The sequence below is a fragment of the Saprospiraceae bacterium genome (genome assembly GCA_016713025.1).
GTDB lineage: Bacteria > Bacteroidota > Bacteroidia > Chitinophagales > Saprospiraceae > OLB9.
On record JADJPZ010000004.1, the window covers coordinates 4,096,372 to 4,201,203 of the forward strand.

The 104,832-nt window shown below is 38.1% G+C and carries 85 protein-coding genes and 5 pseudogenes (1 of these 90 only partly in view); 48 read left to right on the forward strand and 42 right to left on the reverse strand.

Annotation, left to right across the window (positions count from 1 at the left end; genetic code table 11):
• The 9 genes from ltrA to IPK35_23880 form a co-directional block, all read right to left on the reverse strand.
• Positions 1–1,376 carry the 5' portion of a group II intron reverse transcriptase/maturase gene (gene ltrA, locus IPK35_23840; protein MBK8056216.1) on the reverse strand. 16 nt of this gene lie to the left of the window's left edge, so 1,376 of the gene's 1,392 nt are visible here — the first part of the coding sequence; it begins with the start codon at positions 1,374–1,376; its stop codon lies off the left edge, out of view.
• 631 nt (positions 1,377–2,007) lie between these two features.
• A complete protein-coding gene (locus IPK35_23845) occupies positions 2,008–3,168 on the reverse strand; it encodes a DUF1624 domain-containing protein (protein ID MBK8056217.1) in 1,161 nt (386 codons plus the stop codon).
• A 79-nt stretch (positions 3,169–3,247) separates the two neighbouring features.
• Complete coding sequence (locus tag IPK35_23850) at positions 3,248–4,489, reverse strand: alpha/beta hydrolase (GenBank protein MBK8056218.1); 1,242 nt, start codon at positions 4,487–4,489, stop codon at positions 3,248–3,250.
• A gap of 80 nt (positions 4,490–4,569) precedes the next feature.
• Complete coding sequence (locus IPK35_23855; protein ID MBK8056219.1) at positions 4,570–5,988, reverse strand: alpha/beta fold hydrolase; 1,419 nt, start codon at positions 5,986–5,988, stop codon at positions 4,570–4,572.
• 12 nt (positions 5,989–6,000) lie between these two features.
• On the reverse strand, positions 6,001–6,429 hold the full coding sequence (locus tag IPK35_23860) for a WG repeat-containing protein (GenBank protein MBK8056220.1): 429 nt from the start codon (positions 6,427–6,429) through the stop codon (positions 6,001–6,003).
• Between the two features lie 83 nt (positions 6,430–6,512).
• A complete protein-coding gene (locus IPK35_23865; protein ID MBK8056221.1) occupies positions 6,513–7,730 on the reverse strand; it encodes a hypothetical protein in 1,218 nt (405 codons plus the stop codon).
• Positions 7,731–7,777: 47 nt separating this feature from the next.
• Positions 7,778–9,670, reverse strand: coding sequence for a serine hydrolase (locus IPK35_23870; protein ID MBK8056222.1), 1,893 nt, complete (start codon positions 9,668–9,670; stop codon positions 7,778–7,780).
• Positions 9,671–9,824: 154 nt separating this feature from the next.
• Positions 9,825–10,853: a proline iminopeptidase-family hydrolase gene (locus IPK35_23875; GenBank protein MBK8056223.1), complete on the reverse strand. Its 1,029-nt coding sequence runs from the start codon at positions 10,851–10,853 to the stop codon at positions 9,825–9,827.
• A gap of 36 nt (positions 10,854–10,889) precedes the next feature.
• Positions 10,890–12,419, reverse strand: coding sequence for a peptidase S10 (locus IPK35_23880; GenBank protein ID MBK8056224.1), 1,530 nt, complete (start codon positions 12,417–12,419; stop codon positions 10,890–10,892).
• Positions 12,420–12,673: 254 nt separating this feature from the next.
• Between IPK35_23880 and IPK35_23885 the strand changes: the two genes are divergently transcribed.
• From IPK35_23885 to IPK35_23895, 3 genes are all read left to right on the forward strand, one after another.
• A complete protein-coding gene (locus tag IPK35_23885) occupies positions 12,674–15,127 on the forward strand; it encodes a S9 family peptidase (GenBank protein MBK8056225.1) in 2,454 nt (817 codons plus the stop codon).
• Between the two features lie 642 nt (positions 15,128–15,769).
• A complete protein-coding gene (gene lon / locus IPK35_23890) occupies positions 15,770–18,184 on the forward strand; it encodes an endopeptidase La (protein MBK8056226.1) in 2,415 nt (804 codons plus the stop codon).
• 17 nt (positions 18,185–18,201) lie between these two features.
• Positions 18,202–19,611, forward strand: coding sequence for an aldehyde dehydrogenase family protein (locus IPK35_23895; GenBank protein MBK8056227.1), 1,410 nt, complete (start codon positions 18,202–18,204; stop codon positions 19,609–19,611).
• Between the two features lie 115 nt (positions 19,612–19,726).
• Here IPK35_23895 and IPK35_23900 read toward each other — a convergent pair whose 3' ends face one another.
• The 6 genes from IPK35_23900 to IPK35_23925 form a co-directional block, all read right to left on the reverse strand.
• On the reverse strand, positions 19,727–20,290 hold the full coding sequence (locus tag IPK35_23900) for a hypothetical protein (protein ID MBK8056228.1): 564 nt from the start codon (positions 20,288–20,290) through the stop codon (positions 19,727–19,729).
• Between the two features lie 135 nt (positions 20,291–20,425).
• Positions 20,426–21,265: an SDR family oxidoreductase gene (locus IPK35_23905; GenBank protein MBK8056229.1), complete on the reverse strand. Its 840-nt coding sequence runs from the start codon at positions 21,263–21,265 to the stop codon at positions 20,426–20,428.
• Between the two features lie 13 nt (positions 21,266–21,278).
• Positions 21,279–22,151, reverse strand: a complete 873-nt coding sequence (locus IPK35_23910) for a polysaccharide deacetylase family protein (protein ID MBK8056230.1) — start codon at positions 22,149–22,151, stop codon at positions 21,279–21,281.
• A 50-nt stretch (positions 22,152–22,201) separates the two neighbouring features.
• Positions 22,202–23,077: a polysaccharide deacetylase family protein gene (locus IPK35_23915; protein ID MBK8056231.1), complete on the reverse strand. Its 876-nt coding sequence runs from the start codon at positions 23,075–23,077 to the stop codon at positions 22,202–22,204.
• A complete protein-coding gene (locus IPK35_23920) occupies positions 23,074–23,742 on the reverse strand; it encodes an isochorismatase family protein (GenBank protein MBK8056232.1) in 669 nt (222 codons plus the stop codon). Before IPK35_23920 ends, IPK35_23915 begins: the two co-directional genes overlap by 4 nt.
• Positions 23,743–24,102: 360 nt before the next feature.
• On the reverse strand, positions 24,103–25,638 hold the full coding sequence (locus tag IPK35_23925) for a 2,3-bisphosphoglycerate-independent phosphoglycerate mutase (GenBank protein ID MBK8056233.1): 1,536 nt from the start codon (positions 25,636–25,638) through the stop codon (positions 24,103–24,105).
• A gap of 199 nt (positions 25,639–25,837) precedes the next feature.
• Between IPK35_23925 and IPK35_23930 the strand changes: the two genes are divergently transcribed.
• The 13 genes and pseudogenes from IPK35_23930 to IPK35_23990 all read left to right on the forward strand — a co-directional run bounded on the left by IPK35_23930 (position 25,838) and on the right by IPK35_23990 (position 40,273).
• A complete protein-coding gene (locus IPK35_23930) occupies positions 25,838–26,218 on the forward strand; it encodes a DUF4783 domain-containing protein (GenBank protein MBK8056234.1) in 381 nt (126 codons plus the stop codon).
• 375 nt (positions 26,219–26,593) lie between these two features.
• Entirely contained in the window at positions 26,594–27,253 is a 660-nt protein-coding gene (locus IPK35_23935) for a CDP-alcohol phosphatidyltransferase (protein ID MBK8056235.1), read from the forward strand.
• 60 nt (positions 27,254–27,313) lie between these two features.
• Positions 27,314–28,014 (forward strand): annotated as a pseudogene (locus IPK35_23940) (CDP-alcohol phosphatidyltransferase family protein).
• Positions 28,015–28,022: 8 nt separating this feature from the next.
• The gene (locus tag IPK35_23945) at positions 28,023–28,967 is read left to right on the forward strand and encodes an inositol phosphorylceramide synthase (GenBank protein MBK8056236.1); all 945 of its coding nucleotides are present in this window, start codon (positions 28,023–28,025) and stop codon (positions 28,965–28,967) included.
• A gap of 54 nt (positions 28,968–29,021) precedes the next feature.
• Complete coding sequence (locus IPK35_23950; protein ID MBK8056237.1) at positions 29,022–30,338, forward strand: inositol-3-phosphate synthase; 1,317 nt, start codon at positions 29,022–29,024, stop codon at positions 30,336–30,338.
• A gap of 84 nt (positions 30,339–30,422) precedes the next feature.
• On the forward strand, positions 30,423–30,884 hold the full coding sequence (locus IPK35_23955; protein MBK8056238.1) for a phosphatidylglycerophosphatase A: 462 nt from the start codon (positions 30,423–30,425) through the stop codon (positions 30,882–30,884).
• A 17-nt stretch (positions 30,885–30,901) separates the two neighbouring features.
• Positions 30,902–31,312, forward strand: a complete 411-nt coding sequence (locus IPK35_23960) for a GtrA family protein (GenBank protein MBK8056239.1) — start codon at positions 30,902–30,904, stop codon at positions 31,310–31,312.
• A 396-nt stretch (positions 31,313–31,708) separates the two neighbouring features.
• Positions 31,709–34,426 (forward strand): transglycosylase domain-containing protein, encoded by a 2,718-nt coding sequence (locus IPK35_23965; GenBank protein ID MBK8056240.1) that lies wholly within the window; start codon positions 31,709–31,711, stop codon positions 34,424–34,426.
• 17 nt (positions 34,427–34,443) lie between these two features.
• Positions 34,444–35,778, forward strand: a complete 1,335-nt coding sequence (mtaB, locus tag IPK35_23970; GenBank protein ID MBK8056241.1) for a tRNA (N(6)-L-threonylcarbamoyladenosine(37)-C(2))-methylthiotransferase MtaB — start codon at positions 34,444–34,446, stop codon at positions 35,776–35,778.
• Positions 35,779–35,864: 86 nt separating this feature from the next.
• Complete coding sequence (gene vanZ, locus IPK35_23975) at positions 35,865–36,272, forward strand: VanZ family protein (GenBank protein MBK8056242.1); 408 nt, start codon at positions 35,865–35,867, stop codon at positions 36,270–36,272.
• Positions 36,273–36,278: 6 nt separating this feature from the next.
• Positions 36,279–37,196 (forward strand): energy transducer TonB, encoded by a 918-nt coding sequence (locus IPK35_23980; protein MBK8056243.1) that lies wholly within the window; start codon positions 36,279–36,281, stop codon positions 37,194–37,196.
• 761 nt (positions 37,197–37,957) lie between these two features.
• Positions 37,958–38,521, forward strand: coding sequence for a LemA family protein (locus tag IPK35_23985; protein ID MBK8056244.1), 564 nt, complete (start codon positions 37,958–37,960; stop codon positions 38,519–38,521).
• 66 nt (positions 38,522–38,587) lie between these two features.
• Positions 38,588–40,273: a DUF2207 domain-containing protein gene (locus tag IPK35_23990; GenBank protein MBK8056245.1), complete on the forward strand. Its 1,686-nt coding sequence runs from the start codon at positions 38,588–38,590 to the stop codon at positions 40,271–40,273.
• A 118-nt stretch (positions 40,274–40,391) separates the two neighbouring features.
• Here IPK35_23990 and IPK35_23995 read toward each other — a convergent pair whose 3' ends face one another.
• The gene (locus IPK35_23995; GenBank protein MBK8056246.1) at positions 40,392–41,834 is read right to left on the reverse strand and encodes a hypothetical protein; all 1,443 of its coding nucleotides are present in this window, start codon (positions 41,832–41,834) and stop codon (positions 40,392–40,394) included.
• Between the two features lie 182 nt (positions 41,835–42,016).
• On the opposite strand from IPK35_23995, the gene ftcD reads away from it, so the two are divergent.
• The 7 genes from ftcD to IPK35_24030 all read left to right on the forward strand — a co-directional run bounded on the left by ftcD (position 42,017) and on the right by IPK35_24030 (position 50,758).
• Positions 42,017–43,702: a glutamate formimidoyltransferase gene (gene ftcD, locus IPK35_24000; GenBank protein MBK8056247.1), complete on the forward strand. Its 1,686-nt coding sequence runs from the start codon at positions 42,017–42,019 to the stop codon at positions 43,700–43,702.
• 216 nt (positions 43,703–43,918) lie between these two features.
• On the forward strand, positions 43,919–45,448 hold the full coding sequence (locus tag IPK35_24005) for an aldehyde dehydrogenase family protein (protein ID MBK8056248.1): 1,530 nt from the start codon (positions 43,919–43,921) through the stop codon (positions 45,446–45,448).
• A 38-nt stretch (positions 45,449–45,486) separates the two neighbouring features.
• Entirely contained in the window at positions 45,487–46,755 is a 1,269-nt protein-coding gene (locus IPK35_24010; GenBank protein ID MBK8056249.1) for a 3-phosphoshikimate 1-carboxyvinyltransferase, read from the forward strand.
• A 63-nt stretch (positions 46,756–46,818) separates the two neighbouring features.
• Positions 46,819–47,874 (forward strand): undecaprenyl/decaprenyl-phosphate alpha-N-acetylglucosaminyl 1-phosphate transferase, encoded by a 1,056-nt coding sequence (locus IPK35_24015; protein ID MBK8056250.1) that lies wholly within the window; start codon positions 46,819–46,821, stop codon positions 47,872–47,874.
• On the forward strand, positions 47,871–48,251 hold the full coding sequence (crcB, locus tag IPK35_24020; GenBank protein ID MBK8056251.1) for a fluoride efflux transporter CrcB: 381 nt from the start codon (positions 47,871–47,873) through the stop codon (positions 48,249–48,251). The genes IPK35_24015 and crcB overlap by 4 nt, the downstream gene beginning before the upstream one ends.
• A 58-nt stretch (positions 48,252–48,309) precedes the next feature.
• Positions 48,310–49,341, forward strand: a complete 1,032-nt coding sequence (gene recA / locus IPK35_24025) for a recombinase RecA (protein ID MBK8056252.1) — start codon at positions 48,310–48,312, stop codon at positions 49,339–49,341.
• A 19-nt stretch (positions 49,342–49,360) separates the two neighbouring features.
• The gene (locus IPK35_24030) at positions 49,361–50,758 is read left to right on the forward strand and encodes a serine hydrolase (GenBank protein MBK8056253.1); all 1,398 of its coding nucleotides are present in this window, start codon (positions 49,361–49,363) and stop codon (positions 50,756–50,758) included.
• Between the two features lie 12 nt (positions 50,759–50,770).
• Here IPK35_24030 and IPK35_24035 read toward each other — a convergent pair whose 3' ends face one another.
• Entirely contained in the window at positions 50,771–53,242 is a 2,472-nt protein-coding gene (locus tag IPK35_24035) for a carbohydrate binding family 9 domain-containing protein (GenBank protein MBK8056254.1), read from the reverse strand.
• A gap of 650 nt (positions 53,243–53,892) precedes the next feature.
• Between IPK35_24035 and IPK35_24040 the strand changes: the two genes are divergently transcribed.
• The 4 genes and pseudogenes from IPK35_24040 (at position 53,893) to IPK35_24055 (ending at position 59,316) form a co-directional block, all read left to right on the forward strand.
• On the forward strand, positions 53,893–54,318 hold the full coding sequence (locus IPK35_24040) for a cupin domain-containing protein (GenBank protein MBK8056255.1): 426 nt from the start codon (positions 53,893–53,895) through the stop codon (positions 54,316–54,318).
• 21 nt (positions 54,319–54,339) lie between these two features.
• A pseudogene (locus tag IPK35_24045) lies at positions 54,340–56,810 on the forward strand (glycoside hydrolase family 2 protein).
• A gap of 294 nt (positions 56,811–57,104) precedes the next feature.
• A complete protein-coding gene (locus IPK35_24050) occupies positions 57,105–57,299 on the forward strand; it encodes a 30S ribosomal protein S21 (protein MBK8056256.1) in 195 nt (64 codons plus the stop codon).
• Between the two features lie 256 nt (positions 57,300–57,555).
• Entirely contained in the window at positions 57,556–59,316 is a 1,761-nt protein-coding gene (locus IPK35_24055) for an ABC transporter ATP-binding protein (GenBank protein MBK8056257.1), read from the forward strand.
• On the opposite strand, the gene IPK35_24060 is transcribed toward IPK35_24055, so the two are convergent.
• Positions 59,271–59,759 carry a hypothetical protein gene (locus tag IPK35_24060; GenBank protein MBK8056258.1) on the reverse strand — a complete coding sequence of 163 codons (489 nt, stop codon included), beginning with the start codon at positions 59,757–59,759 and terminating at the stop codon, positions 59,271–59,273. The two genes, IPK35_24055 and IPK35_24060, sit on opposite strands and share 46 nt — an antisense overlap.
• 677 nt (positions 59,760–60,436) lie before the next feature.
• Between IPK35_24060 and IPK35_24065 the strand changes: the two genes are divergently transcribed.
• The 6 genes from IPK35_24065 (at position 60,437) to IPK35_24090 (ending at position 64,413) form a co-directional block, all read left to right on the forward strand.
• The gene (locus IPK35_24065) at positions 60,437–62,248 is read left to right on the forward strand and encodes an acyl-CoA dehydrogenase (protein MBK8056259.1); all 1,812 of its coding nucleotides are present in this window, start codon (positions 60,437–60,439) and stop codon (positions 62,246–62,248) included.
• Positions 62,249–62,269: 21 nt separating this feature from the next.
• Positions 62,270–62,563 carry an SCP2 sterol-binding domain-containing protein gene (locus IPK35_24070; GenBank protein MBK8056260.1) on the forward strand — a complete coding sequence of 98 codons (294 nt, stop codon included), beginning with the start codon at positions 62,270–62,272 and terminating at the stop codon, positions 62,561–62,563.
• 468 nt (positions 62,564–63,031) lie between these two features.
• Positions 63,032–63,193 carry a hypothetical protein gene (locus IPK35_24075; GenBank protein MBK8056261.1) on the forward strand — a complete coding sequence of 54 codons (162 nt, stop codon included), beginning with the start codon at positions 63,032–63,034 and terminating at the stop codon, positions 63,191–63,193.
• Entirely contained in the window at positions 63,153–64,037 is an 885-nt protein-coding gene (locus IPK35_24080; GenBank protein ID MBK8056262.1) for a transposase, read from the forward strand. The genes IPK35_24075 and IPK35_24080 overlap by 41 nt, the downstream gene beginning before the upstream one ends.
• Positions 64,038–64,051: 14 nt before the next feature.
• A complete protein-coding gene (locus IPK35_24085) occupies positions 64,052–64,225 on the forward strand; it encodes a hypothetical protein (protein ID MBK8056263.1) in 174 nt (57 codons plus the stop codon).
• 23 nt (positions 64,226–64,248) lie between these two features.
• On the forward strand, positions 64,249–64,413 hold the full coding sequence (locus IPK35_24090; GenBank protein MBK8056264.1) for a hypothetical protein: 165 nt from the start codon (positions 64,249–64,251) through the stop codon (positions 64,411–64,413).
• A 200-nt stretch (positions 64,414–64,613) separates the two neighbouring features.
• Here the strand turns inward: IPK35_24090 and aroB are convergent, their stop codons facing one another.
• The 3 genes from aroB to IPK35_24105 all read right to left on the reverse strand — a co-directional run bounded on the left by aroB (position 64,614) and on the right by IPK35_24105 (position 67,251).
• Positions 64,614–65,669: a 3-dehydroquinate synthase gene (aroB, locus tag IPK35_24095; GenBank protein ID MBK8056265.1), complete on the reverse strand. Its 1,056-nt coding sequence runs from the start codon at positions 65,667–65,669 to the stop codon at positions 64,614–64,616.
• Positions 65,670–66,275: 606 nt separating this feature from the next.
• Positions 66,276–66,575 carry an antibiotic biosynthesis monooxygenase gene (locus IPK35_24100; protein MBK8056266.1) on the reverse strand — a complete coding sequence of 100 codons (300 nt, stop codon included), beginning with the start codon at positions 66,573–66,575 and terminating at the stop codon, positions 66,276–66,278.
• 4 nt (positions 66,576–66,579) lie between these two features.
• Positions 66,580–67,251, reverse strand: coding sequence for an SAM-dependent chlorinase/fluorinase (locus tag IPK35_24105; GenBank protein MBK8056267.1), 672 nt, complete (start codon positions 67,249–67,251; stop codon positions 66,580–66,582).
• A gap of 278 nt (positions 67,252–67,529) precedes the next feature.
• On the opposite strand from IPK35_24105, the gene IPK35_24110 reads away from it, so the two are divergent.
• The 15 genes from IPK35_24110 (at position 67,530) to IPK35_24180 (ending at position 88,872) form a co-directional block, all read left to right on the forward strand.
• The gene (locus tag IPK35_24110) at positions 67,530–68,570 is read left to right on the forward strand and encodes a PhoH family protein (GenBank protein MBK8056268.1); all 1,041 of its coding nucleotides are present in this window, start codon (positions 67,530–67,532) and stop codon (positions 68,568–68,570) included.
• A gap of 1 nt (position 68,571) precedes the next feature.
• Positions 68,572–69,009: an OsmC family protein gene (locus IPK35_24115; protein ID MBK8056269.1), complete on the forward strand. Its 438-nt coding sequence runs from the start codon at positions 68,572–68,574 to the stop codon at positions 69,007–69,009.
• 189 nt (positions 69,010–69,198) lie between these two features.
• Positions 69,199–70,629, forward strand: a complete 1,431-nt coding sequence (locus tag IPK35_24120) for an aldehyde dehydrogenase family protein (GenBank protein ID MBK8056270.1) — start codon at positions 69,199–69,201, stop codon at positions 70,627–70,629.
• An 18-nt stretch (positions 70,630–70,647) separates the two neighbouring features.
• On the forward strand, positions 70,648–72,231 hold the full coding sequence (locus IPK35_24125; GenBank protein ID MBK8056271.1) for a GMC family oxidoreductase: 1,584 nt from the start codon (positions 70,648–70,650) through the stop codon (positions 72,229–72,231).
• A 39-nt stretch (positions 72,232–72,270) separates the two neighbouring features.
• Complete coding sequence (locus IPK35_24130) at positions 72,271–73,785, forward strand: zinc-binding dehydrogenase (protein MBK8056272.1); 1,515 nt, start codon at positions 72,271–72,273, stop codon at positions 73,783–73,785.
• 94 nt (positions 73,786–73,879) lie between these two features.
• Entirely contained in the window at positions 73,880–74,440 is a 561-nt protein-coding gene (locus tag IPK35_24135) for a glucosaminidase domain-containing protein (GenBank protein MBK8056273.1), read from the forward strand.
• A gap of 435 nt (positions 74,441–74,875) precedes the next feature.
• Positions 74,876–75,490, forward strand: coding sequence for a TetR/AcrR family transcriptional regulator (locus IPK35_24140; GenBank protein MBK8056274.1), 615 nt, complete (start codon positions 74,876–74,878; stop codon positions 75,488–75,490).
• A 48-nt stretch (positions 75,491–75,538) separates the two neighbouring features.
• Positions 75,539–76,861 (forward strand): TolC family protein, encoded by a 1,323-nt coding sequence (locus IPK35_24145; protein ID MBK8056275.1) that lies wholly within the window; start codon positions 75,539–75,541, stop codon positions 76,859–76,861.
• A gap of 20 nt (positions 76,862–76,881) precedes the next feature.
• Positions 76,882–77,916, forward strand: coding sequence for an efflux RND transporter periplasmic adaptor subunit (locus tag IPK35_24150; GenBank protein ID MBK8056276.1), 1,035 nt, complete (start codon positions 76,882–76,884; stop codon positions 77,914–77,916).
• Between the two features lie 128 nt (positions 77,917–78,044).
• On the forward strand, positions 78,045–81,101 hold the full coding sequence (locus IPK35_24155) for an efflux RND transporter permease subunit (protein ID MBK8056277.1): 3,057 nt from the start codon (positions 78,045–78,047) through the stop codon (positions 81,099–81,101).
• A 114-nt stretch (positions 81,102–81,215) separates the two neighbouring features.
• Positions 81,216–82,112 carry a tetratricopeptide repeat protein gene (locus IPK35_24160; GenBank protein MBK8056278.1) on the forward strand — a complete coding sequence of 299 codons (897 nt, stop codon included), beginning with the start codon at positions 81,216–81,218 and terminating at the stop codon, positions 82,110–82,112.
• A gap of 140 nt (positions 82,113–82,252) precedes the next feature.
• On the forward strand, positions 82,253–83,647 hold the full coding sequence (locus IPK35_24165) for a DUF5009 domain-containing protein (GenBank protein ID MBK8056279.1): 1,395 nt from the start codon (positions 82,253–82,255) through the stop codon (positions 83,645–83,647).
• A 48-nt stretch (positions 83,648–83,695) separates the two neighbouring features.
• Complete coding sequence (locus IPK35_24170; GenBank protein MBK8056280.1) at positions 83,696–84,580, forward strand: DUF1684 domain-containing protein; 885 nt, start codon at positions 83,696–83,698, stop codon at positions 84,578–84,580.
• Positions 84,581–85,197: 617 nt separating this feature from the next.
• Positions 85,198–85,926, forward strand: coding sequence for a hypothetical protein (locus IPK35_24175; protein MBK8056281.1), 729 nt, complete (start codon positions 85,198–85,200; stop codon positions 85,924–85,926).
• A 402-nt stretch (positions 85,927–86,328) separates the two neighbouring features.
• Positions 86,329–88,872, forward strand: a complete 2,544-nt coding sequence (locus IPK35_24180) for a glycoside hydrolase family 3 C-terminal domain-containing protein (protein MBK8056282.1) — start codon at positions 86,329–86,331, stop codon at positions 88,870–88,872.
• A gap of 119 nt (positions 88,873–88,991) precedes the next feature.
• Here the strand turns inward: IPK35_24180 and IPK35_24185 are convergent, their stop codons facing one another.
• The 21 genes and pseudogenes from IPK35_24185 to IPK35_24285 all read right to left on the reverse strand — a co-directional run.
• Complete coding sequence (locus IPK35_24185; protein MBK8056283.1) at positions 88,992–89,291, reverse strand: type II toxin-antitoxin system RelE/ParE family toxin; 300 nt, start codon at positions 89,289–89,291, stop codon at positions 88,992–88,994.
• The gene (locus tag IPK35_24190) at positions 89,288–89,533 is read right to left on the reverse strand and encodes a type II toxin-antitoxin system ParD family antitoxin (protein MBK8056284.1); all 246 of its coding nucleotides are present in this window, start codon (positions 89,531–89,533) and stop codon (positions 89,288–89,290) included. The genes IPK35_24185 and IPK35_24190 overlap by 4 nt, the downstream gene beginning before the upstream one ends.
• Positions 89,534–89,676: 143 nt before the next feature.
• Positions 89,677–89,976: a helix-turn-helix transcriptional regulator gene (locus tag IPK35_24195; protein MBK8056285.1), complete on the reverse strand. Its 300-nt coding sequence runs from the start codon at positions 89,974–89,976 to the stop codon at positions 89,677–89,679.
• The gene (locus tag IPK35_24200; GenBank protein MBK8056286.1) at positions 89,966–90,301 is read right to left on the reverse strand and encodes a type II toxin-antitoxin system RelE/ParE family toxin; all 336 of its coding nucleotides are present in this window, start codon (positions 90,299–90,301) and stop codon (positions 89,966–89,968) included. The genes IPK35_24195 and IPK35_24200 overlap by 11 nt, the downstream gene beginning before the upstream one ends.
• Positions 90,302–90,422: 121 nt before the next feature.
• Entirely contained in the window at positions 90,423–90,575 is a 153-nt protein-coding gene (locus IPK35_24205; GenBank protein MBK8056287.1) for a hypothetical protein, read from the reverse strand.
• Positions 90,576–90,613: 38 nt separating this feature from the next.
• Positions 90,614–91,051 (reverse strand): hypothetical protein, encoded by a 438-nt coding sequence (locus IPK35_24210; GenBank protein MBK8056288.1) that lies wholly within the window; start codon positions 91,049–91,051, stop codon positions 90,614–90,616.
• Positions 91,052–91,128: 77 nt separating this feature from the next.
• Positions 91,129–91,386, reverse strand: coding sequence for a T9SS type A sorting domain-containing protein (locus tag IPK35_24215; GenBank protein ID MBK8056289.1), 258 nt, complete (start codon positions 91,384–91,386; stop codon positions 91,129–91,131).
• Positions 91,387–91,554: 168 nt separating this feature from the next.
• A pseudogene (locus IPK35_24220) lies at positions 91,555–92,233 on the reverse strand (alkylmercury lyase family protein).
• 447 nt (positions 92,234–92,680) lie between these two features.
• Positions 92,681–93,283 (reverse strand): hypothetical protein, encoded by a 603-nt coding sequence (locus IPK35_24225; GenBank protein MBK8056290.1) that lies wholly within the window; start codon positions 93,281–93,283, stop codon positions 92,681–92,683.
• Between the two features lie 120 nt (positions 93,284–93,403).
• Positions 93,404–93,595 (reverse strand): hypothetical protein, encoded by a 192-nt coding sequence (locus tag IPK35_24230; GenBank protein ID MBK8056291.1) that lies wholly within the window; start codon positions 93,593–93,595, stop codon positions 93,404–93,406.
• 4 nt (positions 93,596–93,599) lie between these two features.
• Entirely contained in the window at positions 93,600–94,070 is a 471-nt protein-coding gene (locus IPK35_24235; protein ID MBK8056292.1) for a sigma-70 family RNA polymerase sigma factor, read from the reverse strand.
• Positions 94,071–94,104: 34 nt separating this feature from the next.
• On the reverse strand, positions 94,105–94,950 hold the full coding sequence (locus tag IPK35_24240) for an alpha/beta fold hydrolase (protein MBK8056293.1): 846 nt from the start codon (positions 94,948–94,950) through the stop codon (positions 94,105–94,107).
• Between the two features lie 631 nt (positions 94,951–95,581).
• On the reverse strand, positions 95,582–96,286 hold the full coding sequence (locus IPK35_24245; protein MBK8056294.1) for an outer membrane beta-barrel protein: 705 nt from the start codon (positions 96,284–96,286) through the stop codon (positions 95,582–95,584).
• A gap of 285 nt (positions 96,287–96,571) precedes the next feature.
• Positions 96,572–96,757, reverse strand: a complete 186-nt coding sequence (locus IPK35_24250) for a hypothetical protein (protein ID MBK8056295.1) — start codon at positions 96,755–96,757, stop codon at positions 96,572–96,574.
• 4 nt (positions 96,758–96,761) lie between these two features.
• Positions 96,762–97,199 (reverse strand): hypothetical protein, encoded by a 438-nt coding sequence (locus IPK35_24255; protein MBK8056296.1) that lies wholly within the window; start codon positions 97,197–97,199, stop codon positions 96,762–96,764.
• Positions 97,196–98,056, reverse strand: a complete 861-nt coding sequence (locus IPK35_24260; GenBank protein ID MBK8056297.1) for a T9SS type A sorting domain-containing protein — start codon at positions 98,054–98,056, stop codon at positions 97,196–97,198. The genes IPK35_24255 and IPK35_24260 overlap by 4 nt, the downstream gene beginning before the upstream one ends.
• A 535-nt stretch (positions 98,057–98,591) precedes the next feature.
• Positions 98,592–100,840 (reverse strand): annotated as a pseudogene (locus tag IPK35_24265) (multicopper oxidase domain-containing protein).
• Between the two features lie 66 nt (positions 100,841–100,906).
• The gene (locus tag IPK35_24270) at positions 100,907–101,761 is read right to left on the reverse strand and encodes a DUF3347 domain-containing protein (GenBank protein ID MBK8056298.1); all 855 of its coding nucleotides are present in this window, start codon (positions 101,759–101,761) and stop codon (positions 100,907–100,909) included.
• A 12-nt stretch (positions 101,762–101,773) separates the two neighbouring features.
• A complete protein-coding gene (locus tag IPK35_24275; GenBank protein MBK8056299.1) occupies positions 101,774–102,001 on the reverse strand; it encodes a heavy-metal-associated domain-containing protein in 228 nt (75 codons plus the stop codon).
• A 97-nt stretch (positions 102,002–102,098) separates the two neighbouring features.
• Positions 102,099–104,512, reverse strand: a pseudogene (locus tag IPK35_24280) (copper-translocating P-type ATPase).
• An 82-nt stretch (positions 104,513–104,594) separates the two neighbouring features.
• A partial coding sequence (locus IPK35_24285) for a helix-turn-helix transcriptional regulator (GenBank protein MBK8056300.1) occupies positions 104,595–104,832 on the reverse strand: 238 nt, incomplete at its 5' end.

Here is a 104,832-nt window from a genome sequence, read left to right on the forward strand (position 1 = left end):
AGATGGTTGTAGTTGGAGACTAAATCGTAGTATCCAATCTTTGTAAACCACTCGTTATTCATCCCGATATTGGTGCCTGGAGTGTTTGATAGACGCCACCAGCCTTTGCCACTTAGGGCTGTCAGCCAGCTCAATTTCTCACTTACGCCTTGGCTCCTTAGGAATCTGACAATACCAATCTTGCGTTTGCATTGTTTTATCCTAAAGCATCTTATTCGTCTTTTCAGCCAGCTGTTGATTCTTTCTATCTTCGATTTCATTTCTGATCTCTTGAAGTATTGTAACCAACCACGCAATAAGCTATTTACTTCCTTTATCAACTGATCCAGACTGATCCCACGTCGACGTGATGTCAGATCTTTTAGCTTCGACTTAAGTCGTAATTCGCTCGGCTTACTTAGATAAAGGCGACCACCACCACCTAGACTATGACCTAAAAACGCTACTTCATGTACTTTCCGTACTCCGCTCTTTTCTACATTTACTTTCAGACGCATTTTCTTAGTTATGTATTCGCTGATGCTAACATATACCCGTTCGGCACTTTGTTTACTTCTTACAAAGATCAAAACGTCATCTGCGTATCTTACATAACTCAGTCCACGCCTAGCCAGTTCTTGGTCCAGTTCATCTAATACGATGTTGGATAACAACGGACTCAGTGGGCTTCCTTGTGGTGTCCCCTTTATCCGTTGATGCGATACGCCACCTAACAGTATGCCACTACGTAGTATCTTTCTGATTAGGTCTAGTAATCGTTTGTCACCCATCCGTAAACTCAGATGCCACATCAATCGGCTATGATTCACTTCATCAAAGAATTTCTCTAAGTCGATGTCGACTACTCGTGTCTTCCCTGTTTTAACGTGTGACTGGGCTAACTTTAGTGCGCTCTCTGTTCCACGGCTTGGCCTAAATCCATGGCTGCTTTCCGTAAATGTAACTTCATAATACCTTACCATCACTTGGCTGATTGCTTGCTGTACAACTCGGTCTTTTACCGTCGGTATGCCCAGTAGCCTTTTGCCCCCTTTGGGTTTCGGTATCTCTACTCCACGTACTAATGAAGGGCGATAGTCTCCGTTTAGGATTTCTGTCTTTAGTGCTCCATGGTGCGTTCTAAACCATTTTCCGAACTCCTTGACATCTATTCCATCTACTCCCGGACTACCTGCGTTCGTTTTCACGTGTCGGTAGGCTTTTACTAGATTCCTTAGCGACGCTATCTCTTCCAGTACGTTCATCGTCTGTTCTCTCTCTTGCCAGCATCTGGAAGTCCACTTCGGACATACCTTTCCACTTCCGTCGTACCATACGGGTAGTTCATCATTGAATAGGCTGCTATTATTTCCTTCTCCCTGTCCAGCAGGTTGCATCGGTTTAGCATTTTCCTTGTCCTTAATCATTGGCCTTTACCATTACTTTCAAAAAAAATTAACATCCTAAAGATTCGATCCTTCGCTCCACATCCATTACAGATGATTCTTCACTACTATGATCTCTGCTGACTTCCTTTAAATAGTCCTTTACTTCCCTTGCGCTTTGTTCCGTCTCAGGTCGCTATTTATAGGATCTCCCAAGGTAAGTTCAATCTCTTTCCGTGTAACTGACATATTTTACTACCATTGTTTACGTCCGACTATTGGGCTTCGCAATCTATTGCTCACTTACCCACAATGTAAGCCTTATAATATGTTTCTGTTCGTTCAATCACACTTTTGCCGCCTGCTTCCTTCAGATTCTCAATTACTCAAGACACCCTTGCTATTGGCTAACGATTCCTATCGGCTGGCTCGTCGAGGACTTTCACCCCTTAGATATTAAACATGCTTGGCGCACAAAAAAAACAGCATTGATTTACACTACCAATGCTGTCCAGTAAAAAATAATTTTATTATATTGAAAGTTTTATTCCTGTGTATTGTGGTTTTTATTTAACCCACGCACAAAAAATATATTACAAAAACATAGTGACTGTTTAATCTTAGATTCTTATAGAAGCTGTGCCTACAAATAGCTCAACCACCATTTTTCTTTATGTGCCTGTTTATAAGTATCAAACCATTTACAAGACGGATACAACGAAATAATAATCCCTATCCACACCATATATACCACCAAAAGACTGTAACCAAATCCCTTGGGCATAGACCATTCAGGCAAAATCATAGCCTGCCAACCCAATCCTGAAAACTGAGCAAAAACCATGGCAACAATATGTATCAGGAACAGATGAATGATGTAGTAAAAAAAGGGAACCCTACCGAAAGTACAGAAGAAATTTACGACTTTTCCGCGTACATTTTCTGTATTGGCCAAAAATAAAAATGCTGCCCCCAAAGTCACCAATAAATACAGTAGCGAAGGCGGATACTTTGTCAGTTGCAAAAATGACATTAAGGTTTGAGAAAACATACCATTATCATCAAACGGTATAGACTCTCCATAAATATTAAACGACCTTAAAATAATAAATATCGATATAGCAGCAATACCAATGATGTTAAATGATTTTTTACGCTTATTGGGGTCAAAAGATGGTTCATAATAAGTACCAAAAAAGTAGCCAAGGGACATCACTGCAATCCAGGGTATCAAGGGGTATTCAATATAAAAATTTACATCATCTGAGATCTTAAAAATGTTCCGTTCGTGGATTACAGACCAAAACATTCGGCCACCCATATGAAAATTGTCCAACAGATTATGTCCAAAAATCAGTATAACACTAAATGCTAAGATAAAATACTTAGAAAAGTGAACCAACGCTGCTAAAACAATCATGCTTATCCCCAAAGACCAGATCACCAGCAAACCTGGACTTCTGAAATAGATATCAAAAAACCATGCAAAATTGACAATAGTCATTTCGATAAATACCAGCCATAGACCACGCTTGAATAGAAATACGGATAATTCTTTCTTTGATTTTCTTTTTCCAACCATAAAAGCAGAAGTACCGGCTAAAAAAGCGAAAGCAGGTGCGCAAAAGTGAGTAATAAATCTTGTGAAAAATATAGGTAAAGTACTTTGTAAAGGGTCAGATGGATCAAACATAAATGAATCATAATGAAAATAATCCCTGACATGGTCGAGGGCCATAACAATCATTGCCAGTCCTTTTAAAAGGTCAATGGATTCTATCCTTGGTTTTGAAATTGCAGTCATTTTAAAAATTTATTTTTGATTAATACCCAAAAAAATATGGAATAGGACGACATGTTAATATATGGATGTTTCCAAACGCTTATTTTTTAGCTCCTTCAAGCTCTGTCAATTTTTTCCTCGACCCTTCATTTTCCTTTATAGCCAAAGCTTTTTTCAATTGTAAAATCGCATTTGCTGTATCGCCCATGGCTATAAAATAATCGCCATAAGAATCATATACGTTATAACTTTCTGGATAATTTTCTACGTTGAGTTTGAAAAGACGTTCTGCTGTTTTATACATTTTCCTTCCCAGAAAATCATAGCCCATATAATTGATTTCTCCTTCGTCGGGCTTGATTTGGTAACCCATTTTTTGAGATAGCATGGCAAAGTGGTTTTGATATTTAGTTGCCAAAATACCTGTAGAATCTGTGAAATCCTTCATGCCGAGTTTTAAAGGGAAAAAATCAAAGAAATGACGTAAAGCATCATATTCTGTAATCAGCGGAACAGAGCCGTGTGTATCTTCCGGATAGTATTTACCCTGATAATTCAAGCCATTATTTTTATTTTTCTCAAATGCGGCTTGCAATTTTAATATGGAGCGGATATGTTTCGTTTCTTGTGAGGTATCTTTTTGAACCTTTTTTATATCCATACCATCCTCCAGTGTATTGGCGATACCCAGATATAGAGATTTTCCTTCAAACTTCTTTTCCATTAAAACCTTTTGCGTTTGTTTCAAAAGCTTTTCTTTGTCCCACCACATACTCGGATCAATGCAGATGTAGGAATTGAACAAATCGTTGTGATGCACAAAAGTCTGCATTACAGCCAAACCACCGAATGAATGACCGATGAGCATTTTATAAGATGCTACAGGATATTTTTTTTCAATATGCGGCATCAATTCCTTTTCTATAAATGCTATGAAGTTTTCACCACCTCCCGATGTTTTTGAAAACGTACTATCCATAAAAGGTGGGTCAGCATCAATATGCGTCGGTGTTAGGTCTCTGGTTCGATCCGTGTTGGGTATGCCTACCACCATCATTTTAGGACACATCGTATTACCATTGATGGTGCTCAATTGCTGAATCATGCCTACTACTGATGAAAAATGTCCCTCACCATCCAATACATACACTACAGGAAAACGCTCTTTGCTGTCGGCATTTCCACCAGGTACATGTACCCAAATTTTCCTGTTTTCACCCAAAATATTGGATTGGACACTATCCGTTACGCCAATGACGATGTTTTCATTTACTACTTTTCCTTGAGAAAATGCAGAAGTTGCCAGAAGATAAAAAGGTAGAAATAAGATTAAATTTTTCATTTAAAAAACTTGATTTTTTTTGATTTAAAATAGAGAAATTACTGTGGGATAATCACTTTTACTTTTTCCAATTCAGGCAATTAGTTTTTTGGCAATGTTAAATAATCGGGCACTTCAATTGGAGATCTTGTTTCCATGCTTGTATTAAACATATCTGTTTGTAAACGCCAGTTGTTATTTTCTTTTTTGTAGATGGCTATAAATTTTCCAATATCAATGATTTCGTCTTGCTGATTGTTCATCACATATTTGCCTTTGGCAATTAATTTGTCCCCGCTTTGTTCGAGGTCAATAAATTGAAGTTCAATGTTGTGCATCCCTCTTTTAGAAACAGTATGCCAAAAACTTGAAATCGCTTTCTGACCTGAAACCGGTGGTGAGCCGGGGGCAAAAATCGTAGCATCGGTTGCATATATTGCCGCTACACTGTCCCAGGCTGAGTTGTTTATTAATCTTACAAGTTCATTTTCCACTTTAATTACGGCTGCTCTTGCTTTCAGATAAGGCGAACCTTTTTCGTCAGTCCGAAAAACTATTCCGACACCTTTAGCCTGAAGGACTGAATGGTCTGGCCATTTATTTTGCAGAAACTGTTCTGCTGCCAGGAAAAATACAGCTGGATTGTCTACATAAGGTAGGTGTCCCGTACCAGGGATAATTAATAATTGACTATTTGGCAAACTATTTTTCCATTCTTCCCATGCTGTTACAGGTGTTTCATCCTGATCGCCTCCTATAATCAGAGCCTTTGCTTTTACATTAGAAAGCTGTTGTGTAATATCCCATTTGCCCATAGATTGAAGGGAATAAAATCTGATTGGGTTTAATTGGTTTTTTTGGTTACAATCACAGACATCACCCCACATCCTCCTTACATGTAGTGGTGTTGGAAATTTACCCCGGGCCCATACTGCATAGTAGTCCCAGCAAGCTTTAATGCTATCTGCGGGAGTAGATCTGTAAGCCTTGCTGTTTTGGTTTAGTATCAATTGGGAAATGCTATCAAGCCTATTTACACCTTTCCATTTTTGAGAAGCTGCCGTTGGATTTACAAGGATCATTGATTCTATTCTATCAGGGTGAACAGTGGCGTAATAACCCAACAATATACCACCATTTGAATGTGCAAGTACTTTCATTTTTTGCATGCGAAAATGTTTCCTGACCATCTCTACATCCTGAACAAACTGGTGAATGTTTAATCTTGCAGTGTCTTTAACAAAGGAAGAAAAGCCTGTACCAGGTTGGTCAAAAAATAAAAGTACATGATGAGCCGCAAGTGGCATCAGGTCAGGAACAAGATAGCGAGAACCAAATCCACCACCATGAAATACAACGATGGTGTCTTTTCCTTCGCCTGTCAGTCGATAAAAAAGACGCACAGAATCATTTGTTGATATATACCCTTCAGATGATTTTAGTTTTACCGTTTGTGCATTCACAGTAAAAGAAATCAGAAAGATTAGCGATAGTCCAATGAAGAATGTTCCACTTTTCATGATAAAGTATGATTATTTTTGAAATTTTCCTTGCTTATCCACATACTGCCAAAAGTCGCTCTCCCATACGCTGTACTCACCATCCTTTTCAGTTTTGCATTGATTGCTGACCTTGGCTTTGCCATTTTCAAAAGGGTAGGCACAATCGAACTGTGGTTCGATGACGATGGCATAAGTCTTAGCATCTGCGTAGCCAATTTTACCATTTTTCACCACCCGAATCAGTCCATCTGCCTCGTAATCGGGACCATTGTCGTAAATGAATACATCATAAATGATTGCTTTTTGGCCGTCCAAAATGACCCATTTTCCATCAGCGGTTTGTTGCATGGTCAAGGCCGGGGTGGTTTTTGGTGCGACGGTATTGTCATCATTGGCTTTGTCGCTATGGTTTTGTTTGCAAGCAACGGCTGCAAGTAGAAAACCGAGGAGGACTACCAACGGAAAATGGTTTTTCAACATTTTTTTATTTTTTATAATTTTTAAATTAAGGCAACATACCATAAAACCCAACATGTTTTTACTCATCTATTCGAAAAATCGACCCTTTTATATTCCGACTCATCGGGCGGCCCTGAGGTAATCTGTAAAAATGGCTTTCCTGTAAGCGTCATGATTACCGAGCCGAAGGTCATGCCCCATTGGTTTGGGGTAACACAAACAGGGTACTTTTTGTCGTCTTTGGAGCGCAGTGCAGCTTTGATGGTGGCATCGCTGATGGCCCCACTCGGAGCCACCCAGCGTTGTACTGCGGCTAAACGGACAAAACTATTGGATTCAACAGGCTTTTCTTCTTCTTTCAGTGTCGGGTCAAACTTCTTGTGCCAAGGCTTCACGTCATCGTTCACTAGCGGATGGTTGGTGTGATAAACCGTTCCATTCTCATTTTTTGGGTCAAAACGCACCACTTTATTGGCGGATGCCTCAAAATCATAGACATCTCCTCTGATGCCGATGATATAGTTCTGGCCAGAGGCATGAGGCACTTTTTGTATAAAATCCAGCAAATTGTCCTTGTCGGCGATGCTCAGCATTCTCCTCACGATAAACGCCACAGGCAGACCCGTCGTGCTGGCCTTCAACTGCATTAGAGTGTTCATGCAAGCGCCAATGCCCACTTCATTCATGCCGTTGAGTACGATGCAGCCTGGATGCGTCAGTATGAGCTGTTCGGGGCGGTCGCCGCTACGGACGATGCGTAGCAGCACCTGATACCCGTCGGTATAGGCTTCGATGTCCATGTTTTGCGCAATATAACCGGGGTGGCCATCACGGGCAGGCACGCCCACACCACTGCAATGGTGGTTTTCGAGATTGTCCTGATAGACCCAAAATTCATCAAGGAGGCTGAACACCATCACGTCATTGAACGGCTGCCCGGCCCCATCGGCGATGCCCCTGACTTCTTCGTAAAGTTCTGGTGTCCATTGCTTAATGGCTGCATCGAAACTTGTTTTTTGATAAAAATCGGCCATTACCTCGTTGGCATCCTTGCCCAGTTCGCTGGTCGTTTTTTCCTTGAATTTGGAGATGAGTTCACCGATTTCCTTTTTTAAAATTTGACCATGCTGCAGGCCCAGTTCATAGCCAGTGCCGGTGAGGGTGACTTCCCTGATGGGCTGACGGAGGTTTTTGACAATAGGGTTAGCCTCCACTACCATACTACTTGTTTGAGCAAATGATTGATTTGTCAGGTGCAGACAGATGGTGAAGGCTGCTATGACATGAAATTTGGTATTCATTCGAATTGATTTTTTTTTGAAAGATAAAAATATTGAGGTTTTTTGGTTTACTTCAAAGCGTCCCATTCCTCCTTTGTAGCTTTGGCTTTCTGATATTCCATCAATATCTGCCAGATGCCGTTTTGCTTCACTAATAATGCTTCCAGATGAGTATATCCTTCAGAAAGGAGCTTGCCCTGACCATCATGAGAAGTAAAATAAAAAATGCCTGTCTCATGAGCAGTGGTTTCATCACCTATTCTTTGAGAAAAGCGAAACGACACATTATCCTTCTGCTTTCCGTCCTTTGTGTCGGTAAAACCCTGCTTCCATCGTGTCAGGGCGGCTGTCATGGGATAAGACTGTTTGTTTTTTCCTGAGGTTGTTACCAGGACAGCATTATCATGACAAGTGGCTTTGTAGCCTTCAAAATCGCCTTCTTTTACCGCGCGGGATACCTCTGCCCAAAAGGTTTTGTCTATTTCAGCTATACGTATTGAATCAGAACTTGATGTATATACCGATTTTTGGGACTCGGTGGTACCCATTTTTGCCAACATATTCGTCGCATTGGTATTGCCTGGATTTAATTCGAGTGATTTTTTGTAATTAGCAATGGCTGCTTCTTTTTGCCCGTCTTTCATCAATGCCTCGGCATAGCTGTCATAAGCGTTGAAAGATTTAGGAAATTCATCCACATTTATTTTCAACACAGCCAGCGCTTCTGCTATTTTGCCTTCGCCCATGTAGGTATATCCCAGTGTATTGAAGCCGTCCTCTGCAAAGTCATAAGTATCTTTGTCCTTTTTTAATGCGTCATAAGTTTTCAATGCTCCGGCAATACCTTGTGTTTCAAGAGCATTCTTAATCTCAGCTGATGCTGATTTTTTAACTACCATCAACTTAGCTGCCGAATTGAGTATGCGCATTCCAATATCATCTGCTCCCTTATCCGAGTTCGTCAGTACAACTACCCCTTTGCCTGTCTCCTTAACAAATCCTGCATAAGTGCGATAGCCCCCTGTGCCGCCATTGTGCCAAATCACGTCGCCTTCCGCACCTTTTGAAATAATCCAGCCCAGCCCGACTCGGGTGCCACCGCCTGCTTTATCATGTCGGGGTTGATGGGTAAGTTGCATCGCCGCCTGCAATTTTGATTTTTGAAGCCCCATATTGGCAGCAACATACCGCAACATATCATAAAGAGAACTTCGAATGGCTCCGGCACCGGCTAAGGTTGGAATATCCCAATTTGACACCTTGGCGCCATTGCTGTGACCCATTGCAAGGTTTTTGATCATTTGTTTATCAAAGGTAATTTTAGTAGATTTCATACCCAGTGGCGAAGCTATTTTTGTGATGATCAATTCTTCATAAGATTTTCCTTCCTTGAGAGACAAGATTTGCCCCAACAACCCTACAGCTAAATTAGAATATTCCATCGCTGAACCAATGTCCCGGGTCAAAGTATAATTGTTCAGAAAATCATACATCTGTTCGACGGTGTAATCAGCATAAGGGTTGGCGGGGTCTTTTGGTGCAAAATTAGTCGGCATACGCGCCAGACCGGAAGTATGGTCAGACAAGTGCCCCAAGGTGATTTGTTTGCCTTCTTTGAGTGGTAATTTTACCACCGCTGGGAGGTAGTTTTGGGCGGCATCATCGGTTTTCAACTTTCCTTCCTGTACCATTTGAGCCAGCAAGAGGGCCGTAAATGTTTTGGAGATGGAGCCGATTTCATAAATAGTATGCTCATTGACGGGCTGTCCGCCGATGATTTTGTTACCGAAAGCATAGTAATGAGGACCATCTTTGTCAATGATACCCACAACAATGCTGGGCGTATGGCCGTACTCGATGCGTTTCTGAATGCTTTGAACGATGTCTTCCGGCAGTTTTTTCTGTGCAAAAACGATGTTTGCCAAAAGGCCAAAACATAAGTATAGGATTAAATTTTTCATTTTATATTGTTGATTTTGATTTAGAACAGGAAATAGATATTTCTGATTTTTCTTTATAATATTAATGATTTGTCCATGGGCTTTTAATTAGAACAGTAAAAATTTTTAGGCAACGGTTGATTGTTTACATCAATTTGGATTTAGATTTAATGTTTTACATTTTTTTCAGCAAAAATTCTGTCAATCCCTTAAAATAGGTATCCTGATCATCATACATACACATATGACTTCCATTCTGGCAATACAAATACGTTCCTTTTTTTACTTCTGAGGCCATCCATTTCATATGCTCAGGGTCCATGGTGTCATGCTGGGCACCTATGACTAACGTTGGTACAATAATTTCCTTTAACCTGTTTTTTACTGACCATGTTTCAAGCTTACCTGCAATGCCAAACTCACTCGGTCCCTGCATCGTCACGTATAGCGATGGGTTAAGTCTTCCAAAAGAACGATTGACAGGCTCAGGCCATGAATCAGTGGGAAGTCTTAGGATATGCTTAGCATAATAATTGGGCATAAGCAGTTCCATATATTTTGGATTGGTGTAGTCATCTCTTTCTTCTATCATCCTGATGGTATCCAATACTTTTGGGTCCATCAATTTTGCCAGAACATCATCCGCATATTTTCCATACTCGGGAGCATCTGACATCATATTGGAAATGATGAGACCTTTCAGGTTTTCCTGGTATTTTAATGCATATTCCATACATAGGATGCCGCCCCACGAATGCCCAAGCAGATAAAAATTCTCTTTCCCAAGATTCAAGGCTTTTCTCACCTGCTCTACTTCATCTACATACCTTGCTAAATCCCACATGGAAGTATCTTTAGGATTGTCAGAAAACCCGCACCCAAGTTGATCGTAATAAATGATTTCGATACCTTCTGACGGCAGGAAACTTTCAAAACATTCAAAATATTCATGGGTCATCCCCGGCCCACCATTGAGCAATAGGAGTCTCGTCGATGGGTTGTTACCAATTGTCTTTGTCCACACATTAAAAGTACCTTTTGGAGTAGTGATCGGGACGACCTTTACACCACCTGTTTGCAAGCCCTTTTCTTTAGGAGTAAAATAACCGGAGGAATCGGATGTTGATTGTTGTTTACAGGAATTGCAGAAAACCGTCAAGGAAGCCAGGAGGATAACAAAACTGAAATTAAAATGAATATTCATGATATTTTTATTTTTTTGGAAAAAGAAATACAAACCCTATTCTGATAAAAATTTTCTCACATCTGCTGCTATTTTGATGAGGTCGGGCTCGTGAAGATACATCATATGCCCGGCTTCATAATAGGTTTTTGTGATGCGATCCTTTACTATGCCGTGTCTTGCAAATGTATATTCTGTATCAAAAAACGGGCAGATAAGATCGTAATATCCACTGGCGACCAGCACTTTCAAATCTGTGTTGCGTCTCATCGTCTCGCCTAACTGACGGGCCACATTTACAGGCCAGGGTTCCCAGTACTTGCCATCAGGTACTGTTCTCCACCGCCATTTTTCACCTATCTCGTTATTGGAAGTAAGGTAGGGTCGATCCATAGTCACCTTGAGCACCTCAGCATAATAATGGTTTAACGCTGCTGTAAAAGCACTTTCTATCTGATAGCTGGCAGGGTCGCCCAAGTGTGGTGTTTGGGTGATGTCGTCAGTTTCGTCTCCCATAAACCTACCATCCAGTCTGCCTATTGCCAAACCCTTGTCTGCTATGAGTTGTTTTTGGAACCTGGGCATCAGGATCATCAGATTGGACTGGAGGATATAATTTTTATCCAGGCCTGTAAAATAAGCGAGTCTTCCAGCAACATCATTTTTTTCGGCAGCAGTCAGCAAGTTACCCTTGTATAGTGCCGGAGCGTACACATTGTATGTAAATTGCCGGCATTCTTCCACAAAAGCCTCCAAAGTTAGACCAAGACCTGCTTTTTTGTGATACCATGCTGTGGCTGCCATTGATGGTAAATAAGTGAGAAATGAGGTTATGTTATCATTGATGGAAGTAGAACCGGCATAATCCAATGCCTGAGAGATGAGCACCAAACCATTCAATGCCATGTTTTGCCCGTCTCCTTCCAGGGTATTGGCTATGGCAACAGCGCGTGTAGTCCCGAAACTCTCTCCAATGATATACTTGGGCGAAAACCACCGTTTATTTTCAGTCACCCACATCCGCATAAATTTGGCAATGGATGCCGCGTCTTCGTTCAATCCCCAAAAGTCTTCTTTTTTGCCTTTGCCAATGACTTCACTGAATCCGGTGCCCACAGGGTCAATGAATACCAGATCTGTGATATCTAGTAAACCGTGTTTGTTTTCCACAAGCTGATACGGTGCAGCACCGTCGTCCTTGCGGGCATCAGAATCTGTTTTGACGATTTGAGGTCCTAACATTCCCATATGCAACCATAGTGACGCTGATCCGGGACCACCATTGAATACAAAGGATACCGGTCTCCTGGTTATATCTTTATTTCCTTCCTGTGTATAAGCCACTGACCAAATGGAAGCAACAGGCTCTCCTTTATCATTTTTAAGGTGTATTTCTTTTGCAGTAGCTTTATAAACAATAGTTTTGCCTCCAAAAACACCAGTATGGTTAGTGATAAAAGTTTTGGGAGCACTTACAGCTTTTGTACTGTCTTTATTCTCCTGTGATGACATGGGAATGGTCAGTAAGAGTAATACAACAATAAGCAAAATACAATTATTTACTTTGAGAGGAAAATGGGTTATCATTTTATATTTTTAGGTATAAAGGTAATTATATTTAACCAACCATTTTGCTTTCTTGTCAGGAAGTATAAATGTACAAATTTTAAAAATAACTCAGGCACCATTTTTTGGTTTTAAACTTTTAAAGAAAATCCATTTCGTCGAAAAGGTTTAAAAAATTTGATTTTAATAAAAATCTATACTTATCTTTGGAATTTGGCTTTTGTAAAAACAAAGTGGGAAAAAATAGTATTAAAAAATTTAAAATTCCTGTTAAAATGAAAAAACAGATTATACTTTTCGTTCTGCTGATTTTAGTTGCATTCATTAACAACGTGCAATCTCAGGTAAAAACTAAACCTATAAATGAAAATGATACCTGGCAGAAGCCTCCGAAGGAAATCATGGATGTTCTCAATGCACCATTGCTACCTGCAGTTTGGACATCACCTACAGGTAAGTATATGATCATGGCTGATCCCATTATTTATCCTCCGCTGGAAGAGTTAGCTTCTGATATGCTTAAACTGGCAGGTATCAGGGTCAATCCTCGTAATAATGGAAATCATGGTGAACATGGAGGTACTTCACCTCGTATATTCAATATTACAAATAAAGTAATAACTCCCTTAAGTATACCCCAAAATGCTGAAGTGATAGACGTTAAATGGACTGTAGACGGGCAACGATTTGCTCTTTCTATAGATCATAAAGATCATATAGGACTATGGATTGGAGACATAAAAGGTAACATCAAAGAAGTCAAAGGCTTAGGGTTGAATAAACTTCTTGGCACTGCCGTAACATGGCTTCCGGATCAGAAAAAACTTTTGCTGCTACGTATTCCTAAAAGAGGAAACCCTCCTGTTGCTCCTGCAATCCCTAAAGGACCTGAGATAAAAGAAGGTAAAGGTGCTGTAGCCAGATCAACCTATGAGTCAAGGAACCTTTTAGAAACAGCACATGATGGTGAATTATTTACCTATTATGCTACTTCGGAACCAGTGATATACGATCCTGAAAAAGGAACATATCAGGTATTGGGAGCTTCAGCACCTTATACCGGTGTAGAATTTTCACCAAGTGGAAATTATATTTTAGTTGAAAGACTGGTTGGTCCTTGGTCCAATGAAGTTGCATACTGGAGATTCGCCCAGGAAATAGAAATATGGGATAAAAATGGAAATAAAGTATCAACTGTTGCTTCTATACCATTAGCTGATGCTGTTCCTGTCCAAGGCGTGCCCATGGGTGCACGTTCAGTTGGATGGAGAGCTACTTCCCCCAATACACTTTTTTGGATAGAGGCTCTTGATGGCGGAAATCCGGTAGCAGAAGTGACTCACCGGGACAAACTGATGAGTCTTGAAGCTCCTTTTACAGGGAATGCAAAAGAAGTTTTTCGTGCTGAGCACAGAATAGTTGGTAGTGGAAGCTGGGGTGAAAAAGAAGGCATGCTGATGCTTACCCAATGGGAAAGAAAAAAAAGATGGGTATATGTATGGCTGCTCGATGTGGACAAAGGAACTTCCAGAATTTGGTTTGACCTTAATCAAAATGACAGTTATAATAATCCGGGCAATCCTCTCTTTAAACAATTGGCAAATGGTCAGTATGTGATGCGTGAAAAAAATGGATCTATATATTTCTCAGGCAGTGGCGCTTCCGATAAGGGCAACAGGCCATTTCTTGATCTCAAGGAATTGGGAACCGGCAAATCAGAGAGATTATTCCGTTGTGATACCATTAAATATGAATATTTTGTAGGCTTTGCAGAAGATGAAAATAATATTATATTGAGGTCAGAATCTACAGTTGATGTTCCGAATTATTATCTCGGCACATTTGGGAATAAAAAAGAAAAAGCCAAGGCCGGTGAAGCAGAACGGGAATTGATAAGAAAACCGATAACAAATTTTGCAGATTCTTCACCTGAGCTAAGGAAAATAACCAAAAAAATTGTGAAATATCAGCGTGATGATGGTGTGCAGCTCAGTTTTCAATTGAATCTGCCACCGAATTATGTGGAAGGACAACGAGTTCCAACTGTTTTGTATGCATATCCTCTTGAATATTCAGGAGCCAGTGAGGCCGGTCAGGTCAGTGGTTCAGATAAACGATTTATGCGTATATATGGCCCTTCACATATGTTTTTTCTGCTTCAGGGGTATGCCGTGCTGGATCAGACTGCAATGCCAATGATAGGAGATCCTGAGACTACTTACAATACATTTGTACCACAGTTGGTTGCTGATGCTGAAGCTGCAGTAAAAAAAGCTGTTGAAATGGGAGTTGCCGATCCTGAACGAATAGGAGTGATAGGTCACAGCCATGGAGCATTGATGGTTGCAAATCTTCTGGCACACTCTGACCTATTCAAAGCCGGTATAGCCCGCAGCGGTTCGTATAATAAAACCAATCAGCCTTTTGGATTCCAATCTGAAAGGAGATCACTGTTTGAAGCAAGAGATGTTTATATTCAGCTATCTCCCACTTTTTTCGCTGACAAGATAAATGAACCTATACTTATCATACACGGGAACGATGATTCAAATCCGGGAACGCTCACATATCAGTCCGAAGTGTTATATGAGGCTGTGCGTGGGTCAGGTGGCACAGCCAGACTCGTATTGCTACCCCATGAAGATCATGGTTATTCTGCAAAGGAAAATATTGAACATGTGTTGTGGGAGCAATTGCGATGGTTTGATAAGTATTTGAAGGGAAAATAAAAGGATAAATGTTGGATATATCCCAAATCGGAATATTGATCAGAAATTTCTTTTTGTTTGATCCAGTGCACGCTTTGAGGAATGAGCGAATCATTTGGCTGCAATGAAGGACAGGACAAAACCTTATACCCAAAAGAAAATGATTTGCAAAATTTAAAAATCACAATTATTTGAAAATTAATAACTTGTGATTTAAATTTTTCACACAATATTTTCTGTTCACTATCAATGAAGCAAAACCATTCTACCTGATCATCGTAAGCGCAATGATGGTTGGATTTCTGCTCAATTATATCGGTATATCGCCCATCCAAGGACTGATTTATGCAGACGTTTTTGTATGGTCTGACTGCCCCTGTACTGATAGCTATGATTATGCATATCGGTAACAACAAAAAAATAATGAAAAAATGTACAAATGGGTGGAAATCCAATTTTATTGCCAGTATAACCTTCATCTTGATGACAGTGGCTGCAGTAGCCTTATTGTATCTCTTGTGGAGTTAAATTTCAGCAAATACATGTCAATTTGTCAATTTTGATGACATTAATGGACAAAATGATACCCAAATTCCCTATTTTTACGTTTGGTATGTATATTGTACAATCTCTTTTCCATACTATCAAGATAAACCAAAATTCATGTTTGATAAAAATATATATGCGCTCGACGATATGAAGGAAGAAGGTGATGTCATACCTGTCTTTAGTATAGGTGATGACGAGCTTAAATTTGATGATGACTACAAAGATATTATGCCGGTCCTGGCATTAAAAAACACAGTACTCTTTCCGGGCGTCGTCATCCCGATAACAGTAGGAAGAGATAAGTCTATCAAAGCATTGCAAAAAGCCGATAAGGGAGATAAATTTTTAGGAGTCATCACACAAACAAGTATAGACAGTGAAGACCCCACGCCTGATGGACTGCATAGAGTAGGAACTATAGCCAGGATCATGAAAATTCTGAAAATGCCGGATGGAAGCACTACCGCTATTTTACAGGGAAGGAAAAGATTTGTAGCCAAGGCCTTTATCCACAATGAAAAAATGCTGGAAGCAGAAGTAGAAGTGCTGGAAGACCATATTCCGGCAAGAAACCTGGAGTTCAATGCCATGATATCTTCGATAAGAGATTATGCCAAAAAGATCATTGAGTTATCTCCAAATATCCCGACAGAAGCAACCATGATGCTCAACAACATCAAAAATAATGGATTTCTTCTTAATTTTATCTCATCCAATATCAACCTTGCAGTGGATAAAAAACAGGAAATTCTTGCTATGGATGATTATGTGGAAAAGGCTGGTCTGATCATGGCTGCCATGAACAATGAGCTGCAGTTACTTCAAATAAAAGACAAGATAGAATCAAGAGTCAGGGGCGATCTCGAAAAACAACAAAAAGAGTATTTTCTCAACCAGCAACTCAAAACCATACAGGAAGAACTTGGCGGTAATCCCCAGGAGGAAGAACTCAATAAACTTCAACTGAAAGCTGACAAAAAGAAATGGCCGGCTGAAGCCAAAGAAGCTTTTAATCGCGAGATTGTCAAAGCCCGCAGAATCAACCCTCAGATAGCAGAGTATAGCGTCATACTTAATTACCTTGAATTGATGCTCGATCTGCCTTGGGATGATGTCACAAAAGATGTCTTTAATCTCAAGAAGGTGAAATCTGTACTCGATAAAGACCATTTCGGACTGGAAGATGTAAAAAACAGAATCATAGAACACCTGGCTGTACTCAAACTAAAAGGTGATATGAAAGCACCAATAATTTGTCTGGTAGGCCCTCCGGGTGTGGGTAAGACAAGTCTGGGAAAATCAGTAGCCACAGCATTAGGCCGTCAGTTTATACGCATGTCTTTAGGTGGTCTGCATGATGAAAGTGAAATAAGAGGACATCGAAAGACATACATCGGTGCTATGCCGGGTAGGATCATCCAATCCATCAAAAAAGCAAAATCATCCAATCCTGTATTTATACTTGACGAAATAGACAAATTGGGTAAAGATTTCCGCGGAGACCCATCTTCAGCTTTGCTTGAAGTGCTGGATCCCGAACAAAATTCTACCTTCCATGACAATTACCTTGATCTGGATTATGATCTTTCAAGAGTACTTTTTATTGCTACAGCCAATTCTCTATCTACTGTCCAGCCTGCTTTGTTAGACAGAATGGAGATCATAGAGATCAGCGGATATTCACTGGAAGAAAAAGTGGAGATTTCAAAGAGACATCTCGTACCAAAGCAATTGAAAGAACACGGATTGAAGGATAATGCAGCTGTGTTAAGCCCTCAGATTCTGCAACATATCATCCAGAAATATACCAGAGAATCAGGAGTCAGATCTTTGGACAGGACCATAGCAGGGGTGATGCGAAGTGTGGCCAAAAAAGTGGCCATGAATGAAAAATACAACATCAAACTCTCTGAAAAAGAAGTAGGAGAAGCTTTAGGTCCGGTAAAATTTGACAACGAACAATACACAAAGATAGACCTGCCGGGAGTAGCAGTAGGACTCGCCTGGACCAGAACGGGAGGAGATATACTGTTTATTGAGGCCAGTACCAGTAAAGGCAAAGGTAAACTTGTACTCACCGGCAACCTTGGCGATGTCATGAAAGAGTCTGCTTCAACAGCATTGTCCTACATTAAGGCCCATTGTACATCGCTGGGTATAGAAGCTGAAATTTTTGAGAACACCGATATACACATCCATGTACCTGAAGGAGCCATACCCAAAGATGGTCCAAGTGCTGGGATCACCATGTTGACTGCACTCACATCAGCATTGAAAGCCAAACCTGTCAAATCGCATCTTGCCATGACTGGTGAGATCACACTCCGGGGTAAAGTACTGCCTGTCGGTGGTATTAAGGAAAAAGTCCTTGCAGCAAGAAGGGCCGGCATCACTACGATCATGCTGTGTGAAGAAAATCGTCGTCATGTGAAACAAATACCAGCTGATTATGTCAAAGGTGTAGAATTCATCTATGTGACCAAAATGGATCAGGTGATTGAAAATGCGCTTGGGTTTTTAGTGTTTTAAGATAAATCAAATAAAGAATGATTATTCCCGTAAGAAACCCACGCACTGGACTGGAAGATTATGTGTTAAGACCGCTATCTGAAGAAGAGCTGATCAAGCAAACTCATAGGCTGCGCATGGGACAAGTAGAATGGAATAATAAAGGAATCAACCATCGGATAGCAGCTTTGAAAGTATGGCAAGAACAGGTACTTGCGGCTAAGGAGGATATCATAGAGGCATTGACAGTAGATACGGGAAGATATCCTGAAAGTGTACTGGAGTTTAATCTGCTTCCGACCACCATAACCAGATGGATAGAATGGGCAGGTACTTTTTTTAATCAGGAAAATGAAAAACAGTCACAGGTTCCAATGATTCGCATCAGGCAAGACAATGTGCCATATAGTTTGGTATCGGTGATCAGCCCTTGGAATTTCCCTTTGCTCTTGTCAATAATCGATACCATTCCGGCACTACTGGCCGGCAGCGCTGTCATAGTAAAACCGTCAGAAATTACGCCGCGTTTTATCAAAGTGCTTCAAAAAACAATAGATCAGACCCCTCACCTTCGGGATGTACTTTTTTATACAGAAGGTGCAGGCCATACAGGCAGTCTTTTGGTGGCAGCTGGCGATATTACGTGTTTTACAGGAAGTGTAGCCACAGGAAAGAGAGTATATCAACAGGCAGCATCACTATTTAAACCATGTTTTCTGGAATTAGGTGGCAAGGATGCAGCCATTGTGGTGACGGGAGCGAATATTGATCATGCTGCCAGATCGATATTATGGGGTAGTACGGTCAATTGCGGACATTCTTGCCTTTCAGTCGAACGGGTGTATGTTCAACGCGATATTTACACGGAATTTCTCCAAAAAATCAAAAAAGAAACAGATCAGATCCAATTAGCCACAGAAGATCCCCACAAAGGGCAGATAGGTCCGGTCATCTCTCTCCAGCAAGTAAACATCATCAACGATCACCTGAAGGACGCATTGGAGAAAGGGGCTAAAATCATTTCAGGCAATGCAACTTGTCAGTTGATCCATGGCGGCTATTATTGCAGGCCAACCATTTTGACGGATGTCAATCATGATATGAAAGTGATGACCGAAGAAACATTCGGCCCAATCATTCCCGTCATGCCGTTTGACACAGTTGATGATGGGATACAACTGGCCAACAACAGTATTTTCGGACTTAGCGGTGCCGTGTTTGCGGCCACAAACGCTGAAGCTTTGAAGGTGGCTTCACAATTACATGCAGGTGCCATCAGCATCAATGAATGTGCCTTAACAGCCATCGTTCATGACGGAGAAAAAAATTCATTCAAATATTCGGGTATCGGCGGGAGTAGGATGGGACCATCTTCTATACAACGCTTTTTGCGCAAAAAAGCCTATCTCATCAATGAAAATAGTGGACCTTCGGCGTGGTGGTTTTGAAGCATTCTTCCCAAAATTAAAAAATCCAAACCAATAACCCACCATTTTTTGCAAAAATCCAAACCAATAAACGTCCTAAATTCGTAAAAATCCAAACCGAAGCAACAAAATCAGGCTATTTCACCCTGTCATAAACTATTGGTGTTTCATAGGGAGTAAGTTTTTTTCCGTCTTTCTCCAGCAATTCCATTACAATGAGTTGTGTAGATGATATGGTTTCTATCAAGGTAAACTTCATCCCATTGGGCAAATCATTAGGAGCATTGATGTAAAATTTATCATCTTTTCTCGTATAAAATGCCGGTTTGAATGATGGAGAAGGGCTGATGGTATTAAAATCAAATTTCAATGAAGCATTGTCGTTTTTTACAAGATTGACATCCATATCTTTTGGCAAAGCAAAAGGAGTAAGTTTGACTTTTCCATCTTCAGCAGCTTCAAATAAAAATAGATAAGGCTTCACTTCAACTTGTGATTGCCCGGGTTTTGTGTAGTAACTTTCTTCCAGGATCCAAAATCCATCAACTTTCGGAGCATTTAAGATACGGTGATCTGCTATACGGTTGACATGTACCGCTTTAGGGTGCAATTGTTTTCCTGATTTTATTTCTTCAGCTATCTGGCGATCATTATTAAAGTCTCCGGTGATATAAGTTTTGAACAAGTCAATGGATCTCATTTTACTAGTTGATTGTTTAAAAATGTTGCATCCTGATAGTATTATCATCATGCATAGCATCACTGTTTTAGGCTTCATACAATAACTTTAGGTTTGACCAATTATTTTTGATTTACTTTGATGGCTCATCATTTTTCAGTGATACTCTTCACCACCGCTGACATTCATGGCTTCTCCATTGATATAAGCGGCCTGGTCAGATGCTAAAAAAGCTACGGCTTTGGCAATATCTTCTACCATCCCTGTTCGTCCCAAAGGATTTTTGTCCACTATAGCCTGAAGATAGGTATCATAATCCATTCCGAGTTTATCGCTGAAAAATTTGTTTTGCCAGTGTCCCAGACCCGTCGTGATGTGATTGGGACAGACGGCATTGACCCTGATCCCATATTTGCCCAATTCCACGGCATTTGATCTTGTCAACCCTACCAATCCGTGTTTTGATGCGGTATAGGCAGCAGCAAAAGGAAATCCGGATTTTGCCGCCTGGCTGGCTATGTTTATGATGGAGCCTCCTTTTCCAGAATTTATCATGGCTATGGCTGCGTGCTTAGAGCACAAAAATGCTCCTTTGAGATTGACGTCAAGTACTGTATCCCAACTGCTTTCTTTAAATTCAGTAAATGGCTCCATGATATATCCTACACCGGCATTATTAACAAGGATGTCGATCTTTCCCAACTGAAAAACAGCCTGATGCATCATGCTTTCCACTTCACTTTCTGATCTGACATCACAGGCTACACACAATACTTTCACACCAAATTTTTCTCTGAGATCATTGGCTATAGCTTCCATTTCATCAGATGTACCTATATGGTCCTTGCCAAAATTTTCTCCTTTAGTAACACCAATGTCGGAAAGCACAATGTGGCATTGTTCGCCGGCAAGTTGATAAGCTATGGCCTCTCCGATACCACCTTTGCGACCTGAGCCTGTGATAACTGCGACTTTATTTTCTAAGCTATGATACATGGTTTTTATGGTATTAAATCTGTGAACTAAAAATTTCTGTTATTTCGGAGCCAGTCAAGTTGATGACCGACTTTTGTTTTGTGTACTGCAAAATATTTCTGATCGTTGAAATGCGGAAAGGCAATCCCGAAATATATGGTGTCAACGTAAGACTAAGCAACCTGCCTCCATATTGATGCGCTTCATCAGCCAAGGTGTCCAACTGATCACATACCTGCTGCTCAAAACTATCTTCTGTCTGATGATAATTGATGATAATCTGACGGTCAGATATCTCCTGAGATACCGGCATAGCTACAATGCTGCCATGAGCAGTATCCATGATATATGGCATATCATCATTAGACCAGTCGCATAAAAAGGTACACCCATATTTTTTGACCAGATCCGGTGTTTCAAATGATTCAGAATAAGCAGGAGACATCCATCCTTGAATCTTTTGACCAGAAATTTTTCGTAAAGTATCCATTGATTTTTCTACCAAATATGCTTCATGCGCGTTATCCATTCCGCCATAATGAAGTTCGTCCATATCAACACCATGCGCAATGATTTCATGACCATTTTTTAAGATTTCTTCTATGAGATTCGGATATCTTGCAGCAACTTCGCTATTGACGGCAAAATTTGCTTTTAGATTGAACTCGTCGAGCACTTTCAACAACCGGAAGATACCCACTCTGTTGCCATAGTCTCTGGTCGTATAGTGTCGAAAGTCAGGATAAGCCGTCACCATACTACCGGGAGCTTTAAATGGTTTTCCTGTTGGATTGAGCGGAAAAAACTCCACAGGAATTGTGATCATTAGTGCCACTTTGGCTTGATGAGGCCATACCAAAGGTTTGCGTTCAAACAGATTACTCCACGCGTATCTGTTGTGGTCCATCGCATGTTTTCTATGCGGATATTCTAAAAAGTGGCTATCAAGTGGCATGGTTATTCATAATAGTGTTCATAATAATAGTCGGCTATCTCTCTGGCGGTAGTTACCCAGACATCGTCAAAGCTGGTGATATATTTCAGTGCTTCTTCCAATGCTTTGATCCTGTGCGGATGACCTACAAGGTATGCATGGAGCGGAATACACATGACCGTGCCGCTATCCTGTCCTTCCAGATACAATTGATCAAACTGTCTTTTCAGTATATCTCCATAGTGACGCGGTGACATCAGATATGAGTTATAACAGATCACATCATTGACCTCAAGGGAATATGGCATGGAGATCAAGCGTCCTTTTTGAACATTGATTTTTTGTGGCTGATCGTCCTGAAACAGATCACAGGTATATTTGATGCCGTATTCAGCGATGAGATCAAATGTGCGCTCCGTATGGGTTAGCGCCGGCGCGAGCCAACCATCTACCTTCTGACCTGTGGCTTCTTTGACCGTATGTATAGCGTCTTTGATGATGGCTCTTTCCTGTGTTTCATCCATGCCATAGCAGTATCGGGTGTTATAGATACCATGAGAAAAAAACTCCCAATTTCGTTGATTGCATGCTTCTATGATTTCAGGATGATGCTGACACATGGCTACAGAGAGAGAAACACTGCCTCTGACATTATACTTATCCATCACCTCCATCAGTCTGTAATGACCAACCCTGTTGCCATAATCTCTCATGCTATAACCACTTATGTCCGGATTGGGCCTGGGCCATGGTGTTCGGAACGGATTTTTAGGCGGATCAAGCTCATAAAACTCAATATTGGGCGCTACCCAAAAAGCGATTTTGGCCCCATTTTTCCATGTGATTTTTGATCTGTTTATGTATGGCCAATAGCTATAAAGTTGTGGATCTCGCATCATGGCCTATAGTTTTGGAGGTATTCTATCACTTCCTTATAAGCAACAACATCTGCATACTTGAGCAACATATCGGTGAGATTGGCAAAATGATAACTTTCATGTTTGTCGGCTACACATTCTTCCGGTACTATCGTGCGATATCCACGTGATAAAGCATCTACAGCCGCTGCACGTACGCAGCCTGATGTTGATCCCCCGGTGATGATCACAGTATCTACTTTGTGCCAAACCAAAAGCGACTGCAGCGGTGTTTCAAAAAACGGAGAAGGCATCTTTTTGCAGTAAACCAAATCTCTATCAGAAAAGACTTCGAGTCTGTCATCAAATTCTGCCCTTCTGCTATTGAATTTAATGTTTTGCAGGGAGTCAGGAGTATTTGTACGTGTACCCCAAACACCGGCATCTTCCGCAGAATCCATATATGCCACATAGGTAAATATTACTGGCAAACCTTTACTTCGGGCAAGCCGATTGATCTCATTGATATATTGGATTTGATTGGGGTCAGTCTCATATGCCGTTTTGAACTCGTCAACCTTGGTATATGCTTTTTGCAAATCTATATTAATAATGGCGGCTTTGGCTCCAAAACCAAACTTAGCCCGCGAAGGATTGGCCTTTACTTCGTGATAGATTTGGCGTGCTGTTTTATTGGACAATTCCATAATGGTATAATTATGGCATAAAAATACAAAATTAGTTAAATTGATTAACCATTATTTGATATTTTAATTCTTATCAGAACATTTGCGAATGGCGATTTTATCTGGTCTTAATAAGCAAGGTGCAAAAACCCAAAAATATGGGTGTATTCCATTTTTGCACTAAAATTGTTTAAACTGCCCGCTACCCTCATTCCCTAAAGAGCCTGTCAAGCTACGCTTGAGACGTCCCACCCTTTAACTGTTAACTATTAGGATAATCCACTAAATTGGAAACTTAAAAATTATATAATATAGTGCAATTTTGGGATACACCCAATAATATTGATAACTTTTAATTCATGGTCCGACTGCAATCCGTTTTCATTTTTTATGCACAATCACATTTCCTGTCATTTCTGCAGATGCCGGCACTTCCATTATGGATAGTATACTTGGAGCAAGATCGCCCAACTTACCATCAGAGACCTCATAATTGTTTTTATCCACATTATTTCCGGTAAAAATCACAGGAACAGGATTGGTCGTATGCGCCGTATTTGGGCTTCCGTCAGCATTGACCATCAAATCAGAATTACCATGATCGGCAATGATAATAGCTTTATAATCATATTTATACAAAGTATCCAATAGCCTGCCCAAACAAGTATCAACAGTCTCCGCAGCCTTTATGGCAGCTTTAAAGTCACCGGTATGACCCACCATATCTGCATTTGCATAGTTGAGACAAATAAAATCAGGTTTCTTCTCGTCAATGTACGAGATGAGCTGATCTGTAATCTCAACGGCACTCATTTCTGGTTTTAGATCATATGTCGCTACCTTTGGAGATGGAACCATGATGCGATCTTCACCAGCAAATTTATCTTCTACTCCGCCATTAAAAAAGAAAGTGACATGCGGATATTTTTCAGTCTCTGCTATACGCACCTGAGTGCCTCCGGCTTCACTGATCACCTGACCTAAAGTATTTTTAAGATTGTCCTTTTCGAACAAGACTTTAATATTTTCAAATGTCTGATCGTAATTGGCAAAGGTGACATAATACAGTCTCAACTTATGCATATCATACTCATGGTAATCTTTTTGAGTCAATACTTCTGTCAGCTGTCTTGGTCTGTCTGTCCGGAAATTGTAAAATATCACCACATCGTCTTCGTGGATCAAAAAATCGCTTTTATTGAGATTGGCATCGTACATAGGCATCATAAACTCATCAGTTATGCCCTGATCATAACTTTTTTGTATATCAGCCATCAAATCCTGTGAAGCCTGTCCTTTACCGTTGACCAGAAGATCATAGGCAAGCTTTACTCTTTCCCATCGTTTGTCTCTGTCCATAGCATAATATCTCCCTACTATGGTGGCCAAATGGATATTTGTCTTGTCTATAACCGGAATTACTTGTTCTAAGTAAGCCTTACCGGATTTAGGATCAGTATCGCGGCCATCCATAAATGCATGGATATATACTTCCACTTCTCCAGCATAATTTTTTAAAATTTCACAAAGACCAATCAAATGATCAATATGGGAATGTACACCACCATCAGACACCAACCCCAAAAGATGAATTTTTTTTGTGTTATTGGCAGCAAACTGAACAGCATCGACAAATACCTGATTGGACAGCAGTTCTTTTTCTCTGATGGCCTTGTTTATTCGTGCCAGTTCCTGATACACTACTCTTCCTGCCCCGATATTGATATGCCCTACTTCAGAATTACCCATTTGTCCTTCAGGCAGACCTACGTTTTCGCCAAATGTGATAAGTGTTGCATTGGGCTGAGTTTCCAGAAGATGGTCCATCACAGGTGTAATAGCGGCTTCAATAGCTGAGACGTCAGGATTGTGATTGATTCCCCATCCATCAAGTATGATTAAGGCTAATTTATTCATTACTTTTACTCTCTGATTTTTGTGAATAATATTTATATAGTACGTTGATTTACAGCGTAATATTTATAAAAAATGGCTTTAAATAAAATTTAACTAAATAAATGAAACTAAAAAGATTAACTTTTTCGTTTAAGCAGTGTGCAAAAATACAAAATTTAAATTGATTGCTAAATTATTCATAACAAAAACAAACGTATTAGTGAAACATATCTTTTTTATGCTTTTTATAACTTCTCATTTTTACTTAGTAGGGCAAAATGAAAGTTCATTCATAAATGCACTAAAAAATGCAGAAACAACCTCCATGGAAGTGTATCTGGAAGACAAAATTGACTTTTGTATATTTGAAGACCAACAAATTCTGCCCAAAAGGTCTGCGATGTTAAAACTCAAAGACTTTCTGAATAGCAATAAAATAACCAATGCAGAAGTCATTCACAAGGGCACATCAAAAGATAAGTCATCTCAGTACAAAGTTGTTAAAATAACAACTGCAAAGGAAACATTCCGCATGTTTGTCTATGCATCGGGTGAAATAGGAGCTAAAACCATTAAGGAAATCAGAATTGACAAGTTTTGATAATGGTTTGATGACCTTCATGTTAAGAGAAAATCCATGGATGACGTATTTTATTAATTCTCGAATTGACACCTTCAAATCCACAAATTGCCTGGCTTAAGTATTGATTGAACCACCTTCTAAAGACACTCTTACCTCTTCAAATAACCTCAAAATAAATCAGGTTACCATTTCAACCCTCTTTAAGAAACAGTAATGCATAATAGGGATTAGACAATATAACTTTTTTTATTTCAATACTAAAATTATGGACACTCGGACCAAAAATTATATGTAAGCTTTTAAACTTATTTATAAATATTATGTCGTAATATGTTTAATCTTGTCTGGTTTGAATATTAATATAAATTCAAACTAAAATTTAATCAAAATCAGATGTCCGATAAACCTGAAAAAAAAAGAGTCAGAACTAATATATTAAAAAACTCCGAAGCTTCTGCAATTGCTTTTTTGTGTAAAATAATGCCTTCCTGGGTGACATCTGATATTTTAACCTTTATTGGTTTTACCGGTAGTTTAATGGTTGCCGCAGGTCTTTATCTTGGTACAGAAAATCGATTTTGGTTAGTATTTAGTATTTTCGGATACGCTGTTGGGTGGTTTGGTGATTCTCTGGATGGCAGGCTTGCTTATTACAGAAATATACCGAGGAAATGGTACGGTTGGGCATTAGACATTTCTGTGGACTGGATTACTGTTTTTATCATGGGTGCAGGGTATTATTATTATTTTACGGACTACAAAGTTTTTGCTTTTGTTTTCGTTTTTGCTTATGGGTGGGCGATGATCAATACCTTGTTGAAGTATAAAATTACAAACAGTTATAGTATAGATACTTTTTTGATGGGTCCTACAGAAGTCAGAATTATTATTTGCTTTTTCTTAATTGCTGAAATATTTTTGCCTGGAAGTTTATTGGTTTTTGGTATCGGAGGCAGTCTCCTCTTAGTTATTTTCAATATCAGTGATTTAGTCCAAATACTCAAATTTGGGGATATCAGAGATCTTGAAGAAAAAAGCCAAAAGTCGAAATGAACTAATATATCTAAATTTCATTTCTTAGTCCTTATATTTGTGCTTCCTAATTAAGTTTCGATGACATCAGATTGGAAAACAACAGGTCAGAGTCTGGTTTATAAGGCAATAGATCCGTTCATAAAGTTGCTGATAGCAATTGGAATTACACCCAATATGGTCACATTCACAGGTATGATCATCAATATGGTTGCAGCAGCAGTTTTGATACATGGTGCAGAAAAAGCTGACAGGAATGATCATCGGGTGGTAGGATTGGCAGGAGCAGTGATATTATTTGCAGGATTGTTTGATATGATTGATGGCAGGCTGGCTCGTGTTGGTAAGACTGAATCTGTATACGGAGCGCTTTACGATTCAGTTTTGGACAGATATAGTGAGATGTTTATGTTTTTAGGTATATGTTATTATCTGGTGGCGCATCATTATTTTTTGAGTTCACTTTTTGCTTTTATAGCTATGATTGGCTCAATAATGGTGAGTTACACCCGTGCAAGGGCAGAAGGCCTTGGCGTAAAAATGGCAGATGTCGGTTTTATGCAACGACCGGAGAGAATACTCCTCATAGGCATCAGTGCCATAGTTTGCGGTATCATGTCCGGAGTCATGGGATCAGAATTTAAAGTCTCAGTGAATTGGCTGCCGTTTCCATTGATAGAAACAATAAGCTTTTTTACTTTTCCAATATTTTTATTAGCTGTTTTTCAAATATCACGGCATTCTCCCGCCTAAACCATGCAAAAAAGGTATTAACAAACTAGTGTAGTTGATGAGGCGTTTGATAAAATTTAAAGAAGATCTCTTCCCTTTAGAAAAACAACACCTATTTGTGATGGGCGGATTTAGTCTGATGTATTTAAGTTGGACAGGTTTAGTAGTAGGATTCAGGAATGATCACAGAGATTTTATCATATTTTTAATATTTATGTTTTTGACTCACAGGGTCACACGTACTATAGTTTACTCATTTATTTTTTTTGTATTTTTCTGGATCATTTATGATTCTATGAGGGTTTTTCCAAACTATACTATTAATGAAGTCAATATTGCAGAACCCTATGAAATTGAAAAAATGCTTTTTGGAATAAACCATGTCGGTAACACATTAACTCCTAATGAGTTTTTAAAACTAAACGCACACCCTTTTTTAGACTTTTTAAGTGGTTTTTTTTATTTAACCTGGGTACCTGTTCCATTAGCATTAGGTATTTATTTATATTTCAAAGATAAAAAATTATTACTTCAGTTTAGCGCAGCCTACCTGTTTACCAATTTATTAGGATTTGTGATTTATTATGTATATCCAGCTGCACCTCCGTGGTATTATGAAACTTATGGAGACCAGAAGCTTTTTGACATACCGGGAAGTGCTGCTCAATTGGTAAGGTTTGACCAAATTGTAGGTTTTCCTGTCTTTGAAAATATTTATACAAAAAATGCTAATGTTTTTGCAGCAATACCATCATTACACGCCGCATATCCTGTTGTAACCTGGTATTATGCCCGAAAAAAACAACTGTTTATAGCCTCATGGCTGATTTTAATTGACGTTGCAGGTATATGGTTTGCAGCTGTGTATTCCAATCATCATTATGTCATCGATGTCTTGCTTGGGTTAGCCTGTGCGATCGCTGGAATATTTATTTTTGAAAAATTTCTTAGAAAAGAGACATTTGAAGATCTAATAAGTAAATATCTGCGTTTCATTAATTGACACAAGTAATATACTTTACATATCTATTTCGTAAAAATTAAATATTAATATACAATGGCAAAAAAGATTAAAATTGAAAAACCCAAAGGCAAGTTAGGGATTCTGATGCCGGGCTTAGGGGCTGTGGCGACAACCGCCATCGCAGGGGTGATCGCTGTAAACAAAGGGTTGGGACTACCTATTGGCTCATTATCCCAAATGGGAAGAATGAGGGTAGGTAAAAGAACTGAAAACAAACAGCCATTTATAAAGGATGTAATTGAATTACAATCGCTAAAAAATGTTGTATTTGGTGGTTGGGATATTTTTGAAGACAATGTATATGAATCAGCCAAACATGCCGGAGTTTTGGAAGAGTCGTTATTGAAAAAAATCAAACCCCAGCTTGAGAAAATAAAGCCCATGAAGGCGGTTTTTGATCATGAGTACGTCAAAAGACTTGATGGCAAGTACTTTAAAAAAGGTAAAACCAAAATGGAACTTGCTGAGGCCCTTATGAAAGATATTGAAAAATTCAAAAAAGAAAACGATTGTGACCGCTTGGTGATTGTGTGGTGTGGTTCTACTGAGATTTTTATCAAAGAATCTGAAGTGCATCAAAGTGTCGAGTCACTTGAAAAAGGACTGAAAGAAAACCACAAAGATATCCCTCCAAGCATGATTTATGCTTATGCCGCTGTCAAAATGGGTATCCCTTATGCAAATGGAGCACCAAATTTATCCTGTGATATACCTGCCATGGTAGAACTTGCCAAACAAACAGGTGCACCCATAGCAGGTAAGGACTTTAAAACAGGCCAAACTTTGATGAAAACCGTAATTGCTCCGGGTCTTAAGGCCAGGGCTATAGGTATCGAAGGATGGTTCTCTACCAATATTCTTGGTAACAGGGATGGTGAAGTACTCGATGATCCGGACAATTTTAAGACTAAAGAAGTTTCAAAATTAGGCGTTCTGGAAGAAATTCTTGAACCAGAACTGTATCCTGAACTATATGGAGATCTTTATCATAAAGTCAGAATCAATTATTACCCACCACGCGGGGACAATAAAGAAGGTTGGGATAATATCGACATCAGAGGCTGGCTCAACTATCCAATGCAGCTGAAGGTTGATTTCTTGTGCAGGGATTCTATCTTGGCTGCGCCATTAGTGCTGGATCTGGCTATATTCCTTGATCTTGCCAAAAGAGCTGGTTTGTCAGGTATTCAAGAGTGGTTGTCTTTTTATCTTAAATCTCCTCAATCACCCAAAGGTGTACATCCTATTCACGATATCTTTAAGCAACTCAACAAAATGGAAAATACCATCAGATATCTTGCAGGCGAAGAGCTTATTACCAATCTGGGATTGGATTATGAAGCATACTAGTAAAATTGGGATCTTTAGCGTGGGTTTAAACACAGATTGAACACACTCTAAAGATCCCTTCTTAAAAATGTTATGGTTCTAAAATTGAGTAAAATCATTGCTACTTTTTTTGGTCTGGGGTATGCTCCAATTGCCCCGGGGACTTTTGGTGCGTTGGGAGGTTTTATCATTAGCTTTATTTTACTTAAAATCGGACTGGACTTCAATACTTTCCACCTTTTACATATTTTTCTGATTGTTGTATCATTTTTTGCCGGTATTTTTGCTTGTAAAAGGTTAAGCAGCCATTGGGGTCACGATCCTTCAAAAGTGGTGATTGACGAAACTTTGGGATTCTGGGTAAGCATCCTTTTTCTTCCTCAAAATATTTTGAGCCTGGCAGCTGGATTTGTCTTATTCAGATTTTTTGATATTCTAAAACCTTGGGGAATCAGGAAGATTGATAACTTAAATAGCACTTACTCCATAATGCTGGATGATGTTGTGGCGGGAATATACACTAACATCATACTACAATTTGTATTTTGGATGTTTGTTGATATATAAAAAATCCTATTATTTGTATGAAAGATGCAAATGTACCTTCAGAAAAACCCACATTCCGAAAAGCCTTTATCCGGTCACAATTAGTAAGCTTAGGATCAACAGCTATTGACTTTTCATCGTCATTGATTTTACATCACTTATTGGATGTATATTATGTTACTGCTACCACTATTGGGTCAGTATTTGGGGCTGTAACCAGTTTTATTCTAAGCAGAAACTGGGTATTTTTAAATCGACATGGCCATATCAGAAAACAAATAGTACGATTTTTAATTATCAATACCTTCAGTATTTTTGCCAATACCACAGGAGTCTTCTTTTTTAAGGAAAATTTTGATTTTTCATTTTTAGTAAGCAGAATTTTAGTAGCTGTCCTGATTGGTATTTTTTTTAATTTTTTAATGAACCGTTATTTTGTATTCCGATAATGATAGGATGTATAACAAATTGCACTTGTTTTTCAGTGTTCTTTTTAATAATTGGTAAAAACGTGGTTGAATTGGGCGTGGGTCGTCACTTCAGAGCCTGCCAAGCTATGCTTGGGAATGAGGGTAGCGGGCAGTTTAAACAATTTTAGTGCAAAAATGAGATACACCCCACTTTTTCAGTGTTCTTTTTAATAATTGGTAAAAACGTGGTTGAATTGGGCGGGTGGTCTCAAGCGTAGCTTGACAAGCTCTTCAGTGCCTGCCAAGCTATGCTTGGGAATGAGGGTAGCGAGGAAGAAATATGAATGTGTGCAATGTGTTATGCACTCATGATGATATATTTGCTACTGATTTGTGAAAAAAAAGTTACTTTTGCATCCCAATCAATGTTTGTGAATGAACAACTTCATAAAAATAAAAAATAAAATTACATCTGCATTAAGCAATGTCGCTAAGCCAGTGACACAACCTATTGCAAATGCTATAGCACCCTATAAGGCTAAATGGGACAAGTGGGTTTATCCGGTTACACACGCCTGGGATGTATATAAGCAACGCAATCCCCGGGAATCAAAAGTAGTATCCTGGATATTTACCTTGATCAAATGGCTATTTATTTTTGTTTTCACGATAGTGCTGTTAACTTTGTTTGGAGTTTTCGGTAGTCTACCCACATCCGAAGATCTCAGAAATATAGAAACTTCCAATGCATCTGAAATATACTCATCAGACAATGTGTTAATCGGAAAGTTTTTTACTGAAAACAGAACAACAATAAAACTTGACAGCATTTCACCTTATTTAATTACAGCTCTGTTAGCTATAGAGGATAAGCGCTTTTTCGAACACAGTGGAATAGACCTCAGGTCATGGATGAGAGCATTTAAAGGAGTGGCAACCAATACGCAGAGTTTAGGGGGTGGATCAACATTGAGCCAACAGCTTGCTAAAAACTTGTATCCAAGAAAAAAATACAATATCCCCGGATTAAGTCTTTTTATCAATAAAGTACGGGAAAACATTATTTCTATCCGGCTTGAAAGAATATACAACAAAGAGGAACTTCTTACTATGTACCTCAATACAGTACCTTTTGGTGGTACCAGATTTGGCATACAGGAGGCTTCCAGATATTTTTATAAAAAACGTCCAAAAGCACTAAGTCCTGATAAGGCTGCGACTTTAATAGGGATGCTCAAAGCAACTACTGCATTGGATCCGACCAGAAATCCGAAGAATTCTGAAAAAAGAAGAAATCTTGTATTGAGCCAAATGCTCAAAAATAAAGATTTCAGGTTTGAGTCAGATGAAATGTCCACCATATCCCACATGATCAATACCGGCTCAATCAATGAAAAACAATACAACGAATTGATCAAAAAGCCAATTAATGCTGCCCAAAATGAAGATATTGGAAGTGATGACGGGCTTGGGACTTATTTCAGAGAGTACCTTCGTACAAAAGAACTTCCTAAAATATTGAAAAACGTCACCAAAGAAGATGGTTCTTCCTACAATATCTATACTGATGGCCTCAAAATACATACCACACTCGACAGCAAAATGCAAAGGCATGGTGAAGCGTCAGTCTACAAGCATATGTCTTACATTCAAAAAGAGTTCTATAAGCATTGGAAAGGGTATAAAGATGAAAAACCCTGGGGTGATGATAAATGGATAGAAGAACAAGTCAAAAGAAGTGAAAGGTACAAATTGCTGAAAGAATCGGGTAACTCTGACAAGGCCATAGATTCAATATTTAAGATTCCTGTCCCTATGAAGGTTTTTGCATGGACAGATAAGCCTGTAGAAAGGGATACAATGATGTCACCTTTGGATAGTGTACGTTACTATTTTACCATGTTGAACACAGGATTTATGGCAATGGACCACTCCAATGGCTATGTAAAAGCATGGGTAGGTGGTACTGATTTTAAGTATTATAAGTATGATCATAATATCAGCAAAAGACAGGTGGGATCTACATTTAAACCTATAGTGTACACTGCCGCGATAGCTGATGGTATGAGTCCGTGTAAATACTTCCACAACAGGGAAATCACCATTGAAGACTGGTCTCCGAAAAATTCTGACAACAGATACGGAGGATATTACTCACTCACCGGAGGATTAGCTTATTCAGAAAATGTGATTGCAGCACAAGTTATCGAAAAAGTGGGTATTCAAAAAACTATAGACATGGCGGCCAGATTAGGCATCACAGCTACGTTGCCACGTGAATTTGGAATCAGCCTCGGCGCTTGTGAAATATCACTTTATGACATGATGACAGCATACAGTACTATTGCTAATAACGGGTACTTTACCGAACCTATCGCTGTACTAAAGATAGAAGACAGATATGGTAAGGTGATATATGATTATGAAAAACTATCTGCAGCAAGGAAAAAAAATCAGGTACTTGACTCCACTACTGCGTATACCATGACCCGGATGATGCAACATGTCATCATTTATGGCACAGCAAACAATCTGAAGAGTCAATATTGCAAGCATTGTGATTTTGCCGGTAAAACAGGGACTACTCAGAACCATTCTGATGGTTGGTTTATAGGTTATAACCCAAAAATCATAACAGGAGTATGGGTAGGTGGCCCAAGTCCCGCAGTGAGATTTCGAAATATGGCATATGGTCGAGGTGCCGCACTGGCTATGCCGATTGTCGGCAATTTCTGGTATAAACTTTCTATAGATCCGAAATTTGCCAGTCTGACTCAGGAAGAATTTGTTAAAAATGAAAAAGTGATTTCTGAAATGGGCTGCCCCTTAAGACTTGGTTTTAATCCGGATAAATATTTTGCTGTCATGGGTGATTCTATCTTAAGAGATTCAATGATAAGGACAGGATTCAGAGGATTGAGAGACATTGTTGAAGAATTATATCCTGAAGAGGTGGTAGACGAATCAGCCCCTGTAGATGGTGAAAGCGGTGAAGTCTTGAGTGAAAATCCGGAAACAATGATAAAAAAACCAAATGAAACTCCTTCTGGCGATAACAAGCCGTCAGATAAGAAAAAACCGGATGACTCAAAGAAAAAGGTAGATGACTCAAAGGAAAAACCTAAAGATCCTCCTAAAAAAGGTAATGGCTAAATATAGTTATATCACTGATGGCAACACCTCGCACTGTAGCTTTCCATACACTTGGCTGTAAGCTCAATTTTTCAGAAACTTCAAGTATAAGGCGCTCCTTTGAAGATAGCGGTTACTCTACTGTAGATTTTGAAGACGGTGCAGATATTTATATAATTAATACCTGTTCTGTCACAGATTTTGCAGATAAAAAATGTAGGTACGAGGTCCGCAGAGCACTAAAACACGCCCCACAAGCTAAAATCGTAGTTGTGGGCTGCTATGCACAACTAAAACCGAAAGAAATTTCTGAAATTCCTGGTGTAGACCTTGTCTTGGGTGCAGCTGAAAAATTCAATATCCTGAAATATATTGATGGAATTTCGGCATCTTCAGACAAAGGCATGATTATCGCCGGTGAAGTTAAAGACGCCAATAGTTTTGTTGATGCATTTTCTTTTGGAGACAGGACCAGATCATTTTTGAAAGTTCAGGACGGATGTGACTATAAATGTTCATTTTGTACCATACCTCAAGCCAGAGGAGCCAGCAGAAGCGATACCATCGAAAATGTAGTTTCCAATGCGCAAAAAATAGCTCTGCTCGGTGTCAAAGAGATAGTGCTTACAGGAGTAAATTTAGGGGATTTTGGAAATGGCACTGATGTCATAGAAGGCAACAAACCCAAAAAAGAATCCCTTTTTATTGACCTGGTCAAAGCTTTGGACACCGTCGAAGGTATTTCAAGATACAGAATTTCATCTATTGAACCCAATCTGTTGACAAAGGAAATCATAGACTTTGTAGCACAATCAAAAAAATTTGTACCTCATTTTCATATACCATTACAGTCAGGTAGTGATAAGATACTACAGGCCATGCGAAGAAGATATCAACGAGAGCTGTACAAACAAAGAGTAGAATGGATAAAGAATACTATACCCCATTGTTGTATTGGAGTAGATGTTATCGTGGGATTTCCGGGAGAAACAGATGATGACTTTATGGATACATACAATTTTATCCATGATCTGGACATCAGTTATTTGCATGTATTTACTTATTCAGAACGAGCCAACACTCCTGCAGCGGAAATGAATGATAGTGTGCCCATGGAAGTAAGAAGACAAAGAAACGATATGCTGCGTATCCTATCCTTAAAAAAGAAGAAACATTTTACTGAGCCCTATATTGAAACAGTACAAAATGTACTTTTTGAGCACTCAAAAGACGAGCATCACTTGCATGGCTTCACTGACAATTATATCAAAATATCCTTGCCAAAATCTGACAACCTGATAAATACTATCGGAAAGGTAAAACTTATGCGTTGGGATGAAGACCATGAAACTATTATAGCAGAATTATGTTGACCCAAGAAGTTTTCTGACTTTATAAACTAATTTGTTATTGATATTTAAAGTTGAAAAACCGCAAACTTTAAAATAAAAAAATATTTTTGAACACACACCAAAATAACCCAATAGGACATCTAAGAATTATACTCATAAAGATGAGTGATAAGTTCTACTTTGGATTGGCGATATTTTGGACTATTCTTACATTATATCTGTCTCTTATTTCCGCAAGGTCAGCATCAAAATTCAATATCTGGGATTTTACCGGAACAGACAAATTGGCTCATTTGATTTTTTATGCTGTATTTTCCTTTTTGTGGTGTATGAGCTCAAGAAAAAGAAATGTTGAAAAAAAATATGTATTATTTTTTTCTATTTCTTTTGGTGTATTAATGGAAATTTTTCAACTTTACCTCTTCAACGGTAGATCTTTTGAACTTTATGATATTTTAGCTAATATTATTGGTTCAATAATCGGAGTCATATTATTTCAAAAATTTATTAATTAACAAATCATGTTCAAAGAATTAGAAGTCTCGGGTACAGGTGTGGGATTGATTTTTGTTGGATTGGTTCTGTTGACCATAGGGTTAGTTTTCTTCTTCAGGAGAAAATATAATTCCTATAAACTACAGGACCTGATCGATACAAATGCAGGCAAATCCCATGAAACACTAAGTCAGCGTACCAAGTTTCCTGAAATGGATGTATTTAAGATTTCAGGATCATTTTTTAACTACGGGATGACTGCTGCTGTAGCTTTGGCACTTGTAACCATGAGTTGGACTACTTATGAGAAAAAAATCAAAGTAGATCTCAGTGACTTGGTTCTTGAAGACGAAGTAGAAGTAGAAGTTCCTCGTACTGCAGAACCACCGCCACCACCGCCACCGCCACCACCGCCTGTCATTCAGGAAGTGCCGGATACTGAGGTGATTGAAGACGATCAGCCTGCTTTTGAAAATCAGGAAGTTACTGAAGAAACCAAAGTAGAAGCCCCTGTAGTGGAGAAAAAAGCACCACCACCACCACCGCCACCACCACCACCAGCTCCGGTTGAAGAGGAAATCTTTAAGGTTGTGCAGCAAATGCCTCGTTTCCCCGGATGTGAGGACAAAAAAACAGATAAAGAAAAAGAAGATTGCGCCAAAACAAAAATGTTGGAGTATATCTACAAGAACCTAAAGTATCCTGCTATTGCCAGAGAAAACGGTGTGGAAGGACAAGTAGTACTACAGTTTGTCGTGGATAAGGATGGAAGTATCGCTGATGCTAAAGTTGTGCGAGATATCGGAGCGGGCTGTGGGGCAGAAGCGGAAAAGGTAGTAAACGGAATGAACAATATGGGCCAGAAATGGATTCCCGGAAAGCAGAGAGGAAGACCCGTAAGAGTACTATACACCCTACCTGTAAAGTTTAAACTCGAAGGATAACCAGAGAGATAAAGAATCAGAATAAAGTGTTTTCAAAAGGGGCAGAAATTAAATTTTCTGCCCCTTTGTTTTTACCAGTGTTATGGTAAGTGTTGAATGACGGATCAATAATAAGTAGGGTCTGCTGAAAAAGTAGCATCACTCAGTTTTCATAAAGCTATTGGTTTGGTTAATTGTTCAAAAAACAAGCGATAGTGAACATGAACGTAGTGTAGTGCAAAGCACCAAAGGCGGGTAAGCCTTTGACGAAGTGAACCGCTAGCGGATGGGCAGAAAAAGTGCGTCTATTGCCAATGATAAATATTTGATGTAAAAGACGGAAAATCAAGGCACTAGACAAAGCATTTTGACATGAGAGAGAACGTTGCTTCGCAATCGCCTTTTTTGAACTAGCGTTTTTGGTTACTTTTTTTCTGGGTAAGCATTCCAAAGGAATATGTGAGAGCAAAAGATGCAAAAAAGTGACTGCCGTCCGCATAGGACAATTTTAAATCAAAGTGCAAAGGTTTTATTCACAATAAATTAAAAACCTTGCACTTGTGTAAAATTATAATTGAATAAAATATTGAAATTCAGCAACATATAAAATATTCAGCAAATTCTAAGTAGATTTTCCTTTTGATCAAGGCGAGGGTTCCCGACCCTAGCATAACACTAGATTAAACGTATAAACCTGATGTTTTATCCGATTTTAGATTAGTTTCGACGGAATTTGGAACTATCGCACGATACTATTTGTTGTAAGTTCGAATTAAAATAAAATATTAACCATGTTTGTAATCTTAGGAATTTTAGTTGTAGTAGGTCTTATCATCATGTCTATGTACAACAAACTTGTATCGTTAAAAAATCGTGTACTCGAAGCCTGGAGCGGTATAGATGTACAACTCAAAAGAAGGTATGACCTCATACCAAATCTGGTAAACACTGTCAAAGGATATGCTGCACATGAAAGCGGTACTTTAGAAAAAGTAATTCAGGCCAGAAATCAGGCAATGTCAGCAGGTAGTAGTGGAAATATAGGTGCTCAGGTCCAGGCTGAAAATGCACTTTCCGGTACTTTAAAATCACTTTTTGCACTTTCAGAAAACTATCCTGATCTGAAAGCAAACACAAGTTTTATACAGCTACAGAACACCTTAGGTGAGATAGAAGAAAATCTCAGCAATGCCAGAAGATATTACAATGCATTGGTACGAGATAATAATACAGCTATGGAAGCTTTTCCATCCAATCTGATAGCCAATAATTTTAATTTCGGAAAGTTTGACTTCTTTGAAATTGAAAATGACGCTGAGCGCCAGAATGTAGAAGTGAAGTTCTGACATTCATTTTAAATACTATTTTCTTATCGTATTTGTTGTTCACACATTTGGTCAAATCAAACCCCAATGCGCTTTTATAACTATATATTGATTTTTGCTATTTGGTGTTTTTCCGAAAATGCCAATGCAGAATATTTTTCTATCAGAGATTATAATATTGATATTACGGTACTTGGCAAGCAAGGATTGTTTGAAGTAAATGAAGAAATCACTGTTGAATTTAATGAGCCAAGAAGAGGTATTTTTAGAAATATCCCTTACAAATACAGGATCAATGGTGAAGAGGTCTCTATCAAAATTTTTGATGTACATGTAGAAGGGTACAAATTCAGTACTTCTACAGAAAACAACAATTATTTGATAAAAATTGGTGATAAAGACATCTTTCTTGACGGAATTCAAAAGTATAAAATATCTTACAAAGTAAAAAAGGCCTTCATACTTACTGATGAACACACTGAGTTTTATTGGAATCTGATTGGTACAGGTTGGCCTGTTTCCATCGATACGATAAACTATACCGTTAAGCTGGATGAAGCTACATCCATGTCGGAAAATGATTACTACATCTATACAGGAAAAGAAGGAGAAAAAGGACAGGATGCCACCATTTCTTATTTTGTGGATAAATTCGTTGGCCATTCGACAAGACTTTATGGTCCCAATGAAGGCTTATCCTTGGCCATCAAACTGCCCAAAGACTATATCAGAAGACCTTCCAAAGAAGAAATCCTTTGGGAGAAATACGGTATGGCTGGCATAGGTAGCATCCTGTTTCTGATCATTTCAGGATTGTTTTATCGTACCTGGCATTTATATGGTAAAGATTATCCCATAGTTCGAATGGTACAATATGTCCCACCTCCTGATTTGAATCCAGCAGAGGCAGGTGTGCTCATCGACGAAAAAGCAGACAATGTGGACATACTGGCACTTCTGCCTTATTGGGCGCATCATGGACACATCATCATAAAACGTATTCCTGTAAAATGGGGTAAGGATGACCATGAGATCTCAAGAATCAAAAACCTTCCTGAAAATGCGGGACCTTATGAAAAGATTATATTTGATGGTCTATTTGCAGATAATGATATTGTTCTGATAAGCAGTCTTGAAAACACCTTCTATGAGTATCTCCAATCAGCCAAACTGTCTTTAAAAACGCATCTCAATAATATGGGAATCTATTACCCTGTATCTATGAAGATGCAAATCACGACAGCGATAATTTCAGTCTTATTAGCTTTCTCTGGAATAGGTTTAGGTATCATTTTTCAGTCCTTTGCATTGGGGATTGGTTTGGGACTAACAAGTATCGTGGGTCTGTTTTTTGCCAATTATATGCTTAAGAAAAATGAGCGGGGCGTGCACTTATATCAACAGGTATTGGGATTTAAGATGTTTATCAAAGCTGCTGAAAAAGATAAAATCGAGCGCATGCTAAAAGAAGACCCTGAATATTTTGAAAAGACATTGCCTTACGCTATGGTATTTGGGTATGCCAAACAATGGAGCAAAAAATTTGATGGGTTACTTCTCGAGCCACCCAAGTGGTATGTAGCACCCCATGGTATGTACTATCATGGCAATACATTTTCTCCATCCGAATTTGGTACGTCCTTTGACAGTGGTATACGTGATATACAAAGTGTCTTTACTAGTATGCCAGCCAGCTCAGGTGGTGGTGGAAGCTTCAGTGGCGGTGGTAGCTCAGGTGGTGGTTTTGGCGGCGGCGGCGGCGGTAGCTGGTAAACGGATATTTAATATCAATGTCGTTTAGATAGGGATTTTTCTTTATTTTACCCCATCTAAATCTTTCCCTTACACAGAAAAAACTTCATAAAGATGTCTTAACTAAACGACACTGTATCTAATATTCAATTTTCACCATATTGATCTTCCAGCTTTTTTCACTGGGTACTATCAGGGTGGACGGACCTGTCTGAATAGCATCTCTGAACCTGAGTTTTAGGTTCTGATACTCTGTACTCAACACACTGCGACGCTCAGCATTGCCGGAAGGATCAAAGACATATTCACTTACAGTATTATTGTTTTTGATTTCATCATTGTAGATGAGCTTTACTCTGGAAGGCGTTTTGAAAAGGAAATATGATGAATAAATAGCATTATCATCCTGAGAAAATTGTTTTTTGAACAGAATTTTTTTCCAGTGTTCCTTTCCATCCGGAAATGTAGCTATCAGAATCAGGTCTTCGTGATAATAGTCCACAAACCCTCTCAGAGGGAAATATTCTCCTACCTGAGTAGGTGTATTGACCTGTGCGCGCCGGGTAAATTCTTTGATCACCTCACATACCATGATCACGCCCCCATCATTTCTTATGACAATATCTTTCAGCTGATAATCAGACAATTCTTTTACCTTTCCGGGTTTTTTCCCGGAGACTTCCGCTAAAAACTCAGATGAAAATCTGTTTATTAAAATTTCTGCTTCTATCGGGATCTCCTGGGGACGGATAGAAAAAGCAAAATATCCATTCACTTTTGTCGGGTCTCCCTGAGTGACAAAACCTGCCACTGCCAATCTTTGATTCTTTTCATCATAATCCAGCAGTAACTCTGAAATTTCATCTTTTTCGGGAAAGAACCTGTGTATTATGACATTGGATTGATCCAATATTCGTATGAGTAAAAACCCTTTGTCGTTGTCTCTACCCCAAAATGATGATTTACTTCCAAGTATAAATATCTCTCCTCTGTTATTGATTTCCAATTTTTCAAAATCTGTTCTGAGGTTGATATCCTTTATAGAAAGTTTAAATTCATATATCATCCTTCTGTTTACATTATCTATCAGGCGAAGGTGAAGGTCTCTGTCTTCCGGATAAAAAATCAGCACCTTGGACTTGTCTTCAGAAAACGTAAATTTTGGATTATTTTTCAGAATGCTTACTTTGGTTTGTTTGGAAAGGGTGGCTGTATCCACCAATACGAGATTTTTATTATACACCCTGACATTAAGGTATGTAGTATCTTCATCACGATACGAATAGTAAAAATTAAATGTCGAATCCATGGCTATCACACCTGCAGGTATGATATTCCTTTTTTCAAACTGAGGAATGATAGTTTGAATATGCCTTAAGTCAGTATCATAAATCTCAAATTGTTGTTCTGTACCCTTGTCATGATAAAAAATAATTCGGTCACCTATGTTTGGCAATATATCATAAGCATAATTATTTCTTACTCCTATCTCTCTTGAAACAGTAACTTTCTGTGCGTGTAATTGCACAATTGCCATCATCAATAATATACACGCCAGATAAAAAGAATGTTTAAGATTCATTATACTTTGAATGATATTACAAATATAACCCAAATGTCTCAGAGTATGTTCAAAATTGCATTTTCTGAATACATGAATCAATTTTATCCTTGGTGTTATGTTAATGTTAAATTGAGATTTTCATGCGATTAGTTTTACTTCTTCCCATATTGTGTACTTTTGCCTTAGCAAATGAAATTGTTATGAACCATCTTAATACTTTGATAGAATGTGTCCCAAATTTCAGTGAAGGGAGAGACATGACCATCATACGGCAGATCACAGATGAAATTGAAAAAATAGATGGTGTAAAACTTCTGGATGTTGATCCCGGCAAAGCCACAAACAGAACCGTTGTCACATTTGTTGGTCATCCAATAGCTGTGACAGAAGCGGCTTTTCAGGCCATTAAAAAAGCATCAGAACTTATAGACATGTCTTCCCATCATGGTGAGCATCCGCGGATGGGCGCTACAGATGTATGTCCGCTCATCCCAATATCCGGTATCAGCATGGAAGAAACAGCAAAATACGCTCACGAACTGGGAAAAAGAGTCGGAAATGAGCTCGGCATACCTGTGTATATGTACGAATCTGCAGCTACATCTACCGAAAGGCAAAATCTGGCAACTATACGGGCAGGCGAATACGAAGGACTTCCAGCAAAGCTCAAAGATCCAAAATGGTATCCTGATTACGGAACAAGTGCTTTCAACAAAAAATCCGGAGCAACCGTGATCGGCGCGCGGGACTTCCTTGTGGCATACAATGTCAATCTCAACACCACATCAGTACGAAGGGCAAATTCTGTAGCCTTTGATGTACGCGAAAACGGGCGTGTAAAAACCGATGAAAAAGGCAAAAACATACTCCTCGAAAATGGTGAACCTGTAAGAATACCCGGAAGCTGCAAGTCTGTAAAAGCGATAGGATGGTATATTGAAGAGTATGGAATAGCTCAAATTTCCATGAATCTCACTAATATCCATGAAACGCCACTCCACATTGCATTCGATGAATGCTGTAAGAGTGCTCAATCACGAGGACTGAGAGTGACTGGTTCAGAATTGGTAGGACTGGTACCTAAGTCAGTGCTGGTGGATGCCGGAAAATACTTCCTGAAAAAGCAAAAAAGATCCGAAGGAGTATCAGAAAAAGATTTGATCCATATAGCAGTAAGGACACTTGGTTTAGATGAGCTTTCACCTTTTGATCCATCAAAAAAAGTCATAGAATATTTGCTTGAGGACAAATCAGATCATCCATTGATACAGATGACCCTGAACAATTTTGCTGACGAAACAGCTTCTGAGAGCCCTGCACCGGGAGGAGGAAGTATTTCTGCCTATGTTGGCGCTTTAGGTATATCGCTCGGTACTATGGTAGCCAATCTCAGTTCTGCTAAAGCCGGCTGGGAAGATCAGATTGAATACTTTTCATCCAAAGCAGAAGAGGGCCAACAACTCAAAAATAAATTATTAGATCTGGTCGATGCTGATACTCATGCATTCAACAAAATAATGGATGCCCTGAAATTGCCAAAGAGTACCGAGCCTGAAAAAATCATCAGAAAGGCTGCCATGAATGCTGCGACCATAGGAGCTATTGAAATACCACTAAAAGTGATGAAAGTAAGCCTTCAATCTATGAATATGCTGAAGGAAATGGCTGAAAAGGGAAATCCCAACTCGGTGTCAGATGCGGGTGTAGGCGCATTGTGTGCACGTACGGCGGTAGAAGGAGCAGCGCTTAACGTCCGGATCAATTGCAGCGGATTTGATGATGTCGAATTTGTAAAACTTTCGCTATCGCAAGCAGATGAAATGGTTCAAAATGCAAGATCAATTGAAAAGGAAATTTTGGAGATAGTAGAAAAATTGATCAAATAATTAAAAAAATAAAATAGGCCCGAAGATGTCTTAATAGCTATTGTTTTGACATTTTATTTCTAAATTTTTAATTACAACTATTTAGGTCTTGTTTTTAATCAAAATTGGGTTTTTAGAACTTCCCCGTAGTTATTTTGATGTAATTGTATTAAGGTTCTTATTTTTGTGACAAAATATAAATTCTGTAATTGCTCTTCAAGATTCAAACTAAACCACATGAATACATCATTTCTAAAAAAACTTGACCTTCATAAAAAAAACGAAGGAACCTGGACCGGATTAAAGTCATATAAATCTGAGACTTATATTGAATCCTACTCTCCCGTAGATGGCAACTTGATTGGCAGTGTTTCTGTCACATCCAAAAAGGATTACGAAAAGGTCATTTCAAAAGCCGGAAAAGCATTTGTGGAATGGAGGAAAATTCCGGCACCGAAACGGGGTGAATTGGTCCGTCAGTATGGTGATGAGTTGAGAAAACACAAGGAGGCTTTAGGGCAACTTGTATCATACGAAATGGGAAAATCACTTCAGGAAGGGCTCGGTGAAGTACAGGAGATGATCGATATCTGTGATTTTGCAGTGGGGTTGTCCCGTCAATTGTACGGCCTGACCATGCACTCTGAGCGGCCCAATCATCGTATGTATGAACAATGGCATCCGCTTGGGGTAGTAGGCATCATCTCAGCTTTCAATTTTCCAGTTGCAGTGTGGTCATGGAATGCAATGATTGCAATCGTTTGTGGGAACGTTTGTGTGTGGAAAGCTAGCGAAAAAGCACCTCTTTGTGCAGTCGCATGCCAAAACATCTTACATAAAGTCTTAAAAGCAAATAAAGTGCCTGAAGGCGTAAGCTGTATCATCACTGGTGATTATAAAGTTGGAGAGTGGTTGACAAAAGATAAACGAGTCCCATTAATTTCAGCAACTGGAAGTACACAAATGGGTAAGATCGTCGGTGCCGCTGTAGCTGAAAGACTTGGTAGAAGCCTGCTTGAATTAGGTGGAAATAATGCAATCATAATCACACCATCAGCAGATATGAATCTTGTATTGACCGGTGCGCTCTTCGGAGCTGTTGGTACTTGTGGTCAGAGATGCACCAGCACGAGAAGGTTGATAGTTCATGAAAACATGTATGATGAGGTAAAAGCAAAACTTACAAAAGCGTACGGACAGCTAAAAATAGGCAATCCATTAGACAGTAAAAATCATGTAGGTCCTCTCATCGACAAAATGGCTGTCAACAATTATCTTAATGCACTTGCATCCGCAGAAGAACAAGGTGCTGTTTTCCTGGTAGAAGGTGGAGTTCTAAATGGAAAGAATTATAAGAGCGGGTGTTATGTAAAACCTTGTATCATCGAAGCAAAAAATGAAATGCCTATCGTTCAGCATGAAACTTTTGCTCCTATCCTCTACTTACTAAAATACAAAGGAAGTATAGAAAATGCTATCACAATTCAAAATGACGTGCCACAAGGCTTATCATCAGCTATCATGACCACCAATCTGCGCGAAGCAGAGCAGTTTCTCTCTTGTGCAGGTTCAGACTGCGGTATCGCTAATGTCAATATAGGAACAAGCGGTGCAGAAATAGGCGGTGCATTCGGTGGTGAAAAAGAAACCGGTGGCGGACGTGAATCCGGATCAGACAGCTGGAAAGCATATATGCGCCGACAAACCAATACGATCAATTACAGCACAACTTTGCCACTGGCGCAGGGGATTAAATTTGATTTGTAAAGACAACAGCCGTTTTTTAAATTTACATTTTTTGATATATGAATAATTCTTTTGTGGTACATTGCCCAAAGAAGATCATTTCCGGCGAAATCACCCTAAGTGGATCGAAGAGTATTTCCAACAGAGTACTCATGATCAGAGCACTTTGTGATGAAAAATTTGAGATATTCAACCTATCAGATAGCGATGACAGTGTATCAATGGATACTTTACTGAGATCTGATGATGAGTTACTTGATGCACATCATGCCGGGACAACTTTCAGGTTCCTGACAGCTTATCTGGCCATTCAACCCGGAACTCAGATTTTAACAGGTTCTCCAAGAATGAAACAAAGGCCAATTAAAGCTTTGGTAGATGCATTAAATTTACTCGGAGCAGATATCGAATACCTGGAAGAAGAAGGATATCCTCCATTAAAAATAAATAGCCCAAAAGGAATTTGGAAAAGTGAAATTTCTTTACCTGCCAATATTAGCTCTCAATATATTACTGCATTGCTGCTCATAGCCCCGTGTCTACCCCAGGGATTGACCATTCATCTGGAGGGAGATATTGTTTCAAGACCTTATATTGAAATGACTTTGGGTATCATGGCTTTTTTTGGAGTTGATGTTGTTTTTGAGGGCAATACACTTTTAGTTCCATACAAAAAATACCAACCGAAGACCTTTCACGTAGAAGCAGACTGGTCAGCAGCATCTTATTTTTATGAAATAGCCGCTTTTTCTGAAAGTGCCTGCATAAAATTGAATGGCTTGCATAAAAATAGTCTGCAGGGAGACGCTGACGTGGCCAATATTTGCAAAAAACTTGGGATAGAAACCTTTTATGATGAGTACAGCATTACTCTAAAAAAAGAAAAGGATACTGTTTTCCCACAAAATCTGGAATACAATTTTATAAATGTCCCTGATATTGCTCAAAGTATCTCGGTATTATGTGCAGGCATCGGATGCAATGTACTGTTTTCCGGATTGCAAACCCTTAAAATCAAGGAGACAGACAGGATTTCTGCATTAAAAAATGAACATGCAAAAATGAATGTTTCCTTTTCCAAGATGCCCGAAAGGTTTTCATCCAAGACGGGAATTGAATATTATATGCAGGAAGGCATGAGCACTACTGATAAATCTTTTGTCCCATCTATAGATACCTACAATGACCATAGAATGGCTATGTGCTTCGCACCGCTGGGATTATTGTTTCCGATTATGATAAATGACCCCTTGGTAGTTTCTAAATCTTATCCTGGTTTTTGGAAGGATATTTCTGGTCTGGGATTTATTATTTCTGAAGAAAATTGAAAATTGATATATCAGAGTTTCATAATTTTGGTTACTTTTGATCTGCCCAATTTCAGATAATATATGTATGATGTCATCTTAGCCTTTATTACTTCTTTTGCACTGACATATCTTGCCATACCATCCATAATAAATCTTGCTATAAAGAAAAATCTTATGGATGAGCCGGGTGAACGACGATCGCATAAGATCAGCACACCGTCTCTTGGGGGAATAGGCATTTTTGCCGGTACACTTTTTTCAATCATACTTTGGACACCTTTCAATTACTTCGGAGATCTCCAGTATATACTATGTGCTTTTATCATTATATTTCTTATCGGGGCTAAAGATGATATAGATCCTATATCACCATCAAAAAAATTTCTGGGGGAACTATTTGCTGCCGGTATATTGGTTTTCAGGGCAAATGTCCGACTCACAAGTTTTTATGGTTTTTTTGGCATATACGAAATACCTGAGTTTGTGAGTATCTTATTATCCATATTCACTATCATAGTCATAATTAACTCATTCAATCTTATTGATGGTATAAATGGTCTTTCGGCAAGTCTTGGATTGCTTATTACTTCTGTGCTAGGTACCTGGTTTTTCCTTATAGGTAGTATAGAGTTGGCAATTGTGGCATTTTCCTTAGGAGGTGCGTTGATAGCATTTTTAAAATATAACATCACTCCCGCAAAAATATTTATGGGCGATACAGGTGCTCTGCTCCTTGGTTTGGTATGTTCTATTCTTGCTATTAAGTTTATAGAACTGCACAATGACATATCAAACTCTCCATACACTTTTGCATCTGCTCCTTCTATTGCGATTGCCATTTTGATTTTACCTTTGTTTGATACACTTCGTGTTTTTATACTTCGGGTATATGAGGGAAGATCCCCTTTCAGCCCTGATAGGAAACACATTCATCATATCCTGATAGACCTTGGCTTGACGCATATGCAAGCCACAGGCGTACTATTTCTTACTAACATTCTTTTTATCATCATGGCGGTGATGCTGCAAAATATTGGGAATCTGATGTTGTTGATCATTACATTGAGTCTTGCTTTTGTAATGTCTCTACTGGCAAGCAGAATGGTTGAAAAGAAAAAACAAAAAGCCATAAAATGATAGCTTGGATATTTGTATTTTTTGGTGGTGGTTTAGGCAGCATCTGCAGATATTATTTGGCGCGCCACTTCAATTACACTGGTCAGGAGTATATCATTTTCCCATACGGTACTTTGATAGCCAATATTCTTAGTTGTTTTATTTTGGGATTTTTGATTCAAAAACAAATATCTAACCATTTGACAGAAAATTTCAGGCTACTTTTAGCCACAGGGTTTTGCGGAGGCTTCAGCACTTTTTCTACATTTTCATATGAAATCTACATATATCTGCAAAAAGATCAGTTATGGCAAGGGTTGGGATATGTCAGTTTGAGTCTGATTACAGGAGTTATTGCCCTTATTGCCGGAATAAGATTGTGTCAAATATTATTTTGATCTTAACGTATATAAAAATTTGTTATCTTTGCTTTTGTAAATAAAGTAATAATTAACCATGTCAAAAGAAAAGGAAGAAAAACTTAAAGCATTGGCTCTTACCATGGACAAATTGGACAAAACTTATGGTAAAGGCACAATAATGAAACTAGGCGACAAGCAGATAGTGCATGTGGAGACTATTTCCACAGGATCACTTGGTCTTGATATAGCATTAGGTATCAATGGTCTGCCCAAGGGTAGAATCGTAGAGATCTATGGTCCTGAGTCGTCCGGTAAAACCACCCTCGCCATTCATGCCATAGCTGAATGCCAAAAGCAAGGAGGAATAGCTGCATTCATTGATGCAGAGCATGCATTTGACAGATTTTATGCAGAAAGCCTTGGTGTCAATACCGAGGAATTGTTGATATCTCAACCGGATAACGGAGAGCAAGCCCTTGAAATAGCTGAAAACCTGATACGCTCCGGTGCCATAGACATCATTGTTATCGACTCTGTGGCAGCATTGGTTCCACGTAGCGAAATAGAAGGTGAGATGGGAGACTCAAAAATGGGACTCCAGGCAAGATTGATGTCTCAGGCTCTGAGAAAACTGACTGCTACTATCGGGCGCACTGGTTGTTGCTGCGTATTTATCAATCAGCTCCGCGAAAAAATAGGTGTGATGTTTGGCAATCCTGAAACCACTACAGGAGGTAATGCTTTGAAGTTTTATGCTTCTATCAGACTCGATATCAGAAAATCCGGTACGGCTATTAAAGATAAAGATGGCAACACTGTAGGTACTCCTGTAAAAGTTAAAGTGGTAAAGAATAAACTGGCACCGCCATTCAGGGTAGCAACATTTGATATCGTTTTTGGCGAAGGTATCTCCAAAACCGGGGAAATCGTGGATCTGGGTGTAGAGACAGATATCATAGGAAAGAGTGGTTCATGGTTTAGCTATGAAGGGACTAAAATTGCTCAGGGTAGAGAAGCCGCCAAACAGTTTTTTGCAGACAATCCTGAACTGGCATCAGAAATAGAGCTCAAAATTAAAGAGAAATATCACCCTGCTCAGGTCGAAGCCACCGATTCTGAAGACTAATAGGATAATAAATAATCAAATGAGAGATCTGAAAAATATTCCTGTTTATATTATAGTTTTCAGGTTTCTCATTTTTTTATTTATTTTTTGTGTAATATCTTGCTCCAAAGAACCCGAAACAGAAATTGTAAATACTTCTCCATCCATCACAATTAATGATGTTTATTCATTAAGAGTAGATGAACAGTCAAAGATAGACATCAAAGTTTCAGATGCCGAAAATGATAGACTTACCGTTTCGGTATCCGGATTACCTGCTTCATTGGCTTTTGATAACAATGGTTATGTTATCTCAGGAAAACCTGCTTTGAAGGATACAGGCACGTATAAAATAAACATTGTAGCTTCAGATAGTAAGTTGATGGTAGAAAAGGTAACTTATTTATATGTCTATAAAAATGACTTACATCTTAAAAACCTAAAGCTAAATCATAAACTGCTTTTGGCATCAAGAAGTATAACTCCTGGTCTTCTCGGTGTGACTATTGCAGTCGTAACAACTGATAAAAAGCTATTTGCAGGCGCAGTCGGCCGCCTGTCTTCTGTAAGCCCTGAAAATAGTCTTCTACCGACCCACAGTTTCAGGATAGCAAGTGTCACTAAGCCAATGATCGCTGCGATAATACTGAAACTTGCTGATGAAGGTCGGTTAGATATAAATGGTCCAATCACAAAATATGTAGAAAATTTAATTCCGAATATGGCAACGATGACCGTCAAACATCTTTTGAGTCATACCGGAGGGGTTTTTGACCATCTCAATGCCAATTCTTTTTGGAACCACCCAGAAAACAAACCAGGGAAGATATGGACACTAAATGAATTAATTAATTTCAGTGTAAGCGGCGGTCCTGTATTTCAACCTGGCAAGGGATATGCTTACTCCAATACAGGATATGTCATTTTGGGCAAAATAATCGAAAACATCACAAAAATGCCAATAGAAGATGCCTGCAAAAAGCTACTCTTCGACCCATTGAAACTGCAAAAAACCTTTTATGACAATTTTAGTGGTAATAGTAATCCACTATCCGATCTGGCTACTAACAACCGTAGTTACGAATATTCTCCAACTGCTGCAGGACCATCTGGTGCAGTAGTATCAAACAGCATCGACGTTGCATATTTTGGAAAGGAAATTTATGGATCAGGATACCTGAAACCAGCTTCACTTCAGGACATGATCACCAATCATGGTGTTTTACTGGCAGGTCAAAATTACGGATATGGTACCAGACTTTGGGACTTAAACGGTATCAAACATTATGGACACACGGGAGCATTAATGGATTACAGAGCAATTGTGATGTACGTGCCTTCCAAAGATATGTCCATTGCAATGTGCACACACAATGTTCATTCAGCATGGTTTGATCTGGTAAATGAAATGTTGTTATATTGTGTATCAGAACTTTAGTGCGGATAAAAATTAAGAACCCATTTTTACAAATTCACTGTATTTCTTTTTATTTTTTATTGTATTGTAGTCAATAAAATAAATGACCTTTACTGATAGATTATTATTCTGGTCTGCCGTGAAGGTCTGCCGAATATTTTCCATATAGGTGAACTGTTGGTTTTGGTCAAATGAAGAAATGGCATTTTTCCATACGATATTTACAAAACTTCCCTGGGCAAACTGCCAGGTATAAACCATATCTACATTAAAAAAATTGATGTTTCTGTTTCCTTTTTCCGGATTTAATTCGGTAGCCAAACTCAGATTTCCATCTTCCGATAGCCTGAACATGTCATGATTATTGACGGATGAATTGTAGTGTCTTGCCACAAGGGTCAGTCCCATTCTGTTTGTAAAGTTGTATTTTGCTGACAGTTCGTTTTCTATCGTTGTGACAAATCTGCGTGCAAATGCCGGACTACCACTTTCAAAATGTGAAAAGCCGATATTATTCCATCTCGGATTTGATGAAATTTGGTGTGATACGAGCAATTTTGAATTGAACCTGTAATTGTTTTCTAACGAATAAAAAAGAGAGTATCCATTATAAAAATCAACAAATCTGCGACCCAACAACTCTACTTCAACGAAATATTTTCTGGCATTATTTGTCTCCCACCATGTGCCACCGAAGAATGAGCTTCCTCGTCTGAATACATCACCAAATCTGCGAGGCTCATAATAATCATACGTATCAGGAGAATACTCTAAGATACCTCCACCAAACCACAGGTTTTTTGTTTGCATATTGGCATTGATATTGACTTCAGCATTTTGTAAAGTCGAAACCCCGGCTTTGATAGGAGCGTAAAGGTGGCTGGCATACATATTGAAATTGAGCCTGAAATTATTGTACACTTTGGTAGGTTTTGTCCATCGTGTCCCTACCCAAAGTCCATGATTCATATAGTTGTTATTGGTAAAATATCCCAAATCATTGCTGTTGAAATTTCTGTCAACCAATTCGTGTGAAAAATTCCAATTGATCTTTCCTGATGAGCGCCCGAAAGATATAGATTGACTGTAACCAGACTTTTTTCCGGGTTCCACACCAGTTCCGCTAAAATGACTCAAAGCTATTTTTCCCGAGAGATTGTAAGTATTCTTTTTGTTGCTGAGGTTGAAAAGAGCAGAACTTACATTGGCATCCGGTGTGGCGCCATCCCGAAGGACATTGGTATTTATAAACGAAACATTGGAATTGTTGCCAAATGTCTGATCAAAGACAGCAATACTATAGTTGATTAATGGTTGGACTTCGACCTCGATTTCCTTTTCAGTATTTTTATCGAGCACCTTGGCATGAACGGGTGCGGTGATGGCATTAAGCACACCTATACCGAGTCCGTTTTTTGTCCTGCCTGATACCTTGGTTGCATTGATCAGACTTGCTTCTGCAGGTGAGCTGATGATTTCCTGTCCGGGAGATAATCTTGAATGATCAATATTTAATCCACCAATCCTGCGTGAATAGAAAAAATTTCCCTTATTAAAAAGATCAGTTCCTTCAGTGAAGAACAGCCTGTAGTCGTTGAACTGCACTTCGAAAGGTGTCAGATTCAGCACCCTGCGATCGCTCTGGACTTGTCCAAAATCCGGAATCAAGGTAGCATCCAGTGTAAAAGCCTGATTGAGCCCGAGCTTTACATCCAGGCCTCCGTTAAACTGAGATGTAAGATCTTTTCCGTTTTCCAAAGGATAATGATTGGCATAATATGACACATAAGGAGATAATTGCAATCTCAGTGGAGGGTTGATATTTTTTAGCCCTTTCCAGACTCCGGCCTGCGTCAAAAAACCATTGATATTAGGATCTATAGGATTCCAGAAAAACTGCTCGGTTGACTTTCTTCTTCTTCTCACGATGTTGATACCCCAATCCTGGACCTCTTCCTTGCTGAACCTGATAGATGCAAAAGGGATAAACATCTCAAAATACCACCCTTCGTCTGTAATTTTGGCCTGAGAATAAAAAATGCTATTCCAGGTGAAATCCTCACCATTATTGTTACTTTGGGTAAATTTTGCATCCATTTGTTCATTGAGTGGTGTGACAAAGTACTCAAAGGCATTGAGTTTGTCTTTATAGGTATCAAAAATGATCCCGACAAAATCATTGTTTCCAAAACCATCACGACCTACCAATTCTGCGGAAATACTATCTCTGGTATCTCTGCACAACCCACCGACAAAAATACCCAGATCATTATAAGCAAGATAAAGAGTAGTTTTGGTCAATGGGTTTTCTGTATCGTTGAGTACCGGTCTAAGCTCTGTAAATCCTTCAATCACTGAAGCACCTTTCCACTCCTGCAGATCCACATTTCCGTCAATTTTTATATTGTGCTCTATCCTTGTAGCTGCTATTTCTTTGCCGGGAGGCTGGGCCCATAAGGAAAAATTAAGTAATAAGATGGCCAATAAGCCGGTCAGTCTTGTCATGAAGGATCCAATTGTGATACAAAGTAATGACGTACTTTTTTAAAAAGAGTTGCATATTAGACCAAAACTATTTTTTTGTCGATGGATTTGGCATTATTGGGTTTTTGGACAATTTTCAGGTCTTGGTGATGTTGGGTATTTTAAGTTATTCGACAAAATGTAGTTTAGGTAATAAATGGAGATAGCAGACAGTTGAATGATTTGTCAGATAATTCTTTACATTGACGATCTTGATTACTCCTTCCAATTTCAAATAAGTGATTATCTTTACGGTCCAGTCATCCTAAAGCATGAATATATCAGCCCACATCCTTACATTGCAAAATATTGTCACTACCATTAGATCCAATTATTTTGTCATCCCAAAAGATCTGAGAGAATACAAAAAACAACCCAAAACATGGTCAAAAAAGGAAATTTTGGGACACCTGATAGATTCTGCAAGAAATAATCTGCAACGATTTACTGAAATCATACATGCAGAAGGAATTTATATCGTAAAGCCTTATGATCAGGATACATTGGTCCTGCTGAATGATTATCAAAATACTTCGGATTACGATCTGATCACACTTTGGCAATTATTAAATCATAACATCATAAGGGTATTGAAAACTGTAGATGAACCCTTACTAAATAAGCAAATCATCATGGGCAATGAACCCTTTACTTTTGGCTGGTTAATAGAAGATTATATAGTTCATCTGCATCACCACTACGATCAGATTTTTGCTGAAGATTCCAGCGAAATTCCTCCTTTGAAAGTTGGTTTGGTTCAGGCTATCGATGCTTTAAACGCTGCAGGTGATAAAAAATTTGTTTCTCTACTCCACTTTGCAGATCTCGAAATCGAATATTATAAACCCATCAAAGTGGACCATCAAAAGCCTCACCAAAAAGATGAAGTGTATGTCATTGCATCAGGGCTTGGTTCATTTTTTACACAACATCAGACCGTAACCGTCAAAGCCGGAGATGTACTCTTTGTCAAAGCCGGTCATGACCACAGATTTTTTAATTTTTCTGATGACTTTGCAACCTGGGTTATTTTTTATGGTGTTAAAAACCAATTATAAAATTTTCAATAAGGAATCTATATGAATAAGTTTTTGATTTTACCTTTTATCATCTTTGGCTATTTATCATTATCAGGACAAATGCAGATAAAAAGCATGAATAATAATACTTGGACATTGAATCAGTCAGGAAAGAAAAAACCTATAATGCTACTGTTCCCGGCACAGTGCATACAGACCTCATGAAAAATGGGGTAATACCGGATCCGTTTTTTGGTGACAATGAAGAAAAAGTAAAATGGATAGAAAACGAAACCTGGGAGTATCAAACGACATTTGTCCTAACAGCTGGTGAACTGGCGTTCAAAATCATTGATCTGCGGTTTGAAGGATTGGATACTTATGCTGACGTATTGCTCAATGGGAAAAATATCCTTTCCGCCAACAATATGTTCAGGATTTGGGATATACCTGTAAAAAGTCATCTGAAACCCGGCAAGAACCATCTGAAAATAGTATTCAGGCCAGCTAAATCGGAAGGGTCAAAAATAGCTGCATCCTTGCCTTATAAAATGCCGGAAGGCGAGCGTATTTTCGCCAGGAAAGCACAGTATCATTATGGTTGGGATTGGGGACCAAAATTGCTGACGGCAGGTATCTGGCAGGATGTCACCCTGCGCTTCAGAAATGATGCAGTAATTACCCATGTCAGCTATGTACAGGAGGAATTGACGGATCAGTTGGCAAGGCTTGCATTCAAGTGTACTTTAGATGTCCCGAATGACGGCGATTATTCTATATCCATCAACGATAAGGATCATAATATCCAGCTCAAAACCGGAAAAAATACCATCTCGCTTCCGTATGATATACAAAATCCAAAAAAATGGTGGACCAACGGATTAGGAAATCCGCATTTGTATCCCTTCAAGATCAGTTTAAAAAAATCTCAAAAATCGATCGACACCCGATCTATGAATATCGGACTCAGGACGATAGAACTGGTGCAGGAAAAAGATAAGGCGGGCACTTCTTTTTATATTAAACTCAATGGTATTCCGGTTTTTATGAAGGGAGCGAACTACATACCACCTCACAGTTTTCTTCCTTCAGCAGGTGATAATATCTATAAAGAATTGATTAAAAACACTGTTGAAGGCAACATGAACATGCTCAGGGTTTGGGGTGGTGGTGTCTATGCCGATGATGTATTTTATGACGAATGTGATAAACACGGAATCCTGGTATGGCAGGACTTTATGTTTGCCTGTGCTATGTACCCCGGAGATACTGAGTTTCTGAACAATGTCAGACTAGAAGTCATAGACAACGTCAGAAGGCTGGAAAATCATGCTTGTATCGCGCTGTGGTGTGGCAATAACGAAGTAGATGAAGCATGGCACAACTGGGGATGGCAAAAACAGTTCAATTATTCAGAAAAGGACTCTGCAAAAATCTGGCATGATTATCAAAAACTATTTCACGAGTTGATTCCCAACACTTTAACAGAAATGTTACCATCACATAAAAACATTTATTGGCCTTCATCACCTTCCATCGGTTGGGGCCGGAAAGAAAGTATGACTCAGGGTGACTCGCACTATTGGGGTGTATGGTGGGGTATGCAGCCATTTGACGTGTATAAGGAAAAAACAGGACGATTTATGAGCGAATATGGTTTTCAGGGTATGCCGCCTGTGTCCTCATTCAGGAAATTTATTCCAATTAATCAGTTGAATTTAAACTCTCCATCTGTAAAAAGCCACCAAAAACATCCTACCGGTTATCAAACCATTCAAACGTACATGGAGAGAGATTATAAAATATCAACAAAATTTGAAGATTATATCTATGTATCTCAAATCCTGCAAGCAGAAGGTATGAAGGTTGCGATAGAAGCACACAGGCGATCTATGCCGAACTGTATGGGGTCGCTTTACTGGCAACTTAATGATTGCTGGCCGGTGACTTCTTGGAGTTCTGTGGACTATTATGGTATGTGGAAGGCATTTCACTATCAGGCAAAAAGAAGTTTTGAACCGCTTTTATTGTCATTCAACAAAGAAAACAAGCTTATCAATTTATATATGGTCAATGATCTGCTCAATGCATCAACCGGAACACTGAATATCCAACTAATTGATTTTAATGGAAATACTTTATGGTCAGATACCAGAAAAGTAAATGTTAAAACCAATACGTCAGAAGTCATTTATTCTACAGCAGAAGACGTATTTTTAAAGTTTGACAGTACTCAAACCGTACTAGTAGCCGATTTTATTGCATCTGGTCAGACAGTACAGTCCGCCTCTTATTTATTTGCAAAACCTAAAAATCTTAATTTGTATAAACCTGCCATTAAAGTTAAAAATGTGAGCCGTGATGCAATAGAAATCAGCTCAGATAAGTTTGTCAAAGACCTTTACCTTATATCTGATAGTGTCCATTTTAGTGACAATTTTTTTGATTTACTACCCGGCCGCATAAAAAAAGTGAAATTATCACAACAGGCTTCGGACATCACATTTAAGTCAGTTAATGTTGTGGATTGAATTGGAACAATCATGGTTAACTTATCTACACGAGGCCTTTGATTATTTTTGGAAAGGCTGAAATCACCGGTAACAGTAGCGTCAACCTTGCCATCAGAAACAATGGTGCAGGAATAGTTACGGTCACAAATAACAATGTCATTAAAAAATTTTGATTTAGTATCAGATTTTTTCCAGTCCAGCCCTTTATATTGAAAAATTGTGTAAATAATTAATCCAAATTGGTAGATATTATCTTAAAATGTCTTACTTTTGCATTCCATTAAGAAAAATTGTTAAATTTATTATTATAATATGCTGATAATCAATATCAAAGACGACGAATCAATCGACAGAGCACTGAAAAGATACAAAAGAAAATTTCAGTCTGTAGGACTAGTAAAAGAACTCAGAAGCAGAAAACACTTCGTAAAGCCATCTGTTCAGAGAAGAAACGAAATCCTTTCTGCTGCATACAGATTAGATAAGTTCGGTTCACAACTGGATTAATTTTTTTATTTATTACATACAATCTGAATTTCTAAAGAGGATTTTCTATAAATAGAGCCTGTTCAAAGCAGGAACTTATAATGAAAATCAGATTAGATCTTCAAGAAAATATAACAAAGGGTCTGTCTGTATGACATTGACCTTTTTTGTGTTTTAAGTGGTATGATGAACTATTATATTTACCTATGGAGACATATCCTCAACCTTTTCCATTTAAATACGTTGACAACATTTTATCTGTCTATCAAAATCTCTGATGAGCTCCGAAAATAAAAAAGGCACGGACTGGAAAATATTAAAAAGAGTATTGGCAACTGCAAAACCTTTCAGCTCCCTTTTTAATACTTCTATCATTCTTGCCATTCTCATCACCCCATTTTCAATAGCTCAGCCTTTCATAGTCCAGCAAATCGTAGATGAAAACATCATCAAAGGCAAAGAAGAAGGAATGATTCTGATGGGTGTTTTGTTTTTTGTAGTACTCATGGCCAATGTGATCATGAAATATTACTTCATCTACGTGACCGCCGAACTCGGCCAATCAGTCATCAAAGACATGAGGACTAAGGTATTCAGGCATATCACCAATCTGAGACTCAAATACTTTGATCAGACTCCAATAGGTACATCGACAACCCGTACTATCAATGACATTGAAGCTATCAACAACGTCTTTGCACAAGGTGTGATTACTATAGTTGCTGACTTTCTAACCCTGATCGCGGTAGTTGGTATCATGCTGTACACCAGCTGGAGACTTACAGCCATTGTATTTATCACCATGCCTTTTATGATCCTGGCAAGCTATATTTTTAAAGAAAAAGTCAAGGTATCTTATCAGAAAGTACGAACTCAGATCGCCAATATGAATGCATTCCTGCAGGAACGTATCACGGGTATGAAGATCGTCCAGCTTTTTAATGCCGAAAAACAGGAAGCAGAAAAGTTAAGAAAAATCAACTACGACTACACCAGTGCCAATCTGGACAGTGTATTTTATTATGCGGTGTTTTTCCCGGTGGTGGAGTTGGTTTCAGCTGTATCACTGGCATTGATGATATGGCTGGGAGCCAAAGGATATGTACAGGATAAAATATCATTCGGAGCTTTGGTAGCTTTTCCTTTGTATCTCAATCTGATGTTTCGACCTATCAGATTTATGGCAGATAAATTTAATACCTTGCAAATGGGACTGGTGGCATCAGAAAGAGTATTCAAATTGCTCGATAATAATGATTTTATCAGCAATACAGGTACTGTGATACCCAAAAAACTGGAAGGAAAAGTGGCATTTGAAAATGTATCTTTTGCCTATAATGATGATAACTATGTGCTCAAAGATATCAACTTCAACATCAACCCCGGACAGACACTGGCATTGGTAGGTAGTACAGGCTCCGGAAAATCGACGATCATCAATATTCTCAACAGGTTTTATGAAATCAACAAAGGAAACATCTACATCGATGGCCGGGAAATAAGAGAATATGAACTGAAAGCACTTAGGGACAGAATCGCTATTGTTTTGCAGGATGTGTTTTTGTTTGATGGTACAGTCATGGAAAATATCACATTGAGAGATAAGAACATGTCCTCAGAAAAAGTTATTGACGCAGCCAAAACCATAGGAGCGCACGCTTTTATCGAAAGACTTCCCGGCGCGTACGATTATAAAGTATCAGAAAGAGGCAGCAACCTGTCCGTTGGCCAACGCCAATTGATTTCTTTTGTGAGGGCACTGGTTTTTGATCCTGATATTTTGATCCTTGATGAAGCTACATCTTCCATTGATACTGAAAGCGAAGCTGTAATTCAGTATGCCATCGAAAAATTGATAGAAAAACGGACATCTATCATCATAGCACACAGACTGTCCACTATCAAACATGCTCATAATATCCTTGTTCTATCTGATGGTCGTATTTTGGAGAGCGGTACCCATGACCAACTGCTGGAGAATGCAGACGGGCATTATCGGGAGCTGTACGACATGCAGTTTTCAGAGTTGATATCTTGATTATAGAACGATATATTCGAGTTTATACAATTTTTACTGATCCCTAATTGATGCCAGGCGTTATAACACATCCATTCGCTACCTATTTCTCTGGCTTTGTGAAGTGTGAGTGAGTCGGCATCTACCATGCGACTGTCTTTGTCATATAAAGTAATATCCAATCGCTGTAACGATACTATCCTTTGCCATAAATCATTGACCCACCTTTGTATGATGGGGTCGGTGTTGGGAAACAGACCAGCCTTTTTTTGATACATATCTGTCAATATCCTGGCTATAAGGTTGAGCTGTTCGGCAGTGAGTTGCTCGGTAATAAAGCCTACATTTAAAACAGTACGATGACATACTCGTCCTGTTGCATTGCGGTAGCTCTCCACAAGTCTGTAATACTTATCGTACTTTTTTGTCCCCGGATTTACTCTTCCACTAAATTTGAAATACATGCCGCAAAGGTACGGTTTTGATTTCCACCCAAACAACTCCCCTGTGTACTACAAGAATAGGAGAACAAATCAATGAAACTGTAAATTAACACATTATTTATAATGTATATTTATATATGTACGAATTTAGCCAAACTTTATGCGAAAATATATGAATTTAACCTCCTTTGATGCCCGTTTGAGCAATCTGGGTTAAATCATCATATTGACCAATGTGTTTTATTTTTGATCGTTCTATGTATTAGATACGGCTAAATTCGGGAACCATCGCCTTGATCATAAGAAAAATCTACTTATAATAGATCCATCATTCAACACTAAACATAACACCAGATCAATGTTGTGGACACTTTTTGCACCTTTTTCCTTTTTTGTACTTTTTACAGCATTTTTTGAGATGAAATTCTACCATCTGGTGGTTATGATCAAGTACTGTCAATGGAAAATAACTAAAACCTATCCGCTCTGATAACTCTGGTTTTATGGGGTAGTGGTTACTGTCTCGAAGAGAATTCGTAAAAATTGTCTTTATTTAGACTAATTATAAACACTGCAAATGTACACCTACATTCTCTTTTCAACAAATTTAGTTAATTTTTTTTAATTTTTTATAGATTTTGATTTGGGTATCAAATAAAAAATTTAACTTCGAGTTAAATTTTTAAATTAGTATATTTATGGCAAAATATATGTGTTTGGACACGTTGAGGTTTTTGCTTCATGATGTCCATGATATCAATGAGCTTTTTCAATTGGAAAAGTATGCAGATTATGATTCTGAAGCAGCTGACATCTTGCTGGATTCTGCAAAAGCATGGGGTGATCAGGATTTTTACCCTTACTTCAGAGAGATGGATGAGAAGCCGGTGTACTACAAAGATGGCAAAGTCCATTCGCACCCGATACTTAAAAAAATATTTGCCACAGCAGGCGAAAATGGTTGGATTGGACACTATTTTGACTACTCTGATGGTGGCTCTCAGATGCCGTACATGCTTGCCAACGCTGCAAATCACATCATAGAATCTGCCAATAATCACATACCGGGTTACCTTGGTCTCACATCCGGATCAGCTCACCTGATCACCAATTATGGCAGTGAAGACATCAAGCAAAAATTTGTGCCAAAAATGTTGTCCGGTGTATGGGGCGGAACGATGGCCTTGACTGAACCACAAGCCGGTAGTTCGCTGTCAGATATAGTTACTTCAGCCACTCCTTTACAAAGTGGAACATACAAAATCAAAGGGCAGAAGATATTTATCTCAGGAGGAGATCATGAGGCGGTAGAAAATTTTGTACACCTTACTCTGGCGCGTATTGACGGAGCACCTTCAGGTACCAAAGGAATTTCTCTTTTTGTCGTCCCGAAATTCAGACCTAATGATTCCGGCCAATTGGAGTATAATGATGTACATGCTGTTGCTGATTTTCAGAAATTGGGCCAGAGAGGGTATAGTACTGTCCACCTGGCGTATGGTGAGAAGGATGATTGTTTAGGGTACATCGTAGGTGAGCCCAACCAGGGTTTGAAATATATGTTTCAGATGATGAATGGTGCTCGTATCGATGTCGGCATGTCTGCCACATCTACAGCCACTGCGGCTTATTATGCTTCTTTGCAGTATGCTCACGAGCGTCCGCAGGGTCGTAAGATATTGAATACAGGTAAAAAAGATGTCACAGAAGGTCAGACCCTGATCATCAATCATCCGGATGTAAGGCGTATGTTGTTACTTCAGAAAGCCATCAATGAAGGATCATTGAGTCTGCTGATAGAATGCTCCAAACACGCTGATCTTGCCCATAATGCAGAAGGTGATAGAAAACAAAATCATCATTTACTCCTGGAATTATTGACACCTGTGGCAAAAACATATCCGTCAGAAATGGGAAGAGTGGCAGTAAACAATGGACTTCAAATATTGGGAGGCTATGGATTCTGTATGGATTTTCCATTACAACAATATCTCAGAGATATGCGCATCATGTCCATATATGAAGGGACTACCGGCATCCAATCCCTTGACCTTCTTGGCAGAAAGATACCTCTGGAAAATGGCAAGGCACTTCAGCTTCTGACAGAAGATATCAAAAAAACCATTTCACAGGCTAAAAATCACGAAGCCCTTTCTCCGTTTGCAGATATACTTGCAGGAAAAATGGGAGAAATACAGCAAGCATTGGGCTATCTGATGCCATATGCCATGCAAGGAGATTTTGAAAACTATCTGGCTGATGCCACCATTTTTATGGAGATGGCTTCCACGATCATAATAGGCCACCAATGGCTGAAAATGGCAAATGAGGCAACAAAAAAGCTTAGTGAAAACAATAAAAAATTTGAAAAGGCATTTTATGAAAGTAAGATTTATACTATGAAATTTTACTATAAATATGAAATGCCAAAAACAAAGGCACATCTTGAAACTTTAACATCATCAGAAAAGTTAACAATAACTAATGAGACTAATAATTTATATTTTTGAACAATCTAAAATTTTTAATGAATGAGTATTGAATCTATTTTTTCAGCTATTACCACACAAGCTGCCAATGTAGCTCCATTTGGAGCAAAGTTAAAATTTGTGATGGGTGATGATATCATTTTGATCGACGGTACCGGTGATTCCAATGTGGTAAGCAATGAAGATGCAGAAGCCGGGTGCACAATCACTATGGACGCAGATACATTTACAGAACTCAAAAGCGGATCACTAAATCCTATGATGGCTGTCATGTCAGGTAAGATAAAAATCAAGGGAGATATGGGTCTGGCTATGAAACTGCAAGCGCTGATATAACCAGATACATTTTAGAGAATGAAGGTTTCCTTGTCATCAGGGAACCTTCATTCTTTTTATGCTATTGAAGTTTTTTAGGTTGTATCCCAAAATTACACTATATCATATAATTCTTAAGTTCTGAATTTAGTGAATTATCCTAATAGTTAGTTAGGTGTTTAAGGGTGGGACTTCTCAAGCGTAGCTTGACAGGCTCTTTAGGGAATGAGGGTTATTGGGAAGGTAATTTGGCTTTTCTTACCCCTGCCCCTTATATGTTTGCATTTTAAAAATTAATGGTTTCAAGATAAACAAATAATTTATAACTTGGCGGTTGAAGGGGAACACCCCTTGATACTTAGATATCGTCCTTTAGTGTCCCTTTCGCCAAGCTTAATCATGAGGTATAACTTGATACATTGATATCGTATAATATAAGGGAATGTAAGGCTTGACACTTTTTTTAACACATTTTAAAGTAATTTATGTATGAAAGTTGGATTTGGAGGACTGGACGCAAGTAAAGGTTATTGTGATTTCAGTTTAATTTCGAAGGGTAATGAATTTACCAATCGCAGGATGAATTTTATTGATAATCAATCCGGTCTTGATGAACTCAAAAGTCTTATCACAGGCACTTTTGTCTATTGATAAAATTTATTTGGCTATTGAAAGTACCGGTGGGTATGAAAACAATTGGTATAATCAATTGGTAAGTTTTGATAAGCGAATCATCATGTTCAGGATTAATCCGTTGCGGACACATCATGAGTCAAAAAAGAATATGCATCGCAATATTAATGACGCCATCAGTAGTGAAATTATAGCTAGGCATGTATCTGAAAATTATGAGGAACTAGAGAAAGCCAAGCCTAGATCCTTACATTTTTATACTGCGAAACAGATGCACAAAACTATACAAGGATTTATTAAACAAAAGACGAGAAATATCAACCAACTTGAGAAAGTAGTGTATAGTTGTATTCCTGGTCTTTTAACTTTTAGTAAAAATGGCATGCCAAAATACATGTATAAAGTACTTCAAAAGTATCCATCAAAGGCAAAGATATTAAATGCGAAAACAGCTTCATTGGCTAAAATCAAAGGGTTAACCATGGAGAAGGCTGAGGCCATCCAAAAAGCGGTGAAGCTAGATTCAGGGTCGGGTAATACGATACTTACTGAGCTAAATATTAAAACATTGGCCCAAACTATTAACTTATTCTCCACCCAGATCAAAGAACTTCAATCAGAGCTTGCTAAACACGGAGCCAACGACTTAGCGGATTTCTTAGTCACAATTCCTGGTTGCGGCATCGAGTCAGCAGTGTCATTAAGCATAGAAATAGAAGATATAAATCGATTTAACAGTGCCGCATCACTTTGTTGCTATTTTGGAGTACACCCAGAAAACCATACAAGTGGTGATATATCAAAGAAACCTAAAATGAGCAAAAAGGAAGTAGTTCATATAGGGGTACAATATACATGGTAGCTAAAAATGCGATTATGTATGACCCTTATTTTAAAGAGGTATATTCAAATCAAAGAGCGAAAGGTAAGACCTATAACGATGCTTTAGGTGTAATAATGAACAAGTTAACAAGAGTGATCTATGGTATGCTTACAAACAAAGAGGCATACGATTCATCAAAACCTAAAACAAAAAAAACAAACCAGTAGACGCAGATCAGCAAATAGAGAAGTTGGAAAAAGAAACCGCAGATTATAAGGCAGAGCTAGAAAAGATGCAAAACGCACCAGTTTCTCGAAGAGCAGAAAATAAAATAAAAAAGGCAATGGAAGAGTCTCAAAACTCAATTGAAGAGTTGCGCACGAGATCAAAACCATTACCAAGTGCAAACATATAAATTTGTTTGCACTTGGTAATAAAAAACACCGCCAAATATTATAAAATCAACGGTATAACTAAAGGGGAATTCAGCGCTTATATTAGGAGAATTTGGGTGGGACGTCTCAAGCGTAGCTTGACAGGCTCTTTAGGGATTGAGGGTTGCGGGCAGTTTAAACGATTTCAGTGCAAAAATGGGATACACCCGTTTATTATGATTTATATCTTCTCTTTATAAAAAACGAAACTTTCTTCAATGACATCCGGAAGTATAGGCACATCAAAACAAGCATGTCCGACCGAATCCAATAAAGCAAACCGAATATTGCCGTTTACATTCTTTTTATCCGTCCGCATGATTTTGATCAGGTCAGAAGCTGGCTTTACATATTTCGGATGATGTCCATAGATTCTCATGATCGAGTTTCTGATTTCAAACAACTCATTTTCAGAAATTTTGCCTACCCTATAGGATAAAAATGATTCACTTACCATTCCGATGGCGATCGCCTCACCGTGGAGAAGAGGTGTACTGCTGTCCATCCAGTATGACTCTACTGCATGACCTATAGTATGGCCGAAATTAAGAATTTTCCTAAGCCCCTTTTCATAAGGATCTTGTTCGGTCACATTCTTTTTGATGAGTACAGAATCGTACACCAACTCTTCAAAATCCAGACTGTTGATATTCGTATTACCGGACAGGTTTTCCCATGCTTTTTTGTCAGCGATCAATCCATGTTTCAATAGTTCAGCATAACCACTTCTCATTTGGACATAAGGAAGTGTCTGCAAGAATTCTGTGAATATACAAACTGCCGAAGGATCCTGAATGAGTCCTACCATATTTTTAAATCCCATGTGGTCCACGCCAAGTTTACCACCAACCGATGCATCCACCTGACTCAGCAAAGTAGTCGGAACCTGTATAAACCGGATGCCTCTCATATACGTAGCAGCACAAAATCCGCCAAGATCCCCTATGACACCACCTCCCAGGTTGATCAAAAGAGAGTGTCTGTCTGCCCCATGTTGCATAAGTTTGGTCCACACAAGCTGACAGGTCTGTATAGTTTTGTTTTGTTCTCCGGAAGGTATCCTGATGATTTGAGCTTCCAGGTGCAGATTTTCGAGCAAATGAAGTAAACAGTATTTCTCTGTGTTTTCATCAACAATAATAAAAACATTGGATGGAGACAATCTTTCGGTGATCTCCGAAAATGCTTGCCAATTATTGATATAAATCGGATAATTTTTACACTGAATTTTTTTCATTAAATATCAACTTAATCTGGATATAAATAGAACTATCTATTAATTTTTGACAAAAATGAGTACCTGATATCAATAAATTTATTGGACATGGTATCATGGTCTGCTGACTCGCTTTTCAAAAAAAGTGAAGTCAGCCTGTAAAAAAAGTCATTGATTGATTTAAGCATAAATGAACAGCAGTATTTAAATAAATTATATTTTTGATACAATCCTATTCTTATCAAAGACGCAAATGAATAAAAAAGTAACAAGAATACAAAATTATATTATAAAATTATTTATATGAAAGTAATTTGATAGAAAAATTAATTCTACTTTGTCTCCTTCAAAAATCTAAGTCAATTACACTTTGATCAAATTGTAATCACCAGAAAACCTGATATTTTTCATGTTTAAGATTCCTTATAATGGCGACAGAATTATTTTTATAATAAAGTCATGTGTATCATCGTCTTTATAAAAATAAATTCTCGTCGGTATAAATTTATGGGTAAATTAGGGTCACAACTGTTGGGTTAACCCAACAGTTTTCCAATCAATCGGAAAGTCCGTATAAAATAGAATTAAGCCAGATGCAAATGTATTTCAATAATTTTTATCCCAAAATTATACCACATCGATAAATTCTTCAAGAGAAAACGCCATAGGCTTAGTATTGAAAAGCAATTTTGTTTTTTGCCAGGTAGATTTAAAAAGTTCTGAATTCCTGTATTTTTCCAGATCATCATTGGATTTCCACAAACTGTAGGTATAAAAGACATTTTGATGAAGATGGTCTCTGTAAAGTCTCAGACCCTGACATCCTTCAAATGCTCTGATGAGACTTTTACTGTTTTCAAAAATTTCTATAAAATCTTCGACTTTGTCTTCAGAGAATGACAGCCTTACTATTCGCAATATTCCCATATGATCAGTAAAAGTTGATTTGAATCATTTCATTTTTTGAAAGATTGAGCATGCTCGCAGCTCTGTCCATATTGATGGCGATCTCCAGATAACCTGCCGAGTTAAAAAATGCCAATACATCACCTATAGCTACATCACCATAATCCTTGCTCAGAAAAGTGATCGGATCATTGGGTTTGTAATACAATTCGAATCTTCTGTTATTTCGGACCTTTTCAAAGGTTTCTGATTTGAGATTGACAATGATGTTGCCAAAATGATCGATGTGGATGATGGTTGCTCGTATTTGACTGGATGTAATGACGGGTTGGATTTTCAGTTTAAGGTTAAGGTTTTCTGCTTTCTGTCCGATCTCATCCAATGGAAGTCCGTGACCAATATACGCTGCAGCATGGGAAAATATTGCATTTACAGAAGAGTTTCCATTGTCCGGCGGTTGGATCACAAAAACATCTTCTTTATCCATATCATCAAAAATAAGGCTGAAGACACCGTTGTCAGGTCCGATAAAATACTGCTCTTCTCTCCTAAAACATAAGTAGCGGCTTTTTCTTTTGTAATTACAATTGACAGCAACGATATGGATACTCCCGGCCGGAAAGGATGGAATACAATTAGACAGGTAATATGACGCCTGGATAATATCATACTGGTCAATATAGTGACTGACATCAATGAGGAAAAATCGCTTTTGCCAGTAAGAATCGAAGCCTTGAGTTCTGCGACATAATAATCTTTAGAACTATAATCTGTGGTCAAAGAAACTAATTGCATTAAAAGTCGTTGTTTAGCTGAAAAATTTAATCACACATTTCTAAGAAATCTAAAAAATCCCTATAATTTTGTGCAAAGTAAATAAATATTAAAAATATATTAAAGTTTTTTACAATATATAATTTAATTAAACACTGATTTTCAGCAACTAATAATCATAATCTAAAATTTGTAATCATATTGAGTGAAGTAATATTAACCATTGATGGCATAGACCCATTAGATCTGTACGGTGAAAACAACAACAAACTGAATCTTCTCAAAAAGGCTTATCCTGAAGTACAAATAACATCCAGAGGCAATCAGCTCAAACTCATAGGTGAAAAAAAAGGAACCGAAGAAGTAAAGTCCAAACTGGAAATCATGGTAAAAATGATACTGGACAAACATGACTTTTCTACTCAGGTAGTCGAGGATTTGCTGGTAAGTGACCATGCTGCAGACAACAAAATAAGCCAGCACTCATCAGGAGGTGTCATAGTATATGGCAAAAACGGCTCTCCCATAAAAGCGAAGACCAAAAATCAAAAGTTGCTTGTAGAGTGCTCTGAAACCAACGATATAGTATTTGCCATCGGTCCGGCAGGGACAGGAAAGACATACACTGCCGTAGCTTTGGCCATAAGAGCACTTAAATCAAAACTTGTAAAAAAGATCATTCTTACCAGACCTGCAGTCGAAGCGGGCGAGCATCTTGGATTTCTCCCGGGAGATATGAAGGAAAAAGTAGACCCATACCTCAGACCACTTTATGATGCTCTCGACGATATGCTGCCGGCAGAAAAACTCAACTTTTTTATTACCAATCGGGTGATCGAAGTAGCACCATTGGCATTTATGCGTGGGCGGACGCTGGACCATGCTTTTATCATCCTTGACGAAGCTCAAAACTGCACTACCACACAACTCAAGATGTTTCTCACGAGGATAGGACCAAGTGCAAAAGCCATCATCACAGGAGATTTGTCACAGATAGACCTACCGGGACATCAGAAGTCCGGACTAAGAAAAGCCTTGCAAATACTTGCTCCCATCGATGGTATAGGCCAACTGTATCTGAGTTCAGAAGATGTAGTAAGACATAGGCTAGTCAAGGAAATCATCAAATCTTACGACCTTGCCGACGAAGCCGATGAAGCTGAAAAAATCAGAATTCGTGAAGCCAAAGATGCCGCTGCTGAAGCCTTAAAAACAGATCAGAACACAGAAATTAGATCATAACATGACATCAAAAATCGTTTACACAGGAAACCTTCGCACTGAATGTACACACCTGAAATCGGGACAAACCATCATCACAGATGCACCGGTTGATAATAACGGCAAGGGAGAGGCTTTTTCGCCTACCGATTTAGCCACAACATCCTTGGGTAGTTGTATGATTACCATCATGGGTATCTCGGCCAGAAATCATGAAATTGATATAGATGGAGCTACCCTTGAAGTCACAAAACACATGGCATCAGATCCTCGCAGGATCTCCGGCATAGACATCAAGGTCAATATGCCCCAAAGATCCTATACTTTAAAGGAGAAAAAAATCCTGGAAAAAGCAGGGAGAACTTGTCCTGTAGCTTTCAGTCTGCATCCCGATATCGTTCAGAATATAGAATTTGTGTGGTATGACGATAGGATAGACATTCAGCAATCAATGTGCTAGTCATAATTTTTTTATAGCATAGAATTTTTCCATTAAAAAAAGTATGTTTAATTTTCATGTTTGAACGAAGGAACATACTCAAAAATAAATTTTGAAATGTGATTATATGTAATAACTTTGTTTAAAATATTGTTACGCAGGTGCCCTTGATTTATCAAAATTTTTAAACAATCTCAACATTTATACAACATGATCATAGCAGAAGTACAAAAAGAGGTATCAGATGTACAACAAATCCGGGCCTTGTTTGAATCACAAAAGGCCAATCAATATGCCATTGGCAATTCCAGTGTTTCAGAAAGAAGAGCCAAACTCAGCAAACTGCACAACACCATCCTGCATTACCGCAATGATATCAAAAAAGCACTGCATGACGACTTCAAAAAACATCCTTCAGAAGTCGATATGACAGATATCTACCCTGTGATCAGCGAGATAAAACATGCCAAAAGCCACCTTGCAGCATGGATGAAAGACCAGTCAGTCCATACTCCTTTAGCACTTTTAGGATCCAGCTCTTATATCAAATACGAACCCAAAGGTGTGGTTCTGATTATTTCTCCGTGGAATTTTCCATTCAATCTGACGTTTACACCCTTTGTTTCCGCTATTGCTGCCGGCAACTGCGTGATCATCAAACCATCGGAAATGACACCACACATAGCGAAGGTGATGCACAAAATAGTAGAAGAAGTATTTGAGCCTAATGAAGTCGCCTTGATAGAAGGCGGGATAGAGACATCTACAGAGTTGCTCAAGCTACCTTTCAATCATATTTTTTTCACCGGAGCACCATCTATCGGAAAAGTCGTAATGGAAGCCGCAGCTAAAAACCTGACATCTGTAACCCTTGAGCTGGGAGGAAAATCTCCGACTATTGTAGATGAAAGTGCGGATGTAGACATAGCAGCAAAAAGGATAGCTTGGGCAAAATTGGCGAATAACGGACAGATATGTATTGCTCCGGACTACGTATATGTGCACGTGAGCCAAAAGGATAAGTTTTTGTCCATGACTCAAAAATACATTCAGCAATATTATGGCAATGATGCCGCATCAGAACCTTCGTACAACAGAATCGTCAACAGAAGACACTTTGACAGGATAAAAAGCTACATAGATGATGCCGTATCCAAAGGTGCCAATATCATCACCGGAGGGCAGCTGAAAGAAACCGAAAATTTTATAGCCCCAACGGTAATGACCAATGTAGATAAAAAGTCGGCCTTGATGACCAATGAAATATTTGGTCCGGTACTGCCTGTGTACACATATGAAAAATTAGAAGATTTGGTGGAGGAAATCAGGTCCGGAGAGAAGCCTCTGGCGTTGTATATATTCAGTAAAAGTAATAAAAATATCAACTATATCCTGAACAATACCCGAGCCGGCGGCGGATGTATAAACCATTGTGCTGTACATTTTTACAATACAAATCTGCCTTTTGGAGGATCAAACAACAGTGGTATCGGAAAATCGCATGGTTTTGAGGGATTTAAGTCATTTTCCAATGGTAGAGGAATATTAAGACAACATTTGCCCAATGCACTGGAATTATTAGTACCACCATTCAATACATTTAAACAAAAAATCATAGATTTGACCATTAAATATTTCTGACCTAAAATCAATAAAGAAATGGCTGATGGATCTTTTGATTATGATTATGTCATCATAGGTAGTGGATTTGGTGGCTCCGTTTCTGCACTTCGGCTTTCCGAAAAGGGATATAAAGTCTTGGTCATAGAAAAAGGAAAGTGGTACAATCAACCTGAAGATTTTGCCAAAACTACCTGGAATCTTAAAAAGTGGCTTTGGGCACCTTCCCTGGGTCTTCACGGCATATTGAAACTGACCTTTTTCAGACATGTGGGCATCGTGAGTGGTACAGCTGTCGGTGGCGGATCTATCGTCTATGCCAACACCTTACCGGTACCTAAATCTCCATTTTTTAATACCGGACACTGGGCTGGTCTTGCTGACTGGGAAGAGGAACTCAAACCATTTTACGATCTTGCCAAAAAAATGCTGGGGGCAGCAAAACATCCCTACATGAGCCAAAATGATAAAGTCATGCTGTCTCTGGCAGAAGAAATGGGTAAAAAAGATGATTTTGAAAAAGCGGATGTAGCCGTATATTTTGGAAAGCCGGGAGAGACTGTGAGTGATCCGTATTTTGATGGAAAAGGTCCTGATCGCACCGGATGTACACTTTGTGGTGGATGTATGGTAGGATGCCGGTACAACTCCAAAAACACGCTTGACAAAAATTATCTCCATCTGGCCCAACAGCTCGGAGCCGAAATTATCGCAGAAAAAGAAGTATATGATGTAAAACCTGTAGGTCCTGATGGTGAAGGTGGGTATGAGATCCACTTTAAAGATTCGCTCAAATGGATAAAAAGTCATCAAAGAATAAAAACAAAAGGGGTCATTTTTGCTGGAGGAGTGCTTGGAACTGTAAAATTATTGCTAAAACTAAAAGAAACATCACTGCCAAATTTATCTCCTATGACTGGTCACGGTATCAGAACAAATTCCGAAAGTCTGATCGGTGTGACCACATTCAGAAAAGACCTGAACTTATCAGAAGGTATTGCCATAGGTTCTATTCTTCACCTCGACGAAAACCGGCATGTGGAGCCGGTGAGATATTCCGCCGGTTCGGGTTTCTGGCGACTTTTTATGGCACCAATGGTGAGTGCTGAGACCATAGTCGGCAGACTGGCGGCGATGATAAAAGATGCCATCATTCATCCTGTAGCCAATCTGAAAGCATTTTTTGTTGATGATTGGGCAAAAAGAACCCATATTTTACTCTATATGGAGAGTATTGACTCCACGCTCCGATTCAAAAAGAGCATATTTGGTATGAGCTCCGGCTTGGAAAAAGGAAATGCACCGACCGCATTTAATCCATTGGCCCAGGACCTAGCAAAACGCGTGGCAAAAAACATCAACGGCAAACCAATGGTGCTCAATACTGAAACATTATTTGGCATTCCTACCACGGCACATATCCTTGGAGGTGCGTGTATGGGTAAAGATCCATCGGAAGGAGTAATTGATTCTTCAAACCATGTATTCAATTATAAAAATATGATGGTATGTGACGGCAGTGCCATCTCAGCCAATCCTGGCGTAAATCCAAGCCTTAGTATCACTGCAATTACAGAAAGAGCTATGAGTCTGATACCCTTGAAGGGAAATAAACGCAATTAAAAATTTTGGTTATACAAAACCCATCTTAATACACTTATAATGAAAGCACTATTATGTAGAGAACATGGTTTGCCTGAAACCCTGAAAGTTGAAGAAGTGGATTCCCTCAAAGCCTCTCCTGGTAAAGTGATTATTAGTGTAGGTGCGTGCAGTATCAATTTTCCGGATACACTGATCATCCGCAATCTGTACCAATTTAAACCGGAATTGCCTTTTTCGCCCGGAGGTGAAGTGGCGGGAATCATCAAAGAAACCGGCGAAGGAGTAAAACATCTGAAACCCGGTGATAGGGTCTTTGCCCTCTGTGGATGGGGTGGCCTAGCAGAAGAGGTAGAAGTGGAAGCAAAACGTGTATTTCCGCTCTTGCCGGGTATGGATTTTATCACAGGGGCATCAGTTATGTACAATTACGGAACATCTTATCACGCACTAAAAGACAGGTCAAAATTGCAACCCGGTGAGACATTGCTGGTATTGGGTGCCGGTGGAGGTGTAGGTCTGGCTGCTGTAGAACTTGGAAAATTGATGGGAGCAACTGTCATCGCTGCCGCATCCACAGATGAAAAGCTGATGGTGTGCAGAGAAAAAGGCGCGGATCATGTCATCAATTATTCTACTGCAGATATTAAAGATACCATCAAAACCATGACCAACGGCAAGGGTGTGGATGTAGTTTATGATCCAGTTGGAGATAAATATGCGGAACCCGCAATTAGGTCCATGGCCTGGAAGGGCAGGTATCTCGTCGTAGGATTTGCCGGAGGAGAGATACCCAAGATTCCACTCAATCTCGCTTTGCTCAAGGGATGCGATATTGTGGGTGTCTTTTGGGGACAGTTTGCCGAAAAAGAAGCCGGAAACAATATGGAAAATATCAGACAGTTGGCAGGATATTTTATGCAAGGCAAATTAAAGCCGCACATTCATAAAACCTATCAACTCAATGAGGCATCACAGGCTATTTCGGATCTGATGGACAGAAAAGTTGTAGGTAAGGCTGTTGTGGTCATGATGGATGATGAGGCAAAACCACATAAAATACAAAATCAGCAAGGTACAATACCTACAGAAGCTACCGAAGCAGTCATAACTGAAGGAAAATTGGTTTTTAAAAACATTGCCGAACTCAAGACCTTTAAAGGCAAATCATTAGGAATATCACGGCAGGAAATCAGCCAAAAAATGATTGATGAATTTGCTGCATCTACACTTGACTTTCAGTGGATTCACGTGGATGCTGATCGGGCAAAAAAAGAGTCTCCTTACGGCAAAACTATTGCACACGGGTTTAATATCCTTTCGTTTTCATCTCATTTTATGTATGAAATGTTTGAAGTCAAATCGATAAAAATGGGACTCAATTATGGTTGCAACAAAGTAAGGTTTATGTCGGCCACACCCGTGGGAAGCCGGGTACAGATGAAAGCTATTCTGAAAGAAGTAGAAGAAACCGCACCCAATACGGCCAAACTGACCATTGAAGCCACATTTGTAATCGATGGGCAAGAAAAACCAGTCTGTGTTGCAGAAATTCTAAGCATGCTTTTTGAATGAAGCCAAAAAATATAGATTCAGTTTTTTAAATGCTTAATATTAGTTTTTTGGCACGGGATTTGGAATTGTATTAAAAGAAATTCAATTTTGCAGCATGTTTTTAGGAAGAGTATTGGTATTGTGCCTGTGTACAGGTTTTTTATCTTTTGATTTTAATCCCGAATCTGCAGCTGAGAAATATGTAGAAGCTTACAAAGAGCTTGCCATCGTGGAGATGTATCGTACAGGCATACCTGCGAGTATCACTTTGGCACAGGGATTGCACGAATCTTATTACGGCACAAGCAAACTTGCTACTGAAGCCAATAATCATTTTGGCATAAAATGTAAAACCTACTGGACCGGCAGAACATATTATCACAAAGATGATGATTTAAATAAAAAAGGTCAGTTGATAGAATCATGTTTCAGGGCTTATGAGCGGGACATTGACTCATACATTGACAGATCCAATTTTTTGGCACAAACAGAAAGGTACGCTATGCTTTTTGATTATGAAAATACCGATTATATGGCATGGGCATACGGTCTGAAAGTCTGTGGATACGCTACTGATGAAAACTATGCGCAAAAATTGGTTGAGAAAATCAAAAAATATAATCTTGACAAATTTGATACATCTGAAGACCCATTCAAAATGTTGATCAGAAAGTGATATAGCCCGTGTAAAAAAACTACATAAAGGTGATATACGCTACGTTTAATTTCTACAAAATAGTATTCTTGTTGACAAAGAAGAAAACGGCTTCACAAAATCCCTAACTAATCATTGTCCCTTAACTCTACAGTCAAAAACTAGTGCTCTGTCAATTTAACCTTAACAAAACATTATGGCCATTTCTTCTGTGAGTCGAATCCAAAAAATATAAATAGCAACAATACTTTTTTTACAGAATTATTTCAAAACTGGGAACAACGCCAATATTATATCTAAACATGTCTACCTGGTTTGGATTCAACAGGCTAAGTTTACTTCTTAGCTGACTAATTCTATGATTTTCGTCGAATAAAAAGACGTTTATATATATACATTGGTCATTTACTAAACACTGTTTATTAAATTTGCGTTGTAATTTAAATTTACTTTTATATGGGTCTCACAGAAAGAAAAGAAAGAGAGAAAATAGAACTTAAAAATTTAATTCTGGATGCTGCGCGAAAAATTTTGTTGGCACAAGGTCAAGATGGTTTATCAATAAGAAAAATAGCAGATGAAGTTGAATATAGTCCGGCGACTATCTACCTCTATTTTCCAGATAAAGATGCTATTTTGCACGAATTGATGGAAATGGGTTTTGGTGTGATGAATGAATACATGATGCCATCATATGCAGAAAAAGATCCGATCAAAAGGATACATAGCATTGGCCATGCATATATCAAGTTTGGACTAGAAAATAAAGATTGGTACGAACTCATGTTCAACTCTGATAAGCCTATGAAACACATCGAAAAATGTTGTGAAGATTGGGACCAAGGTATGGCTATGTTTGCTTTTTTGACTCAAACATGTCAAGAAGCGATCAGTCAGTTGGAAATCAAGGATTTGGAATCAGATATTTTGGCTTTACATCTATGGAGTAGTGTTCACGGCTTAGTAAATTTATCCCTTACAGAAAGATTAGAAATAGTACAGAGAAATAATAGCTCTGAGTTGATAACCAAAACATTGGATGCAATCATCCTAACCGTATTTAGAAAATAATTTTTTTATATTAAAATAAACAGTGTTCATTAAACAAACACATAAAATATGTCCAGACATTATATAATATTATTACTCATCTTTGGAGTAAATATGGCAGTAGCCCAAGACTTTTTGCCCATAGTAAATATGGCTTGGGAAAACAACCACGAGCTGAAGGCTAAAAATTTTCAGCTCGAAAGCGCTACCAAGTCCTGGCTAGAAGCCAAGGCAATGTACGGGCCAGATGTAAAATTTGGAATCCAATATACCCTAGCCGCAGGTGGTAGAAGTATTGCTTTTCCTGTAGGAGATTTGCTCAATCCGGTGTACAGTACACTCAATCAGATTACTCAAAATAATAGCTTCCCACAGATATCCAATGTCAATGAGCAATTTTTGCCCAATAATTTTTATGATGCCAGATTTAGAGTGACCCAAGCTATCTACTATCCAGATTTGGCCATCAACAAAAAACTAAAAATGGAAATGTTGGAACAAAAAAATCTGGAAATCAAAGCTTTCAAGCGTTTGGTTAGCAAACAAACTATGCAAGCTTATATCCAATATGCCATGACTCAAAACGCCATAGATATATACCTATCAGCGGACACACTTCTTAATGAAGCCAAACGCACTACTCAAAGTATGATCAAAAATGGCAAAGCTTTACCAACGGCAATGTCGCGATTAGAAAATCAATCAGCAGAACTTTTATCTCAAAAAACCGAAGCCCTATCCAATCAAAAAAATGCTGAAAATACACTCAGATTTGTTTTAGGTATAAATGAAACAGGTAGTATTCCTAGCTTGGATGGATTTAATCGTATTCCTACTTTAGTCTTGGATAATATTGCGGACAGAGAAGAACTTTTACAACTTAAACAAGCTACCATAATGCAATCTCTGGCAGTTCAAAGAGAAGAAAAACATTACTTACCCAAAATAGGTGCACAATTGGATGCAGGAAGTCAGGATTTTGATTTTGGATGGGAGCCTTATGCTTTACTCGGAATCAATGTGGATATGAACATATATGATAGTAAAAAGCATCACCATAGAAAACAAGCCGCTAAAGCTGAAATTATGGCCACTGAAGCCATGTATTTACAAGCCGAAAACCAAATAAAACTTCAACAAAATGTAGCCAAAGAAAATCTCAATACTGCGATCAAACAAGCCAATATCTTTGAAACCAGAATCAAGGCAACACAGAAAATTTATGATGAAGTATTTGCCAAATACAAAGAAGGAACCGCCGGATACATAGAGTTGGTAGATGCACAAACCCAATATACTCAAATAAAAATGCAACATCTTTTAGCTAAAAATAATGCCTGGATCAAGTGGGCAGAATATATTTATGCAACAGCCATTTTTCCTATTCAATAATTAAATTCAAACCTATCACCATGAAAATATTAAATATCTCAATAGCTATTTTAGGTCTTTGTTTCTTTGCTTGTAAACAAGATCAAAATGAACCATCTCCAACACCCAAAAAGGCTTCAAACTTTGTAAAGATACAAAATATAGATACCATCACTGAGTCTGATATCATCGAAGTACTAGGTATCGTGATGAGTGAAGCAGAAGGTAGGCCTTCATTCAAAACTGGTGGTGTCATCAAGAAAACTTATATAAAAGAAGGAGATATCGTCTCCAAAGGCCAACTATTGGCCACTCTGGAAATGCAAGAAATCAATGCTCAAGTGCAACAAGCAGAAGAAGGACTACAAAAAGCAATTCGCGATAAAAATAGAGTGGGCAATCTTTATAAAGATAGTGTTGCTACATTAGAGCAGTATCAAAATGTATCTACGGCTTATGAAGTAGCCAAAAGAACTTCAGAAATTGCTAATTTCAACAAACAATACTCTGAAGTTAGAGCTCCGATCTCAGGAAAAATAATCAAACAAATCATGTATAGCGGTGAGATTACTGGTCCAGGCAATCCCATTTATGCTATACTTGGAATAGGGAAAAGTGACTGGGTCGTACAAGCAGGTCTTACAGATAGAGATTGGGCTAGAGTACAGAAAAATGATAAAGTCAATATTAAATTGGACGCATATCCTGGTCAAAATTTTGCAGGAATGGTTTCCAAAAAATCGTCTGTTGGTGGCAGTGCAAGTGGTACTTTTGATGTAGAAATCAAATTCGTAAGCCAACCTGCAAATCTAGCTGCCGGATTGATCACAAATCTGTCCATCACATCAGGAAAGAAGGAAAATTTTATGGTCATACCTATCGAAGCCTTGATAAAATCTAATGGTCAATCTGCATACGTTTTTACTGCCGAAAATGGTAAAGCCAAGCAAACCAAAATTACAATAGCTAAATTATTAGGTGATAAAGTGGCAGTATCTTCAGGTCTTGATGGCGTCACCAACGTGATCACCACTGGAGCTATGTATTTAGAAGAAGGAGATCCAGTAGAGTATTAATTTGAACAACCGAATTATTTGAACAACAGAATTATTTGAATGATTCGAACAACCGAATGTCGAACAAAGAGTACATCAGATGGAAATCACAAAATCACTAAATCACAAGATCACCAAATAAAAAAAACATGGGTTTTAATAAATTTTTTGTAAAAAATTGGCAGTTTACTTTGGTCATTTTTACGGCCGTTATGGTATTGGGTATTAATGCACTTTTTAATATGCCTAGAGCCGAAGATCCTCCTTTTGGTGCACCGATATTTTCTATTGTAATAGTGTATCCGGGTACCAATCCTGCAGATATGGAAAAACTCGTAGCAGACCCGATAGAAGAAGAGTTGTATCAATTGGCCGACATTAAAAAAATCAACACCACAATTAATGACGGTCTTGTAGTCATGCTAGCTGAGTTTAATTTCGGAGTCGATGTAGAATCCAAAAACAATGATGTCATCAGAGAAATCAATAAAATACGACCCGAATTACCAGAAGGTATCATTCGTTTTGATATCAAAAAGGCTGCATCGAGTGACGTCGTCATATTACAATCTGCCTTAGTTTCTGATACTGCCTCTATGGAGCTGATGAAAGATCTTGCACAAAATCTCGAAAAAGATATAGAACGTATTAAGGACATCAAATGGGCAGAAATTCAAGCTTCACCAGAAAAGGAGATACACCTAGACTTGGATTTAGATAGAATGGCAGCAATGAAATTAGGCTTAAATCAAGTCATAGGGCTGATCCAAGCTAACAATATCAACATACCTGGTGGTGACATTGATCTAGGTCAAAAAAAGTATAACATCAAAACCACCTCTGAATACAAGACCATTGATGACATTAAATCTACTATCGTACAAGTTACTCCTCAGGGTAAGACAGTCACTTTGGGCCAGATAGCAACCATTTACTATACCGAAGAGACAACTGACCATATCGCTAGGCACAATAGCCGCCGAGCCATTTGGATAAACTCAGCTATGAAGGACAAAAAAAACATTATTTCTGTTCGCAAAGAGTTAGAAACAGTTCTTTCTGCATTCAAAGAGAAATTGCCAAAAGGAATCACTTTAGAAAACGCTTTTGATCAGGAAAAAGGAGTAAGATACCGATTGTCCGGCCTTGGAAGAGATTTTGCCATAGCCATATTCTTGGTATTATTGACCTTGCTGCCATTGGGTACAAGAGCATCTATTGTGGTGATGATTTCTATTCCATTGTCATTGAGCATTGGTCTGTTTATGTTGGATTTACTAGGATATACGCTCAATCAATTGAGTATAGTAGGTATGGTAGTTGCCTTGGGATTGCTAGTAGATGATAGTATCGTAGTGGTAGAAAACATAGAGCGATATATGCGCAAAGGCATCTCTGCGCGTGAAGCCGCTGTTTCTGCTACCAATCACATTATGGTAGCGATTTTGGGTTGTACTGCTACCTTGATTTTGGCTTTTTTACCATTGGCCAATCTTCCTGAAGGCTCAGGTGATTTTATACGACCCTTGCCCATGGCTGTCATGCTGACGGTAATCGCATCACTTTTTGTATCTGTTACGATCATTCCATTTTTATCATCCATCTTACTCAAATCCCACGAAAATGCTGCCAGTGGTGATGGAAATTTTTTCTTTAATGCATTAAAAAAATATGTAAATAATCCTTATCAAAGACTATTGGAATGGTGTATGTCTCATAAACTGGTTACCTTAGTCTTTGCAGCTGCTATTTTTATGATGTCGTTATTACTGATACCTGTATTGGGTTTTAGCTTATTTCCAGAATCAGAAAAACCCATTATCACTATCGATATCGAAACCGAACCAGGATCTAATCTTACCCACACAGACAAAGTTGTCCGTAAGGTAGAGCAAAAGCTTTTGACATTTACAGAAATAGATCACATCAGTGCCAATGCTGGCAAGGGTAACCCAAGAATATACTACAATGAGTTTCAACGACAAAACTCTGCCAATTTCGGTCAAATCATTGTCTATCTCAACGAAAAAACTAAAGTGCCGGATATTATCAGATTTGCAGACAAAGCCAGAAGTGCTCTTGCCAGTTTTCCAGGTGTAAAGATCGAAGTCAAAAGGTTTCAGCAAGGTCCACCAATATCCGCTCCTATCGAAATGAGGATCATGGGCAATAATCTGGATACTTTAGACATCCTAAGTACTAAAGTGGAGAAGCTAATGAAAGAAAAGTCAGGATCCATGTATGTGCGCAACGACTTAAAATATGTAAAATCAGATATCGTTGTAGATGTAGATAGAGAGAAAGCAGGCCTTTACGGAATCAGTAGTGCAGAGATAGCTAAGACTGTAAGGCTTGCCATAGTAGGACTGCAGATAGGTGAAATCAGCAATTCCGAAGGCGATGAATTCAAAATGAAAATTTCTCTATCCCAAAATACTGAAAATGCCCTTCAAATGTTTGATAAGGTTTTTGTCACATCTATGAGCGGTTCACTTATACCTTTAAAAAGCATGGCATCAATTTCTTTAAGACCATCAGCATCTATCATCAGACATTTCAATAAAGAAAGATATGCACTGGTCAGTTGTTTTGTGCAAAATGGGGTTAATGTAAGCAAGCTTACAGACGAGATATTAGATGATATTAATAATGAGGTGACCATGTCTGAAGGTTATAGAGTGGTCGCTGCTGGAGAGCGTGAATCACAACAAGAGTCTTTCGGAGGCCTAGGTACCATCATTATTCTTACTGTATTTGGTTTACTGGCCATACTAATACTGGAGTTCCGTACCTTCAAGTCGACTATTATAGTCTTAAGTGTGATTCCTATGGGTATCATCGGGGCATTAGTAGCTTTGTACATAGCAGGTGAGTCTATGTCATTTGTAGCCACAGTAGGTATTATAGCATTGGTAGGTATCGAAATCAAAAACTCCATTCTTATGGTAGATTATACTAATGGTCTCCGCGAACAGGGTATGAACCTTTACGAAGCTGTAATGGATGGTGCCGAAACTAGATTTTTACCTATTTTACTGACTTCAATGACAGCTATAGGTGGCTTGACACCTTTAGTTCTCGAAAGCTCACCTCTTATCAGCCCATTAGCCATAGTTTTGATAGGTGGATTGATCAGTAGTACTCTGTTGAGTCGATTGGTGACACCTGTATTGTATTATTTGATACCGCCTGAGATAAAGATGTAACTTAGATTTTAAAATCAATAATTATTTGGAATTTTTTATTACATCAAATTTAAATATTTACATTTACGTCATGCTTATTTTAAAAAATTAAACATAGCTTAAATCAACAAAGAGATGAGAATTATAATCTTATTTACATTATTATTGACTCAAATGGTACTCCATGGTCAGATCACATTTTGTGGTAGTACCACCTACCCTTCACTTACTTTTTCTGAAACTGCCAGGGAAAAATCAGAAAACGACCTGGCAATAGCCAAAGCAAACTATGAAACCGATGTCAAAAATGCTGACGCCATCATATGGTATGGCAGGAGATTGGCTTACCTCGGCAGGTATGATGAAGCCATTGAGATATTTACCAAAGGAATTTTGCTGCATCCATACGATGCCCGCATGTTCAGACACAGAGGTCACAGATACCTGACCACAAGGTGCGTGGACAAAGCTATTGCGGATTTCATCAAAGCTACCTACCTGATAAAAAATCAAAAAGACGAAGTCGAACCGGATGGTATACCCAATGCCAAAAATATACCTACCAGCACCCTACAATCCAATATATGGTACCATCTTGGGTTAGCATACTATCTCAAAAAAGATTTTAAAAATGCCGAAAAAGCGTACAGGGAATGCCTTAAAGTATCAAAAAATCCGGATATGTACGTTGCCACAGCCAACTGGTACTTTATCACCCTCAGGGAACTTAAAAAAGAAAAAACAGCTGCAAATCTTCTGGCAACTATACACAAAAATATGGAACTAATAGAAAATGAAGGATACCTCCAGATTTTATTGCTGTACAAAGGTGGCCAGAATGCCGATGACATGTTGCAAAATCTGATAAAGGACAACAACACACTTACTAATGCCACTGCTGGTTTTGGCCTGGGGAATTACTACAGACTTAAAGGAGATAAGGCTAAAGCTAAAGAAATATTTGAGCAGGTAATTCGTGGCAGTCAATGGGGAAGTTTTGCCTATATGGCTGCGGAAATATGGGCGCATTGATTTAAAAAGAAAAAGATTTATGCCAAAAAGAAAATTGATTTCGAATATTTATTATCATAACTAACTAATTTACAATACATTATGATATAGATTTTTCGCAGAATATTTTCTGTTCACTATAATTTAGATAAAGACAGTTTATGAATAGACGTAATGAAAGTCTTGACGCCCTCAGAGGAATAGCCATCCTGGGTATGGTATTGAGTGGTAGCATAGCCTACAGCGATGTGATGCCTGGCTGGATGTTTCACGCACAGGTGCCTCCACCATCGTTTAAGTTTGACCCTTTAATCCCTGGAATTACCTGGGTAGATTTGGTTTTTCCATTTTTTCTGTTTTCTATGGGTGCAGCTATGCCCCTGGCACTCAACAAGTATATTCAGCAAAATTCAGGACCAATTCCTGTGATAAAATTGGCATTCAGAAGATTTATACTGCTTACTTTTTTTGCATTGTTTTCTCATCAGATGAAGGCGTGGGTACTGGCTGAAAATCCCGGAATGACTGAACATCTCATGTCGATGGTATCATTTGGTCTTTTGTTCGCTGTTTTTTATGAATCAAAAAACCATCAGAAAATCCGTCTTTTTATCATGTCTATGGCCTTAGTAGCTTCGGTAGCTATGATGGTAATCTGGCATCAAAATTACAGGGGATTTGACCTTTACAAAAGTGATATCATCATCATGCTACTCGGCAATATGGCGCTTTTTGGAACTTTGATTTATTATTTTACTCATGACAAACCATTGCTCAGGTTGGCCATTTTGCCATTGATTTTTGCAGTGTTTGTGGCAGCCAAGGAACCTGCATCAGGTTGGGCAAAAGAGTTGTTTAACTTCAATAACATAGCAGGATATAAATTTGATTGGATGTACAGATTTTATTTTTTAAAATATCTCTTTATAGTTATCCCGGGGACATTTGCGGGAGAGTGGATGATACGTTACAGATCAGCTCAGATGGTACTTTCGGGTCAACATAAAATATTTGTAACCTGGATTTCTTTATTGCTGATCGTGTGTAATTTGATAGGATTGTACACCAGACTACTCGAAATGAATGTTTTGATTTCAGTGATTCTTTGTGGTATTGCTCTTTTTGCCGTACATAAAGAAAATATCACAGGTAGCACGAAGTGGTTTGTGCAGGCTGGAAGCTATGCTTTGATCCTTGGCCTTTTTCTCGAAGCGTATGAAGGGGGCATCAAAAAAGATGTGTCCACATACAGTTATTATTTTGTGACTACAGGATTATCATTTTTCTGTTTGATTTTTTTCAATCAGTTATCTGACACAAAAATATGGAAAAATCCCATTCACTTCCTGGCACTTACCGGTAAAAATCCCATGGTCGCTTACGTAGCGGGAAATCTGTTACTGCTACCAATCTTGAGCATCACCGGTTTAAAAACCTACTGGGAGATGTTAAATCAAAACTTTTTGGCCGGTACTTTTAAAGGCATACTATTTACAGGAATTGTTGCGCTCATTACGATATTTACTGTGAAGAGGAAGTGGTTTTGGAAGACTTGATGGGTGACATCAGACGATAAAGTATTTCTCACTATAAAAAATTAAATTATGCGCTATCAAAAATATTGTGTTTTCATATGCTGTTGGTTTCAGCTTTTTGTTGCTTCAGCACAGTCTGAAGAATATCTAAAAAAATATGAGATTTGGAAAAGCGAAAGAGTACAAGAATTGAAATCTGAGCAGGGGTATTTAAACCTTGCTGGATTGTTTTGGCTGAAGGAAGGAGAAAGTACTATTGGCAGCGATAAATCCAATAAAATTCATTTTGATACAGAAAATACAGCTGGTTCTCTTGTTAAAGTAACCTTAAAAAATGGAGAAGTCTGGTATGATCCTTTGGATAGTAAAGATGTATATATCTTAAACAAACCAGCTACCAAGACAAAGCTTTATCCGGTAAATGGATCTCCTATAGTAGTCACACACCATGAGCTCAGATGGTTTATCATTCAAAGGGGAGAAGATTTCGGTATCCGGTTAAAAGATTTTAAAGGCAAATATTTGCAAAATTTTAAAGGAATAGAATATTTTCCATTGAATCAAAATCTGATAGTGGAAGGCAGATTTGTGCCTACTCCTGGTAGAAAGATTGATATCAAGCTTGCTACAGGTCATCCATATGTACACAATTCACCAGGTAAAGTGATCTTTTTTATCGATGGCAAAGAAATGAGTTTAGATGCAACGGGAACATTGGAAAAATTATCCTTTGTATTCGGTGATGAGACTAATAGTGATGAGACCTATGGCGGTGGAAGATTTTTAGAAGCTGATGGCCCTGATACCAACAACAAAGTGATCATTGATTTTAACAGAGCATACAATCCTCCCTGCGCTTTTACGCCTTATGCTACCTGCCCGCTACCAACAAAAGAAAATAAACTGCTGGTATCCATCAGTGCAGGTGAAAAATTCACCGACCATGATGAGTGAATCGAAACCTTCCTTATCTGGATACTTAAGCCCATTTATTTTACAAATTGAGGTGAAAACCTGATGCGATATCTTGGCTTGAAAACATTACTCCTGTTTTTGAAAAAATAAGGATACATTCAACTTCTTTATTAAAACTATCATATTGAACTGCTTAAAAATTTGGTTACTCGTAGTTTATATAACCAAATTCACTATTTTTCTGCTTCAATTATCATACTTTTGATCAAAATCCAGCAAAGATGCCAATAAAGTATTTTTTAATTATCAGTCTGCTCCTGGGGCAGCGATTTTCTTAATTTAGCTCAGATATATTCCCAATCTTAATATTTTGATGCTTTAACATCATGGTACTTCATGATTTTAATCATTGCTCTTTTCACAAAAAAAAGTAACATTTGTATATTATTCAATTTAGAGTATGTTTAAATTTTTATTGCCTTAAAATCAATGTGTTATAAATCTGACTTCAATCGCCTTATTTAGCTTGTTAAATTAGTTGATTTTTTTTTGCCAGAACCTTAATCTATTGATTTACAACTAAGAAGTTTTTTAAATATACTCTTAAACCTATTATTGAAAAAATACTTCATTATGGAATTTAAAAAACAAATATTTTGAAAACAAACTTTACACATCAGAGATCTTGGGTTGCTAATTCAGGTGCTTTATTGATTATTTGCCCATTGATCATCATCATTTTTTTAAACGGGTGTAGTATCACTAGTATGTTAGTTGGGAGTAAAATGAAAACAAGAGGAGATATTCTGGTTTCTGGTGGAGAAATTCATAAAATAGGCAGGGATAAAAAAGTAATGATAATATTAAAAACTGCAGATACTTTACAGGGTGTTTTTAAAGGTACCGACCTTGTTCCACTTGATGAATACACAGCACTTTATCTGGAGAAATGTTCAAAGTTATTGCTTGATTTCGACATGCCTTATCCTGGAGAAGATATCAGCTTTAAAATTATTAAAAGTAACACAGCTATTCAGAGTAAAAATATAACTTACTCTTACATTTTTGAAGGTTTTGACCAGAATAAGGCAATATTGAAAGATAATAAAAATAATATAAAAATGTGCCTATTGAATAACATAGACTCTCCAAATACAAGTTTTAGCAAGATTAATGATTTGATCGTATCCGGAGAAATTCCTACAAGGACAATTTTAATCATTGAAACGCTACAAGGGTTGCAAAAGATAAATACATTTGACATTCAGTATATCAAATTTCAAGATCCAAAAAACTATTCACAAAGGGGATTACTTATCGGACTGGGTGTAGACCTTTATTTAATTTGGTTAATATATACGTCGTTATCACAATTGACTTTGTAAAGGCATGAAAAAAATCGCAGGAAGTTAAATGAAATGAAAAATCGATGGGGCAGTATAATTATTGATAAATCGATATCAAACAAGAAGATATATGATTTTATTGGCTTCCCATCATACATCTACACACTATTGTGCTAAAAAATTTGAAAAAGTTCAACTTCTTTTTTAAAGCTATTATACTATACTGACCTGCTAAAAATTTAGGTTACTGGCAATTTAAATAACCAAATTCGCTTCTTTTCTGCTTCAATTATCATACTTTTGATCAAAATCCAACAAAGGATGCCAATAAAGTATTTTTTAATTATAACCCTGCTCCTGGGGCAGCGATTTTCTTCAGCTCAGATAAACAAAGACCCGTCATCATCAGCTGGAAAAAGGGCGAAAGACCTTCTGACACGAATGACCCCTGAAGAAAAATTCAGGCAATTGTTTATGATACCGGGTGATATTACGGGGATGGAAGATAAATACAAAGCCGGAATTTTTGGATTCCAGGTGAATACTGCCGGCAAAAGTGGTGATGCGGCACAACAGATTCTCCAATACGATCCGGGTGCCAATGCGTATGAAACAGCGGTGAAAATCAACCAGCTTCAACGGTTTTTTCTTGAGAAAAGCCGACTTGGAATACCACTTATTCCTTTTGATGAAGCATTGCACGGGTTGGTACGCGATGGAGCTACAGCATTTCCACAATCTATTGCACTGGCAGCCACCTGGAATAAAAAACTGGTCCATCAAATAGCTGATGCCATAGCTCAGGAATGCAAAACGAGAGGAATACGGCAGATATTATCACCCGTGGTCAATATCGCTTCGGATGTGAGATGGGGCCGCACAGAAGAGACCTATGGTGAAGATCCGTATCTGGCATCAGAAATGGGAGTGGCGTTTGTATCGGCATTTGAAAAAAAAGGAATCATAACGACTCCCAAACATTTTGTAGCCAATGTAGGTGACGGTGGTCGCGATTCTTATCCTATCCACTGGAATGACAGGCTCATGCGTGAAATTTATCTTCCGCCGTTTGAGGCATGTTTTAAGCGCGGAGGCTCAAGATCTGTGATGACTTCTTACAATTCTTATGATGGCAGTCCTTGTACAGCTCATGATGCTTTGCTCAATCAACTATTGAAAAAAGAATGGGGTTTTGACGGTTTTGTGATCTCTGATGCAGGTGCTACGGGCGGTGCCAATGTACTTCATTTTACGGCCAAAAACTATGCTGACGCCACCACACAATCTATCACCAATGGACTGGATGTCATTTTTCAGACAAGTATCGACCACGAATCTCTTTTTTCTACTCCTTTTCTCAACGGTGATGTAAAAAATAGTGTGGTTGATTCAGCAGTATTTCGTGTGCTTAAGAAAAAATTTGAATTGGGACTTTTTGAAAATCCTTATTCCGATCCCGATGAAGCTAAAAAATGGAATGGTCATACTGACCATCGTACACTTGCCAAAAAAGCGGCTTTGGAGTCCATGGTATTGCTCAAAAATAATAAAAAAATCCTGCCTTTGTCCAAAAACGTCCGATCGATAGCTGTCATTGGTCCCGATGCTGATGAAGCCAGACTGGGTGGTTACAGCGGTCCGGGAAATAATAAAGTTTCCCTACTGACAGGCATAAAAAACAAAGCCGGAAATAATATCAAAGTCAATTACAGTTACGGTTGTAAACGAACTTCTGAAAAATATGAAGTAGTACCGGGTAAGTACCTTTCAAATAATAAAGAGGTGAATAAACTTGTCGGACTGTATGCAGAATATTTCAATAATGTCACTTTCAGCGGAAAACCGGTATTTACTCGGATAGATGAAAAAGTAAACTTCCAATGGACCCTTTTTTCGCCCGATCCGGAAAAGCTCTCTTATGATTTTTATTCTGTAAAATGGTCTGGAAAAATCAAATCTCCAACCACCGGCAGATACAAAATAGGCATCGATGGCAATGACGGTTATCGATTATATCTCAACGGAAAACTACTTATCGACAATATAATCAAGAGAAGCAGAGAAGTAAAAGTAGCTGAATTTGACTTTATAGCCGGAAGAGAGTATGACATCAGGATAGAATATGCAGAGCCTGTGGGCAATGCATGGTTCAAACTGATATGGAATGTCGGAGTGAAAGACTCAGACAGTAAGCAAATAGAAGATGCTGTAAAATTGGCATCAAAAAGCGATCTCGCCATCATATCAGTGGGCATCGAAGAAGGAGAGTTTCAGGACAGGGCGTCACTGCGTCTGCCCGGAAGACAGGAAGAACTCATCCAGAGAATTGCTGCCACAGGTAAGCCGATAATTGTCCTCCTTACCGGAGGATCAGCTATCACTATGAGCAATTGGATGGATAAGGCTGACGCTATAATACAAAACTGGTACGCCGGTGAAGATGGTGGAAGTGCCATTGCCGATGTGCTGTTTGGTGATTATAATCCTGCCGGAAGGTTGCCGATCACTTTTCCGGTCTTTGAAGGTCAACTACCTTTGGTTTATAATCACAAACCTACAGGCAGAGGAGACGACTATATCAATCTCACAGGTCAGCCACTCTTTCCGTTTGGTTATGGCTTGAGTTACACTACATTTGACTACAGTGATATGAAGTTGAGCAAATCTGTCATTAAGGAAGATGAAACTGTAACCGTCAGTTGTAAGATAACCAATACTGGAAACTTAGCAGGAGATGAAGTTGTCCAGTTGTACATCAGGGACGAACTGGCTTCTCTTGCAAGACCTGTGATGGAGTTAAAATCATTTGAAAGAATCCACCTTAAACCAGGAGAATCCAAAACGGTATCATTTGAAATTACCCCTGAAGCCCTACAGATGTACGACATTAATATGAAAAAAGTGGTAGAACCGGGAGATTTTCGTATCATGATAGGGGCATCATCAAAAGATATCAGGCTGAGAGGAATATTGAAGGTAGAGTAATTTAAAAATAATGAATTATTCAATTGTATTTTTCGCTTTAATCCAAGATAACGGTTTGGCACTGGCGACGGACGACCGATAGGGAGTCTGTAGTCCAGTGCATTGTTATGTAGGGTGATTTATTCATTCAGATTCTTTTCGATATCCATTTTTTGATGTAATATTCTATCTATGTAAATTGTTGATCCTTTTACTTTGTATATTATCATATGAGATTTCACATTAGTTCTTCTGTGTCCTTTTTTCATTTCGTCGATAGGTTTCCCGATATCTGAGTTTTCACAAATTTTATCTATTGCCGAAAATATCTCATTGTAATATTTGTTCGCTTGTTCTTTAGACCACTGTTCAACCGTATATTCCCATAGATTATCTAAATCTTCTAATGCAAATTCGCTTATTTCAAACTTAAGCTTCATTTTTTGTAACTTTGATTAAGTTTTTCTAAGTGTTTTACTGGGTCAAAATTTTTCACATAACCACTTTTTTCTCCCGCTTCGATTGCTTCCCTAAGAATCTTAATTTTCTGTTCCCTTTCATCTACAAGTCTTAGTCCTTCTCTAATAACTTCACTTGCAGAAGAATACCGACCAGATTCTATGCTTTTTTCAATGATTTGTTCAAAATGTTCCCCTAAGGTTACTGATGTGTTCTTTGACATTTCTACATTTTTTCACAAAGATACCAATATTTGGTATAGTTGTCAAGTGTTTTTTGGGATATTCCTCATCCTACATAACGGATAGGCTTTGCGTCGGATGAAGCGATAGCGAATCTGTCGTCAAAGCCGTTGTTATCTCGGGGTTATTCAATTATTATGTTTATTCGTTTGCCAAGTCCAAATTCAAAAAGTCTAAAAAGTGTCGATATTTGAATGTCAGTCTTTCCATTTTCAACTCTGGATATATAACTCTTTTTCGCTCCAATTTTATCAGCCAATTCTTCTTGTGTTAAATTTGCTTCAAGGCGTTCTTCTTTTAAAAGTTCACCTATTACAAATGACTTTGCTTTGGATTCAAATTCCGTTCTCTTCTCAGAGCCAATTTGTCCGTATTGCCTTGTTAAATGTTCTTCGAATGTTGTAATCTGTTTGCTATTTTTCATTAAAATATTGTTTTTTAATTGTAATTGCTTTGTTTATTTCTTTTGTTGGTGTCTTTTGTGTTTTCTTTGTAAATCCATTCATTATAACTACAATTTTATCTTCATCAAAACAAAAAAATATTCTGTATATATTTGATCCTTGTTTAACTCTTAAATAAAACAAATTCTTTTCTTGTGTTGAGCCTATATGTTTGCTAGGAACTTGTTTGACATATTGTAACAGGAAAAGACCAAAATCCATCTTCTCTTTTACTTTCTGTTCCTGATTCTCGTAAAAATCAAAGAAGTAAGTTTTAAAGAAGATCAATTTTCGAATTTGTTCCATGATCCAAGGTTAACTAATTGTGGAACATTTTCAAATTTTTGTAATCTTTTTTAATCCGAGATAACGGTTTGGCTACCTGACGGCTCGTCCCGATAGGGCGAGATGTCCGTGGTAGCCTGTGTTATGGCTTCGTGATTCTTGCTTTTTTATCTGCTTCTTCTAGTTCCTTCATTATGTCACGATCTTTTACGAACTCTTTTGCCCATTGCAGTTTCTCAACGAAGAGTTGTTTGCCTTTTAATTCTTCTGTAAGGTTTTTATCAACCTTTCCCATTATTTTTACTTTTTTTTGGACTTTCTTTTAACATGATTTTACTTTTTAGCTATAAAAAATGCTCTATAATCTTTCCCTTTTATGAAACGTTCAATTTCGCCATCTAGTTCGCCATAAAGTATAAATTCTTGATCTATAAAGTCAAAAAACATTGTCAAATACCTTCTATAGAGCCTTGTCCTTGAATGAGTACTACCTTGGGCCAATACAACAGTACCAGAATATGTGGCAAAAAAATCGAAAATTGTTGAAGCAACCGTTGCCAATACCTTTTCCGTATCTTTATTATCGGTAATTATTAGATCGTCGATTGTTCCTAATGCTCCATTTCTATCACCAAAGGCAAGGTTGTATAATGGTCCTTCAACATGTTGATAGATTACAAGTTTTTGAATATAGCCTTTAGGTCCAACACTTGTAAAGCTAAAAGTTAGAACATCATCAGTAACTAAAGTATCGTATCTCTCTAAATTCATTTCTTCAAAACCTTAAGTACGTTGGATTCAAAATATCAAAAGTGAAGATTTATTGGGATTATATCAAATCCTACGTACTAAAATCTCTGGTCTCCAACCACAAAGATAAGGATTCCGTATGGAAGTTCAGACAGATTTATGGTGTTTTGTCCTTCAGAGATATCCTGGTTTTTGAGTACTTTACCATAAACATCCATGATTTGCACGGATGTTGGTTGTGTAGTCGTGATGGTTACTTCTGATGATGCAGGATTTGGATAAATACTGGTTTCTCCATTGCCATTATATCTTACGCTTACTATATCGCTATAGCTGTACTTACCATTATAGTCCACTTGTTTAATTCGATAGTAGTTAATGCCGATGGATGGAGATGTGTGGATGTATTCATAGTGTTTGGTCCTGTTGCTGGTGCCATCACCTGGAATTCCAAATGTTGAGGTTTGTACTTTTGCCCCACTTTTGGCAACCGATGTTAGTGGCTGGTGTTCTTTTGGTCATCGTCAAAATCTTTCTTTTGAGGCATCTAAGTTCCAAATCTTACCTTCAAGCTCATACTCTCCAAAAATTCGTTTTGCATCTTCAATTGTCCATTTTGTCCAATTTGGGTTTAAATGATTTCCGTACCATTTTTTTGAAAACGCCCAAATTTTCTCAATGGGCTGAATGTCACCCTTTGAAATGTTGTCGTATTGTCCAACTGTCAATTTGTTCTTCATTTTCAAATATCAACATATTGCTACAAGTGTAAATTACGTTGTCCCAAGCATTCTTCATTGGTATTGGAAAATGAATGAAATAATTCTTTTCTTGAATTTCTCCATTCACAATATTGATTTCAATTTGTTTTGTTTCTGCTCCGATTGTTGTCGTTATTTTCACGTCTTGGTTGAGCAATGCCGCAACACCTAATGAACACCAAGCACAATTTCCCCACCATTGCATATTTTTTGTCTGCACATAAAAATTTGTCGGTGCTAATGAAAAAGGATGTATTACCCATATTTTGGGTTCGTTTGGGTGCAATACTACACCGTGATAGTCTTGCAGTTCGTATAATCCATTAATTACTTGTTCCTTGTCTGCTTGCAAAGTTTCAGTAAGGTCTGCAACTGTTGGTGCAAAACCGTTGTCAATAATTCCTTTGATTATATGATAATGAAGATTTGAATTTGTTACCATTATTTTATCTTATAGATTGTTTCGTTACACTTGCCACTAACACAAAGGAAAGTTGATGAAAGCCTTACTACCAAAGCCGGAATTGGCAAATATTTCTAAAGGCTTCATCAACTTTACAAGTTTCATCCCGTAGGAATTCTTTCCAACGGGATAAACGAAGCCGGTGCAGGGAATAAGGGTAACGCTTTCAATTGAATTGGCTCTCAATGGTGTCTTTCGGCTTAATTTAATGTCAAATATAGGCAGGATATTTTATTTCATGTTGATTTTAAAAAGATTTGACATCTTATCTTTAATTTGCTACTGTAAAGAACTGGTTTTGCTGGTGGGTAATCATATTTTTCTTTATCGAATGTGGTATTCTGTTGTTTTTTTTTTCATCTCGGTATTCAAATATAACAAAAAGTTCAAAAGAATTCCTTCAGCCCCGCTTTTGGCAATACCTTGTTAGCGGCTGGTGTTTACTTCGTCTTGTTCTTGATAGTTGTCAATTTGGTTTAGCAACTCCATAGATTGAAGAATAGGCTGCCATTCTTTACCTCTAAAAATCCACTGAAACCATTTTTTGTTTCGGTTTTCATATTTGATATTGAAAAATAACCACAAAGCAACCAGGGCGAATGATAAGGTAATCATTCCTTGCATTATCCATAACATCCAATTTTCGGCTACAAACATTTTAGCATTCCAATAAAAAGTAGTCCATAATGGAAGTTGTAAAAAAAGCAGTCGGGTTACATTTAGAGTAGATATTTTAAGTTTTGATATTTTTTCCTGAATAGTCAGTACAGGCTCACTAAAATCTATGCTGTTTATAAGGGCCAATTGATAGACATAAACACCTATGGCAATAGCAGTAAGCAATACTTGTATTGTTGCAGAAAGCAAGAAAAACAGGTTTGTTTCGCCTAAATGATGACTTAGTTCAGCTTTTAAAAGTTCTTGAATGCCATCTTTGTAAAGACCATTCATAACATTGTCAAAATCATTAAGAGACTTGACATCCTGAAGAAATTCAGAGAGATTAAGATTAAATTTGTTACTTTGCATAACTATTAAATTTGTTAGGTTAAAAAATGTGTCTGTACTTGGTCGCACAAACATATTAAAAAATTTTCCATCTGTGGGGGGTACCCCCCACAGATGGAAGCCTAACTCCTTGATACTAGTTTACACAATCTTTCTTACACTCCCAATGATACCTACAATAAGCGTCATAATTTTTATTGGTTTCATTGAAGCAAGAACATTTTGGGATTTCAACCTCGTTATTTCTTCAGTATTTATTTTGTTTACTTTGAGACTACTTTCCAATTTTTCATTAGTTGATTGCCAAAGTAATTTTAATTCTTTTTCGTTCATTGTTTTATGAATTGAATTGTGAAAATTTCTTTTTATGTTTCTCCTTGATACGTCCCAATTTTGTTCCTACATTGCTTACAGTTAACCCCATTATCTCCGATATTTCAGAGTGGCTTTTATCTTCTAAGTACAGAAACATTAGGGCTTTGTCAAGTTCGTTGAGTTCAGAAATGAACTTCTCTAAAAGGCTTAACTGTTCTTGCTTCTCAGTACTTTCTTCCTCTCTGATTGATGTAAGTTCCTCAACCAATGGAATATTTATATGCTGTCTTGTTACACTTTTTCTATAAAATGAAATAGAAACATTTAAACAAATACGATACAACCAAGTCGTGATAGCAAAAGTGTCATTGTACTTAGGCAACGATTTCCAAACTTGTATCATCATTTCCTGTAAAAGGTCTTGCCGTTCATCATCATTTCGGCAATAGGCTTTGGCAATCTTAAACAAAACGCCCTTGTGTTGTTCAATGATTTGATGAAACTTATTTTTTGTTCATGGTTACTTATCATAGTGCCGTAAACCATTTATTTATGAACTCAAATGCTTGTGAGTTATGCCTAATACCGGTGTGCGTAACGTTCTCTATGATTTGTACTTCGGCTTTACTGTACTCTGTTACAGCATTTTTCATTGCTCCCGCACTGAAAGCCTCGTCTTTTCTGCCAATCAAAACTAACATTGGAACATTTATCGATTTTAAACCCTGCTTGTAGTTGTCTGGTGACATACTCATATTTGCTCTATATGTGTACTTTCTTAATGGCATATTTTCAGGCAAATTAAAAAACAATACAGGCAAACTGTCGTGGGAATGATTACCAATTTCATTGAACATTTTTAATCCAATTATTCTCGTAAAGTGAATTTTCATAAAAGGTTCCGACTCACTTGTTTCCGTTGGTGGTGTTTGCGGAATAGCGGGTGAATTGTGCCCCAAAAGTGGTGCAAACAATAAATATCCGTCAACTTTTGTTTTATTATTCTGCAGTGCATAATTCAAGGCAACGCCACCACCCATAGAATGTCCTGCAATGATGATTTTCCCATTGGGTTTCTCTTTACGGATTTCTTTAATAATGTCTGCCAAATCATCAACATACTGATTTATGTAGTCTACATCTCCTGCCTTGCCTTCTGACTTTCCGTGTCCCCTTAAATCAATTGCAAAAACCTCCGCTTGTGTTGCCTCTTGCAACAATCCTGCTGTCTTATTATACAAATATGCAGTACTTGCCACACCGTGAATAAGAACAATTGTATTTTCTGATTTTTTTAGGCAATAGATAAGCAAATATTTTCCTTTTGTCCCTAACGGTGAAGTAGTAGTCGTTGGATTTATAAACCTGTTCAAAGCCCATCTCTTTTATGGTCTCTGGGTCAATTTTCGATTGCTGGGAAGGCTTAAAAGAAGGCTCAGGCATATTGATAAGTTTGGTTGCCTCTATAACCAAACTATCTTTATTTCCCTTGAAATATTCGTGCAGGATGCTTTGTCCCGAAGCGGTTGTAACAAATAGAAAAAGTGTTACGATTGAAATAATTTTTGTCATTCTCATTTTGCGAATTATTAAAAGTGAAACTTGATTTACCTAATTATTCGCAACGACTGTCAAAAAATCACAGTCAGGGTCAAAATATTTTTTATTTTCACTGTGTAAGGTGTCTTTTTACGCTTGCCACTAACGTCCAGCACTGGCGACGGACGACCGATAGGGAGTCTGTACGTCCAGTGCATTGTTACTGGTCGTTTTTATTGTTTTTCAAAGGTAACTCTTTTGACCATTCCACAAATCAAAATTCTAAAATCTTTTTATCTCCTGCGTCCCGCTTAGTAATCTTTAAATCTCATAATCTTCATCCCGTTTTGATCTCTTCTAATGACCAGTAACGGTTGGCTTGCTGCCGTGCCGCCGTGCGTTGGCTTTGCGGGTTGGCTGTTCGGCGGCATGGACAGCAAGCCTTTGTTCTCTGCTGTCTTCTTTTTAGATTTTATATGTCAATCCCATTCTTATCATTTCGCTATATGCTTCATTTGTTCCACCATCAAACCCAGATTTATAGTTTATCAGTCCCTTCGAATATCCTATGTATCCTCCTATTTTATTTTTTTGGATTCCGATTTGAATTCGGGGACGAAAATCGAATTCAATAGTTTTTCTCTCTCTGCTGGTTTCGTATTCTCGTAATTCAGATTGTGCAGTACCTCTTTCGTTTCCGTTGATACAATATCCCAAATCAAATCCACAATCAAAAAATAAAACCATCGATGACTTTTTAAATTGATAACCAAAACTTGGAAAAGCATTAACAAAACTTGAATTCAAATTCGTTTTACCACTTGCCGATACAGTTTCATTGATATTATCACTATGTTGCCATACTGAATTTATATCGATTCGGCTTCTCAAAATTTCATACCCTAAATCAATCCCAAATCTTAAATTTGATTTGGTAATTCTTCTAATATTTGCCGATATGCCATAGGAAAATCCATATTTGCTTCCATAGGGATTATTAGTATAACCATCTTCCTTGTCAAGGTTGTAATTTATTTGTTCAGATTTTTCTGCTGATTCACCTGTATATCTAAAAAAACCTGAATTCAGATTGATTCCAAATTCTGTTGATTGCCCAATAGCATTCAAGCTCAGGACAACAAGAAACATTGCGATAATTTCTTTTTTCATGTTCTTTTTTTTTTGGTTGCAGAGAACGCCTAGCACTGGCGACGGACGACCGGTAGGGAGTCTGTACGTCCAGTGCATTGTTACTGGTCGTTTTTATTGTTTTTCAAAGGTAACTCTTTTGACCAACCCACAAATCAAAATTCTAAAATCTTTTTATCTCCTGCGTCCCGCTTGGCAATCTTTAAATCTCTTAATCTTCATCCCGTTTTGATCTCTTCTAATGACCAGTAACGTTTTGGCTACCTGACGTGACGACGATAGGAGTCATGTACATGGTAGCCTGTGTTATGGCTTCGTGATTCTTGCTTTTTTATCTGCTTCTTCTAGTTCCTTCATTATGTCACGATCTTTTACGAACTCTTTTGCCCATTGCAGTTTCTCAACGAAGAGTTGTTTGCCTTTTAATTCTTCTGTAAGGTTTTTATCAACCTTTCCCATTATTTTTACTTTTTTTGGACTTTCTTTTAACATGATTTTACTTTTTAGCTATAAAAAATGCTCTATAATCTTTCCCTTTTATGAAACGTTCAATTTCGCCATCTAGTTCGCCATAAAGTATAAATTCTTGATCTATAAAGTCAAAAAACATTGTCAAATACCTTCTATAGAGCCTTGTCCTTGAATGAGTACTACCTTGGGCCAATACAACAGTACCAGAATATGTGGCAAAAAAATCGAAAATTGTTGAAGCAACCGTTGCCAATACCTTTTCCGTATCTTTATTATCGGTAATTATTAGATCGTCGATTGTTCCTAATGCTCCATTTCTATCACCAAAGGCAAGGTTGTATAATGGTCCTTCAACATGTTGATAGATTACAAGTTTTTGAATATAGCCTTTAGGTCCAACACTTGTAAAGCTAAAAGTTAGAACATCATCAGTAACTAAAGTATTGTATCTCTCTAAATTCATTTCTTCAAAACCTTATATCTATGGTCTCCGACCACAAAGATAAGGATTCCGGATGGAAGTTCAGACAGATTTATGGTGTTTTGTCCTTCGGAGATGTCTTGTTGTTTGTATAGTTTGCCGTACACATCCATGATTTGAAGTGTTGTTGTTTCAGATGTAGTGATGGTTACTTCTGATGTGGCGGGATTTGGGTAGATGTTTATGTTGCTGTCTTCATCATATCTCACACTGGCTATATCGCTGTAGCTGTACTTACCATCAAAGTCCACTTGTTTGATGCGGTAGTAGTTCATCCCGAAGGATGGCGATGTGTGGATGTACTCATAATGTTTTGTTGCGTTGTAGGTGCCATCGCCTGGTATATCTCCGATGGGTGAGAAATTGCTACCATTTGGACTATGCTCGATGATGTATTTTTCGTTGTTGATTTGGGTGGCTACAGACCAAGTGATTTGGGTTGTTTCGTTTTTAATAATGGCAGATGTTGGTGAGTGCCAAATTACAGGCATTGCAGCCACACAAATATCAAAATTTACAGCACCACTGGCAGCGCATCCGTTTTGATTACCTACCCAACTAATATTTCCCTGCCCAGTTGATATTGGTTTAATTTTTACTTCATCTCCTGGGATAAAAATTCCGCTTGGAAATGGGACTCCATTTTTAAATATCTCTATTAAAGCCCCAGCTACCGCAAAATACGAACCACTATTTGGGACTATAAAAACAACACTATCAATACCCAAACGAGCACCAGTAGGCGTACCAGCAACACACTCGAATTTAAAAGCTGCGCTTATTGCATTATTAAGACATTGAGAATTTACATTTTCTGAGAAGGAAATCAAAAAAATCAATAAAAAATAAACTTAAACATACCGTAAAACTTTTGATGGTTAAAAAATCGTCAAAAGTTACCGCTCATTATTGGATTGGGAGACCACTTATTCACCAATGTGTTGAAAATCTTGATGTACTAGGTGATTTTCTTTACGAAGGTTGGTCGGTTGGTCGTTTCTTACTTTCATGAGCCATAACGTTTTGCAGCTACACGCAGGCAGGGATTTTTAGCACTAAACTTCCTACGAAGAACTGAACTTTAAATTTAGCACTTTCCTGTCATACGAAGCACGAAACCCCTGCTTGCTTGTAGGTGCTGTTATAGCCAGTGGTTCTTGTCGTCTGTCCTTGTAAACCATTGTGATTGTTGAGATTCAGTGTCAGTGTCATTGTCTGTTGGGTTGTGCGTTGCGTTTTTTATTTTTTTGAAGGGTCGGTAAATTTTTTAAAACAATTTTGTCTTGCGTTGGCTTTGCAAGCTCTTTGACAAAGCTTTGGTCTGCGTGTTGGCTTTGTGGGGCTTTGGCAATGTGCTTGCAAATTGGGTAGCAATTAATAATTTAATGTCAGTCCAACTCCAAATCCCATATCGCTATCGTAGTGTGTTCTAATCCCCATATTTCTATTTATGATATAACGCAAGTCAACCATAAATTCTTTGTCTGTATTTACCATAAAACCAGCTCTTATTCTTTTCGTAATCGGTATATCTTCTCGCATTAAAGAAAGTCGAACAATTCCATCGTGATACACTTCTGCCTGAAAATTCACCAACATTGGAAGCGTGTACATAAACCCTAAACTTACAGCAGTTCTGTTGTCTTTTTTATTTACTTGTCCGAATAAATTTTCTTCTTGTTCATCAATTCCCATTTTTCTGTAACGCCAATCAAAACCAATAAACGGCATCAGCCATTGCATTTTTCCAATGTATCGTCCTATATGTGTTTCGGTTTCATAGCCGTGCATATCATTGTAGCCTAAACGCCATTCTGAACCTATGCTCCAACGAGTGTTTTGTAACATTGCCATTCCATCGTTTCCGTTGGTAGCAAAATCGTTGTCTGCCATAAAATGAAATTTACGGTCGTCTGCAAATAGTTTACGTTGAGCCAATTTAGGATTTGTTATTAAAGGATTTGGAGCTTGATTTTCATAAGTAAATACTCTGCCCATACCACTCATCATATGGTAGAGAATATGACAGTGAAAAAACCAATCGCCTTCTACATTGGCGTTAAATTCCAATGTATCGGTTTCCATTGGCATAATGTCCACAACATTTTTAAGGGTGCATTGGCGCCTTGACCATTGAGTAAACGAAAATCGTGTCCGTGCAAGTGCATTGGATGTCGCATCATAGAGTTGTTATATAAAACGATACGAACATTTTCACCTTTTTTGATTAGAATTTTATCAGTTTCAGATATTACTCTATTATCTAAACTCCAAACATAGCGGTTCATATTTCCTGTTAGTGTAAATTTTAACTCTTTTACGGGTGCATCTTTTGGAAGTGAAGTATTGTTGGGTGATTTCAACATTGCATAGTTTAACGTAACAATATCTGCCAAAGCATTGGCGTTGTATCGGTTTGGGTCGTTATCACTTTGTTTTGGTTTGCTGTCTCCAGTAATTTCCGGATACATTACCACATTCATATCCATTTGATTTAGGCTCATATTCATTCCCATATCGTCCAAATCGCCATTCATTTTCATCATATCATTCATCATCTTCATTCCTTCAAAATACTTCAATCTTGGTTGTGATGATTTCAGTTGTTTTATGCCGTTGCCAATGTATAATGATGCAGAATTGGTTCTGTCTTCGGTGGTTGCCAAAAATTCAAAAGCCGTATTTTCGGCAGGAATAGTTACAATAATATCGTAGGTTTCAGAAACAGCAATAATCAATCTATCTACTTCAACAGGCTCTACATCGTTGCCATCATTAGCAACTACGGTAATTTTTCCACCTGCATAAGTAAGCCAAAAGTAAGATGAAGCACCACCATTTGAAATTCTTAAACGCACTTTGTCGCCTGCCTTTAATTCCTTTCCGTCAATTATTGAAAGGTCGGTAATGGATTTGCCATTCATCAATATTTTTTCGTAATACACATCGCTTACATCCATTGCCAACATTCGTTTCCATTCGTTTTTGAGTTTAGTTTTGAAATGCCCAGCTTTAATGGCTTCTGCATAACTTTGAACGGCATTTTTTTTCAATGCTGGGTAATCGTTGGCATTATGCAACATTCTGTGAATGTTTTCAGGTTTTAAGTCTGTCCATTCGCTTAATACAATGGGAACGGTAGGTAAATCATCAATTCCCTTTCGAAATGTTTTGTCATCAGATTTTTTGAGCATTATAAAATTGCCATACATTCCTATTTGTTCTTGCAAACCCGAATGACTGTGATACCAATGTGTGCCATTTTGAATAATTGGAAAACGGTAAACGTGTGTAGTATTTGGCTTGATTGGCATTTGCGTCAAATTAGGAACGCCATCTTCTTTGTTGGGTAAAAATAAGCCGTGCCAATGCAAAGATGTTTCTTCTTTAAGCAAATTATGAACGTAAATTTCTGCTGTGTCGCCTTCTGTAAAGACGAGCGTTGGCATAGGGATTTGTCCGTTTACGGCTATGGCTCTTTTGAATTTCCCAGTAAAGTTTACCAAAGTGTCTTTTACATAAAGGTCGTAACGAACTGTTTTTTGAGCGGATATATTATTACTGACCAATAGTAAAAATACTATCGGCAGCAATTTTTTTGAAAGAATATTTTGTAGAACCATTTTAAGATTTTCATTTGTTGAGTTTAAGAAATGGCGTAACCGTTTTCGATTACGCCAAATTGGAGTTTATTTAATGGTTTCTACTGTTTTGCCACAAGTAAGCATTTGCGAACCGTAGTATGGATTTTTTACTGCGTTTTCTTTGCTCAACCAATTTGCTCCTTTACCATCGTTATACATTGGGCAATTTTGATAGTATATAGAATAATCCTGTTTACTGACTTTGAGCAAAGCATAAAAGTTTGCTGACAAATCCATAAAAACGACACGCTGTTTTTCTATAATTGTAGTAGCTGCAATTTTTTCGGTATTTGATTTTAAACTACTCATCACTTTCATCCAAACAGTGTGTTCTTCTGATGAGAGTTTTTCCATTTTAACCGAATTGATATTTGCAAGTACGTCTTTAGCTAATGTTGAAACTAATTTACCGTCTGATTTTACCAAAGCATCTTTTAAAGCAAAGTAACTTTCGAAAATCGTTTTCAGTTGATTTACTTCTTGCTTCGTTTCAACTACGTTTTCTTGATTGTGCATTGAGTGGTCTTCAATAACTGCGGTTGAAACAATTGCCGTTTTGTTTACCCTTTCGTATTGGCAACATCCAGCAAGTTTACTATACACATCATCTGGAGCGAGGAATTTGTCGCTATCATAACCAGCCAATGCAATACGTTTCAAAATTTCATCTTGATTTGTTTTGGTGCTGTCGTATGTGATTGTTGCCATTTTAGTGTCTTTGTTCCAGTCCACATTAGCAATCTTCTTTACACTTCCTGCTGTTTCAATGGTCTTTTCACACATTTCACAGTTACCATAAATTTTTACACTCTCAGTTTTAGTATTTTTAATTTGAGCATTACAAGAGGAAAATGAAAATAGCAATATAGTTGCTGCTGATATTTTTGAAATTAAGTTCATATCTGTTATTTTTTATTGGGTTAATAATTCAATTTTGAATCCTGCTTCCTTTACTTTTTGCATTACTTCTTCTTCGGTAATTCCTTCGGAATGCACAGAAAGAATTTTGTCTTTGCTTGCGGTGTCCACATCCCAATGACAGATGCCTTCACCTTCATTGAGGAATGGAGTAACTTTAGCCACACATCCACCGCAGTTGATGTTGGTTTTGAATTTTAATGTTTTATCGTTCGTTTTCATTTTAATGTTTGTTTAAAATATATACTGCAAATTTCGCAAGCATTCAGTCTAAATCCATTGCTGTATTTTTGAATTGATTTGTAACATTTACGTCTGATTATTTTTTATACTTCAACCACAAACTATTGCTTACTACACTTACACTGCTCAATGCCATTGCTGCACCTGCAATCATCGGGTTAAGTAAGAAACCGTTAATCGGGTATAAAATACCTGCTGCAATAGGAATACCAATCAAATTGTAAATAAATGCCCAAAACAGGTTTTGTTTAATGGTGCGAACTGTTGATTTTGATAAATGAATTGCTTCGGGGATTTTTGTAAGGTCTGATGAAATGATAGTCATTTTAGCTACATCCATTGCAATGTCGCTTCCTTTGCCCATTGCTATACTCACGTCTGCTTGTGCCAATGCTGTGCTGTCATTGATACCATCGCCAACCATCGCTACAACCTTTCCTTGTTGCTGCAATTGTTTAACGAATGCGGCTTTATGTTCAGGCAGTACTTCTGCTTTGTAATGTTTGATTCCAACTTTTTCTGAAACAGCTTTGGCTGTCATTTCATTGTCGCCTGTGAGCATATAAACTTCAATGCCTGATAGCTGTAATTCTTCAATTGCCTTTTTTAGAAGTTGCTTTAATCTGGTCAGCTATTGCTAATATGGCTATTGTTTTTTTTTCGTATTGGCAAACCAAATTACTGTTTTGGCTTCATTGCCCCATTGATTGGCTTTTTGAGCAACCGCATTTTCAATCAAAATTTCATTTTCTTGTATCAGTCTTTTGTTTCCAATGAAATAAGTTATACCGTCAATCTCAGCTTTTGCTCCTTTTCCTGTGATACTTTCAAATTGAGTTATTGAAACGGTATTCTGATTTTTTAAATGAGAAACAACCGCATCTGCCAATGGGTGTTCAGATTGTTTTTCAATGCTGAATAGTATTTGTTTTAATATCGGGGTTTCTTCAGTCCAAAAATCATTCGTTACAACAGGTTTACCTTCTGTGATGGTTCCTGTTTTATCGAGTATTACAGCATTTACCTTTTTTGCTAACTCAAGACTTTCTGCATCTTTAATTAAGATTCCTTTTTCAGCTCCTTTGCCCACACCAACCATAATTGCAGTCGGAGTAGCTAAACCTAAAGCACAAGGACAGGCAATAACCAATACGGTAATAAGAGCTAACAATCCCTGAGTAAAGCCATTGTCTCCGCCAAAGATGTTCCATACTATAAATGAAGCAACGGCAATTACAATTACAATGGGCACGAAAATTCCTGCAATTTTATCCACCAATTTTTGGACAGGAGCTTTACTGCCTTGTGCGTCTTGCACCATTTTGATAATGTGTGCAAGCATAGTTTCACTGCCTACTTTATCGGCTTTAAATTGGAAGCTACCTTTTTGATTAATAGTTCCCGCAAATACTTTGTCGTTTTCATTTTTCAACACAGGAACAGGCTCACCGCTCAACATACTTTCGTCTACAAAAGAGCTTCCGTTAATTACTATTCCATCTACCGCAATTTGCTCGCCTGGTTTTACCACAATTGTATTACCTATTTCAACTTGCTCAATGGGGATTTCCATTTGATAACCACCATCCTGTACAATCGTTACTGTTTTTGGCTGTAAACCCATCAATTTCTTTATTGCAGATGAAGTATTTCCTTTGGCTTTTTCTTCCAATAGTTTACCCAATAATATAAAGCCAATGATAACAGAAGCAGCTTCAAAATAAACGTGAGCGTGTAATCCCCTTTCGTGCCAAAATTCAGGAAACAGTGTGTTGAAAACACTGAAAATGTAAGCAACACCTGTGCTTAATGCCACCAAAGTATCCATATTGGCAGATCGATGTTTGGCTTGTTTCCAAGCATTGATGTAAAAATCTCTCCCTAACCAAAATAAAACTGGGGTACTTAAAAACCACATTATTTCATTCGCAAAGGGCATATTCATAAAGAACATTCCGATTACTACTACAGGAATGGATAGTATCAACGCCCAATAGGTTTTCTTTTGAGAGTTTTAAAGTTTTCTTTCTGAATATGCTCAATGGTCTCATCACCAGAAGGACTTTCATCAATTAACAAATCGTAACCAATACTTTGAACAACTTTTCTCAAATGCTCTACTTGTATCAAACTCGGTATAAATTCTACTGAGACCTTTGCATTTGCATAATTCACGCTTGCATTCACAACTCCTGCCTGAGATTTAAGCATACTCTCCACACTAATCGCACAAGAAGCACACGTCATTTGTAATACAGGGAATGATTTCTTTACGGTAGTTACTCCATAACCCAAATCTCGAATAGTTTTTACAGCTTCTGAAACTGTTTCCCGATTTTGAGTTTCAATGATTGCTTCCTTATTGTTGAGTTCCACTCGGTGTGATTCAACACCATTAAGTTTTGCCAATCCATTGTCCACAATTAAAGCACAGTGTTCACTTTCAACGCCTTCAAGTGGTATCCTAAATTCATTATTATTTGTTGCCATACCTTTTTATTTAATTACAAGGCAAAGGTGGCAACATTACATTTCTTACCCGTTACCTGATTTTGGATTGTATTTGTAACATTTACACTTCGTCTAGTGGTTTGCGCTTTATTTCCTTGATATTCTTAAAGTGAGTAGGGGTAAGTCCTGTAACTTTTTTAAACTGATTGCTCAAATATCCAACACTCGAATAATTCATTTGATAAGCAATTTCGCTTAATGATAATTCGTCATAAACCAAAAGTTCTTTCACCTTCTCAATTTTTTGAGCAATGAAATATTTTTCTATAGTCGTTCCTTCAACTTCGGAAAACAGATTT

Coding starts and splice junctions, on each gene's coding strand:
- IPK35_23845 (MBK8056217.1), bottom strand. CDS start 3,168: ATGACTGCAATTTCAAAACCAAGGATAGAATCCATTGACCTTTTAAAA.
- IPK35_23850 (MBK8056218.1), bottom strand. CDS start 4,489: ATGAAAAATTTAATCTTATTTCTACCTTTTTATCTTCTGGCAACTTCT.
- IPK35_23855 (MBK8056219.1), bottom strand. CDS start 5,988: ATGAAAAGTGGAACATTCTTCATTGGACTATCGCTAATCTTTCTGATT.
- IPK35_23865 (MBK8056221.1), bottom strand. CDS start 7,730: ATGAATACCAAATTTCATGTCATAGCAGCCTTCACCATCTGTCTGCAC.
- IPK35_23870 (MBK8056222.1), bottom strand. CDS start 9,670: ATGAAAAATTTAATCCTATACTTATGTTTTGGCCTTTTGGCAAACATC.
- IPK35_23875 (MBK8056223.1), bottom strand. CDS start 10,853: ATGAATATTCATTTTAATTTCAGTTTTGTTATCCTCCTGGCTTCCTTG.
- IPK35_23880 (MBK8056224.1), bottom strand. CDS start 12,419: ATGATAACCCATTTTCCTCTCAAAGTAAATAATTGTATTTTGCTTATT.
- IPK35_23885 (MBK8056225.1), top strand. CDS start 12,674: ATGAAAAAACAGATTATACTTTTCGTTCTGCTGATTTTAGTTGCATTC.
- lon (MBK8056226.1), top strand. CDS start 15,770: ATGTTTGATAAAAATATATATGCGCTCGACGATATGAAGGAAGAAGGT.
- IPK35_23895 (MBK8056227.1), top strand. CDS start 18,202: ATGATTATTCCCGTAAGAAACCCACGCACTGGACTGGAAGATTATGTG.
- IPK35_23900 (MBK8056228.1), bottom strand. CDS start 20,290: ATGAGATCCATTGACTTGTTCAAAACTTATATCACCGGAGACTTTAAT.
- IPK35_23905 (MBK8056229.1), bottom strand. CDS start 21,265: ATGTATCATAGCTTAGAAAATAAAGTCGCAGTTATCACAGGCTCAGGT.
- IPK35_23910 (MBK8056230.1), bottom strand. CDS start 22,151: ATGGACCACAACAGATACGCGTGGAGTAATCTGTTTGAACGCAAACCT.
- IPK35_23915 (MBK8056231.1), bottom strand. CDS start 23,077: ATGATGCGAGATCCACAACTTTATAGCTATTGGCCATACATAAACAGA.
- IPK35_23920 (MBK8056232.1), bottom strand. CDS start 23,742: ATGGAATTGTCCAATAAAACAGCACGCCAAATCTATCACGAAGTAAAG.
- IPK35_23925 (MBK8056233.1), bottom strand. CDS start 25,638: ATGAATAAATTAGCCTTAATCATACTTGATGGATGGGGAATCAATCAC.
- IPK35_23935 (MBK8056235.1), top strand. CDS start 26,594: ATGTCCGATAAACCTGAAAAAAAAAGAGTCAGAACTAATATATTAAAA.
- IPK35_23945 (MBK8056236.1), top strand. CDS start 28,023: ATGAGGCGTTTGATAAAATTTAAAGAAGATCTCTTCCCTTTAGAAAAA.
- IPK35_23950 (MBK8056237.1), top strand. CDS start 29,022: ATGGCAAAAAAGATTAAAATTGAAAAACCCAAAGGCAAGTTAGGGATT.
- IPK35_23960 (MBK8056239.1), top strand. CDS start 30,902: ATGAAAGATGCAAATGTACCTTCAGAAAAACCCACATTCCGAAAAGCC.
- IPK35_23965 (MBK8056240.1), top strand. CDS start 31,709: ATGAACAACTTCATAAAAATAAAAAATAAAATTACATCTGCATTAAGC.
- mtaB (MBK8056241.1), top strand. CDS start 34,444: ATGGCAACACCTCGCACTGTAGCTTTCCATACACTTGGCTGTAAGCTC.
- IPK35_23980 (MBK8056243.1), top strand. CDS start 36,279: ATGTTCAAAGAATTAGAAGTCTCGGGTACAGGTGTGGGATTGATTTTT.
- IPK35_23990 (MBK8056245.1), top strand. CDS start 38,588: ATGCGCTTTTATAACTATATATTGATTTTTGCTATTTGGTGTTTTTCC.
- IPK35_23995 (MBK8056246.1), bottom strand. CDS start 41,834: ATGAATCTTAAACATTCTTTTTATCTGGCGTGTATATTATTGATGATG.
- ftcD (MBK8056247.1), top strand. CDS start 42,017: ATGAACCATCTTAATACTTTGATAGAATGTGTCCCAAATTTCAGTGAA.
- IPK35_24005 (MBK8056248.1), top strand. CDS start 43,919: ATGAATACATCATTTCTAAAAAAACTTGACCTTCATAAAAAAAACGAA.
- IPK35_24010 (MBK8056249.1), top strand. CDS start 45,487: ATGAATAATTCTTTTGTGGTACATTGCCCAAAGAAGATCATTTCCGGC.
- IPK35_24015 (MBK8056250.1), top strand. CDS start 46,819: ATGTATGATGTCATCTTAGCCTTTATTACTTCTTTTGCACTGACATAT.
- crcB (MBK8056251.1), top strand. CDS start 47,871: ATGATAGCTTGGATATTTGTATTTTTTGGTGGTGGTTTAGGCAGCATC.
- recA (MBK8056252.1), top strand. CDS start 48,310: ATGTCAAAAGAAAAGGAAGAAAAACTTAAAGCATTGGCTCTTACCATG.
- IPK35_24030 (MBK8056253.1), top strand. CDS start 49,361: ATGAGAGATCTGAAAAATATTCCTGTTTATATTATAGTTTTCAGGTTT.
- IPK35_24035 (MBK8056254.1), bottom strand. CDS start 53,242: ATGACAAGACTGACCGGCTTATTGGCCATCTTATTACTTAATTTTTCC.
- IPK35_24040 (MBK8056255.1), top strand. CDS start 53,893: ATGGGCAATGAACCCTTTACTTTTGGCTGGTTAATAGAAGATTATATA.
- IPK35_24050 (MBK8056256.1), top strand. CDS start 57,105: ATGCTGATAATCAATATCAAAGACGACGAATCAATCGACAGAGCACTG.
- IPK35_24055 (MBK8056257.1), top strand. CDS start 57,556: ATGAGCTCCGAAAATAAAAAAGGCACGGACTGGAAAATATTAAAAAGA.
- IPK35_24060 (MBK8056258.1), bottom strand. CDS start 59,759: ATGTATTTCAAATTTAGTGGAAGAGTAAATCCGGGGACAAAAAAGTAC.
- IPK35_24065 (MBK8056259.1), top strand. CDS start 60,437: ATGGCAAAATATATGTGTTTGGACACGTTGAGGTTTTTGCTTCATGAT.
- IPK35_24070 (MBK8056260.1), top strand. CDS start 62,270: ATGAGTATTGAATCTATTTTTTCAGCTATTACCACACAAGCTGCCAAT.
- IPK35_24075 (MBK8056261.1), top strand. CDS start 63,032: ATGAAAGTTGGATTTGGAGGACTGGACGCAAGTAAAGGTTATTGTGAT.
- IPK35_24080 (MBK8056262.1), top strand. CDS start 63,153: ATGAACTCAAAAGTCTTATCACAGGCACTTTTGTCTATTGATAAAATT.
- IPK35_24085 (MBK8056263.1), top strand. CDS start 64,052: ATGTATGACCCTTATTTTAAAGAGGTATATTCAAATCAAAGAGCGAAA.
- aroB (MBK8056265.1), bottom strand. CDS start 65,669: ATGAAAAAAATTCAGTGTAAAAATTATCCGATTTATATCAATAATTGG.
- IPK35_24100 (MBK8056266.1), bottom strand. CDS start 66,575: ATGGGAATATTGCGAATAGTAAGGCTGTCATTCTCTGAAGACAAAGTC.
- IPK35_24115 (MBK8056269.1), top strand. CDS start 68,572: ATGACATCAAAAATCGTTTACACAGGAAACCTTCGCACTGAATGTACA.
- IPK35_24120 (MBK8056270.1), top strand. CDS start 69,199: ATGATCATAGCAGAAGTACAAAAAGAGGTATCAGATGTACAACAAATC.
- IPK35_24125 (MBK8056271.1), top strand. CDS start 70,648: ATGGCTGATGGATCTTTTGATTATGATTATGTCATCATAGGTAGTGGA.
- IPK35_24130 (MBK8056272.1), top strand. CDS start 72,271: ATGAAAGCACTATTATGTAGAGAACATGGTTTGCCTGAAACCCTGAAA.
- IPK35_24135 (MBK8056273.1), top strand. CDS start 73,880: ATGTTTTTAGGAAGAGTATTGGTATTGTGCCTGTGTACAGGTTTTTTA.
- IPK35_24140 (MBK8056274.1), top strand. CDS start 74,876: ATGGGTCTCACAGAAAGAAAAGAAAGAGAGAAAATAGAACTTAAAAAT.
- IPK35_24145 (MBK8056275.1), top strand. CDS start 75,539: ATGTCCAGACATTATATAATATTATTACTCATCTTTGGAGTAAATATG.
- IPK35_24150 (MBK8056276.1), top strand. CDS start 76,882: ATGAAAATATTAAATATCTCAATAGCTATTTTAGGTCTTTGTTTCTTT.
- IPK35_24155 (MBK8056277.1), top strand. CDS start 78,045: ATGGGTTTTAATAAATTTTTTGTAAAAAATTGGCAGTTTACTTTGGTC.
- IPK35_24160 (MBK8056278.1), top strand. CDS start 81,216: ATGAGAATTATAATCTTATTTACATTATTATTGACTCAAATGGTACTC.
- IPK35_24165 (MBK8056279.1), top strand. CDS start 82,253: ATGAATAGACGTAATGAAAGTCTTGACGCCCTCAGAGGAATAGCCATC.
- IPK35_24170 (MBK8056280.1), top strand. CDS start 83,696: ATGCGCTATCAAAAATATTGTGTTTTCATATGCTGTTGGTTTCAGCTT.
- IPK35_24180 (MBK8056282.1), top strand. CDS start 86,329: ATGACCCCTGAAGAAAAATTCAGGCAATTGTTTATGATACCGGGTGAT.
- IPK35_24185 (MBK8056283.1), bottom strand. CDS start 89,291: ATGAAGCTTAAGTTTGAAATAAGCGAATTTGCATTAGAAGATTTAGAT.
- IPK35_24190 (MBK8056284.1), bottom strand. CDS start 89,533: ATGTCAAAGAACACATCAGTAACCTTAGGGGAACATTTTGAACAAATC.
- IPK35_24195 (MBK8056285.1), bottom strand. CDS start 89,976: ATGAAAAATAGCAAACAGATTACAACATTCGAAGAACATTTAACAAGG.
- IPK35_24200 (MBK8056286.1), bottom strand. CDS start 90,301: ATGGAACAAATTCGAAAATTGATCTTCTTTAAAACTTACTTCTTTGAT.
- IPK35_24205 (MBK8056287.1), bottom strand. CDS start 90,575: ATGGGAAAGGTTGATAAAAACCTTACAGAAGAATTAAAAGGCAAACAA.
- IPK35_24210 (MBK8056288.1), bottom strand. CDS start 91,051: ATGAATTTAGAGAGATACGATACTTTAGTTACTGATGATGTTCTAACT.
- IPK35_24225 (MBK8056290.1), bottom strand. CDS start 93,283: ATGCAAAGTAACAAATTTAATCTTAATCTCTCTGAATTTCTTCAGGAT.
- IPK35_24230 (MBK8056291.1), bottom strand. CDS start 93,595: ATGAACGAAAAAGAATTAAAATTACTTTGGCAATCAACTAATGAAAAA.
- IPK35_24245 (MBK8056294.1), bottom strand. CDS start 96,286: ATGAAAAAAGAAATTATCGCAATGTTTCTTGTTGTCCTGAGCTTGAAT.
- IPK35_24250 (MBK8056295.1), bottom strand. CDS start 96,757: ATGTTAAAAGAAAGTCCAAAAAAAGTAAAAATAATGGGAAAGGTTGAT.
- IPK35_24255 (MBK8056296.1), bottom strand. CDS start 97,199: ATGAATTTAGAGAGATACAATACTTTAGTTACTGATGATGTTCTAACT.
- IPK35_24270 (MBK8056298.1), bottom strand. CDS start 101,761: ATGAACTTAATTTCAAAAATATCAGCAGCAACTATATTGCTATTTTCA.
- IPK35_24275 (MBK8056299.1), bottom strand. CDS start 102,001: ATGAAAACGAACGATAAAACATTAAAATTCAAAACCAACATCAACTGC.